Origin of the sequence: Sphingomonas sp. Leaf20 (assembly GCF_001421535.1) — a bacterium.
Classification (GTDB): Bacteria; Pseudomonadota; Alphaproteobacteria; order Sphingomonadales; family Sphingomonadaceae; genus Sphingomonas.
The window spans coordinates 1,137,559-1,249,854 of the sequence record NZ_LMKN01000001.1 but is presented as its reverse complement, the minus strand read 5'-3'; the positions used below and the strand labels follow the sequence as shown (position 1 = coordinate 1,249,854).

Annotated in this window: 105 protein-coding genes (2 of these 105 cut by a window edge); 61 read left to right on the top strand and 44 right to left on the bottom strand. The window is 68.3% G+C overall.

All coding sequences use genetic code 11. From position 1 onward, the window contains the following. On the top strand, positions 1–65 hold the end of the coding sequence (locus tag ASE72_RS05645) for a class I SAM-dependent methyltransferase (RefSeq protein ID WP_056017727.1). It extends 664 nt beyond the left edge of the window; only the last 65 of its 729 coding nucleotides appear in the window; its start codon lies beyond the left edge, outside the window; its stop codon occupies positions 63–65. Positions 66–126: 61 nt separating this feature from the next. Here ASE72_RS05645 and ASE72_RS20135 read toward each other — a convergent pair whose 3' ends face one another. The 4 genes from ASE72_RS20135 to ASE72_RS05630 all read right to left on the bottom strand — a co-directional run bounded on the left by ASE72_RS20135 (position 127) and on the right by ASE72_RS05630 (position 6,314). Further along, positions 127–417 carry a hypothetical protein gene (locus ASE72_RS20135; protein ID WP_156350141.1) on the bottom strand — a complete coding sequence of 97 codons (291 nt, stop codon included), beginning with the start codon at positions 415–417 and terminating at the stop codon, positions 127–129. A gap of 357 nt (positions 418–774) precedes the next feature. Beyond that, positions 775–1,767 (bottom strand): glycosyltransferase family 2 protein, encoded by a 993-nt coding sequence (locus ASE72_RS05640; protein WP_056017724.1) that lies wholly within the window; start codon positions 1,765–1,767, stop codon positions 775–777. Between the two features lie 70 nt (positions 1,768–1,837). Further along, positions 1,838–3,649: a DUF885 domain-containing protein gene (locus tag ASE72_RS05635; RefSeq protein ID WP_056017720.1), complete on the bottom strand. Its 1,812-nt coding sequence runs from the start codon at positions 3,647–3,649 to the stop codon at positions 1,838–1,840. Between the two features lie 544 nt (positions 3,650–4,193). Then, positions 4,194–6,314, bottom strand: coding sequence for a RelA/SpoT family protein (locus ASE72_RS05630; protein WP_056017717.1), 2,121 nt, complete (start codon positions 6,312–6,314; stop codon positions 4,194–4,196). Positions 6,315–6,531: 217 nt separating this feature from the next. On the opposite strand from ASE72_RS05630, the gene ASE72_RS05625 reads away from it, so the two are divergent. Beyond that, complete coding sequence (locus tag ASE72_RS05625; protein ID WP_056019058.1) at positions 6,532–6,996, top strand: winged helix-turn-helix transcriptional regulator; 465 nt, start codon at positions 6,532–6,534, stop codon at positions 6,994–6,996. A gap of 6 nt (positions 6,997–7,002) precedes the next feature. Here ASE72_RS05625 and ASE72_RS05620 read toward each other — a convergent pair whose 3' ends face one another. Together ASE72_RS05620 and ASE72_RS05615 are read right to left on the bottom strand one after the other, a co-directional pair. Next, positions 7,003–7,431 (bottom strand): acyl-CoA thioesterase, encoded by a 429-nt coding sequence (locus tag ASE72_RS05620; RefSeq protein WP_056017714.1) that lies wholly within the window; start codon positions 7,429–7,431, stop codon positions 7,003–7,005. Between the two features lie 541 nt (positions 7,432–7,972). Then, complete coding sequence (locus ASE72_RS05615) at positions 7,973–9,181, bottom strand: LL-diaminopimelate aminotransferase (RefSeq protein ID WP_056017712.1); 1,209 nt, start codon at positions 9,179–9,181, stop codon at positions 7,973–7,975. A gap of 366 nt (positions 9,182–9,547) precedes the next feature. On the opposite strand from ASE72_RS05615, the gene ASE72_RS05610 reads away from it, so the two are divergent. Beyond that, a complete protein-coding gene (locus ASE72_RS05610) occupies positions 9,548–11,326 on the top strand; it encodes a PHA/PHB synthase family protein (RefSeq protein ID WP_056017710.1) in 1,779 nt (592 codons plus the stop codon). On the opposite strand, the gene ASE72_RS20790 is transcribed toward ASE72_RS05610, so the two are convergent. Further along, positions 11,327–11,938, bottom strand: coding sequence for a hypothetical protein (locus tag ASE72_RS20790; RefSeq protein WP_235532245.1), 612 nt, complete (start codon positions 11,936–11,938; stop codon positions 11,327–11,329). Here ASE72_RS20790 and ASE72_RS20785 point away from each other — a divergent pair. Together ASE72_RS20785 and clpS are read left to right on the top strand one after the other, a co-directional pair. After that, positions 11,925–12,374 (top strand): phasin family protein, encoded by a 450-nt coding sequence (locus ASE72_RS20785; protein WP_056017708.1) that lies wholly within the window; start codon positions 11,925–11,927, stop codon positions 12,372–12,374. The genes ASE72_RS20790 and ASE72_RS20785 overlap by 14 nt on opposite strands. A gap of 267 nt (positions 12,375–12,641) precedes the next feature. Further along, positions 12,642–13,010 carry an ATP-dependent Clp protease adapter ClpS gene (gene clpS, locus ASE72_RS05600; RefSeq protein ID WP_056017705.1) on the top strand — a complete coding sequence of 123 codons (369 nt, stop codon included), beginning with the start codon at positions 12,642–12,644 and terminating at the stop codon, positions 13,008–13,010. A 54-nt stretch (positions 13,011–13,064) separates the two neighbouring features. Here clpS and ASE72_RS05595 read toward each other — a convergent pair whose 3' ends face one another. Beyond that, positions 13,065–13,799, bottom strand: a complete 735-nt coding sequence (locus ASE72_RS05595) for a Crp/Fnr family transcriptional regulator (protein WP_056017703.1) — start codon at positions 13,797–13,799, stop codon at positions 13,065–13,067. A 326-nt stretch (positions 13,800–14,125) separates the two neighbouring features. Between ASE72_RS05595 and murA the strand changes: the two genes are divergently transcribed. Next, positions 14,126–15,409, top strand: a complete 1,284-nt coding sequence (gene murA / locus ASE72_RS05590) for a UDP-N-acetylglucosamine 1-carboxyvinyltransferase (protein ID WP_056017700.1) — start codon at positions 14,126–14,128, stop codon at positions 15,407–15,409. Positions 15,410–15,902: 493 nt separating this feature from the next. On the opposite strand, the gene ASE72_RS05585 is transcribed toward murA, so the two are convergent. The 6 genes from ASE72_RS05585 to lgt form a co-directional block, all read right to left on the bottom strand. Beyond that, on the bottom strand, positions 15,903–16,421 hold the full coding sequence (locus ASE72_RS05585; RefSeq protein ID WP_056017697.1) for a phosphoribosyltransferase: 519 nt from the start codon (positions 16,419–16,421) through the stop codon (positions 15,903–15,905). 163 nt (positions 16,422–16,584) lie between these two features. Continuing rightward, the gene (locus ASE72_RS05580) at positions 16,585–17,934 is read right to left on the bottom strand and encodes a cystathionine gamma-synthase family protein (protein ID WP_056017694.1); all 1,350 of its coding nucleotides are present in this window, start codon (positions 17,932–17,934) and stop codon (positions 16,585–16,587) included. A gap of 76 nt (positions 17,935–18,010) precedes the next feature. Then, a complete protein-coding gene (gene pgeF / locus ASE72_RS05575) occupies positions 18,011–18,769 on the bottom strand; it encodes a peptidoglycan editing factor PgeF (RefSeq protein ID WP_056017689.1) in 759 nt (252 codons plus the stop codon). Positions 18,770–19,060: 291 nt separating this feature from the next. After that, positions 19,061–19,570 (bottom strand): GNAT family N-acetyltransferase, encoded by a 510-nt coding sequence (locus ASE72_RS05570; protein ID WP_056017687.1) that lies wholly within the window; start codon positions 19,568–19,570, stop codon positions 19,061–19,063. Then, entirely contained in the window at positions 19,567–20,652 is a 1,086-nt protein-coding gene (locus ASE72_RS05565) for a class I SAM-dependent methyltransferase (RefSeq protein WP_056017685.1), read from the bottom strand. Before ASE72_RS05565 ends, ASE72_RS05570 begins: the two co-directional genes overlap by 4 nt. Before the next feature lie 166 nt (positions 20,653–20,818). Further along, entirely contained in the window at positions 20,819–21,703 is an 885-nt protein-coding gene (gene lgt, locus ASE72_RS05560) for a prolipoprotein diacylglyceryl transferase (protein WP_082445875.1), read from the bottom strand. 67 nt (positions 21,704–21,770) lie between these two features. Here lgt and ASE72_RS05555 point away from each other — a divergent pair, with 67 nt between their 5' ends. The 4 genes from ASE72_RS05555 to phbB all read left to right on the top strand — a co-directional run bounded on the left by ASE72_RS05555 (position 21,771) and on the right by phbB (position 27,918). Further along, on the top strand, positions 21,771–23,459 hold the full coding sequence (locus ASE72_RS05555) for a class I adenylate-forming enzyme family protein (RefSeq protein ID WP_056017681.1): 1,689 nt from the start codon (positions 21,771–21,773) through the stop codon (positions 23,457–23,459). A gap of 489 nt (positions 23,460–23,948) precedes the next feature. Further along, positions 23,949–26,156: a xanthine dehydrogenase family protein molybdopterin-binding subunit gene (locus tag ASE72_RS05550; RefSeq protein WP_056017679.1), complete on the top strand. Its 2,208-nt coding sequence runs from the start codon at positions 23,949–23,951 to the stop codon at positions 26,154–26,156. After that, positions 26,153–27,160: a ferrochelatase gene (gene hemH, locus ASE72_RS05545; protein WP_056017676.1), complete on the top strand. Its 1,008-nt coding sequence runs from the start codon at positions 26,153–26,155 to the stop codon at positions 27,158–27,160. Before ASE72_RS05550 ends, hemH begins: the two co-directional genes overlap by 4 nt. Positions 27,161–27,195: 35 nt before the next feature. Then, the gene (phbB, locus tag ASE72_RS05540) at positions 27,196–27,918 is read left to right on the top strand and encodes an acetoacetyl-CoA reductase (RefSeq protein ID WP_056017673.1); all 723 of its coding nucleotides are present in this window, start codon (positions 27,196–27,198) and stop codon (positions 27,916–27,918) included. Between the two features lie 74 nt (positions 27,919–27,992). Here the strand turns inward: phbB and ASE72_RS05535 are convergent, their stop codons facing one another. Together ASE72_RS05535 and ASE72_RS05530 are read right to left on the bottom strand one after the other, a co-directional pair. After that, positions 27,993–28,307, bottom strand: coding sequence for a hypothetical protein (locus tag ASE72_RS05535; RefSeq protein WP_056017670.1), 315 nt, complete (start codon positions 28,305–28,307; stop codon positions 27,993–27,995). A 447-nt stretch (positions 28,308–28,754) separates the two neighbouring features. After that, positions 28,755–29,141 carry a glycine zipper 2TM domain-containing protein gene (locus tag ASE72_RS05530; protein ID WP_056017667.1) on the bottom strand — a complete coding sequence of 129 codons (387 nt, stop codon included), beginning with the start codon at positions 29,139–29,141 and terminating at the stop codon, positions 28,755–28,757. A gap of 157 nt (positions 29,142–29,298) precedes the next feature. Between ASE72_RS05530 and ASE72_RS05525 the strand changes: the two genes are divergently transcribed. Further along, on the top strand, positions 29,299–30,327 hold the full coding sequence (locus ASE72_RS05525; protein ID WP_235532243.1) for an esterase-like activity of phytase family protein: 1,029 nt from the start codon (positions 29,299–29,301) through the stop codon (positions 30,325–30,327). A gap of 93 nt (positions 30,328–30,420) precedes the next feature. On the opposite strand, the gene rpmB is transcribed toward ASE72_RS05525, so the two are convergent. Then, positions 30,421–30,711 carry a 50S ribosomal protein L28 gene (gene rpmB, locus ASE72_RS05520; RefSeq protein WP_056017665.1) on the bottom strand — a complete coding sequence of 97 codons (291 nt, stop codon included), beginning with the start codon at positions 30,709–30,711 and terminating at the stop codon, positions 30,421–30,423. Between the two features lie 238 nt (positions 30,712–30,949). Here rpmB and ASE72_RS05515 point away from each other — a divergent pair, with 238 nt between their 5' ends. Both ASE72_RS05515 and ASE72_RS05510 read left to right on the top strand, forming a co-directional pair. Further along, positions 30,950–31,171 carry a hypothetical protein gene (locus tag ASE72_RS05515; protein WP_056017662.1) on the top strand — a complete coding sequence of 74 codons (222 nt, stop codon included), beginning with the start codon at positions 30,950–30,952 and terminating at the stop codon, positions 31,169–31,171. A gap of 72 nt (positions 31,172–31,243) precedes the next feature. Further along, positions 31,244–31,675 carry a nucleoside deaminase gene (locus tag ASE72_RS05510; protein ID WP_056019049.1) on the top strand — a complete coding sequence of 144 codons (432 nt, stop codon included), beginning with the start codon at positions 31,244–31,246 and terminating at the stop codon, positions 31,673–31,675. 579 nt (positions 31,676–32,254) lie between these two features. Here ASE72_RS05510 and ASE72_RS05505 read toward each other — a convergent pair. After that, complete coding sequence (locus ASE72_RS05505) at positions 32,255–32,929, bottom strand: OmpA family protein (protein WP_056017659.1); 675 nt, start codon at positions 32,927–32,929, stop codon at positions 32,255–32,257. A gap of 140 nt (positions 32,930–33,069) precedes the next feature. On the opposite strand from ASE72_RS05505, the gene ASE72_RS05500 reads away from it, so the two are divergent. The 5 genes from ASE72_RS05500 to ASE72_RS05485 all read left to right on the top strand — a co-directional run bounded on the left by ASE72_RS05500 (position 33,070) and on the right by ASE72_RS05485 (position 36,859). Continuing rightward, positions 33,070–34,371, top strand: a complete 1,302-nt coding sequence (locus ASE72_RS05500) for a hemolysin family protein (RefSeq protein ID WP_056019046.1) — start codon at positions 33,070–33,072, stop codon at positions 34,369–34,371. A 413-nt stretch (positions 34,372–34,784) separates the two neighbouring features. Then, a complete protein-coding gene (locus ASE72_RS20130) occupies positions 34,785–35,105 on the top strand; it encodes a hypothetical protein (RefSeq protein ID WP_156350139.1) in 321 nt (106 codons plus the stop codon). 147 nt (positions 35,106–35,252) lie between these two features. Beyond that, positions 35,253–35,702, top strand: coding sequence for a hypothetical protein (locus ASE72_RS20125; protein WP_156350137.1), 450 nt, complete (start codon positions 35,253–35,255; stop codon positions 35,700–35,702). A 109-nt stretch (positions 35,703–35,811) separates the two neighbouring features. Beyond that, complete coding sequence (locus tag ASE72_RS05490; RefSeq protein ID WP_056017653.1) at positions 35,812–36,459, top strand: hypothetical protein; 648 nt, start codon at positions 35,812–35,814, stop codon at positions 36,457–36,459. Between the two features lie 46 nt (positions 36,460–36,505). Next, positions 36,506–36,859 (top strand): hypothetical protein, encoded by a 354-nt coding sequence (locus ASE72_RS05485; protein ID WP_156350135.1) that lies wholly within the window; start codon positions 36,506–36,508, stop codon positions 36,857–36,859. A gap of 15 nt (positions 36,860–36,874) precedes the next feature. Here ASE72_RS05485 and ASE72_RS21020 read toward each other — a convergent pair whose 3' ends face one another. Beyond that, positions 36,875–37,699, bottom strand: a complete 825-nt coding sequence (locus tag ASE72_RS21020; RefSeq protein ID WP_056017647.1) for a hypothetical protein — start codon at positions 37,697–37,699, stop codon at positions 36,875–36,877. A 129-nt stretch (positions 37,700–37,828) separates the two neighbouring features. Further along, positions 37,829–39,100 carry a phosphoribosylamine--glycine ligase gene (gene purD / locus ASE72_RS05475; RefSeq protein WP_056017644.1) on the bottom strand — a complete coding sequence of 424 codons (1,272 nt, stop codon included), beginning with the start codon at positions 39,098–39,100 and terminating at the stop codon, positions 37,829–37,831. Here purD and xseA point away from each other — a divergent pair. From xseA to ASE72_RS05450, 5 genes are all read left to right on the top strand, one after another. After that, positions 39,099–40,562, top strand: a complete 1,464-nt coding sequence (gene xseA, locus ASE72_RS05470; RefSeq protein ID WP_082445797.1) for an exodeoxyribonuclease VII large subunit — start codon at positions 39,099–39,101, stop codon at positions 40,560–40,562. The genes purD and xseA overlap by 2 nt on opposite strands. A 17-nt stretch (positions 40,563–40,579) precedes the next feature. Next, the gene (locus ASE72_RS05465) at positions 40,580–40,780 is read left to right on the top strand and encodes a DUF2093 domain-containing protein (protein WP_056017641.1); all 201 of its coding nucleotides are present in this window, start codon (positions 40,580–40,582) and stop codon (positions 40,778–40,780) included. Beyond that, positions 40,777–41,694 carry a M23 family metallopeptidase gene (locus ASE72_RS05460; RefSeq protein WP_082445796.1) on the top strand — a complete coding sequence of 306 codons (918 nt, stop codon included), beginning with the start codon at positions 40,777–40,779 and terminating at the stop codon, positions 41,692–41,694. Before ASE72_RS05465 ends, ASE72_RS05460 begins: the two co-directional genes overlap by 4 nt. 16 nt (positions 41,695–41,710) lie before the next feature. Continuing rightward, complete coding sequence (locus ASE72_RS05455; protein ID WP_156350133.1) at positions 41,711–45,127, top strand: TonB-dependent receptor; 3,417 nt, start codon at positions 41,711–41,713, stop codon at positions 45,125–45,127. A gap of 80 nt (positions 45,128–45,207) precedes the next feature. Next, positions 45,208–46,677 (top strand): tetratricopeptide repeat-containing sulfotransferase family protein, encoded by a 1,470-nt coding sequence (locus tag ASE72_RS05450; RefSeq protein WP_056017635.1) that lies wholly within the window; start codon positions 45,208–45,210, stop codon positions 46,675–46,677. Between the two features lie 29 nt (positions 46,678–46,706). On the opposite strand, the gene ASE72_RS05445 is transcribed toward ASE72_RS05450, so the two are convergent. Further along, complete coding sequence (locus ASE72_RS05445) at positions 46,707–47,228, bottom strand: hypothetical protein (protein ID WP_056017632.1); 522 nt, start codon at positions 47,226–47,228, stop codon at positions 46,707–46,709. 275 nt (positions 47,229–47,503) lie between these two features. Here ASE72_RS05445 and ASE72_RS05440 point away from each other — a divergent pair, with 275 nt between their 5' ends. Further along, entirely contained in the window at positions 47,504–50,629 is a 3,126-nt protein-coding gene (locus tag ASE72_RS05440; RefSeq protein WP_056017630.1) for a TonB-dependent receptor plug domain-containing protein, read from the top strand. Between the two features lie 93 nt (positions 50,630–50,722). Here the strand turns inward: ASE72_RS05440 and clpB are convergent, their stop codons facing one another. Continuing rightward, entirely contained in the window at positions 50,723–53,302 is a 2,580-nt protein-coding gene (gene clpB, locus ASE72_RS05435) for an ATP-dependent chaperone ClpB (RefSeq protein ID WP_056019037.1), read from the bottom strand. A gap of 181 nt (positions 53,303–53,483) precedes the next feature. Here clpB and ASE72_RS05430 point away from each other — a divergent pair, with 181 nt between their 5' ends. Continuing rightward, complete coding sequence (locus ASE72_RS05430) at positions 53,484–53,885, top strand: acyl-CoA thioesterase (protein WP_056019034.1); 402 nt, start codon at positions 53,484–53,486, stop codon at positions 53,883–53,885. A 272-nt stretch (positions 53,886–54,157) separates the two neighbouring features. On the opposite strand, the gene ASE72_RS05425 is transcribed toward ASE72_RS05430, so the two are convergent. Continuing rightward, on the bottom strand, positions 54,158–55,552 hold the full coding sequence (locus ASE72_RS05425) for a helix-turn-helix domain-containing protein (RefSeq protein WP_056017627.1): 1,395 nt from the start codon (positions 55,550–55,552) through the stop codon (positions 54,158–54,160). A 101-nt stretch (positions 55,553–55,653) separates the two neighbouring features. Here ASE72_RS05425 and ASE72_RS05420 point away from each other — a divergent pair, with 101 nt between their 5' ends. From ASE72_RS05420 to ASE72_RS20625, 12 genes are all read left to right on the top strand, one after another. Continuing rightward, a complete protein-coding gene (locus tag ASE72_RS05420) occupies positions 55,654–57,180 on the top strand; it encodes an acyl-CoA carboxylase subunit beta (protein ID WP_056017624.1) in 1,527 nt (508 codons plus the stop codon). Positions 57,181–57,239: 59 nt separating this feature from the next. Next, positions 57,240–57,527, top strand: coding sequence for a hypothetical protein (locus ASE72_RS05415; protein WP_056017621.1), 288 nt, complete (start codon positions 57,240–57,242; stop codon positions 57,525–57,527). Further along, a complete protein-coding gene (locus ASE72_RS05410) occupies positions 57,524–57,742 on the top strand; it encodes a hypothetical protein (RefSeq protein WP_056017617.1) in 219 nt (72 codons plus the stop codon). Before ASE72_RS05415 ends, ASE72_RS05410 begins: the two co-directional genes overlap by 4 nt. Beyond that, positions 57,739–58,257: a hypothetical protein gene (locus ASE72_RS05405; RefSeq protein ID WP_056017614.1), complete on the top strand. Its 519-nt coding sequence runs from the start codon at positions 57,739–57,741 to the stop codon at positions 58,255–58,257. Before ASE72_RS05410 ends, ASE72_RS05405 begins: the two co-directional genes overlap by 4 nt. Continuing rightward, positions 58,254–58,673 carry a methylmalonyl-CoA epimerase gene (gene mce / locus ASE72_RS05400; RefSeq protein ID WP_056017612.1) on the top strand — a complete coding sequence of 140 codons (420 nt, stop codon included), beginning with the start codon at positions 58,254–58,256 and terminating at the stop codon, positions 58,671–58,673. Before ASE72_RS05405 ends, mce begins: the two co-directional genes overlap by 4 nt. Continuing rightward, complete coding sequence (locus ASE72_RS05395) at positions 58,673–59,452, top strand: enoyl-CoA hydratase-related protein (RefSeq protein ID WP_056017609.1); 780 nt, start codon at positions 58,673–58,675, stop codon at positions 59,450–59,452. The genes mce and ASE72_RS05395 overlap by 1 nt, the downstream gene beginning before the upstream one ends. A gap of 122 nt (positions 59,453–59,574) precedes the next feature. After that, entirely contained in the window at positions 59,575–61,719 is a 2,145-nt protein-coding gene (scpA, locus tag ASE72_RS05390; RefSeq protein WP_056017606.1) for a methylmalonyl-CoA mutase, read from the top strand. Positions 61,720–61,856: 137 nt separating this feature from the next. Next, positions 61,857–62,843: a biotin synthase BioB gene (gene bioB, locus ASE72_RS05385; RefSeq protein WP_056017603.1), complete on the top strand. Its 987-nt coding sequence runs from the start codon at positions 61,857–61,859 to the stop codon at positions 62,841–62,843. After that, on the top strand, positions 62,834–63,193 hold the full coding sequence (locus ASE72_RS05380) for a lysozyme inhibitor LprI family protein (protein ID WP_056017600.1): 360 nt from the start codon (positions 62,834–62,836) through the stop codon (positions 63,191–63,193). The genes bioB and ASE72_RS05380 overlap by 10 nt, the downstream gene beginning before the upstream one ends. A 55-nt stretch (positions 63,194–63,248) precedes the next feature. After that, entirely contained in the window at positions 63,249–65,348 is a 2,100-nt protein-coding gene (locus ASE72_RS05375) for an acetyl-CoA carboxylase biotin carboxylase subunit (protein ID WP_056017596.1), read from the top strand. A gap of 147 nt (positions 65,349–65,495) precedes the next feature. Continuing rightward, positions 65,496–67,874, top strand: a complete 2,379-nt coding sequence (locus tag ASE72_RS05370) for a DUF3772 domain-containing protein (protein WP_056017593.1) — start codon at positions 65,496–65,498, stop codon at positions 67,872–67,874. A gap of 79 nt (positions 67,875–67,953) precedes the next feature. Further along, positions 67,954–70,650 carry a TonB-dependent receptor plug domain-containing protein gene (locus ASE72_RS20625; RefSeq protein ID WP_056017590.1) on the top strand — a complete coding sequence of 899 codons (2,697 nt, stop codon included), beginning with the start codon at positions 67,954–67,956 and terminating at the stop codon, positions 70,648–70,650. A gap of 157 nt (positions 70,651–70,807) precedes the next feature. Here ASE72_RS20625 and ASE72_RS05360 read toward each other — a convergent pair whose 3' ends face one another. Next, positions 70,808–72,349, bottom strand: coding sequence for an ABC transporter permease/substrate-binding protein (locus ASE72_RS05360; RefSeq protein WP_056017587.1), 1,542 nt, complete (start codon positions 72,347–72,349; stop codon positions 70,808–70,810). Next, positions 72,346–73,107, bottom strand: a complete 762-nt coding sequence (locus ASE72_RS05355; protein WP_056017584.1) for an ATP-binding cassette domain-containing protein — start codon at positions 73,105–73,107, stop codon at positions 72,346–72,348. Before ASE72_RS05355 ends, ASE72_RS05360 begins: the two co-directional genes overlap by 4 nt. Before the next feature lie 53 nt (positions 73,108–73,160). Here ASE72_RS05355 and ASE72_RS05350 point away from each other — a divergent pair, with 53 nt between their 5' ends. Beyond that, positions 73,161–73,946 carry an SDR family oxidoreductase gene (locus ASE72_RS05350; protein ID WP_056017580.1) on the top strand — a complete coding sequence of 262 codons (786 nt, stop codon included), beginning with the start codon at positions 73,161–73,163 and terminating at the stop codon, positions 73,944–73,946. A 157-nt stretch (positions 73,947–74,103) separates the two neighbouring features. On the opposite strand, the gene ASE72_RS05345 is transcribed toward ASE72_RS05350, so the two are convergent. Beyond that, a complete protein-coding gene (locus ASE72_RS05345; protein ID WP_056019031.1) occupies positions 74,104–74,400 on the bottom strand; it encodes a 4a-hydroxytetrahydrobiopterin dehydratase in 297 nt (98 codons plus the stop codon). 47 nt (positions 74,401–74,447) lie between these two features. On the opposite strand from ASE72_RS05345, the gene ASE72_RS05340 reads away from it, so the two are divergent. From ASE72_RS05340 to ASE72_RS05330, 3 genes are read left to right on the top strand one after another with little or no spacing between them, the layout of a single operon-like run. Then, a complete protein-coding gene (locus tag ASE72_RS05340) occupies positions 74,448–74,891 on the top strand; it encodes a metallopeptidase family protein (protein WP_056017577.1) in 444 nt (147 codons plus the stop codon). After that, on the top strand, positions 74,888–75,472 hold the full coding sequence (gene ccmA / locus ASE72_RS05335) for a heme ABC exporter ATP-binding protein CcmA (protein WP_056017574.1): 585 nt from the start codon (positions 74,888–74,890) through the stop codon (positions 75,470–75,472). The genes ASE72_RS05340 and ccmA overlap by 4 nt, the downstream gene beginning before the upstream one ends. Then, the gene (locus ASE72_RS05330) at positions 75,472–76,113 is read left to right on the top strand and encodes a heme exporter protein CcmB (RefSeq protein WP_056017571.1); all 642 of its coding nucleotides are present in this window, start codon (positions 75,472–75,474) and stop codon (positions 76,111–76,113) included. The genes ccmA and ASE72_RS05330 overlap by 1 nt, the downstream gene beginning before the upstream one ends. A gap of 71 nt (positions 76,114–76,184) precedes the next feature. Here the strand turns inward: ASE72_RS05330 and ASE72_RS05325 are convergent, their stop codons facing one another. From ASE72_RS05325 to coxB, 11 genes are all read right to left on the bottom strand, one after another. After that, positions 76,185–77,060: a class I SAM-dependent methyltransferase gene (locus tag ASE72_RS05325; RefSeq protein WP_056017567.1), complete on the bottom strand. Its 876-nt coding sequence runs from the start codon at positions 77,058–77,060 to the stop codon at positions 76,185–76,187. Beyond that, entirely contained in the window at positions 77,057–78,457 is a 1,401-nt protein-coding gene (gene thrC, locus ASE72_RS05320) for a threonine synthase (protein ID WP_056017564.1), read from the bottom strand. Before thrC ends, ASE72_RS05325 begins: the two co-directional genes overlap by 4 nt. Before the next feature lie 11 nt (positions 78,458–78,468). After that, positions 78,469–79,038, bottom strand: a complete 570-nt coding sequence (locus ASE72_RS05315) for an SURF1 family cytochrome oxidase biogenesis protein (protein WP_056019029.1) — start codon at positions 79,036–79,038, stop codon at positions 78,469–78,471. Between the two features lie 59 nt (positions 79,039–79,097). Next, on the bottom strand, positions 79,098–79,481 hold the full coding sequence (locus tag ASE72_RS05310; RefSeq protein ID WP_056017561.1) for a DUF983 domain-containing protein: 384 nt from the start codon (positions 79,479–79,481) through the stop codon (positions 79,098–79,100). A gap of 238 nt (positions 79,482–79,719) precedes the next feature. Beyond that, complete coding sequence (locus ASE72_RS05305) at positions 79,720–80,646, bottom strand: cytochrome c oxidase subunit 3 (protein ID WP_056017558.1); 927 nt, start codon at positions 80,644–80,646, stop codon at positions 79,720–79,722. A gap of 30 nt (positions 80,647–80,676) precedes the next feature. Then, on the bottom strand, positions 80,677–81,216 hold the full coding sequence (locus ASE72_RS05300) for a cytochrome c oxidase assembly protein (RefSeq protein WP_056017555.1): 540 nt from the start codon (positions 81,214–81,216) through the stop codon (positions 80,677–80,679). Next, entirely contained in the window at positions 81,216–81,359 is a 144-nt protein-coding gene (locus tag ASE72_RS20620) for a hypothetical protein (RefSeq protein WP_200916166.1), read from the bottom strand. The genes ASE72_RS05300 and ASE72_RS20620 overlap by 1 nt, the downstream gene beginning before the upstream one ends. Beyond that, entirely contained in the window at positions 81,356–82,255 is a 900-nt protein-coding gene (locus ASE72_RS05295; protein ID WP_056017552.1) for a heme o synthase, read from the bottom strand. Before ASE72_RS05295 ends, ASE72_RS20620 begins: the two co-directional genes overlap by 4 nt. 96 nt (positions 82,256–82,351) lie before the next feature. Next, positions 82,352–83,017 carry a L,D-transpeptidase family protein gene (locus tag ASE72_RS05290; RefSeq protein WP_056017549.1) on the bottom strand — a complete coding sequence of 222 codons (666 nt, stop codon included), beginning with the start codon at positions 83,015–83,017 and terminating at the stop codon, positions 82,352–82,354. A gap of 269 nt (positions 83,018–83,286) precedes the next feature. Then, positions 83,287–84,951 (bottom strand): cytochrome c oxidase subunit I, encoded by a 1,665-nt coding sequence (gene ctaD / locus ASE72_RS05285; protein WP_056017547.1) that lies wholly within the window; start codon positions 84,949–84,951, stop codon positions 83,287–83,289. 1 nt (position 84,952) lies between these two features. Then, positions 84,953–86,161 carry a cytochrome c oxidase subunit II gene (gene coxB, locus ASE72_RS05280; RefSeq protein ID WP_235532242.1) on the bottom strand — a complete coding sequence of 403 codons (1,209 nt, stop codon included), beginning with the start codon at positions 86,159–86,161 and terminating at the stop codon, positions 84,953–84,955. Positions 86,162–86,504: 343 nt separating this feature from the next. Here coxB and pyrE point away from each other — a divergent pair, with 343 nt between their 5' ends. The 5 genes from pyrE (at position 86,505) to ASE72_RS05255 (ending at position 90,460) form a co-directional block, all read left to right on the top strand. Beyond that, the gene (gene pyrE / locus ASE72_RS05275) at positions 86,505–87,089 is read left to right on the top strand and encodes an orotate phosphoribosyltransferase (RefSeq protein WP_056017541.1); all 585 of its coding nucleotides are present in this window, start codon (positions 86,505–86,507) and stop codon (positions 87,087–87,089) included. After that, complete coding sequence (locus ASE72_RS05270; RefSeq protein WP_056017535.1) at positions 87,086–87,814, top strand: pyridoxine 5'-phosphate synthase; 729 nt, start codon at positions 87,086–87,088, stop codon at positions 87,812–87,814. Before pyrE ends, ASE72_RS05270 begins: the two co-directional genes overlap by 4 nt. Positions 87,815–87,949: 135 nt before the next feature. Next, entirely contained in the window at positions 87,950–88,372 is a 423-nt protein-coding gene (acpS, locus tag ASE72_RS05265) for a holo-ACP synthase (protein WP_056017532.1), read from the top strand. After that, positions 88,369–89,352 carry a signal peptidase I gene (lepB, locus tag ASE72_RS05260; protein ID WP_082445792.1) on the top strand — a complete coding sequence of 328 codons (984 nt, stop codon included), beginning with the start codon at positions 88,369–88,371 and terminating at the stop codon, positions 89,350–89,352. Before acpS ends, lepB begins: the two co-directional genes overlap by 4 nt. 1 nt (position 89,353) lies before the next feature. Then, positions 89,354–90,460, top strand: a complete 1,107-nt coding sequence (locus ASE72_RS05255; RefSeq protein WP_056017530.1) for an AI-2E family transporter — start codon at positions 89,354–89,356, stop codon at positions 90,458–90,460. Here ASE72_RS05255 and ASE72_RS05250 read toward each other — a convergent pair. Then, positions 90,423–91,511, bottom strand: a complete 1,089-nt coding sequence (locus tag ASE72_RS05250; protein WP_056017527.1) for a glycosyltransferase — start codon at positions 91,509–91,511, stop codon at positions 90,423–90,425. The genes ASE72_RS05255 and ASE72_RS05250 overlap by 38 nt on opposite strands. 298 nt (positions 91,512–91,809) lie before the next feature. Here ASE72_RS05250 and ASE72_RS05245 point away from each other — a divergent pair, with 298 nt between their 5' ends. The 3 genes from ASE72_RS05245 to ASE72_RS05235 are packed head-to-tail and all read left to right on the top strand — an operon-like array spanning position 91,810 to position 94,475. Next, positions 91,810–92,724 (top strand): hypothetical protein, encoded by a 915-nt coding sequence (locus ASE72_RS05245; protein WP_056019022.1) that lies wholly within the window; start codon positions 91,810–91,812, stop codon positions 92,722–92,724. Beyond that, positions 92,721–93,266 carry a DUF2141 domain-containing protein gene (locus ASE72_RS05240; RefSeq protein WP_056017524.1) on the top strand — a complete coding sequence of 182 codons (546 nt, stop codon included), beginning with the start codon at positions 92,721–92,723 and terminating at the stop codon, positions 93,264–93,266. Before ASE72_RS05245 ends, ASE72_RS05240 begins: the two co-directional genes overlap by 4 nt. Positions 93,267–93,284: 18 nt before the next feature. Continuing rightward, positions 93,285–94,475: a glycosyltransferase gene (locus ASE72_RS05235; RefSeq protein ID WP_056017521.1), complete on the top strand. Its 1,191-nt coding sequence runs from the start codon at positions 93,285–93,287 to the stop codon at positions 94,473–94,475. On the opposite strand, the gene ASE72_RS19550 is transcribed toward ASE72_RS05235, so the two are convergent. Both ASE72_RS19550 and ubiG read right to left on the bottom strand, forming a co-directional pair. Continuing rightward, the gene (locus ASE72_RS19550; protein WP_200916164.1) at positions 94,360–95,856 is read right to left on the bottom strand and encodes a DUF2029 domain-containing protein; all 1,497 of its coding nucleotides are present in this window, start codon (positions 95,854–95,856) and stop codon (positions 94,360–94,362) included. The two genes, ASE72_RS05235 and ASE72_RS19550, sit on opposite strands and share 116 nt — an antisense overlap. Positions 95,857–96,058: 202 nt before the next feature. After that, on the bottom strand, positions 96,059–96,799 hold the full coding sequence (gene ubiG, locus ASE72_RS05230) for a bifunctional 2-polyprenyl-6-hydroxyphenol methylase/3-demethylubiquinol 3-O-methyltransferase UbiG (RefSeq protein WP_082445791.1): 741 nt from the start codon (positions 96,797–96,799) through the stop codon (positions 96,059–96,061). A gap of 52 nt (positions 96,800–96,851) precedes the next feature. Between ubiG and ASE72_RS05225 the strand changes: the two genes are divergently transcribed. The 9 genes from ASE72_RS05225 (at position 96,852) to pal (ending at position 105,337) form a co-directional block, all read left to right on the top strand. Continuing rightward, on the top strand, positions 96,852–98,105 hold the full coding sequence (locus ASE72_RS05225) for an aspartate kinase (RefSeq protein WP_031440023.1): 1,254 nt from the start codon (positions 96,852–96,854) through the stop codon (positions 98,103–98,105). Positions 98,106–98,326: 221 nt separating this feature from the next. Beyond that, positions 98,327–99,346, top strand: coding sequence for an NAD(P)H-dependent flavin oxidoreductase (locus tag ASE72_RS05220; RefSeq protein WP_235532241.1), 1,020 nt, complete (start codon positions 98,327–98,329; stop codon positions 99,344–99,346). A 155-nt stretch (positions 99,347–99,501) separates the two neighbouring features. Beyond that, complete coding sequence (locus tag ASE72_RS05215; RefSeq protein ID WP_056017518.1) at positions 99,502–100,320, top strand: hypothetical protein; 819 nt, start codon at positions 99,502–99,504, stop codon at positions 100,318–100,320. 151 nt (positions 100,321–100,471) lie between these two features. Continuing rightward, positions 100,472–100,933, top strand: a complete 462-nt coding sequence (locus tag ASE72_RS05210; RefSeq protein ID WP_056017515.1) for a YbgC/FadM family acyl-CoA thioesterase — start codon at positions 100,472–100,474, stop codon at positions 100,931–100,933. Then, positions 100,930–101,622 carry a protein TolQ gene (gene tolQ, locus ASE72_RS05205; protein WP_056017512.1) on the top strand — a complete coding sequence of 231 codons (693 nt, stop codon included), beginning with the start codon at positions 100,930–100,932 and terminating at the stop codon, positions 101,620–101,622. The genes ASE72_RS05210 and tolQ overlap by 4 nt, the downstream gene beginning before the upstream one ends. A gap of 42 nt (positions 101,623–101,664) precedes the next feature. Then, positions 101,665–102,102 (top strand): protein TolR, encoded by a 438-nt coding sequence (gene tolR / locus ASE72_RS05200; protein ID WP_056017509.1) that lies wholly within the window; start codon positions 101,665–101,667, stop codon positions 102,100–102,102. 22 nt (positions 102,103–102,124) lie between these two features. After that, positions 102,125–103,189, top strand: coding sequence for a hypothetical protein (locus tag ASE72_RS05195; protein ID WP_056017506.1), 1,065 nt, complete (start codon positions 102,125–102,127; stop codon positions 103,187–103,189). A gap of 221 nt (positions 103,190–103,410) precedes the next feature. Next, complete coding sequence (tolB, locus tag ASE72_RS05190; RefSeq protein ID WP_082445872.1) at positions 103,411–104,757, top strand: Tol-Pal system beta propeller repeat protein TolB; 1,347 nt, start codon at positions 103,411–103,413, stop codon at positions 104,755–104,757. A 52-nt stretch (positions 104,758–104,809) separates the two neighbouring features. After that, positions 104,810–105,337: a peptidoglycan-associated lipoprotein Pal gene (pal, locus tag ASE72_RS05185; RefSeq protein WP_056017500.1), complete on the top strand. Its 528-nt coding sequence runs from the start codon at positions 104,810–104,812 to the stop codon at positions 105,335–105,337. Between the two features lie 152 nt (positions 105,338–105,489). Here pal and ASE72_RS05180 read toward each other — a convergent pair whose 3' ends face one another. The 4 genes from ASE72_RS05180 to ASE72_RS05165 form a co-directional block, all read right to left on the bottom strand. Next, positions 105,490–106,356 (bottom strand): S1/P1 nuclease, encoded by an 867-nt coding sequence (locus ASE72_RS05180; protein WP_056017497.1) that lies wholly within the window; start codon positions 106,354–106,356, stop codon positions 105,490–105,492. Next, a complete protein-coding gene (locus tag ASE72_RS05175; protein ID WP_056017494.1) occupies positions 106,353–107,282 on the bottom strand; it encodes an isoaspartyl peptidase/L-asparaginase family protein in 930 nt (309 codons plus the stop codon). The genes ASE72_RS05180 and ASE72_RS05175 overlap by 4 nt, the downstream gene beginning before the upstream one ends. A gap of 8 nt (positions 107,283–107,290) precedes the next feature. Continuing rightward, a complete protein-coding gene (locus tag ASE72_RS05170) occupies positions 107,291–108,472 on the bottom strand; it encodes an acyltransferase family protein (protein ID WP_056017491.1) in 1,182 nt (393 codons plus the stop codon). A gap of 241 nt (positions 108,473–108,713) precedes the next feature. Then, positions 108,714–109,235 (bottom strand): DUF1993 domain-containing protein, encoded by a 522-nt coding sequence (locus ASE72_RS05165; RefSeq protein WP_056017487.1) that lies wholly within the window; start codon positions 109,233–109,235, stop codon positions 108,714–108,716. Positions 109,236–109,350: 115 nt separating this feature from the next. Between ASE72_RS05165 and ispG the strand changes: the two genes are divergently transcribed. The 3 genes from ispG to ASE72_RS05150 form a co-directional block, all read left to right on the top strand. After that, positions 109,351–110,490 carry a flavodoxin-dependent (E)-4-hydroxy-3-methylbut-2-enyl-diphosphate synthase gene (ispG, locus tag ASE72_RS05160; RefSeq protein WP_056017485.1) on the top strand — a complete coding sequence of 380 codons (1,140 nt, stop codon included), beginning with the start codon at positions 109,351–109,353 and terminating at the stop codon, positions 110,488–110,490. Positions 110,491–111,193: 703 nt separating this feature from the next. Continuing rightward, positions 111,194–112,138, top strand: a complete 945-nt coding sequence (locus tag ASE72_RS05155; RefSeq protein WP_235532240.1) for a DMT family transporter — start codon at positions 111,194–111,196, stop codon at positions 112,136–112,138. Next, positions 112,135–112,296: the 5' portion of a GNAT family N-acetyltransferase gene (locus ASE72_RS05150; protein ID WP_056017482.1), read on the top strand. 315 nt of this gene lie beyond the right edge of the window; 162 of the gene's 477 nt are visible here — the first part of the coding sequence; the start codon lies at positions 112,135–112,137; the stop codon falls past the right edge of the window. The genes ASE72_RS05155 and ASE72_RS05150 overlap by 4 nt, the downstream gene beginning before the upstream one ends.

The window sequence follows — 112,296 nt, the reverse complement described above, 5'->3', positions numbered from 1 at the left end:
ATCTGGTCGGGCGCGTGCCGATGACGCCGGGAGTTTCGATCGTGACGCTGGCGGTGCCGGGGTAGGGGTTGGGTTTGGGTGGATGTCTGGGTTTGGTGGAAAGCTGCCGTCCACACCCTCTGCCGCTTAGACGCCACCACCCCAAAACATTAAAACAGGAAAAATCAGGAACGCGACTAAACCCATTGTAAATGGATAGAGATCATAAAACCAGCGTGCCTTACGGGAAAGGACGACTGCTCCCATTAACAAAAGGAGCGCCAGCACCGGCACGCCAGCATATAAGATTATTTGACCGGAAGCTGGATAGCCGGGAACATGCTGCGCTTTAATATCGCACAAACCGCCGATACCCGCGTACAATAGGTAGCCCCATAACGAAATTACTAGGGCAGTAGGGAGGTCGGTCCATCGCATGCACCACTGTCTCGTAACGATTGAATGACTGCAAGTGGGCGAAAGCGACACCTCTTGTCCGTTCGCCCTGAGCGTAGTCGAAGGGTGTGTGCGGGGGCGGTGCTTCGACTTCGCTCAGCACGAACGGGGGGTGGGGCGGTGCTGCGGTTGGGCGGGGTTCGCATGCGACGTCTCTTCAATCCCTCCCCGGCGGAGGCCGGGGTCCAAGTGGGGGACCGTCGTGACGGCGGTTGCGCCTCGTTATTCTGGCTATCCCATTTGGCCCCCGGCTTTCGCCGGGGTGGGGGCTTTCCGAGACGTCGGCTTGCCGGGTTCGCCCCACCCCAACCCCTCCCCTGAAGGGGAGGGGCTTTTTGGTTACGTAACGGGGGTTTCTGTGGGTTCGGCGCGGAAGCCGAGGGTGGCCTTGCCCTGGATGGGGCCGGCGATGTCGGCGACGATGTAGAGCGGGCGGCGTTTGGATTCGACGTAGAGCCGGCCGAGATATTCGCCGATCATGCCGAGCACGAACATCTGCACCGCGCCCAAAAACACCGTCACCAGCATCGTCGAGGTCCAGCCCTGCACCGCGCTGCCCGAGAGCCAGCCGATCGCGATGTAGACGAACAGCAGCAGCGAGACGCCGGTGAGCGCGAGGCCGGCATGGCTGGCGAAGCGCAACGGGGCGGTCGAGAAGCCGGTCATCGCGTCGAAGGCGAGCCGCATCATCTTGGCGAGCGGATAATTGGTCTCGCCCGCATGTCGCTCGGCGCGGTCATAGGCGAAGGGGATCTGGCGGAAACCGATCCACGCGACCATGCCGCGGATGAAGCGCGCCTGTTCGGGGAGCGACAGGAACGCGTCCAATGCCCGCCTGCTCATCAGCCGGAAATCGCCGGTGTCGACCGGGATCGGCGTGTCGGTCATCTTGGTCAGCAGCCGGTAGAAGGCGGCGGCGGTAGCTTTCTTGAACACCGTCTCGCCCGCGCGCTGGCGGCGGACCGCGTAGACGACGTCGGCCTGCTGCTCGGCCATCGCGGCGCGCATCTGCGGGAGGAGCTCGGGGGGATCCTGGAGATCGGCGTCGATGATCAGGATCTGCGCGCCCGCGCACAGATCGAGCCCGGCGGTGAGCGCGAGCTGATGCCCGTGGTTGCGCGACAGGTTGATCGCGACGAGCCGCGGATCGGCGGCGGCGAGACGCTGCATCACCGACCAGCTGTCGTCGCGCGAGCCGTCGTTGATCAGGACGATCTCGTAATCGTCGCCGACCGCGCTCTGCGCCGCGCCGGTGATGCGCGCGTGGAGGAGGTCGAGGCACGCGGCCTCGTTGTAGCAGGGGACGACGATCGAGAGCGCGGGACGGTGCATCCCCGCTCTCTAGCCGCCCCGTTGCGCGGCGTCATCGTCCGAAATCGCCGCCCCGCGTCGGGCCCCTGTTTCAGGCCTTGGCGAGCGCGGTCGCGCGGGCTTCGACGAGGCGTTCGAGGATCGTGAGGGGGACGGCGCCGTCGCGGAGCACCTCGTGGAACTGCTTCAGGTCGAACTTGTCGCCCAAAATCTTCTTCGCGGAGTCGCGCGCGCGGAGCCAGCTGATGTGGCCGAGCTTGTAGCTGCACGCCTGGCCGGGCATCGTGCAGTAACGCTCGATCTCGCGCTGCGAGCGGGGGCGGGCGAAGCCGACGGTGTCGACGAAATAATCGGTCGCCTGTTCGCGCGTCCAGCGCTTGGCGTGGATGCCGGTGTCGGCGACGAGCCGCGCGGCGCGGAAGAGGAAGGACTGGAGATAGCCCGCGCGCTCGATCGGACCCGCATAGCCGCCAAGCTCGTCGGCGAGCTGTTCGGCATAGAGCGCCCAGCCCTCGACATAGGCGCCGAAGAACGAGAATTTGCGCAGCAGCGGCGTGTCGAGCCCGGCGACGAGGCTGAGCTGGAGGTGATGGCCGGGCACGCCCTCGTGATAGGTGAGCGAGGGGAGCGTGTATTTGGGCCAGTCGGCGACGCTCTTGAGGTTGATGAAGTAGATCGCCGGGCGCGACCCATCGAGCGCGGCGAGCCGGTAATAGCCGTTCGATGCGCCGTCCTGGATATCGGTCGGGACCGCGCGGATCTGGAGCGGGGCGGACGGCGGGTTTATGAACGCCTGGGGGAGCTTGGCCTGCATCGCGGCGAGCCCGGTGTTGAGCCCGGCGATCAGCTCGGTGCGGCCGGCTTGCGTGTCGGGGTAGAGCTGTGCGGGGCTGGCGTTGAGCGCCGCGAGCCGTGCGCCGATGCTGCCCTTGGTCAGGCCCTGCGCCTTCAGGATGGTGTCGAGTTCGGCGCTGATCTGCGCGACCTGCTCGAGGCCCAGTTTGTGGACCTCGTCGGGGGTGAAGTTGGTGGTGGTCGCCTGTGCGAGCGCGGCGGCGTAGATCGCGTCGCCGCCGGGGACCGCCCAGAGACCCGCCTCGGGACGCGCCGTGGTGCGGAGCTGTTTCACCAGCGCGATCTGGCGGTCGAGCGCGGGATAGACCTTGTCCGTCACGAGCGCGGTGGCGCGGCGCTCCCAGTCGCCGGTCAGCCCGGCGGCCCTGGTGCGCGTCGCGACCGAGGTGACGAGGCCGCTCTGCGCGGGCGCGGGGGCGCGGAGTGCCGCCATCTGGCCGAGCGCGAGGTCGAGCGAGAAGCCGGGGGCGACGAGGCCGCGTTTCGCGCGCTCGGCCTGCGTCGCGGTGTCGCCGTCGAGCGCGGTCGCGAACGCGTCGAGGCGCGCGCAATAGGCGTCCGCGTCGGCGGCGGTCTTGATGACGTGCGCGCTGTCGAGGAAGTCGGGGACGTCGAAATAGGCGCCGTCCTGCTGGCTGATGACATAGGGATTGGTGGGGGAGCCGACCCCGAACCGCTCGGCGGCGGCGCGCTGCTGGTTCTGCGAATAGAGCACGACCTCGCGGTTGAGGCGCCCGGCGTCGGAGAGCGTGGCGGGGGGGACGGCCTCGATCTGCGCGATCGCGCGCGTGGTGCGCGCGAGGTTCGCCCGGACCGCGCCGGGGGTGTAATCGCCGAGCCGGCTTTTGAGCGCGGCGTTGGCGCCCTTGTCGAGCCCGAGCTGCGTGGCGAATTCGGGGGCGTATTTGAGGTTCGCGTCGAAGATCGAGGTCAGCAGCGCGTCGAGCTTCGCGTCGCCGGGGGTGGCGCCCGCGGCGAGGGCTGCGCGCGGGACGAGGGCGAGCGTGGCGAGCATGCTCGCGGACGAGAGGAAGGCGCGACGGTTCATGTGATGGGTCCCCCGGGGTGTTGCGGGCAATAGTAGCCGGGGATTTGTGCGGGGCAAGCGGGGGGGTGTGTTCGTCATCCCGGGCTTGACCCGGGGCTCAGAGTTGCGGGGCGGGGCGCTGCTTGGCTCTGGATCCTGACTTTCGTCAGGATGACGGGGTGGGGGCGGCCCTCCCTTCTCGTCATCCTGGGCTTGACCCGGGATCCAGGGTTGCAGGGCGGGGCGCTGCTTGGCTCTGGGTCCTGACTTTCGTCAGGATGACGGGGGGGGTGGGGGCGGCCCTCCCTTCTCGTCATCCTGGGCTTGACCCAGGATCCAGGGTTGCGGGGCGGGGCGCTGCTTGGCTCTGGATCCTGACTTTCGTCAGGATGACGGGGGGCGGGAGGCGGCTCTTCCTTCTCGTCATCCTGGGCTTGACCCGGGACCCGGGGTTGCAGGCGGTGGCGCTGCTTGGCTCTGGGTCCTGACTTTCGTCAGGATGACGGCGGAGGGGGGGGACGGGACGGCGGTTGCGGCGGGGACGGGGGAGGAGGACGCCGGCGGGCTAGACGCGTTCGACGGTGTTGACGGCGTCGGCGGCGCGGAGGCCGGCCATGAGGCGCATGAGTTGCTGGACGTCGTGGACCTCGACGTCGATCTCGTTGGTGTGGAAGCTGGTGTCGCGCGTGTCGAGCCGCAGGTTGATGATGTTGGCCATGTGCGTGCCGATGATCGACGCGACCACGCCGAGCGAGCCGGGCTCGTTCTTGACCATCACCGAGATGCGCGCGACCGCGCCCTCGGTCTTCTCGCCCCACGCGACGTCGACCCAGTCGGTCTCGTTCTCGGTCCGCTCGGCGAGCTCGGCGAGCACGCGGCAGTCGATCGCATGGACCTCGATCCCCGCATCGGGACGGCGCAGCCCGACGATGCGGTCGCCCGGCACCGGATGGCAGCAGATGGCGAGGTCGTAGGCGACCCCCGGCGTCAGCCCCTTGATCGAGATCGCGCTCGATTGCGGCGCGACCGCGTGGCCGAGATCGGCGCCGGTCGAGCCGGGCATCAGCGCCTCCATCACCTGTTCGTCGGACACGGTGCGGCGCGCGATCGCGACCATCAGCGCGCCCTCGTCGGCGATCTTGAGGCGTTTGAGCGCATGCTCGGTCGCGTCCGCGGCGATCTGCGCGGGGAGCCGCGTGACGATGTCGTCGAACAGCGTGCGGCCGAGCGATTCCTGCTCGACGCGCTCCTTGTGGCGCAAGTGGCGGCGGATCGCGGCGAGCGCCTTGCCCGTGGTCGCGACGTTGAGCCAGTGCGGTTGCGGCGACTGGCCCTTCGAGCGCAGGATCTGCACCTGGTTGCCGTTCTCGATCACCGTCGACAGCGGCACGACGCGACCGTTGATCTTGGCGCCGACCGCCTGGTCGCCGAGATCGGTGTGGACCGCATAGGCGAAGTCGATCGGCGTCGCGCCCTTGGGGAGCTGGATCAGCTCGCCCTTGGGGGTGAAGGCGAAGATGCGGTCGGCGTACATCGCCATCCGCGTGTGTTCGAGCAGCTCCTCGGGGCTTTCGGCGGTGTCGAGGATCTCGACGAGATCGCGGATCCAGCTGACCTGATGCTCGCCGCCGCCGATCGTCTGGCCGCCGGTCTTCTGCTTGTACGCCCAGTGCGCGGCGAGGCCGAATTCGGCCTGCGCGTGCATCGCCTCGGTGCGGATCTGGATCTCGATGCGCGCATTGTCCGCATGGATCACGCTGGTGTGGAGCGAGCGATAGCCGTTGCGCTTGGGGGTGGAGATGTAATCCTTGAACCGGCCCGGCACCATCGGCCAGCGCTGGTGGATGATGCCGAGCGCGGCGTAGCAGTCCGCCTCGGTGGGGACGATCGCGCGGAACGCCATCACGTCGGACAATTGTTCGAAGCTGATATGGCGTTCGGACATCTTGCGGAAGATCGAATAGGGGTGTTTTTCGCGTCCCGACACGTCGGCCTCGATCCCCGCGCGCGACAGCACCAGCCTGAGCCCCGACGCGATCTTGGCGATGCGGTTGCCGTCGCCGTTCTTGAGCTGCTCGAGCCGGCGGTTGATCGATTCGGAGGCTTCGGGCTCGATCTGTTCGAACGCGAGCGTCTGCATCTCGCGCATGAACTCGTACATGCCGATCCGCTCGGCGAGCGGCGCGTAGATGTCCATCGTCTCCTTGGCGATGCGACGGCGCTTCTCGGGTTTGGCGATATGATGCAGCGTGCGCATGTTGTGCAGCCGGTCGGCGAGCTTGACCAGCAGCACGCGGATGTCGTCGGACATCGCGAGCAGGAATTTCCGGAGGTTCTCCGCGGCGCGTTCGTTCTCGGTCTGCGCCTCGATCTTGCTGAGCTTGGTGACGCCGTCGACGAGCCGCGCGACCGACGGGCCGAACAGCCGCTCGATCTCCTCCGGCGTGGCGACGGTATCCTCGATCGTGTCGTGGAGGATCGCGGTGGCGATCGTCTCATCGTCGAGATGCAGGTCGGTCAGGATCCCCGCCACCTCGATCGGGTGGCTGAAATACGGATCGCCGCTGGCGCGTTTCTGCGACCCGTGCGCCTGCATCGAGAACACATAGGCACGATTCAGCAGGGCCTCGTCGGCATCGGGATCGTAATCGAGGACTCGATCGACGAGTTCATATTGGCGCAACACGATTGCTAGATGGGGCCGCAACGCGCCGCTTTGCAATCAAAAGCGTCAAGTCAGTGTGATCGAGCGGCTAGATTGCGGAGCTTTGTGGCGGCGGGGGGAGCGGGGGGAGGCGGCGGGGGGAGGCGCGCATTCCGTCGCGTCGCGGAATGCGGTACGGTCGGCGGCCGACGCGACCACCGGGGGCGAGATCGGGGGGCAGGATCGGGGGGAGACGATCATGGGGCGATTGCGCGAGCCTTTGAGGGAATGCAGCCTGCCCGCGGCGCTCGAGGCGATGGGCGAGCGCTGGTCGTTCCTGATCCTGCGCGCGGCGTTCAACGGGCTGCACCATTTCGAGGAGCTCCAGTCCGAGCTCGGGATCGCGCGCAACATCCTCGCCAACCGGCTCGCGCGGCTGGTCGATCACGGCATCCTCGCGCGCGAGCGGATGCCCGACGATCGCCGCAAGATCGCCTATGCGCTGACCGAAAAGGGGTTTGCGCTGCTGCCGACGATGGTCGCGCTGCGGCAATGGGGCGAGCGGTGGGAGACGCGCGTTCCGGCGTTCCCGATCCTCGTCGATACGCGCGACCGCCGGCCGATCGCCGCGGTGGCGGTGCTGGCGCATGACGGGCGCGTGCTGGGGCGGGGCGACCTGATCTGGGCGCTGCCGGGCGACGTCGCGGACGATCCCGGCGCCTGACGCGGGTCAGGCGGCGGTCGGCAAGCCCGCGATGTGCGCGCGGATCGCGTCGGGGAGCGGCGCGGGGCGACCGCTCGCGAGGTCGACATGGACGCTGACCATCGTGATGACGGTGTGCAGTGCGCCGGTGTCCGCGTCGACGAGCTCGAAGCGTTTGGTCAGGCTCGACGTGCCGACGCGGTCGATGCGGACGAACGCCTCGATCGTGTCGCCGAGGCGGAAGGGCCTGAGATAGTCGATCTCGGTGCGGCGGACGTTGAATTCGGTGTCCGCCCAGCCGGGGACCGCGGCGGCGATCCCCGTCCAGTCCCAGAAGTCGGTGACCGCGACATCGGCATATTCGAGATAGCGCGAGTTGAAGACGATCCGCTGCCCGTCGATCTCGGCGTAGCGGACACGCAGGCGCGTGGAGAAGACGAAGCCGGGGCGGGTCATGCGCGGGGGATGGCGGGGGCGGGGGGTGGCGTCAAGTTTGGGGGGGTGTCGCTCTCCCCTCGTCATCCCAGGCTTGACCCGGGATCCAGAGTGGCGGGCGGTGGCGCTGCGTGGCTCTGGATCCTGACTTTCGTCAGGATGACGGGGTGTGGGTGTCGTTCTCCACGCCGTCATCCTGGACTTGATCCAGGATCCAGAGTGGCGGGCGGTGGCGCTGCTTGACTCTGGATCCTGACTTTCGTCAGGATGACGGGGTGGGGGGTGTCGCTCTCCACGTCGTCATCCTGGACTTGATCCAGGATCCAGAGTGGCGGGGGGTGGTGCTGCTTGGCTCTGGATCCTGACTTTCGTCAGGATGACGGTGGGGTGGGGGGTGTCGCTCTCCACGCCGTCATCCTGGACTTGATCCAGGATCCAGGGTGGCGGGGGGTGGCGCTGTTTGGCTCTGGGTCCTGACTTTCGTCAGGATGACGGGGTGGGGGGCGCTCTCCACGCCGTCATCCTGGACTTGGATCCAGGATCCAGAGCGGCGAGTGGCGGGTCAGCCGGTGCCCTGGGCGGGGGTGTTGACGCCCATGCTCTGGAGATAGCGTTTCACGTTGCGTGCGGCCTGGCGGAGGCGTTGCTCGTTCTCGACCATCGCGATGCGGACATAGCCCTCGCCATTCTCGCCGTAACCGACGCCCGGCGCGACCGCGACATGCGCGTGCGTGAGGAGCTGCTTGGTGAATTCGAGGCTGCCCAGATGCGCGAGCGCGGGCGGGAGCGGTGCCCAGGCGAACATCGAGGCGCGCGGCGAGGGGATGTCCCAGCCCGCGCGGCCGAAGCTCTCGACGAGCACGTCGCGGCGCTTGTGATAGAGCTCGCGGTTGCGCGCGACGATGTCCTGCGGGCCGTTAAGCGCGGCGCAGGCGGCGGCCTGGATCGGCGTGAACGCGCCGTAGTCGAGATAGCTCTTCACGCGCGTCATCGCCGCGATCAGCGTCTTGTTGCCGACGCCGAACCCCATCCGCCAGCCCGCCATCGAATAGGTCTTGCTGAGCGAGGTGAATTCGATCGCGACGTCCTTGGCGCCGGGCACCTGGAGGATCGAGGGGGTCGGCTTGCCGTCGTAATAGAGCTCGGAATAGGCGAGGTCGGAGATCACCCAGAGCTCGTGCTTTTTCGCGAACGCGACGACGCGTTCGTAGAAGGCGAGGTCGACGACTTCGGCGGTCGGGTTGGAGGGATAGCCCATCACGAGCACGCTCGGGCGCGGCACGGTGAACGCCATCGCGCGCTCGAGGCTTTCGAAATAGGCCTCGTCGGGGGTGGTCGGCACCGCGCGGATCGTCGCGCCGGCGATGATGAAGCCGAAGGTGTGGATCGGATAGGACGGGTTGGGCGCGAGCACGACGTCGCCGGGCGCGGTGATCGCGGTGGCGAGGCTGGCGAGCCCCTCCTTCGAGCCCATCGTGACGACGACCTCGGTCTCGGGATCGACGTCGACGCCGAAGCGGCGGCCATAGTAATTGGCCTGCGCCTTGCGGAGGCCGGGGATGCCCTTCGACTGCGAATAGCCGTGCGCGCTCGGCTTGCGCGCGACCTCGACGAGCTTTTCGATGACGTGCTCGGGGGGCGGCAGGTCGGGATTGCCCATGCCGAGGTCGATGATGTCCTCGCCGCCCGCGCGCGCCGCCGCCCGCATCGCGTTCACTTCGGCGATGACATAGGGTGGCAGGCGTTTGATGCGGTAGAAGTCTTCGGACATGACGGACCCCAGCTGGAGGAAGCGCCGCTGTACCGTATGCGGCGGGGGCCGTCATCCGCCGCGTTCGTGCGATTTTCGGTCGGCGTCGTGACGGTTCTTCGTCGTCATCTTGACGATCCTCCGTCGTCATCCTGACGAAGGTCAGGATCCAGGGTTGCAGGGGGCGGTGCTGCTTGGCTCTGGATCCTGACTTTCGTCAGGATGACGGGGTGGGGTGGTGCTGTTTGGCTCTGGGTCCTGACTTTCGTCAGGATGACGGGAGGAGGGGCGGGCGGACGGGCGGACGGGCGGACCGGCGGACCGGGTGACGGGGTGCTTTCGCTGGGTGGGGGAGTGGGATAGGCTTGGGAAAAGGAGAGCTTGCCCATGTCCGAGACGCCGCCGGGGATCGCCGCACCGACGCTGGCCGAGCTGCAGCACTGGACCTGGGTGATGGGGCGCGCGCAGCAGATGATGCTCGAGCAGGGGCTCGACGCGATCACGACGCCGCTCGAGGGGATCGTCCCCGAGACGATGGTGGTGCCGGGGTTCAACGATCCGGCGACGCTGGGGCGGGTGCGCGATTTCTGGCGCGACGGCTTCGCCTTCTGGCAGCAGGCGCTCGACCCGTCGGCGCAGGGGGCGGCGCGGGGGGCGGCGCAGGGCGCGGGGGACGGCAAGCCCGCGCCGGGCGACAAGCGGTTCAAGGCGCCGCAGTGGCGCGAGCCCGTGTTCGACCTGATCCGGCGCAGCTACGAGACGATCGGCGATCACATGCTGCGCAGCGTCGACGCGGTCGAGGGGCTCGAGCCCAAGCAGAAGGAGCAGCTGCGCTTCGCGACGCGCGGCTTCGTCGATGCGATGAGCCCGACCAACTTCGCGTTCACCAACCCCGAGGTGATCGAGCGGACGATCGAGACGCGCGGCGAGAACCTGCTGCAGGGGCTGCAGAACATGATGGCGGACATCGGCCGCGGGCAGCTCAGCCACACCGCGCAAGGCAGTTTCGAGCTGGGCCGCAATCTTGCGATGACGCCGGGCAAGGTCGTCCACCGTACGCCGCTGTACGAGCTGATCCACTATGCGCCGACCACCGACCAGGTGCAGGCGACGCCGCTGGTGATCTTTCCGCCGTGGATCAACCGGTTCTACATCCTCGACCTCACGCCCGAGAAGAGCTTCATCCGCTGGGCGGTCGAGCAGGGGCTGAGCGTGTTCATGGTGTCGTGGAAATCCGCCGACGCGAGCATGAAGGACGTGGTCTGGGACGATTACGTCGCCGCGCAGATCGACGCGATCGAGACGGTGCGCGGCCTGCTCGACGTGCCCGCGGTGCACACGATCGGCTATTGCGTCGCGGGGACGACGCTCGCCGCGACGCTCGCGGTGCTGAGCGCGCGCGGGCAGGCGGACCGCGTCGCCAGCGCGACGTTCTTCACCGCGCAGGTCGATTTCGCCGATGCGGGCGAGCTGCAGCATTTCGTCGACGACGAGCAGATCGGACTGCTCGCCACGCTGTCGCCCGAGGGGTTTCTCGACGGGCGCTATATGGCGGCGACGTTCAACCTGCTGCGCGGGCGCGACCTGATCTGGAACTATGTCACCAACAATTACTTGCTCGGCAAGGACTATGTCCCGTTCGACCTGCTCCACTGGAACGGCGACACGACCAACCTGCCCGCGAAATGGCACAGCGCGTATCTGACCGACCTGTACCGCGACAATCTGCTCGTGAAGCCCGGCGCGATCAGCGTCGGCGGGACGCCCGTCGACCTGGGGCGCGTGACGACGCCGAGCTATGTCCAGGCGGGGCGCGAGGATCATATCGCGCCCGCCGAGAGCGTGTGGAAGCTGACCGGGCTGTTCGCGGGGCCGGTCAAGTTCGTGCTGGCGGGGTCGGGGCATATCGCGGGCGTCGTCAATCCGCCCGCGGCGGGGAAATATCAGTATTGGACGAACCCGGCGGCGGTCGAATCGCTCGCGGACTTCATCGCGGGCGCGGTCGAGACCAAGGGGAGCTGGTGGCCCGACTGGGTCGCATGGCTCGGCGAACAGGCAGGGACGGAGGGCGCGAAGCGGGTCGCGGCGACGGGCGCGCGGGTCCCCGGCGGCGGCGCGCTGGCGGCGCTGGGCGACGCACCTGGGGACTATGTCCGGATGCGATAATTAACCTGCATCAGATTGTGGATGTTTAACTTTGTACAAATGCTGCACTGCACAAAAAGCTTGCGGCGAGGGGTGATTCGGACTATTCTGCAACGCAGCATAATAGTGCGGAGAGTTTGCAATGGCCGAGCCGAAATCCGTGTCGTCGAACGCGCGTACCGCCGCTGGAAAGCGCGGCGCGCGCAAGGTCCGGTCCGCTGCGAGCGATGTCGCCGCGGCTGTCCCGGCATCTGTCGCCCCCGCCGTCGCAGCGCCCGTCGCCCCACCGGCCATACCGGCGGTGCTTGCGCGCAAGGCCGCGCCTGTCGCGCCGCCCGCAGCGCTCGCAGCGAGTCCGGTGTCCAAGACGTCCAGCAGCGTTCCGGCAGCGCCGCCCGCCGCGACGTCAGTGACTGCGCCGCCGGTGATTGCCCCGCCTGTGATTGCCCCGCCGGTTGCAATGCCGCCGGCCGCTTCACCGGCACCGGTGGATGTCGCGGCTGCGGTCTCGGCCGAACCCGCGGTTGACGCGCAGCGCGCTGCGCCGCCCGAGCCGGCACCCGTTTTACCTTCGCTACCCGCCGCCCCACTGGCGGTTTCACCAGGAAAGGACGTCACGATGAGCTTCGACACGATCTCTGCCGAGAAGAACCCCGCCGACAAGGCGCAGGCGCTGTTCTCCGACCTGAACGACCGCGCCAAGGGTGCGATGGAAAAGGGCGCCGCGATGTTCGAGGACGTCTCCGCGTTCAACAAGGGCAATATCGAAGCCGTCGTCGAATCGTCGAAGCTCGCCGCCAAGAGCGTCGAGACGCTGGGCCATGACGTCGCGGCCTATGCCAAGACCTCGTTCGAGAGCGCGACCGACGCGATGAAGACGCTCGCCACCGCCAAGTCGCCGACCGAGTTCATGAAGCTGCAGAGCGACTATGCGCGCACCGCGTTCGACACGCTGATCGCCGACAGCGCGCGCTCGACCGAAATGATGATGAAGATGATGGGCGAGATCACGCAGCCGATCTCGAACCGCGTCGCGGTCGCGACCAACAAGCTGAAGCTGTCGGCCTGACCGTCCTGCGCGTCGATGTACGACGCGTCTGACGATGGTGACGGGATCCAGCGGGGCAGGGGGGCGAATCGTCTCCCTGTTTCGTTTTGGAGGCGTCTGCGCGACACGGGCATCGCTTGTTGTGCCGCGCGCGCCAGTCGACCGGTGCGCGTTGCGACGGCGGGACACGGGCATGTCGTCCATGTCGTCAGGGGGGGCTTGTCCTTCGCTATCCAACTGCCATATTTTCCGATGATGCTTTCACACCCCAACAGACTGGTTCCGACCATGGCCGAATCCGTGGCTGAAGGGGGCGACGACCGCCCCGACGATACCGATGGCGGGCGTGGTAGCGGCGGAGACGGCGGCATCGGTGTCGCGACCAAGACGCGGTCGCGGACCAAGCAGCCGACGCCGTACCGCGTGCTGATGCTCAACGACGACTATACGCCGATGGAATTCGTCGTGCTGTGCCTCCAGCGGTTCTTCCGGATGGACATGGAGGCAGCGACGCGCGTCATGCTGCACGTCCACCAGAAGGGCGTCGGCGTGTGCGGGACGTTCACCTACGAGGTCGCCGAGACCAAGGTCAGCCAGGTGATGGATTTCGCGCAGCAGAACCAGCACCCGCTGCAGTGCACGCTCGAAAAGGCGTGACCCCGGCTCGGGTGGGGCGTCAGGCCCTGCCGACCCGACAAATGACCGGACGGCCTAGCGCGCGGCGGGTAGCCATCTGAGGTCGAGACCGTCGAACCGGTTGATGTAATTCGCCTCGCGCGCGAGTGCGCCTTCGTCGGTGAAGGTCATCCGGCCCTGACCGCGTGCGATCATGCCGTCCTCCTCGAGCTGGCGCAGCATCCGGTTGACATGCACCGCGGTCAGCCCGGTCGCGTCGCCGATCTCCTCCTGCGTCAGCGGCTGGATGAAGCTGGTAGCGCTCGCCTGCTGCGTATGGCGGACGCGGTTGCGGATCTCGAGCAGCAGCGCGGCGACGCGTGCCTTCGCCGAGGTCCGGCCGAGCGCCGCGAGCCGGTCGGTGAGCGCGACCTTCTCCATCTGGTTGATCACCATGATCACCGCGGCCAGTCGCGGATGCTCGATCAGCAAAGTCGCCATCAGGGTGCGGTCGAACGGGCAGACGGTGACGTCGGTCATCGCGACGATCGTCTCGGGCGAGTCGCGATAGACCAGTGCCGACACCGCGAGCATGTCGCCGGGAAAGAGGAAGCGCAGGATCTGGCGGCTGCCGTCGTCGAGCAGGACATAGCTCATCGCCATGCCGCGCTGGAGGATGAAGAGTTCGGACATCGGGTCGTGCTCGCGGAGCAGGATCGTGTCGCGACGCAGGTCGCGGGGACGCTCCTCGAGGCGCACCAGGGCCGCCGTTTCGCTCGCCGTCAGGTCGATAAGATCGCCGAAACGTTCGGCGGAGCAGCTATGCGGCACTCGGCAAAGTCCCCCGTTCCAGAGGAAGACCAGAGCAAACACTTGGTTTTCGTGCATTAAAGTCGATCAAGCCGTCTGCCTGGCCGTGCCACGTTAGCGGTAGCAGCCGCAGGAACGCGCATGTATTCCTTACAAGGCGGGTGGGGCCTCGGGTCTGCGGCGGATGCGGTCGCGTGCGAGCACGGTACCGGGCCGCTCGCGGCGGCTCGTGCGGCGGCCCGCCCGGCGGCGGGCGCGGCGACTTTGCCCCGCGCGTGCCCCGCCACGTCGTATCGGCGGACGACGGGTGGCTTGCGCGGATCGTGCGGGTCGATAGACAGCCGGACATGGACCGTATTCTCATCCGCGGCGGCAATCGCCTGACCGGGCGCCTGCCCATCTCCGGCGCGAAGAACGCCGCGCTCACGCTGATGCCGTGCGCGCTGCTGACCGACGAGCCGCTGACGCTGCGCAACCTGCCGCGGCTCGCCGATGTCGACGGGTTCGGGCATCTGCTCAACCAGCTCGGCGCGTCGACCGCGATCGAGGGAACGCGCCCCGACGAGTTCGGCCGCGTGATGACGATCCGCGCCGGGAAACTGACCTCGACCGAGGCGCCGTACGACATCGTGCGCAAGATGCGCGCGTCGATCCTCGTGCTCGGGCCGCTGCTCGGGCGCAGCGGCGAGGCGACGGTGTCGCTGCCCGGCGGCTGCGCGATCGGCAACCGGCCGATCGACCTGCATCTGCGCGCGCTCGAGGCGATCGGCGCCGAGCTCGAGATGGCGGCGGGCTATGTGAAGGCGACCGCGCCCGGCGGACGGCTGACGGGCGGGCGGTATCGCTTCCCGATCGTGTCGGTCGGCGCGACCGAGAATGTCGTGATGGCGGCGGTGCTCGCAAAGGGATCGTCGCGAATCGAGAATGCGGCGCGCGAGCCCGAGATCGTCGACCTGTGCAACTGCCTCGTCGCGATGGGCGCGCGGATCAGCGGGATCGGGACCGAGACGCTCGAGATCGAGGGCGTCGACCGGCTCCACGGCGCGACCTACAAGGTGATGCCCGACCGGATCGAGGCGGGCAGCTATGCCTGTGCGGCGGCGATCACCGGCGGCGACCTCGAGCTGGTCGGGGTGAGCCAGGCGGACATGGGCGCGACGCTCGACGCGCTGGTCGAGGCGGGGGTGAGCGTGACGCCGACGCGCGACGGCGTCCGCATCGCCGCGACCGGACCGCTCCAGCCGCTGACGCTGTCGACCGCGCCCTATCCGGGGTTCGCGACCGACATGCAGGCGCAGTTCATGGCGATGCTGTGCAAGGCCGACGGCGCGAGTGTGCTGACCGAGACGATCTTCGAGAACCGCTACATGCACGTGCCCGAGCTGGCGCGGATGGGCGCGGACATCCAGGTGCGCGGGCGCACCGCGGTGGTGCGCGGCGTCGACAAGCTGGTGGGCGCGCCGGTGATGGCGACCGACCTGCGCGCGTCGATGAGCCTGATTCTCGCGGGACTCGCGGCGGATGGCGAGACGTCGGTCGGGCGGGTGTATCATCTCGACCGCGGGTATGAGCGGCTCGAGGAGAAATTGAGCGCGGTTGGCGCGGATATCGAGCGGGCGAGTGATGGGTGAGGGTCTTTCTTCCATCGTCCTGAGGGACGTCGGGACCCAGAGCCGTGGAGTGCGGCGCTCGTAACCCTGGATCCTGACTTTCGTCAGGATGACGGGGTGGGGGTGCGGCGCGCGTCCGTATTCTCGCGATGTGGGCGTTTGCTTGCGGCTTTGTCGGGCTGCCGATGCGGATGTTTCACGCGCCCGCCTGGCCAATTATCCTCCGTCATCCTGACGAAAGTCAGGATCCAGAGCCGTGAAGCGCGGCGCTTGTGACCCTGGGTCCTGACTTTCGTCAGGATGACGGGGTGGTGGGGGGCGTGGCGGCTTGCCGCTTGAGGGCCGTGGGTGGCGGGCGACGTTGCTTTTGGCGTCTGCCTAGCCAATTCTCTTCCGTCATCCTGACGAAGGTCAGGATCCAGAGCCATGGAGTGCGGCGCCTGTGACCCTGGGTCCTGACTTTCGTCAGGATGACGGGAAGGGGTGGCGGGTGCCGGGCGTCAGGCGACGGGCGTCAGGCGATGCGGTCGGGGAGTTCGGCGGCGTCGTGTTCGATCGTGGCGGCGGGGGCGACGGCTTCCCAGGGGAAGACGAACCAGTCCTTGGTCTCGCGGCGGTCGATCGTGCGCGCGGTGTAGTCGATGCGTTCGGCGGAGCTGAGATTGTCGATCAAGGTCGCGAAGCGGATTGCGCCGGGGGTCGCGCCCGCGGCGGCGAGCGCGGTGCGCAGATGGGTGATCGTGCGGCCGGAATCGTTGATGTCGTCGAGGAAGAGCAGACGCTCGCCCGACTGGGTGCGCGCGGCGAGCTTGACGAGCGGCTGGTCGGCGAAATCCTCGACCTGGCTCGAATAGTCGACCGAGAGCGTCGGGAGGCCGATCGCGTGGCTGAGGAAGACCGCGGGGACGAGGCCGCCGCGGCCGATGCCGATGATGAAATCGGGGGTCCAGTCGGCGTCCGCGCGCAGCTGGGCGGCGAGGACGTGGATCGCGGCGACGAAGTCGTCCTGCGGGATGGGGGTGAAGATCGGCATCCGTTGCGCTTTAACGGGTGGGGGGCGCTGGGGCCAGATGGTGTTCGGGTTCGGGTTCGGGTTCGGGTTCGGCGGGGGCGGCGCTGCTGGGCTCTGGGTCCTGACTTTCGTCAGGATGACGGGGAGGGGGGGCGCCCGCCTTTTCTCAGCGGGCGCCCTGGGGTCAGATCGCTTCGAGCGCTTGCGTGAAGTCGGCGATCAGGTCGTCGGCGTCCTCGACGCCGATCGAGATGCGCACGAGGTTATCGGTGATGCCCAAAGCCTGCTTGCGCGCGTCGGGGACCGAGAGGTGCGTCATGCCGGCGGGGTGGCTGGCGAGCGTTTCGGTGCCGCCGAGCGAGACCGCGAGTTTCGCGATCTTGAGCGCGTCGAGGAAGGCGAAGCTCTCGCGCTCGCCGCCCTTCAGATAGAGCGAGAAGGTCGAGCCGCCGCCGGTGCAGTGGCGGCGATAGATGTCGGCCTGACGCTCGGCGCCGGGTTCGTCGGCGAGGAAGCCGAGATAGCCGACGCGCTCGACCTTGGGGTGATGGCGAAGATAGGCGCAGACCTTGGCGGCGTTCTCGCCCGCGCGGCTCATGCGGAGCTCGAGCGTTTCGAGGCTGCGCAGCAGCATCCACGCGGTGTTGGGATCGGTGATCGTGCCGATCGTGTTGCGCATCGTCCGGATCGTGTTGATGTGCGCCTTGGTGCCGAGCACGCCGCCCGCGACGAGATCCGAATGGCCGCCGACATATTTGGTCAGCGAATAGACGACGATGTCCGCGCCGTGCTTGAGCGGCTGGAACCAGAGCGGGCCCAGGAAGGTGTTGTCGATCGCGATCGGCGGCTTCTCGTCACCAAATATCGCGTCGCGGCTGGCGGCGACCGCCTCGACATCGACCAGCGCGTTGGTCGGGTTGGCGGGGCTTTCGAGATAGATGAGCGCGACATTGCCGGTCGCGGCCTCGGTCATCACCGCGTCGATCTCTTCGCGCGTCGCGCCCGCGGGGAAGTCGAGCCACTTGACCCCGAACTTGCCGAGCACGCGGCCGATCAGCGTCTCGGTCGCGGCATAAAGCGGCCCCGAATGGACGATCGTGTCGCCGGGCTTGACCATCGCGAGGAACAAGGTGGCGATCGCGGACATGCCCGACGAGAAGGCGAGCGCGTCCTCCGCCTCTTCCCAGACGCCGAGGCGATCCTCGAGGATCTCCTGATTGGGGCCGTTGAAGCGCGAATAGACAAGGCCCTCGGCACCGCCCGGACGCTTGCCGGTGACGCCCTCGAAATGGCGCTTGCCCGCGGCGGCGTTGGGGAAGACGAAGGTCGAGGTGAGGAAGATCGGGGGCTTGAGCGACCCTTCCGACAGCGACGGGTCATAGCCATGGCCCATCATCAGCGTCGAGGGCTTCAGCTTGCGGCCGCCGATTTCCTCGACATGCGGCTTGGGGGCGACGCGCGCGGCGACGCCGGTCAGGTCGGCTTCGGTGCCGGCGGCAGTCGCGGCGGGGATTTCACTGGGCGTATCGGACATTCTTAGCTCCTGCGTGGCCCGTCTGGTGCGGGCCGATGCGGCGAGCCTAGCGATGCGCGCGCGGTTTGGGGAGGCGTCAGAGGCCGATGATGCTGATCTGGCGACCGTAAGTGGGTTCGCCGCGATGGGTCGCGCGGCGATAGCTGAAGAAGGCGTCGTCTTCGGTGTAGGTGTCGCGGCCGAGCGCCTCGATGCGGCCGACCCCCGCGGCGGCGAGGCGGTTGACGACATAGGCCTCGAGATCGAACTGGTAATGGTCGGTGCGGGCATCCGCGAAGAAGCGTTCGTTCTCGGGATCGGCCTCGCAGAAGCGGCGGAGGAAGCCGGTGTCGACCTCGTAGCTGGCGCGCGCGATGCATGGGCCGACCGCGGCGACGATCCGGTCGCGGCGCGCGCCGATTGCCTCCATCGCGAGCAGGGTGGCGTCGGTGACGCCGCCGAGCGCGCCCTGCCAGCCGGCATGCGCGGCGCCGACGATCCCCGCCTCGCTGTCGGCGAAGAGGACGGGCGCGCAGTCCGCGGTGAGGATGCCGAGCGCGAGCCCGGGGCGGTCGGTGACGAGCGCGTCGGCGCGCGGGCGGACGGCGTCGTCGACGGGGGCGGTGATCGTCACCGCTTCGGCGGAGTGGATCTGGTAGAGGCCGACGAGCTGCGCGCCGGGGAGGACGGCGTCGGTCGCGCGGCGGCGATTCTCGGCGATCGCGGCGGGGGAGTCGTCGGAGCCGGTGCCGGTGTTGAGGCTGGCATAGGCGCCGGTGGAGACTCCGCCGGTGCGGCCGAGGAAGCCGTGGGGGATCGTGCCGAGCGATTTTGCGCGGATGGGGGTGGGGGTCATGCGCGTGGGTCCTGTCTGTCGTCGAGCACCACCCCGGCGGAGGCCGGGGCCCAATTGGGGGACGGGTGTAACGGGGGGCGGTGCGTCATTACCGGGGACGTGCCACTTGGGCCCCGGCCTTCGCCGGGGTGGAGGTTGGGTGGGGCACTGGCGTGCTGCACCACCCCGGCGGAGGCCGGGGGCCAGGTGGGGGGCGGGTGTAACGGGGGGCGGTGCTGCATTACCGGGGACGTGCCAGCTGGGCCCCGGCCTTCGCCGGGGTGGGGGTTGGGTGGGGTTTGGCGCGCCGCGTCACAGCGCCAGGCGCATGATGCGGTCGTCGTCCGCCTTCTCGCCGACCATGAAGACGTAGCGGCCGATCTCGGTGAAGCCGTAGCGCTGGTAGAAGCGGTGCGCGCGGTGGTTGTCGACATAGACGCTGAGGATCATCTCGGTCCGCGCCTCCGCGCGCGCGGTGGCGAGCGCCCAGTCCATCAGCGCGGGGCCGACGCCCGCGCCGTGCCGGTCGGCGCGGACGTAGAGCTGGTAGAGCTCGACCGCGGTGGCGGGCCAGTCGCCGGGGAAGGCGACGGGGCCGGTCTTGGCGAACCCGACGATCGCATCCCCGTCGAGCGCGACATGGATGCGGAAGGCGGGGTCGCCGATCTGCGACGGCAGGCCCTGCGGCCCGAACGCCTGGTCGAGGAACGTCGCGAGATCCTGCGGGCGGTAGAGCGTGCCGAACGTTTCGGTGAACGACGCGCGCGCCATCGCGGCGAGCGCGGGGCCGTCGGCGGGGACCGCGTCGCGGTAGGTGATCATGCGAAGGCGGCCGGGTTGGGCCAGCCGGGCGACGTGATCGCGAGCGCTTTGAACAGCGTCCCCATGTCGTCCATCAGCCGGCGGCGGTCGGCGGCGAGCGCCTCGGCGCGGTCGGGGGTGGCCCTGGCGAGCGCGGAGGTGCGCGTGTCGATGCCGAGACCGCCGAGCAGGTCGCGCTGTGCGACGGGGCCCCAGGCGACCGCGCCATCGGCCTGCGCGGCGGCGGCGAGCGTGGTGAAATCGACATGCGCGGTCAGGTCGTGCTCGCCCGGTGCCTCGAACGGATTGGCAAAGGCGTGCGCGCGGACCGCCTGGAGCGTGTCGCCGAGCGCGGGGCCTTCATAGCCGTAATCGATCGCGAGCAGCGCGCCGCCCTGCGCGACGAGGCGTTTCGCGAGCGCGCGGACGATGCCGACCGCGGCGGGGGCGGTCTCGAGGATCGATCCGGCGGGCGCGTCGCGGAACGGTTCGGGGATGACGGCGTCGGGAAGCGGCTTGCCCGCGATCGGGAGGAACAGCAGGTCCTGCGCGGCGACGAGGCGTTCGTGCCAGGCGTCCTCGCGTTTGAGCAACTGGCGGATCGGCAGCGCGTCGAAGAACTCGTTGGCGACGACGATCAGCGGACGATCGGTCGGGAGCGTGTCGATCGCGTCGTGCCAGGTCGCGGCGGGGACGCGGTCTGCCTGCGCGGTGCGGAGCGCGGGGCTGGTCTCGACGAAATGGACGGGGGGTGTCAGGCCGGCCTTCGCCATCGCGCGCAAGGCATCGGCGGCGAGCGTGCCGCGGCCGGGGCCGAGCTCGACCCAGGCGATGTCGGGGCGGCCGGCGCGGTCCCAGAGGTCTGCGCACCACAGGCCGAGGAGCTCGCCGAACATCTGGCTGATCTCGGGCGCGGTGGTGAAGTCGCCTGCGGTGCCGAGCGGGTCGCGGGTCGCGTAATAATGCGCGTTGGCGGCGGCCATGTACTGCGCGACGGGGACGGGGCCCGCGAGCGTGATCGCGCGGGCGAGGCGTTCGGGGAGCGCAGTGTCGGGGGTGGAAGTGTCGGTCACGGGCTGCGTTTGCCCGTGCGGCGCGGTCATCGCAACGGCAATCCTCCCCCGCAAGGGGGAGGTGGCGCCGAAGGCGTCGGAGGGGGAGGATTCGCAACCGTCCTTACCCGTTCCTCCCCCTCCGTCAGGCTGACGCCTGCCACCTCCCCCTGGCGGGGGAGGATTGCGGTGGGGGTGGGGGTGAGGGTGCAGTTCGTTACGCGACGCTCTGCGTGCCGGCGATGGATTCGACGCGGACGCGGCGTTTGGCGGCGGTGAGGATCAGGAACAGGCCGCCGAGGATCATCGGGACGCAGAGCCACTGGCCCATGTGGAGCCCGGTCTTCTCGGCAAAGGCGCGCAGCTGCGAATCGGGTTCGCGGAAGAATTCGACGGTGAAGCGTGCGAGGCCGTAGCCGAGCACGAACAGCCCGACGAGCTTGCCCGGGTCATAGCGTGCCTTGGTCTTCCAGAAGGCGAACCAGAGGAGGGCGAACAGCGCGAGCCCCTCGAGCCCCGCCTCGTAGAGCTGGCTCGGGTGGCGGGCGGGTTCGACCATCCCGAAGGGGACGGTGCGCGCGAAGACGATGCCCCAGGCGACGTCGGTCGGCTTGCCCCAGAGCTCGCCGTTGACGAAATTGGCGAGCCGGCCGAAGAACAGCCCGAACGGCACGCAGCAGGCGATATAGTCGTGGACGCGCAGCCAGTTGAGCTGGTGCTTGCGCGCGAACAGGATCAGCCCGAGCGACACGCCGATCACGCCGCCGTGGAACGACATCCCGCCGTCCCAGAGCCGCAGGATGCGCAGCGGCTGGAGGATCATCTCGGGCGCGTAGAAGATCACATAGCCGAGCCGGCCGCCGAGGATGATGCCGAGCGTCGCGTAGAAGACGAGGTCGTCGGCGTGACGCCGGGCCATCGGTGCGCCGGGCTGCGCGAGGAGTTTCAGCAGATACCACCAGCCGAGCAGGATCCCGCCGATATAGGCGAGGCTGTACCAGCGCAGCGTGAAGAAGCCGATCGAGAAGACGTCGGGGTGGAGCCCCAGGTCCTCGAAGCGGATATGGCTGCCGGCGGCAGCCGTAATGGTTGGCAAGATCAAAGGCTTTTCCCCGTGCGTTCGCGCCTGCATAAAGGTGGTCAACGATAAGACCAAGTAGGAGAGCGATATGCGGACCGAGCTGGATGCGGCGATGGATTCGACGATGGCCGCGCTGACCGCCGAGGGCGCGCCGCTCGCGCTCGGGTCGGTCGAGCGGTTCGGGGTCACGCTGCCGACGATCGCCGCGGCACCGCCTGCGCTCAGCTATTATTTCGCGCATTATGCCAATGAGCACCGCGACTTGACGTTCCTGGTCGCGGGCGATGAGCGGCTGACGTTCGGCGAGGTGCATGCCGCGGCGACGCGCGTCGCGCGCGCGCTGGTGGCGGCGCACGGCGTCGCGAAGGGCGACCGGATCGGCATCGCGATGCGCAATTCGCCGTCGTGGATCGTGCTGTACATGGGCATCGTGATGGCGGGCGGGATCGCGACCTTGCTCAATGGCTGGTGGCAGTCGGAGGAGCTCGAGGCGGCGATCCGCGACGTCGATTGCGGCCTCGTGTTCGCCGATCCGCCGCGCGTCAGGCGGCTCGCGCAGATCGCCGGGCTGAGCGCGCCGGTGGTCGAGATCGACGATTCGCAGCCGCTGGCGACCGCGCTTGCCGCGGTGTTCGCCAACGATGACGACGCGGCCGCGCTGCCGATGCTGGCGCCCGACGATCATGCGACGATCCTGTTCACGAGCGGGTCGACGGGGCAGTCGAAGGGGGCGGTGTGCGAGCACCGCGCGATCGTGCAGGCGGTGTTCAACTATCTCGGCCAGGCGATGATGATGGTCGGGATCGCGACCGCGCAGGGCAACCCGCCGGTCGGCCAGCCGGTCACGCTGCTGACGATCCCGCTGTTCCACATCACGGGCGAGGTGCCGGTGTTCCTGCAGAGCTTCGCGATGGGGCGCAAATTGGTGCTGATGCCCAAATGGGATGCGCGCGAGGCGATGCGGCTGATCGCGGCGGAGGGCGTGACCTATTTCGTCGGCGTGCCGCTGATGAGCTTCGAGATCCTGAACCATCCCGATCGGGCGAACTACGACCTGTCGACGGTGACCGACTTTGCCGCGGGCGGTGCGCCGCGGCCGGTCGAGCATGTCCGGCGGCTGGGCGAGGAGATGGGGGGAAGCGCGCCGCTGATCGGGTACGGGCTGACCGAGACGAACGCGGTGGGGACGGGCAACTGGCGGAGCAACTATCTCGCCAAACCCAATTCGGCGGGGCGGGCGAGCGCGCCGCTGGTCGATCTGGCGATCCTCGACGATGACGGGCGCGCGCAGCCCGCGGGGGTGCGCGGCGAGGTGTGCATCCGCAGCGTGTGCAATTTCACCCGCTACTGGAACCGGCCCGAGGCGACCGCGGCGGCGTTCACCGCGGACGGCTATTTCCGGACGGGCGACATCGGGTTTCTCGACGAGGACGGCTATCTGTTCATCGTCGACCGCAAGAAGGACATCATCATCCGCGGCGGCGAGAACATCTCGTGCCAGGAGGTCGAGGCGGCGTTGTACGAGAACCCCGCGGTGGCGGAGGCGGCGGTGTTCGGGCTGGCGGACGAGCGGTTCGGCGAGGTGCCGGGCGCGGTGGTCGTGCTGCGCGACGGCGAGACGCTGACGCCCGACGATTTGTGCGCGTTCCTCCACCAGCATATCGCCGCGTTCAAGGTGCCGCAGCGGGTGTGGATCGCCGACGCGCCGCTGCCGCGGCTGGGGACGGAGAAGATCGACAAGGTGACGATCCGGGAACGGTACCGCGCTTTGGCCTGAGGTGGTGGGCGCGGGCGGGGTTTGGGGGTGCGGCGGTGTGGCGTCTTGGGGCTCTGGATCCTGACTTTCGTCAGGATGACGGGGAGGGGGGCTTTTCCGTCAGTCGTTCTGATGCTGGCCGGGAGGCGGGGTGCGGCGACGTTGCGTCCTGGTACTCTGGGTCCTGACTTTCGTCAGGATGACGGGAGGTGTGGGGGTGTTTGGGTGCCCCTTTTCGTCCGTCATCCTGACGCACGTCAGGACCCAGGGCCCAGCAGCGTTGCGTCCTGTTACCCTGGGTCCCGACGTTCGTCGGGATGACGGGCGGGGGGATGAGGGGCGAACGGCGGACCCATGTCTTCCGTCATCCTGACGAAAGTCAGGATCCAGGGTCCGGCAGAATTGCCGCCTGTTAGTCTGCGTCGCGACAGAAGAGCAGAGCCGCGCGGTATCGCGGCGGGGGCGTTGTGGCGGCTTCACCCCGGGGGGGAGACGGGGTAGGGGCGCGGGATGATCAGTCGGCGGGGGATCGTGGCGGGGGGCGGTGCGGGGATCGGGCTGGTTGTCGCCTGGGGGCTGTGGCCGCGCGATTATGCGCCGACGCTCGTCGCCAATCCCGGCGAGACCGCGTTCGGGGCGTGGCTGAAGATCGGCAGCGACGGGCATGTCACGGTCGCGGTACCGCAGGCCGAGCATGGCCAGGGCGCCTATACCGCCCTCGCGCAGATCGTCGCCGACGAGCTTGGCGCGGACTGGCGGACGGTCGGTGTCGAGCCCGCGCCGCTGAACCCGCTCTATGCCAATCCGGTCGGGCTGAACGCGCTGTTCGAGGGGATGCTGGGCGCGATCCCCGATGCGGTCGCGGGCCCGGCGCCGATGCTGACCGGCGGGTCGAGCACGATCCGGATGTTCGAGGAGGCGTGCCGGACCGCGGGCGCGGCGGCGCGCGTGCTGTTGTGCAAGGCGGCCGCGCGGCGCTGGGACGCGGACTGGGCGCAATGCCGGACCGAGGCGGGCTTCGTCGTCGCGGGCGCGAAAAGGCTCCGGTTCGCCGCACTGGCCGAGGAGGCCGCGCGCGAGACGCTGCCCGAGCCGCTCGCCTTCGGGGTGCAGGGCGCGGGCAGGCTGGTCGGGACGTCGGTGCCGCGGATCGATACGCCCGCCAAGGTCGACGGGTCGGCCAATTTCGCGGGCGACGTGCGGCTGGCGGACATGGTGCATGCCGCGATCCGGCAGGGCCCCGTCGGCGACAGCCGGCTGGTCGGCGTCGACCGCGCCGCCGCCGAGCGGATCCGCGGCGTCGTGCAGGTGGTCGAGACGCCGCGCTGGGTCGCGGCAATCGCGACCACGGGCTGGGCGGCGCAGCGTGCGCTCGACGCAATGCACCCGCGTTTCGCGACTGGGCTCGAGCCGGGGCGCGGCGGGGTGGTCGACAGCGCGTCGATCGACCGCGCGCTGACCGCGGCGCTCGATGCGCCCGGGATCGGCATGGCGAAGGCGGGCGACGTCGCGGGGCCGTTGCGCGGCGCGGGCGTGGTGACCGCGGCGTACCGCGTCGCGCTGGGCGTGCATGCCGCGATCGAGACGCGCAGTGCGACCGCGTCGTACCGCGACGGACGGCTCGAACTGTGGGTGCACACGCAGGCGCCGGGGCTGGCGCGCGCGGCGGCGGCGCGTGCGGCGGGGATCGCCGAGGCGCAGGTCGTGGTGCACCCGATGCCGGTCGGCGGGTCGTTCGGCGCCGCGCTCGAGCATGACGCGGCGGAACAGGCGGCGGTGCTCGCGGTCACGCTCAAGCGCCCGGTCAGCCTTGTCTGGTCGCGCGGCGAGGACCTGTTGCACGACCGCTATCGTCCCGCGGCGGCGGCGCGGATGGCGGCGCGGCTCGCGCCCAACGGTCGGATCCTGGCATGGCGTGCGCAGATCGCGGCGCCGGCGACGGGCGCCGAGCTGGCGCGGCGGATCATGCCGGGCGCGACGACGCGCGCGGCGACGGCGATGGCGCGCGGCGATGCCTATGCGGTCGGCGGCGCGCTGCCGGCCTATGCGATCCCCGCCTATGCGATCGACCATCACGTCGCCGATCTCGGCGTGCCGACGGGGCACCTGCGCGGCGGGGCGCATGGCTATACCGCGTTCTTCACCGAATCGTTCGTCGACGAGCTCGCGCGCGTCGCGGGAACCGAGCCGATGTCGTACCGGATCGGCATGCTGGGCGGCGGCGCGCGGCTGGCACGGTGCCTGTCGACCGCGGCGTCGCTGGGCGGCTGGGACGGCGGGGTCGCGGGCAGCGGGCAGGGGATCGCCTGCCATGCCTTTCGCGGGAGCTTCATCGCGGTGATGGCGGAGGCGCATCCGGGCGCGGACGGGCGGCCGGTGGTCGAGCGACTCGTCGCGGCGGTCGATTGCGGCGCGCACATCAACCCCGACCTGATCCGCCAGCAGATCGAAGGCGGGCTGATCTTCGGGATGGCGACCGCGCTGGGCGCGGCGACTGGGTTCACGCGCAACCTCGCGGACGCGCGCGGGTTCGCCGACCTCGCGCTGCCGCGGCTGGCGGACACGCCCGACATCACCGTCGAGCTGATCCGCAGCGACGAGGCACCGGGCGGGGTCGGCGAGCTGGCGGTGCCGCCGGTCGCCCCCGCGATCGCGAACGCGCTATTCTCGGCAACGGGCTTCCGCATCCGCAATTTGCCTTTAAGACCATCGGCATGATTATGCCCCCCGATCATCCCGCCATCCCCAAGCCCCGGATCGGCGTCCTGCTGATGAATCTCGGCACGCCCGACGGTCCGGACGCGCGGTCGGTCAAACGCTATCTGGGCGAGTTTCTGTCGGATCGCCGCGTGGTCGAGATCCCCGCGATCGCATGGCAGCCGATCCTGCGCGGGATCATCCTCAACACGCGGCCCAAGAAATCGGCGCACGCCTATGGCCAGGTGTGGCGCGAGGACGGATCGCCGCTCGCCGCGATCACGCGGTTGCAGGCGACCGCGCTGAAGGACGCATTCGGGCCCGAGGTGCTGGTCGACTGGGCGATGCGCTATGGCAATCCGGCGATCGCCGACCGGCTGGCGGCGATGAAGGCGGCGGGATGCGAGCGCATCCTGCTCGCGCCGCTATACCCGCAATATTGCGCGGCGACGACCGCGACCGCGAACGACAAGGCGTTTGCGTATCTGGCGGGGCTGCGCTGGCAGCCCGCGATCCGGACGCTGCCGCCTTATTATGACGATTCGCTGTACATCGATGCGCTCGCGGAGGATCTCGAGACGTCGCTCGCCGCGCTCGACTTCACCCCCGACGCGATCGTCGCGAGCTTTCACGGGATGCCCAAGCGGACGCTGCAGCTCGGCGATCCCTATCACTGCCATTGCCAGAAGACCGCGCGGCTGCTGTCGGAGAAGACCGGACGCGACCTGACGATCGCGTTCCAGTCGCGGTTCGGGCCGCAGAAATGGCTGGGGCCGGCGACCGACGAGACGCTCGTCGCGCTCGCGCAGGCGGGCAAGACCAAGGTCGCGATCTTCGCACCGGGCTTTTCGGCGGACTGCCTCGAGACGCTCGAGGAGCTGTCGATCCGCGGGCGCGAGAGCTTCGAGGAGGCCGGGGGGACGCACTTCGCGTATCTGCCGTGCCTCAACGACGGGCCGGCCGGACTCGCGATGCTGCGTGCGCTGCTTGCACGCGAGCTTGAAGGTTGGGTCGCACGCGGTTAGCCTCGGCACGACTGTAAAAAAGACAGGAGAGAAGCATGGCACGCGTGGCAATCGTAACCGGAGGCACGCGCGGCATAGGCGAGGCGATCAGCCTCGCGTTGCAGGACATGGGCATCGAGGTCGCCGCGAACTATGCGGGCAATGACGAGCGCGCGCAGGCGTTTTCCGAGCGCACCGGGATCGCGGTGTATAAATGGGATGTCGGCGACTACGACGCCTGCCAGGCGGGCTGCGCGAAGGTGGCGGCGGATCTGGGCGAGGTCGACATCGTCGTCAACAACGCGGGGATCACGCGCGACGGCACGATCCTGAAGCTGAGCCACGACGACTGGAAGGCGGTCATCGACACCAATCTGGGCGGCTGTTTCAACATGGCCAAGGCGGTGTTCCCGGGCATGCGGACGCGCAAATGGGGGCGGATCGTCAATATCGGCTCGATCAACGGGCAGGCCGGGCAATATGGCCAGGTCAATTATGCCGCGGCGAAGTCGGGGATCCACGGCTTCACCAAGGCGCTGGCGCAGGAGGGTGCGCGCGCGGGCGTGACCGTCAACGCGATCGCGCCGGGCTATATCGACACCGACATGGTGGCGGCGGTGCCCGCGGACGTGCTGGAAAAGATCGTCGCCAAGATCCCGGTCGGCCGCCTCGGCCAGGCGAGCGAGATCGCGCGCGGCGTCGCGTTCCTGTGTTCGGAAGAGGGCGGGTTCGTGACGGGCTCGACGCTGAGCATCAATGGCGGGCAGCATATGTACTGACGGGCGAGCGGCGGGTGCGGGGCACCCGTCGGTCAAACGGCCGGGGGCGGTGGCCCGGGCTCTCCTGACGTTCGTCAGGATGACGGGGGTTGAGCGGTGTCGGGGCGAAAGCCGAAATAGGCGTGGCGGTAGGCGTCGAGCGCGGCGCCGATGCACCGGACCGCGGGGGACGATTCGGCATCGCCGTCGTCGCCGGCGCGCAGCGTGAAATCGGCGCTTGGCAGGCCGGTCCGGCCGGGGTGGAATTTGCTGCGGACCGCGCCGCACTGCGCGGCGATACGCGCGACCGCACGCGCGGTGAGGACGGGCCTTTCGCGCTGTCGGCCGGCCGCGCAGCCGGCGAGTATCGGGAGCATCGACAGGCTGGCGAGGAGGAGCGTGCGGGTCACGGGCGTCTCCGGGTGCGGGGCGGTTGCAGCGTAGGACGGCCGGCGTGGTTGCGGAAGCGTCGATGCGCGGTTGGGGGGACGGTGGGTGGTATCCTGGATCCTGACTTTCGTCAGGATGACGGGGGTGGGGGGGCGTCACGTTCATCACATCACGCCGTCATCCTGATGAAGGTCAGGATCCAGAGCCGCAGGCGTTGCGGGTGGTAGCCTGGGTCCCGACTTTCGTCGGGATGACGGGAGGGGATGACGGGAGGGTTGGGCTTAGGCAGGCCTGGCGTCGGCCGGGTTCGTGCGGGCGTCATCCGCCGGGCCGTTGAGGGGCGCGTTCGCCGCTCGCGCGCCCCCTGGACGAACAAGAGGCCGGCTTCCTTGCGGAAACCGGCCTCTGCCCTCGATACGCTACGCGAGGGAACTGGGGAACTGGGGAACTGGGCGCCAGCGCCGCGGTTAGCGGCGGCAGTAGCGGGGGTTGTCCGACTTATCGATCGCGTTGCCGGCGAGACCGCCACCCGCGGCGCCGAGCAGCGCGCCGATCGTGCCGTTGCCGCGACCGGCGACCGTGTGGCCGAGCAGGCCGCCCGCGAGCGCGCCGACGATCGTGCCGCCGGTGTTGTCGCAGCCGCGACGGTTGTTGCGGTCGTTGCGGTAGTTGTAGCGACGGTCGTTGCCGCGATATTCGCGACGGTCGTAGCCGCGGCGGTCGTAGCCGCGATCATAGCCCCGGCCGTCATAGCCGCGATCATAGCCGTAGCGCTGCGCCTCGGCAGCAACCGGCACCAGGGTCGAGGCGCCCATTGCGAGCGCGCTGAGGGCGAGAGTGAAAGTCTTGAACATCGTGCGTCTCCCATTTGGGACCTCGGGATGCGCGCTGGAAGCGGGCCCTTCGATCCTGATGACAGCCTTATGGTCGAGTCGCATTGAGCCGAGCCTGAATGCGCTCGTTATCAACGGTTCAGGGTTCCGCACCGCGGCACAGCGGGTATGAGGCGGCGTGCACCGCGCCCCGATCATCCTGTTCGTGCTCGTCAGCGTGCAAGCGGTCGTCCCCGCATGGAGCGGCGAATCGCGGTTGCCGCTGCTGCGCGACAAAGCGGAGATGACGGTGACGCGCGTCCCGCTCGACCCGGTCGATCCGACGCGGCGTCGGCTCGGCGGGCTGACCTATCTCGGCGGCGCGGTGCTGCGCAGCCGCGATCCGGCGTTCGGCGGCTATTCGTCGTTGGTGGTCGATCGCGGGCAGGTCACGCTGCTGAGCGACGGCGGCAACATCGTCCGCTTTCGCCTCGACGCCGACTGGCGCCCGCACGCGATCGCGTTCTCAGCGCTGCCCGGCGGGCCGGGACGCGGCTGGTCGAAGCGCGACCGCGACAGCGAATCGCTGACGATCGATCCCGCGACGCAGACCGGCTGGGTCGGGTTCGAGCACTGGAACGCGATCGGACGCTATCGCGCGAGCAGCGACGGGACGCCGCTGGTGCGGTTCGACGGGCTGGTGCGGCCGAAGGCGATGGCGGACTGGCCCGACAATGGCGGACCCGAAAGCATGGTCCGGCTGCGCGACGGGCGATTCGTCGTGATCGCCGAGACCGCGCGGCCCCGGCGTGCGGACGGTACGCGCGGCCCCGGGCGGCGCGCGATCCTGTTCCCGGGCGATCCGCTCGCGACCCAGCCGGTCGGTTTCACCTATATGCCGCCGACCGGGTTCAGCCCGGCCGATGTCGCGGCGTTGCCCGACGGGCGGCTGATCGTGCTCAACCGCGCGTTCGCGCCGCCCTTCGCCTTCTCGAACAGCATCAGCGTGATCGAGCGCGGGGCGATTCGCGCGGGCGCGGTCGTGCGCGGGCGCGAGATCGCGCGGCTCGCGGCGCCGCTGGTCCACGACAATTTCGAGGGGATCGCGGTCAGCCTCGAACCGCGTGAAGGTAGCAGCGCGCGCGACACGGTGGTGTGGATCGTGTCGGACGACAACGAGACCGTGCTCGAGCGCACGCTGCTGCTGAAGTTCCGGCTCGAGCGGTAGCAGGCGTCCCGGACGTACATGAGCCGTACAAACGCCGACGGCCCGCCCTCCGCTGGGGAGGACGGGCCGCTGGAGACTCGGACGTCGTCGCGATCAGGCGGCGGCGGCGATCTTCTTGACGACGTCACGCTTCAGGCGACGCGCCTTGAGCGAGAGCTTGTCGTCGGCGGTCTTGACCAGCCAGTTGTCGAGGCCGCCATTATGCTCGACCGAGCGCAGGCCGTGCGTCGAGACGCGCAGGCGCACGCTCTGCTCGAGTGCGTCGGAGATCAGCGTGACGTTCTGCAGGTTGGGCAGGAACGTACGCTTGGTCTTGTTGTTGGCGTGGGACACGTTGTTCCCGACCATCCGGCCTTTGCCGGTCAGTTCGCAAATGCGCGACATCTGTCTACCTATCAAGTGTCGGGAGGAACCCCGGAAAGGCGCGCGGATAGCTGGCACGAGCGCCCGCGTCAACCGATTCACCCGTTTTTGGCGACGGGCCGCCGTGGATGCCGCGTCGGATCGGCAGTCTGACGGCGGGCGAACGGCGCTTGCAACCGGCGGGGCTCGAGCGACGTTGTTACGCCATCGAACCGGTCGCCTGCTATCAGGGATGCGGCCTTATATAAGGGGAAGTCCAATGCGTACGCTCTTGTCTCTCGTCGCGATCGCCGCGCTCGTCGTCGTCGCGCTGATGTATTTCGGGATCATCAACATCGACCAGACGCGGTCGGGCGCGATCCAGACGCCCAAGTTCGAGGCGGACGTCGCCAAGGTGCGGCTGGGGACCGAGACCAAGACCGTCGCGGTGCCGACGATCTCGGTCGAGAAGCCCGCCAACAGCCAAGCGCCGGCGAACTGAGTGCGCGCCCCGCCGCTTTACCTTGACGGGGCGGCGGGGCAGGGCGGGACGATGTTCCCGCTCCCCGATCCGATGCGCCGCGCGCTCGACGCGGCCCGCGCCGCCGCCGCGGCGGGCGAGGTGCCCGTCGGCGCGGTCGTGATGCTGCGCGGATCGGTGATCGCGACCGCGGCCAATGCGCCGCGGACGCTGTGCGATCCGACCGCGCATGCCGAGATGCTCGCGATTCGCGCAGCGGCAAAGGCACTGGGGCGCGACCGGCTCGAGGACTGCGACCTGTGGGTGACGCTCGAGCCGTGCGCGATGTGCGCGGGGGCGATCGCGCACGCCCGGATCGCGCGGCTCTATTACGGGGCGGCGGATGCGAAGGGCGGCGCGGTCGAGCACGGGGCGCGGTTCTTCGGGCAGCCGACGTGCCATCACCGGCCCGAGGTCTATGCGGGGATCGGCGAGGGCGAGGCCGCGGCGTTGCTGACGGGGTTTTTCCGGGGGCGGCGTCCGTAGAAGAAGAACGGGTTCGCGCGGAGGCGCGGAGCCGCGGAGATGATGCATCCAGCCCTGCGGTCGGGAGACCCTGACCTTTCGTGCTGCCGGAGGTGATCGGGCGGTCGTTTCGCGACACGCCTATTCTCTCCGCGGCTCCGCGGCTCCGCGTGAACCGAACTTCTTCTGTCTTGTGGCTTGCGCGTGTTCATCCGGCTGACGCCGGGACGCAGAGCCATGTGTGTTTGCGCTTGCGACCCTGGGTCCCGGCTTTCGCCGGGATGACGGGTGTGGGTGGGGGCTTTTAGTCGTTAAGAAGAATTGGCTCACGCGGAGACGCGGAGCCGCGGAGGGGGTGTATCAAGCGCTTCGGTCGGGAGACCCTGACCTTCTGCACTGTCGGAACTGATCGGACGGTCGCTTCGCGACACACCCATTCTCTCCGCGGCTCCGCGCCTCCGCGTGAACCGGACTTCTTCTGTCTTTCCGCCCTTGCCCGTCATCCTGAAGCCAGGAGCGTGTCCGGTTGTGACCCTGGGTCCCGGCTTTCGCCGGGATGACGGGCGGGAGGGTGACGGGTGGGGCCGGCCAGTGTGGTGGTTAGCGCAGGTCGCTTTGCGTGATCGGGACGATCTTCACTTCGACGCGGCGGTTGGCGGCGCGGCCGGCGTCGGTGTCGTTCGAGGCAATCGGTTGCGTCTTGCCGTAGCCGCGCGTGCCGATCCGCGCGGACTGGACGCCGTGGCTCGACAGATAGTCCGCGACCGAGCGTGCGCGGCGTTCGGACAGCGTCTGGTTGTACGCGTCGCTGCCCGTCGAATCGGTGTGGCCGTACACGTCGATATAGGTCTGGTTATACTGGCCGAGCGTCGAGGCGACCTGGTCGAGCGTGCGCTGGAACTGCGGCTGCACGGTCGCGCTGTCATAGGCGAAGGTGATGCCCGACGGGATGTTGAGGACGAGGTCGTCGCCCTGGCGGATCACCTGGACGTCGGTGCCCGCAGTGCGTGCGCGCAGGTCGCGCTCCTGCTTGTCCATGTACGCGCCGACGCCCGCGCCCGCGAGCCCGCCGATCCCGGCGCCGAGCAGCTTCTCGGTGCGGTCGTTACGCCCGCCGACGATGTCGCCGAGCAGATAGCCGCCGAGCGCGCCGCCGATGCCGCCGAGCGCGGTCTTCGAGATCGTCCGCTGGCCCGTCTCCGGATCGGTCGTGCAGGCCGACGTCGTGACGAGTGCGGCGAGCGCTGCGCCGATGAATAAACCCTTGGCCTTCATGTCTCTGTCCCTTTTGATCATGCCGCAGATAACCCGGCATATTCGGCGATTGTTCCACCTGCGCACTGAACCCCTGATTACGATAAGTGTCGAGACCGGTTGTGAAGCGCGCGAATGTGCGCCAAGAGACGATCGAGCCAATGGCACCGCTTCCCCCCTTCCCCTGGATCGACGTCGCGATCATCCTCGCGCTCGTCGCGTTGAACGGCGTATTCGCGATGAGCGAGCTCGCGATCGTGTCGTCGCGGCGCGCGCGGCTCGATGCGCTGGCGCGGACCGGGCGCAAGGGCGCGAGCGCCGCGCTGCTGCTCGCCGCCGACCCCGGCAAGTTCCTGTCGACCGTACAGATCGGCATCACGCTGATCGGGATCCTCGCGGGTGCCTATTCAGGTGCGAGTCTGGGCACGCCGACCGCGGCGCGGCTGCAGGCGCTGGGGCTGAGCGCGAGCACCGCCGAGACCACGGGCTTCGCGATCGTGATCGGGCTGACCACCTATGCGTCGCTGATCATCGGCGAACTGGTGCCCAAACAGTTCGCGCTGCGATCGCCCGAAGTCATCGCCTCGTTCATGGCGTTGCCGATGCGCTGGCTCGCGATCATCACCGCGCCGATCGTGTGGGTGCTCGATTCGACGAGCGCGCTGATCTTCAAGGCGCTGCGCCTCAACCGCGAATCGGAGGAGCATGTCACCGCCGAGGAACTGCACCTGATCGTCGCCGAGGCGTCCAAGTCGGGCGTGATCGAGGAGCATGAGCGTTCGATCATCTCGGGCGTGGTGCGGCTCGCCGACCGGCCGGTGCGCGAGGTGATGACGCCGCGGACCGATATCGACTGGCTCGACTGCAACTGGGATGCCGACGAGATCCGCGACACGCTGCTCGCGTCGCAGCACACCAGGTTGCCGGTCGGCGACGGGTCGATCGACCGCGTGCGCGGCGTTGTGCAGGCGCGCGACATCGCCGCCGCGCTGTTCCGCGGCGAGCCGCTCGACCTCAACGTGCTGATGCGCAAGGCGCCGGTGGTGATCGACCAGATCGACGCGATGGACGCACTGATCGCGCTGCGCCAGGCGGAGGTGCCGATGGCGCTGATCCATGACGAATACGGGCATTTCGAGGGGATCGTGACCCCCGCCGACCTGCTCGCGGCGATCGCGGGCGAGTTCAAGTCGGACGCGGACCCCGATGATTCGCCGTCGGTGGTGGTGCGCGACGACGGCTCGCTGCTGGTCGCGGGCACGATGGCGGCGGATGCGCTGGCCGACCGGCTGGGCATCGACCTGCCCGAGGACCGCGACTACGCGACCGTCGCCGGGCTCGCGCTCGCGGTGTTCCGCCATCTGCCGGGCGAGGGCGAGAGCTTCGTCGAACAGGGGTGGAAGTTCGAGATCGTCGATCTCGACGGGCGACGGATCGACAAGCTGCTCGTCAGCGAGGTCTGAGGCTGGGGGTGCGGGGCTTGGAGGTTTTGCATCACGCAAAGACGCAACGCGGCTGGTCGGCTGACGCCCATTTGCAGACATCGGCGGTGAAGCTTTAAGCACGTGCGATGACCCTACCCACAATCCACGCTTTCCTCAGCCAGCTTGACGCGAGCCGAACACACTACTCGCTAACCTCCGTTCGCGAGGGCGGGGTAATGGTGCACGTGGCGCTTCCCGGCGAACGATGGGAGGTGGAGTTTTTTGCCGACCGTGGGCCGGAGGTCGAAGTCTTCCGCAGCGACGGGACGATAGGTGGGCACGAAAAGGTCGCGGAGCTATTGCGCAACGCTGCGGACTGAACGTCCGCTATCCACCATTGTCCGACGTTCGCAGCGAATAGCCTAACTACCTCTTGCGGTCATACGTTCAGCATGCTCGAAAGCGATATGGAACATCCTGTGACAGACCCCTTTGAGTTTGGATTTGCCACTGCCTTCGGCGCGACGATCCTGGGGGCGTTCGTGCTTCGATTTTTGGGCAAGAGAGTTCGACAATCAAACGTTGCTCAGAAGTACGCGCTGCTGGTCATGACGGGATTTTCCTATGGACGCCTTACAGGCATCGAAGCCGTCTCTGACCCGGCGATAGCGGGTACTACGATTGGTGCGGTGACAGCCTTAGCGATCCTTTGGTATTCTTGGTATTTTCGTACACGTCAGATAGTAAATTCGATCCAATCAAACGGCGGGTAAGGACGTTCAGGTTTAGAAAGCAGCCTGTTTGCTTTCCAAGACGCCAGATATTCGTAACAAAAAATCGTCGGTGTCGCATCGATCCCTGCGGGGTTTATCGGGCTCTATGCAGTCACCGGGGCAACTCCGATTACCCAAGGACAAACAATGCGGATCTGGCACATTGCTCTCATCATTGGGCTGGCTGGGCAATCCGTTATTGGTAGGGCACAAGCGAGACAGGCTGCGCCGGCTCGAAATACGCGGCAATTAATGGGGCTCAGCTCACAAGAAGCGGGCAGTCTTATTGCCAAGGTGAAGAATGCTCAACGTCGTTTAGAAGCCGGTAAGTTTGAGCCTTTTGAATTACTCGCGGGGTCGATTGCCTCTTATGATGAGGCAAGGATTTCGCCGCGAGAAATCTTTTTGAAGGTGCCGTTCGAGAGCGTGTGGAGTATCGAAAGAGTACGCAATGATAACGAGCTATGGCAGCCATATCGGCTCSCCTACGCACCTGACGGGCTCGGAAAAAGCTACTGGGAAATCGAGGTAGTTCTAGGGATCGATGGTGATATTCAACGCGTATCGATGACGTATAAGCCGCCCGCTCCATTTTAGTCGTAGCGCTAGCGGCGGTCATATCGCTTAACGCCCAATTGCAGACATTCAGTTGACGTGGTGGTGATGACGCGATGAGGCTGTGGCCGATTATGAAGCGAGAACGGCTATGCTCATAGAAACGGTATTTTTGATGATCGCGGCCCTGCCGCAGACGACCGCGACGCCCTCTAACACCTTGTTTTGCAACCAGACTTGGTCAAGCGGCCAAGATGGCCTTGGCGGATTTGCCCAGATAGAAACGGACAAGGCTAATCGTCAAGTCGCCTCGCGTCTGACGGTGTGGACGCAGGACCTTACTATCGTTTGGAGCAACGACCCAAAGAAAGTTAGCGGCTCGCCTGCAAGTCTAACATTTAATTCTTTGCCGCTCCCGAAGCACATCGAATTTCCAGTTAGGGTCGAGGTGTTGGCTGACGGAACGAGCGCTGGACGGTTTTCCTTCACCGAGGCTGGCGAGCAGATCGTGGATCTCGACAAATATCGCGAAGCTCAACGACTGGGCCAAGACGCCCTGTTAGTTGCGACGCGCCCCGGCGTGCAGATACCAGCAATTGAGCTGGACACACTTTGGGGCACAGCCGTGCTGACCGTCGTCGCGACTGATCGTCATGGCGGTCGAGCGAACGTGACAGCCCTTGTGCTTCCCAAATGGGAGCACGTAGCGAACTTTGCCGAGACCGCCTTCCCCGCACTTGAGGGTAAACGTGTCGCAGGAGAGTGTCGTCCCGTCTACCGGGTCGTCGCTATTAACTGAACGACCGCTTTCCACCAAAAGCGGACATTGCTCGACGCGCCGAGCAGTGCCAATCTTCGGCATGGCCGAGCACAATTTACAGATCGTCGCTACCAGCGTGCGTTACTACAGCCAGTTGGATGAACGCGCCTTTTTCGAGTGGCTCGACAGGATGCCTTTCGTTAGCGGCTACAATGGCGTCGCGAGAGATTTGTTCATCGCGCTAACCCGCATACCGACCTACGAGGACTTGTGGGAGATCATCGGCTTTTGCAGGCGCTACGGTGTCGATATGAAGCAGCTTGAAAAGTTTGTAACCGACGAGAACCGGCGATGGCTTCCAGCCGAGATTGCTCGGAGCCTGCCAACGACGAACGGCAGCCAACCACCAAATCCAGCCAATCGCAATGCAAAACCCTGACGCGCGGCCCGTGCGTCAGAGTTTGCCGAAGACCGCTTCGAAGCCGGGCTTGTCGCCGGCGGCGAGGAGGCGGGATTGTTCGATCCACCGGTCGCGGCCCATGCGGCCGGTGAAGGCGCCGAGCTGCGCGTCGATGTTCTGCGCTTCGGTTTCGGACAGCGCGGCCATGTCGCCGACGGTGGTGACGCCCAGCTCGGCGAGGCGGGTCGCGACCTTGGGGCCGAGGCCTTTCAGCAGCGTGACGGGGGCGGCGGCGTGGTCGACTGCTGGCGTCGGCGCAGGTGCCGGGGCTGGCGCTGGCGCTGGCGTCTCGGTCGGGGTGACGGCTTCGGCGGCGGGGTTGGCGTCGAAGCTGGCGGCGGCGATCGGCTCGTCGGACAGCGGCGCGGGTGCGAGACCCGGCGCGGGGGCGTCGGCGATCGGCGGCGGTGCGGGCGCAACCGGGATCGGGGCCGGGATCGGGGCCGGAGGGGCGACCGGTGCCGCGACCGGGGTGGGCGCGGTCTGGACCTGCGACTGGCTGGGTGCCGGGGTCGGTTTCGGGGCTGGCGTCGGCGCGGGGGGCGTCTCGCGGGCGGCGGCGGCGGGGGGCGGCGTCGCGGGGCTGTCGGCGGTTGGCTCGGGCGCGGGTTCGGGCTCGACGCCGGCTTCGCGTGCGTTGGCGATGACGTCGCGCGAGGCCTTTACGCGGCTGCGCTTGGCCTTGATGCCCCAGAGCAGCCCCGCGATCACGAAGAGCGCGAGCACCGCGATGATCGCGAAATGGATCGTCGTCAGCGTGGTGATGCCGTCGGGGAGCAGGCTTTCGCCCGAGGCGGACGTCGCGGAAGTTTCGTTCATTTGCCTGTAGTAGCGGGGTGGATCGGGGTGGGCGAGACTTATTGCGCGGTTCTCGGCGCTATCGCTGGTGGTGCGGTTGGGGATGCGCCCCACCCCCAACCCCTCCCCTGAAGGGGAGGGGCTTTTCTGTTACCGCGTGAGTTCGCGCCAGCCTATGTCGCGGCGGTAGAAGCCTTCTGCGAAATCGATCGCCTCGACCGCGCGGTAGGCGTTGGTCTGGGCGGAGGCGAGGTCGTCGCCGGTGGCGGTGACCGCGAGGACGCGGCCGCCCGCGGCGACGAGGCCGCCATCCTCGAGCCGGGTGCCGGCGTGGAAGACGGTGCCGCCTGCCGCGCGCGCCGAATCGAGGCCGATGATCGCGCCGCCCGCCTTGGGCGTGCCGGGATAGCCCTCGGCCGCCATCACGACGGTCAGCGCGGTGGCGTCGCTGAAGCGCGCAGGCGGCAGATCGGCGAGCCGGCCTTCTGCCACCGCGAGCATCGTCGCGATCAGGTCGCCCTCGAACCGCATCATCAGCACCTGCGTCTCGGGATCACCGAAGCGGGCGTTATATTCGATCAGCTTGGGGCCCTGCGCGGTGAGCATGAGGCCGGCATAGAGGACGCCGCTGAACGGGATCCCGTCCGCCGCCATCGCCGCGACGGTGGGCGCGACGATCTCGTCGAGCGCGCGCTGTTCGAGGTCGGCGGTGAGCACGGGGGCGGGGCTGTACGCGCCCATGCCGCCGGTGTTGGGGCCGGTATCGCCCTCGCCGACGCGCTTGTGATCCTGCGCCGAGCCGAACGGCATCAGCGTGGTGCCGTCGGTGAGGACGAAGAGGCTCGCCTCCTCGCCCTCGAGGAATTCCTCGATCACCGCCTCGGCCTCACCGTCCGCGAACAGCGCGTCGAGCGCGGCATCGGCCTCGGCGCGGGTGAAGGCGATGACGACGCCCTTGCCCGCGGCGAGCCCGTCGGCCTTGATCACCACGGGCAGCGAGAAGGTGCGCGTGAGCGCGACGTCGGCGTCGGCGCGGGTCGACACGCGGACATAGCCCGCGGTCGGAATGCCGGCGCGCGCGCACAGATCCTTGGTGAAGCCCTTCGACCCTTCGAGCTGGGCGGCGGCCTTTGACGGCCCGAAGACGGGGATGGCGGCGGCGCGAAGGCTGTCGGCGAGGCCGTCGACGAGCGGTGCCTCGGGGCCGATCACGACGAGGCCGATCGCTTTGTCGCGGACGAACGCGACGACGGACGCGTGATCCGTCGCATCGAGACGCACGAGCGTCGCAAGGCTGGCGATGCCGGGGTTGCCCGGCGCGGCATAGAGCGTATCGAGGCCTGGAGAAAAGCTGGCCGATTGCACCAGCTTCCACGCGAGCGCATGTTCGCGGCCCCCCGAGCCCAACAGCAGGACGTTCATGCCCGATCCCTTTTCCGATGACGTCGTGTCCAGCGACATGCTGGCGAGCGATATGGGGCGGCTGGTAGCCGAGCCGGTCGCCGGCGACAACGCACTCGCCATGTCGGTCGGCGAACTCGCGTTCAAGCTGAAGCGGATGGTCGAGGGCGAATTCGGCCATGTCCGGCTGCGCGGCGAGATTTCGGGATGGAAGCGCGTCGCGTCGGGGCATTGCTACATGGCGCTGAAGGACGACCAGGCGGTGATCGACGGCGTGATCTGGAAGGGGAGCGCGGCGCGGCTCGCGTTCGTGCCGCAGGACGGCGTCGAGGTGATCGCGACGGGCAAGCTGACGACCTATCCCGGGCGGTCGAAATACCAGATCGTGATCGACCGGATGGAGCTGGCGGGCGCGGGCGCGCTGATGGCGCTGCTCGAGAAATTGAAGGCGAAGCTGGCGGGCGAGGGGCTGTTCGACGCCGCCGCCAAGAAGCCGCTGCCGTTCATGCCGCAGGTGATCGGCGTGGTCACGTCGGGAACGGGCGCGGTGATCCGCGACATCCTCCACCGGCTCGAGGATCGCTGCCCGACGCATGTCGTCGTCTGGCCGGTCAAGGTCCAGGGCGAGGGATCGGCCGCCGAGATCGCCGCGGCGGTGCGCGGGTTCGATGCGATCGCGCCCGGCGGGCCGGTGCCGCGCCCCGACCTGGTGATCGTCGCGCGCGGCGGCGGGTCGGTCGAGGATCTCTGGTCGTTCAACGAGGAGGTCGTCGTCCGCGCGGTCGCCGCCTGCTCGATCCCGATCATCTCCGCGGTCGGGCACGAGACCGACACGACCTTGTGCGACTATGCCGCCGACCTGCGCGCGCCGACGCCGACCGCGGCGGCCGAGATCGCGGTGCCGGTGCTCGCCGACCTCAGGCTGACGGTTGACAGCCATCGCAACCGGACCGAGCGGTGCGCGCGGCGCTATGTCGAGCGCGGGCGCGAACAGCTCGCGGCGCTGGCGCGACATCTGCCCAAGCGCGACCAATTGCTCGGGCCGCAGCGGCAGCGCGCGGACGATTTCGGGCAAAGGCTCGACCGCGGGCTCGAACGCCGGCTGACGATCGCGCGCGGGAGCCTCGACCGGTCGGGGGCGGCGCTGCGCCCGGCGACGCTCGAGCGCAAGCTCGAGGGTGCGCGCGCGCGGCTCGACGCGACGTGGCGGCTGGTCCAGTCGCTCAACCCCGATGCGATCCTCGACCGCGGCTATGCGCGGGTGACCGCGCGCGACGGCGGTGCGACGCTGTCGTCGGCGGGGGCCACGCGCGTGGCGGGGGCGCTCGCGCTGCACTTCCGCGACGGCGTGGTCGAGGCGCTGGTCGATGACGGCAGCGCGTCGCCGCGCGTGCCCGCGCCGGCCAGACCCGCCGATGCGCCGCGCGGGCGACCCGCGGCGGTGCGCCCGCCTGCACAGCCGACGCTGTTTCACGACCTGTAAGAGAAGGAAGTCCGATCATGCTGATGTCCAACACCGACCGCGTCGCGCGGCTGCATTATATGGCCAACGGGTTCCGCGTGCTGAACCCGGGCGACCATGTCGTGTGCGCGGTCACCGGCCACCGGATCGCGCTCGAGGACCTGCGCTACTGGAGCGTCACGGGGCAGGAGGCCTATGCCACCGCCGCCGCCGCGACCGAGGCGATGGCGCCGCGATGAGCGCGGGGCGCGCGGGGACGGCGGCGATGCTGGCGATGCTGCTGGCGACGGCGCCCGTCTCCGCGCAGCAGCCGCCATCCAGACTGCCGTCGGAGGCCGGCACCGCGGGGGTGCCCGCCGATACGCAGGGTAGGGCGCAGGATGCGGCGTTCCGCTGGACGGGGACGCTGAGCCAGGGCGGGATGATCGTCGGGACCGCGCCGCGCGGGACGCGCACGCTGACGCTCGATTCGCGCCCCGTCGCGGTCGCGCGCGACGGCCGGTTCGTGGTCGGGTTCGACCGCGATGCGCCGCCCGAGGCCGTGCTGGTCGCGACGCTGGCGGATGCGCGCGGCGACGGGAAAACCGTCCGCCAGCCGCTCGCGATCGCGCCGCGCGCGTGGAATATCTCGCGGCTGTCGAGCCTGCCCAAATATCCCGTCCCCGAGGCGCTGTTCACGCGGCTGCGTCCGCCCGAGCTCGCGCAGATCGTCGCGGCACGCGCGCGCGATTCGGTGTCCGACGGATGGCGGCAGGCGTTCGCATGGCCGGTCACCGGGCGGATCTCGACGCTGTTCGGGTCGCAGCGCCTCTATGCCAATGGCGAGGCGGGGTCCTATCATTCGGGCGTCGACGTCGCGCGCGAGACGGGCGCGGTGGTCGTCGCACCCGCGGACGGCGTCGTGATCCTCGCGGCCGACCACCCGTTCACGCTCGAGGGCAACCTGCTGATGATCGACCACGGCATGGGGCTCAACAGCGCGTTCCTCCACCTGTCGCGGATCGACGTGCGCGTCGGCGACACGGTGCGACGCGGCCAGCCCGTCGGCGCAGTTGGGAGGACCGGCCGCGCGACCGGGCCGCATCTCCACTGGAGCCTGCGCTGGCGTGACGCGAAACTCGATCCGCTGCTCGTCGCTGGTGCGATGCGTTAGGGCGAAAGCCTAATTATTGTGCGTCGCGGCAGGGATTTGCCTCAAAAACAGGCGTGCGTCGGGTGCACTGCACCATTCTTGTGTCATTTTCGCTACAGCAATGCGGGAAAGCTGTATCGGAGATGAATGCTCGCTTTACAGCGTTCGAGCACCGCTTCATCCCATGTCACATGTCTCTTGGGCGCCGCACGACGTGTGCGGTGGAGGGGGCGAAAAGACACCGGCTGCGGACCGTCACAACGGCTGCAAGGGTCAAACGAGGGATGGACCAATCGTGATCAGGACTTCGAATTTCGTACGCAAGGCACTGCGCGGCGGAAGCGCGCTGCAGGCGCTTGCGCTGATGGGCGCCGGCGTGGCCGCGCTGTCCGTCGTGGCACCGGCATCGGCGCAGGATTATACCAACCTGAATGCCACCGGCCGCATCCAGAGCACGAGCGGCGAGCCGATCGAGGGCGCAAGCGTCACGGTCACGTCGAACGACCAGGGCTTCAGCCGGACGGTGACGACCGGACGCGACGGTTCGTTCCGCGTCGCCGCGATCCCGCAGGGCAGCTACACGTTCACGATCACCGCGCCGGGCTTCGACAGCTTCACCGACGCGGCGGTCAACCTGACGCAGGCGGCCGCAGCGAACCAATTCACGCTGTCACCGGAAGGCTCGGCAGCCGGCGGCGACATCGTCATCACCGCAGGCCGCGTCCAGGTTGCCGATTTCGATCGCAACACGGTCGGCGCCACGATCGCCATCGGTGAACTGGCCACGCGTGTCCCGGTCGCGCGCGACCTGACGTCGGTCATCCTGCTTGCTCCGGGAACGGCCGCAGGCGACACTGCATTCGGTAACCTTCCTGCGGTCGCCGGTTCGTCGGTTTCCGAAAATGCTTATTATATCAACGGCCTGAACATCACGGAATTCCGCCAGGGCCTTTCGCCCGTGACGGTGCCGTTCGAGTTCTACAATACGGTCGAGGTCAAGAACGGCTCGATCCCCGCAGAATTCGGCCGCTTCACCGGCGCCTTCGTGAATGCGACCACGAAGTCGGGCGGCAACGAGTTTCATGGCGGTATGCTGTTTAACTGGGAGCCCGACGATCTCCGGGAGGACAACCCCGACACGATCGGCAATTATAACCGTACGGACGTTCGCGACAGGAAGCAGGCGAACTTCTATCTTTCGGGTCCGATCATCAAGGATCACCTGTTCTTTTACGGGTTGTATCAGTCCAATGACAGCCTGAACGCCGATACCCTGCTGACATCCAATCCCAATGGTGTTCAGGTTATCCGCGACGCCAATGGTGTCATCACCTCGCGTCAGCAGATTATGCCTTACAGCACGGGTCTGCGTCGCAACGTCATCACGAACACCTCGCCGTTCTACGGCGGTAAGGTCGACGCCGTGATCGTCGATGGTCAGCGTCTCGAATTCACCTATTTCAACACGTCGTCGACGCAGATAACCAAGAGCTTCAACGTCGTCGACGGGTTCGGCGGGGCCTATGACAGTCGCGTCGATGCGGTTGCCCGCAGCGGGACGTATCAGGGCGGCGGCGTCTCCCTGTTTGGCGGCGAGAACTATGTCGGCCGCTACACCGGTCAGTTCACCGACTGGCTGACCCTGTCGGCTGCCTATGGCGTCAACAAGAACCGCGCGATCCAGGGCTCGACCAACAACGCCCTGCCGGCGGTGACGGACACGTCCGGGCAGTTCAACCCTGCTCTGATCGGCAACCCGATCGCCGACACGATCAACAACTCGGACCGTCGTACGTTCTACCGTGGCGACGTCGATGTGTTCGTCAAGCTGCTCGGACAGCACCATCTTCGCGGTGGTTACGACCGTGAGGAATTGCGGAGCATCTCCGAGCAAAGCCGTAACGGCGATTACAGCTACGCCTATGCCTTTGCGAACTCCGCCGACACGTATGCACCTGCCAATACCCTCTATGTCGGCCGGACCACGTACATCAACGGCGGCACGTTCACGTCGCTGAACGAGGCTGCGTATCTGCAGGACTCATGGTCGGCGTTTGATAACCGCATCAATATCCAGGGCGGCGTCCGTTGGGATCGCTTCAAGGCCGACAATGTCGCCGGCGAGCGTTACTATGACTCCGGCGACCAGTTTGCCCCGCGTATCGGCTTCTCCATCGATCCGATCGGCGATCAGCGCACCAAGATCTATGGCTTCTTCGGCCGCTATTATCTGCCGGTGCCAACCAACACGAATATCCGTCTGGGCGGCGCCGAACTCTTCTTCACGGAATATTTCCGTGTCGCCGGGGTTGGTGCGAACAATGTTCCGGTCCTTGGCGCGCCGCTTCTGTACGACGGTGCGGGCGCGTGTCCCACCACGGGGGTCCGCAACTGCGACGTGAACGACGACGGCGTTGCGTCGCCAACGGATGCAACCGTATCGACGACGCTGAAGCCACAGTCGCTCGACGAGTATATCCTCGGCTACGAGCAGCGCATCGGGCAGCGCTGGAAAATCGGCGCATTCGGCACGTATCGCAAACTCAATCAGTCGCTTGAGGATATCGCGATCGACGCCGCGGTGAACAGCTACTGCGCGCGGAACAACATCACCGGTTGCGCCGATATCTGGTCCGGCTTCCATCAGTACGTCTTGACCAACCCCGGCGCACCGCTGACGGTCAATCTGAGCGACCCGATCGGTGGCGAAGCGACGACGCGCCAGGTGACCTTCACCGGCGCCGAGCTCGGCTATCCCAAGGCCGAGCGCGAGTATAAGTCGATCACGCTGACGCTCGACCGCGAGTTCGATGGCATCTGGAGCTTCTCCGGTTCGTACACCTACGCCAAGAACGTCGGTAACATCGAGGGCGGCATCCGGTCTGATAACGGTCAGAGCGACTCCGGCCTGACGACGGCGTTCGATCAGCCGGGCCTGACGGTGGGTTCGTTCGGCTATCTGCCGACCGATATTCGCCATAACATCAAGGGATACGGCTCCTATCAGGTGTTCCCATGGATGACGGTCGGCCTGCAGACGCAGATTCAGTCCCCCCGGCGGTTCGCCTGCATCGGCACCGTTCCTACGAGAGTGGACGAATTTGCCAATCAATACGGCGCCGCCGGGTATTTCTGCAACGTGATCGACGGCGCGATCGTCACCAATCCGGCCACCGCAGTGAACCAGGGGACCTTGCAGGAAGTGCGCCGTGGCACGGCCTTCAAGTCGGACTGGCAGTCGTACACCAACCTGAGCGTTTCCTTTAAGCTGCCGACCGAACTGTTCTCCGGAACGCTGCGGTTCGACGTGTTCAACCTCTTCGCCGAGAAGGCTAAAACCGACTTCGAGGAGCGTGGCACGCAGGCTGGTGGCAATCCGCGCGGTGATTACCGGTACGTCAGTTCGTACCAGGCTCCCCGTGCGATCCGCCTTCAGTTCGGTTTCGACTTCTAAATCGAACACAGTGTAACTCGGGAGGGGATCGGCGGTGCCGGTCCCCTTTTTTTGTCTGCTTAAACGGGTATCCCGCATTCATGAGCATCACCGCCCCCGCCACGCCTGCCGCATTCGTATCGGCTCTCAAGGCGGGTGATCCTGCGCGGGCCGCGTCGATCGCGGCAGCGATGCTGAAGGCGCGCACGCCGCTTGGCGCGCAGTGGCAGGGCGTCGCGCGCTTTGCCGCATCCGAAGCCGAATGGTCGATCGCGGTCGAGGCGATGCGGCGCTATGTTCTCGACGACCCCGCGGCGGTCGATCGCCGTCTCGCGCTGGTCGATATTCTCAGCCAGGCCGGGCGGATCGACGAGGTCGTCGAGATCCTCGAACCGATCGCGGCGCGGCTTCCTGCCGATGCCCGGATCCGCCACGCGCTCGGCATCGGGCTCATCGAACGCGGCGATCGCGAACCCGGTCTCGAGCATCTCCGGGCCGCGCTGGCCGTAGCCCCCGGATCGGGTGCGACATGGCTTGCGCTGGCCAACGCGCGCCGCTTCTCGCACGGGGACGCCGAGTTTTCGCGGCTTGCCGATGCGCAGCCGCTCTTCTCCCGGATGCCGGGTCCCGACCGCGCGCAGGGGCTATATGCGTTCGGCAAGGCGCTTGACGATCTGGGCGAGCACGAGCGCGCATTTGCCGCGTTTGCCGAAGGAGCGAGGCTGGTCGCGGCGACGCGGCCCTATGATGCTGCGGGGGACCGCGCGGCGGCGTTGGCGGCGATCCGTGCGCCAGCCGTGACCGACGTCCCGCCGGTCGATACGCGGGCTGACGGTCGTGCCATCTTCGTGACGGGCAAGCCGCGATCGGGAACGACGCTGGTCGAACAGATTCTGGCGAGCCACAGCCGCGTCGCCGGTGGCGGCGAGATCAACGTGCTGGGATCCGCGGTGCGCGGCGCTCTTGGTCCAGACGGCGCGCGCGCGGTCCAGTCGGGTGTGCCCGACAGCGAGGCGCAGGAGGCGGTGCGCCGTCGATATGGACATTTGCTGACGACGCGGTTCGGCGCCGATGGGCAGGTCGTCGACAAAAGCCTCAACACCAGTCGGTTCGCGCGGATGATCCGCGATGCGATGCCCGACGCACCGATCCTGTGGCTGCGCCGCGATCCGCTGGATACGGCCTGGTCGTCCTTCCGGACGTATTTCGCGCAAGGCGCCGGGTGGAGTTTCGATCTTGCCGCGATGGGGCGCTACCATGCGATCGAGGATGCGCTGCACGCCTATTGGCAGGCGCATTACGGCGCGAAGCTGCTGACGGTGCAGTATGCGGATCTCGTCGCCGATCCCGATGCGACGATCGCGACGCTCCTGACGCATACCGGCCTTCCCGACGAACCGGGCGTGCGTCAGTTCCATGCGGGCCGACGCGTCGTGCAGACCGCGAGCGTCGACCAGGTGCGGCAACCGATCAACCGCGCGGGGCTCGATTCCGCCGCGCCATACCGCGACAAGCTTGCGCCATACGAGCGGGCCTATGGCGAGGCCCGGGCGGCGCTGGGGCTGAGCTAGCGCCTGGCGCGTCCGGGAGGCTCGCCGCCTCAGTTGAGGCGTTTGGCCTTGACTGAGGGCAGGCCGGCGACGCTCAGCCTGAAGCTGCCGAGCGCGGCGCGTTTGATCAGGATCTTGTCGTTGGCGCGGGGGCGTCGGGCGATCACGGTGTCGTCGGTCTGGATCCAGCGCGCGCCGTCCGCGAGCACGAAGCTCCAGCGGCCGAAATCGTCGACCGACGCGCTCGCGAGCGTTGCCTCGATCTGCGGCAGATCCTCGCCGTTGCCGAACAGCCCGGTATCGGGGAGCGCGATCCCGAACAGCGTCCGCCGCGTTTCGCGGACCTGCTGCTGGTCGACGACGACGATCGTGCGGCGCGTCTCGGCGGTGTCGAGCGCGGCGACGGACTCGTCGAAACAGGCGAGCCGCGCGGCGGGCTCGGTAATCGCGCGGCACCGCGTCACCGCGACCAGAAGTGGCGCGCGAGCGGCACCCGCCTTGCGCGCCGCATGCGCCGGCGACACCAGCGAGGCGATCACGCTGCAGAGCGCCAGGACCGTCAATTTCCGCATCGTCGAACCCGCCCTTTTACCGGTGGCAGGCGATAGGGCGGGGTGTCGCGCACGACAAGCGGTTCGCGCGATCGCAGGCCAAAAAGAGACCATTCCGGCATGTTGTAATTTTGTGACAATGAATCGGTAATGCGACGACCCGTTACTTCTGTGCAATTTTCTTTTGGACAATGCTGCTGCCACTTGCGAGATCGCCGCCGGTCGCGCGCTGAAGTGCGCATAAGTAACTCGCGTCAGTCATCCAGGGATCGACGGCGCGGAAGGGGATTAAATACATGCGAAACCTCATGTTTCGAGATTGCCTGCTTGCATCGACGATGATCGCGGGCGTTGTGATGGCGCTTCCGGCCGCTGCCCAGACCGCACCGGCGCCCGTGCCGGCGCCCGCGCCGCAGGGCACGACGAGCGACGATGGCGCCGCGGCGACGACGCCCGCAGTGTCGAACACGCCGAGCGAGGATCCTGCCGCAGCGGGTACCGCCGAGAGCAGCGACATCGTCGTCACGGGCTCGCGTATCTCGAACCCCAATTTGACGTCGGCGAGCCCGATCACGGTCGTGAACGCCGCCGACATCAAGCTGCGCGGCGCGACGCGGATCGAGGACGTGCTCAACAGCCTGCCGGCGTCGTTCGCGACGCAGACCTCGTCGGTGTCGAACGGTTCGACCGGGACCGCGACGATCAACCTGCGCAACCTGGGTGAATCGCGCACGCTGGTGCTGGTCAACGGCCGTCGCCTGATGCCGGGCAACCCCTCGTCGAGCAGCACCGCGAGCGCGGCCGCCGACGTCAACATGATCCCGACCTCGCTGCTCAAGCGCGTCGACGTGCTGACCGGCGGCGCCGGCTCGGTCTATGGCTCGGACGCGATCGGCGGCGTCGTCAACTTCGTGCTCGACACCGACTACGAAGGCTTCAGCGTCGACGTGTCGGGCGGCATCAACAACCACAACAACCGCAGCGAGCGCTTCCAGGCGCTGTCGGCGGCGAGCGGCTATCCTGCGCCGAGCGGCCAGGCATTCGACGGCACGCAGTTCGACATCAACTTCAAGGTCGGTGCGAGCACCAGCGACGGCCGCGGGCATGTCGTGGGCTATGGCGGCTATCGCAAGATCGGTGCGATCCTCCAGGGGTCGCGCGACTACAGCTCGTGCGGTCTGAACGCGCCGGCGGGCAATGTCGGCAACGATTATGTCTGCGGCGGATCGGCCACCGCGTTCCCGGCGAACTTCTCGCTCGGCGATGCGGTCGAGGGTGGGCCGCCGACCGGCTACACGCTGAACGCTGCAGGCGAACTCGTCCCCGGTACGACGCTGTATAACGCCAACCCGCTGAACTATTATCAGCGTCCGGACACGCGCTACACCGCGGGTTTCCTCGCGAAGTACGAAGTCAGCGACGCGTTCAAGCCCTATGCCGACTTCATGTTCATGGACGATCGTTCGGTCGCGCAGATCGCGCCGTCGGGTGATTTCAACAACACGTCGGTGCTGAACTGCAACAACCCGCTGCTGTCGGCGGCGCAGGTCTCGACCTTCTGCCGCGCGTCCAACCTGGTGACCGACGCCAATGGCGCGGTGATCAACCTGACCAACCCTGACGGTACGCAGTATCAGCAGGCGAACGTCCGGATCGGTCGTCGCAACGTCGAGGGCGGCGGGCGTCAGGCGGATCTCCGCCACACCCAGTATCGCTTCGTCGCAGGCGCGACCGGCGACATCGACAAGGGCATTTCGTACGAGGCCTATGGCCAGTTCGGCAGCACCGTGTTCAACCAGGTGTATCGCAACGAATTCTCGATCGCCCGCACGACGCGCGCGCTCGACGCGATCACCGACACGCGTCCCGGCTCGGCGACGCTCGGCCAGGCGGTCTGCCGCTCGGTCGTCGACGGCACCGATCCCAACTGCGTCCCGCTCAACATCTTCGGCGCGGCGGCGATCACGCCGGAAGCGCTGAACTATGTCCAGACCCCGGGCTTCCAGTCGGGCGAGAACAAGGAAACGGTCGTCAACGCGTCGTTCACCTTCAAGGGCGCCGAATATGGCGTGCAGTCGCCGTTCGCGAGCGAGGGCATCGCGCTGAACGTCGGTGGTGAGTACCGCAAGGAATCGCTGAGCCTCGAAGTCGACAACGCGTTCCTGAGCGGCGATCTCGCCGGCCAGGGCGGTGCGACGCTGCCGATCCGCGGCAGCTACAACGTCAAGGAAGTGTTCGGCGAAATCCAGCTTCCGCTGGTCAGCGACCGTCCGTTCTTCAACGAGCTGACGGTGAATGGCGGCTATCGCTATTCGAGCTACAGCACCGCGGGTTCGGCGCATTCGTACAAGGGTGAGCTGGTCTGGGCACCGGTCTCCGACGTCCGCTTCCGTGGCGGCTACAACCGCGCGGTCCGCGCACCGAACACGCAGGAACTGTTCGCCCAGCAGTCGGTCCAGCTCGACGGTGCGACCGATCCCTGCGCCGGTGCCGCCGTCAACGGGCTGGTCAACGGCAACACCGCGGCACAGTGCGCGCTCACCGGCGTTCCCGCGAACCGCTTCGGCCTGATCGCCGCCAACCCGTCGGAGCAGTATAACGGCCTGCTTGGCGGCAACCCGAACCTGCGTCCCGAAAAGGCCGACACGTTCACCGCGGGCGTGATCCTGCGTCCGTCGTTCCTGCCGGGCTTCAACCTGTCGGTCGACGGCTTCCGCATCAAGCTGAAGGACCGGATCGGCGTCATCGGCGCCGACACGATCATCGCGCAGTGCCTCCAGACCGCCGAGCAGCAGTTCTGCGATGCGATCAACCGCGATGCCAACGGCACGCTGTGGCAGGGTAACGCCGGCTTCATCGTCGATACCAACGTCAATGCGGGTACGCTGACGACGCAGGGTATCGAGACGTCGGCGGGCTATACCTACCGGTCGGACAGCATCGGCACGATCGGGCTGTCGTTCAACGGCACCTATGTCGACAAGTTCACGTCGGACAAGGTCGGCGCGAAGTTCGATTGCGCGGGTCTCTATGGCGCGCAGTGCGGTTATCCGATGTCGAAGTGGCGTCACCAGGCGCGTCTGTCGCTCACCACGCTCAGCGGCATCGGCCTGTCGGGCAACTGGCGTCACCTGTCGGCGACCAAGTTCGAGCGCACCAGCAGCGATTCGGATCTGGCCGGGCCGTTCTTCGTCAACGACGCACGCGTGAAGGCGCAGGACTATTTCGACCTCGCCGCCACGATCCGCGTTGCGGACAAGGTGACCTATCGTCTCGGCGTCAACAACGTGCTCGACAAGACGCCGCCGATCCTGAGCGCGACGGCATCGCCGATCGGCTCGTTCGGCAACGGCAACACCTATCCGGGCATCTATGACGCGATCGGTCGCTACCTGTTCGTCGGCCTGACGATCGACATGTAAGCGATCCTTCGGGAGCAAGAAAAAAGGGGCGGCGGATCATCGATCCGTCGCCCCTTTTTTTGTCGACCCGGGACCGCAGGGTCAGGCGCGGGGTCAGGCGACGTGCAGCACGAGCTTGCCGTCGCCTTCGTCGACCTTGACCGTGGTGCCGTCCTTGACCTCGCCGCGCAGGATCATGTCGGCGAGCGGGTCCTGCAGATAGCGCTGGACCGCGCGCTTGAGCGGACGCGCGCCGTAGACGGGATCGTAGCCGACGCGGCCGAGCCACGCGCGCGCGGCATCGGTCAGGTCGAGCACGATCTTGCGATCGGCGAGCAGCTTGTCGACGCGGGATACCTGGATGTCGACGATCGGCGCCATGTGCGCCTGCCCCAGACGGTGGAACAGGATCACCTCGTCGAGCCGGTTGAGGAACTCAGGCCGGAAGTGCGCCCGGACGATCTCCATCACCTGCGGTTCGACCGACGACACGTCGTCGCCCTCGGCCATGTTCGCGAGATACTGGCTGCCGAGATTGCTCGTCAGGATGATCAGCGTGTTGCTAAAATCCACCGTGCGGCCCTGGCCATCGGTCAGGCGGCCGTCGTCGAGCACCTGGAGCAGCACGTTGAACACGTCGCCATGGGCCTTCTCGACCTCGTCGAACAGGATCACCTGATAGGGCCGCCGGCGGACCGCCTCGGTCAGCACGCCGCCCTCCTCATAGCCGACATAGCCGGGAGGCGCGCCGATCAGCCGGGCGACCGCGTGCTTTTCCATGAACTCGCTCATGTCGATGCGGACCATCGCCGAGGGATCGTCGAACAGGAATTCGGCGAGCGCCTTGGTCAGCTCGGTCTTGCCGACGCCCGTCGGCCCCAAGAACAGGAAGCTGCCCAAGGGACGGTTGGGATCCTGCAGCCCCGCGCGGGCGCGGCGGACCGCGGTCGAGACCGCCTTGACCGCATGCGCCTGGCCGATGACACGCTTGCCGATCGTCGCCTCCATCGCGAGCAATTTGTCGCGCTCGCCCTGAAGCATCCGCTCGACCGGGATGCCCGTCCAGCGGCTGACGACGCCGGCGATGTCGTCGGCGGTGACTTCCTCGCGCAGCATCGCGCCCTTGCTCGCCCCCGCCGCCTCGTCGAGCTGGCGCTGCAGCCCGGGGATCGTGCCGTAGGAGAGCTCGCCTGCCTTTGCGAGATCGCCCGAGCGTTGCGCCTGCTCGAGTTCGAGGCGCGCGGCGTCGAGCTGTTCCTTGAGCCGTGCCTCGGCGTTGATCTTGTCCTTCTCGCCCTTCCAGCGCGTCGTCAGCTCGGCGGACTGTTCCTCGAGATTGACGAGGTCGCCCTCGAGCGTGTCGAGCCGGTCGACCGACGCGTCGTCGGTCTCGCGCTTCAACGCTTCGCGCTCGATCTTCAATTGGATGATGCGGCGGTCGAGATTTTCGATCGCCTCGGGCTTGGATTCGACCTCCATGCGGATCCGGCTCGCGGCCTCGTCCATCAGGTCGATCGCCTTGTCGGGGAGGAAGCGGTCGGTGATGTAGCGGTTCGACAGCGTCGACGCGGCGACGATCGCGCCGTCGGTGATCCGCACGCCGTGGTGGAGTTCGTATTTCTCCTTCAACCCGCGCAGGATCGAGATCGTGTCCTCGACGGTGGGTTCGCCGACCATGACGGGCTGGAACCGGCGCTGCAATGCGGGGTCCTTCTCGACATATTTGCGATATTCATCGAGCGTGGTCGCGCCGACGCAGTGGAGCTCGCCGCGTGCGAGTGCGGGTTTCAGGAGGTTGCCCGCGTCCATCGCGCCTTCGGATTTGCCCGCGCCGATCAGCTGGTGCATCTCGTCGATGAACAGGATGATGTCGCCCTCGGCGGCCTTCACCTCGTCGAGCACGCCCTTCAGCCGCTCCTCGAACTCGCCGCGATATTTCGCGCCGGCGATGAGCGAGCCCATGTCGAGCGACATGAGCCGGCGGTCCTTGAGCGTGTCGGGGACGTCGCCGTTGGCGATGCGAAGGGCAAGGCCTTCGGCGATCGCGGTCTTGCCGACGCCGGGTTCGCCGATCAGCGCGGGGTTGTTCTTGGTGCGGCGCGCGAGGATCTGGATCGTGCGGCGGATCTCCTCGTCGCGGCCGATCACGGGGTCGAGCTTGCCGTCGCGCGCCGCCTGCGTCAGGTCGCGCGCGAATTTCTTGAGCGCGTCATAGCGGTCCTCGGCGCCCGCGGTATCCGCGGTGCGGCCCTGGCGGACGGTGTTGATCGCGGTGTTGAGCCCCTCGGGGGTGACGCCCGCGGTCTTGAGCGCCTTGCCCGCGGCGGTGTTGAGCGAGAGCGCGAGCGCGACGAGCAGCCGCTCGACGGTGACGAAGCTGTCGCCCGCCTTGGTCGCGATCTGCTCGGCCTGGTCGAGCACGCGGACCGCGTCATTGTCGATGCCGGGCGTGGTCTGCGCGCCCGAGCCCGAGACGGCGGGGATCTTGGCGAGCGCGAGATCGGTCTCGGACGTCGCGCGCTTCGCGTCGCCGCCCGCCGCCGCGATCAGCCCCGCGGCCATGCCCTGTTCGTCCTCGAGCAGCGCCTTCAACAGATGCTCGGGCGCGATCCGCTGATGGTTCATGCGGATCGCGACGGTCTGCGCGGACTGCAGAAAGCCTTTCGCGCGGTCGGTGAATTTGTCGATGTTCATGACGCATTCCTGTGGGATGGGTTCGGTGTTGGCCAAGACATGGTGTTGCATTTGGGCAACACAAGAGGCGGGCGCTGTCGCAATGCTAGGCGCGGCGCGCGGTGGCTGGAATAGCGTTTATTGTCGGTATCGAAGCCGGCGCGTCATCGCTATGTTCAGGTTCGCGTGCTATATGTCCTGCGTGTCAACAGCCATTCCCCACACCTACGCCATCGGCATCGAGCCGGCCGACATCGACTTCATGGGTCACGTCAACAACGCGAACTATCTGAAGTGGGTACAGGCGGCGGTGATCGACCACTGGCAGCGGCTCGCGCCCGCGGATGCGGTGGCGGGGCATCTGTGGGTCGCGCTCAAACACGAGATCACGTACCGCAAGCCCGCGTTCCTCGACGACGACGTCATCGCGACGGTGCTGCTCGAAAAGGTGCAGGGCGCGCGCGCGTTCTACGAGACGATCATCAAGCGCGGCGAGGATGTGCTCGCCGAGGTGAAGTCGAGCTGGTGCTGTCTGGATGCGGAGACGCTGCGGCCTTCGCGACTGGCGAGCAACGTGGTGGAGCGGTTCTTTCCTAAGGACTGAGGCTTTTCGCCAAGCCTCGTCATTCCCGCGGAGGCGGGAATCCACACTGGCTGGCCTTCGTGAGTAACACCGTGGTTCGCCGGTCTGGATCCCCGCCTTCGCGGGGATGACGGGTTTTGGGCGAGCGTTCTGACAGAAAGCTACCTCCCCGGCGGAGGCCGGGGCCCAATTGGGGAGGGCGTGGTAACGGCGCGCTGCCCCTCGTTATTTCCGTCCCCCAATTGGGCCCCGGCCTTCGCCGGGGGGGTGTTTGGGGCAGGCGAGGGGGCCGCTTACACCACCTCGTACGGGACTGCGCCGCGACGGTTGGGGTCGACGCGGATTTCGCTCGCCGCCGGCGGAAACGCGCGCTGGTCGCAGTCGGGGCGCAGGCAGATGCGGCAGGACGCGCCGATCGGGGTCGCGATGCCGCCGGTGCCGAGCGCGTCGGCATAGATGAACTCCGACGCGTTCGCCTCCTCGCAGCCCAGCGCCACCGCATAGCGGCGGGCGGGGCGCGTGTACGTCTCGGACGGCTTCACCAGCCCCTTCGCCATCGAGACATAGCGGATGCCGTCGGTCGTCTCGATCAGCTGCGTGAGGATGCGGTCGGGGATCGCCACCGCCTCGTGGACGATCCACAACGGACAGGCGCCGCCGAAGCGCGCGAACTGGAGGCGGGTGGCGGAGTGACGCTTGGTGATGTTGCCCGCCATGTCGACGCGGCAGAAGAAGAACGGGATGCCGAGCGCGCCGGGGCGCTGCAAGGTCGAGAGCCGGTGGCAGGTCTGTTCGAAGCTGGTGCCGAAGATCCGCCGCAGCCGGTCGATGTCGTGGCGGACGCTGCGCGCCTCGGCGCGGAAGCGGGTATAGGGCATGACGATCGCGCCCGCGGCGTAATTGGTGAGCCCCGCGGTCAGCAGCGCGCGCGCGGTCTCCGACGCCATGTCGGAGGCGGCAACGATGTCGGCGATCAGGTCGGCGAACTCGCCGCGCGCGACCTGATGCGCGAGCGAGAAGAGCGTGGTCTCGCCGGGCTGCGACCCGTCGAGCCGCAGCGTCGCGCCGTCATAGTCGCGTAAGGGGGCAGCGAGCGCGCCCGAGATTGCCACCGAGACGCCGCGCGCCGCGAGCCGCGCCTCGAGTGCGGCGATCCGGTCGCTGCCGAGCGTCTCGCCGATCTCCTCCGCGCGGCGGTCGAGCGTGTCGACGTAATTGCCCGCGGCGTGAAACCAGTCGCGGACATCCTCCCAGGGGAGCAGCCCGGGCGCGCCTGACCCCGCCACCAGCCGGTCGTCGAGCGCGCGCAACTGCTCCTGCGCACGGCGATAGGCGTCGTGCATCGCGACGAGGCGCTGGGCGAGCAAAGGCTGGTGCTTCAACGCACGGCGGATCGCGCTTTCGTCGAGCGTGGGGGCGGCAACGCTAGTGTCGGTGACGGCTTCCAATGTCGCGACGAGCAGCGCGGTGTCGTCGGCGGCGTCGATGCTGCCCCAGTCGGCGGGAAACTCGCGCGCCAGTGTGACGAGCACGGCTTCGCTGACCGGGCGATCGCCATTCTCGATCTGTGACAGATAGCTGACCGAGATGCCGATCCGGACCGCCATCGCCGCCTGGCTGATCCCGAGCGTCCCGCGAAGGTCGCGCAGCCGGTGTCCGACGAAGAGGCGGCGGGGGGGTGTGGTCATACCCCGAACCTAGTTTGCAAACATGGTGTCTACAAGTTTGCAACATTGCATTTGCGCGAAGCGTCCCGCTCTGTGAAAGCCAGCAACAGGACGGAGAGACGATGTCATCGACGATCGAAGAGCTTGAACGACGCCGCGAAGCCGCAAGAGTGGGCGGGGGTATCAAGCGGATCGGAGCGCAGCACGCCAAGGGGAAGCTTACCGCAAGGGAGCGCCTTGACGTGCTGCTGGACGAGGGATCGTTCGAGGAGCTCGACATGTATGTCGAGCATAACTGCGTCGATTTCGGCATGCAGGACCAGGTGATCCCCGGCGACGGCGTGGTCACGGGATCGGGCACGATCAACGGCCGCCTCGTCTTCGTCTTCAGCCAGGATTTCACGGTATTCGGCGGGTCGCTCAGCGAGCGTCATGCGCAGAAGATCTGCAAGGTGATGGACAGCGCGATGAAGGTCGGCGCGCCGATCATCGGGCTGAACGACAGCGGTGGCGCGCGCATCCAGGAGGGGGTCGCCTCGCTCGGCGGCTATGCCGAGGTGTTCCAGCGCAATGCGCTCGCGAGCGGCGTCGTGCCGCAGCTGTCGCTGATCATGGGGCCGTGCGCGGGCGGCGCGGTCTACAGCCCCGCGATGACCGACTTCATCTTCATGGTGAAGGATTCGAGCTACATGTTCGTGACCGGCCCCGACGTGGTCAAGACGGTGACGAACGAGGTGGTGACGCAGGAGGCGCTCGGCGGCGCGGTGACGCACACGACTAAGACGTCGGTCGCGGACAATGCGTTCGAGAACGACATCGAGGCACTGCTCGCGGCGCGCGACTTCTTCGACTTCCTCCCCGAATCGAACCGTGCGGGCGTGCCCGAGCGGCCGACCGCGGATGACTGGGACCGGATCGAGAACAGCCTCGACACGCTGGTACCGGCGTCGGCGAACCAGCCCTACGACATGCACGAACTGATCCGGAAGGTCGTCGACGAGGGCGATTTCTTCGAGACCCAGCCGGCGCATGCGGCCAACATCATCACCGGTTTCGGCCGGATCGAGGGGCGCACGGTCGGCTTCGTTGCGAACCAGCCGATGGTGCTCGCGGGCGTGCTCGACATCAACAGCTCGAAGAAGGCGGCGCGGTTCGTGCGCTTCTGCGACGCGTTCGAGATCCCGATCGTGACGTTCGTCGACGTCCCCGGCTTCCTGCCCGGCACCGCGCAGGAGCATAACGGCATCATCAAGCACGGCGCGAAGCTGCTGTTCGCCTATGCCGAGGCGACCGTGCCCAAGATCACCGTCATCACGCGCAAGGCGTACGGCGGCGCGTACGACGTGATGGCGTCGAAGCATCTGCGCGGCGACCTCAACTATGCGTGGCCGACCGCGGAGATCGCGGTGATGGGCGCGAAGGGCGCGGTCGAGATCATCTTCCGCGGCAAGACGCCCGAGGAGATCGCGGCGCGCACCGCGGAGTATGAGGCGCGCTTTGCCAATCCGTTCGTCGCGGCGTCCAAGGGGTTCATCGACGAGGTGATCCAGCCGCACTCGACGCGGCGGCGGATCGCGCTGGGCCTGCGCAAGCTGCGCGGCAAGGCGCTGGAGAATCCGTGGAAGAAGCATGACAACATCCCGCTCTGATCGGGCGGCTTGTTGGGTCATGCCAAGCACATTATCATGTCATGCGAAGGAGTCGTGACATGCAGACCGAACGCGTGACGTTTCTGACCACGCCCGATCACAAGGCGGCGCTCGACGCGTTTGCGAGCAGCAATGGCCAGTCGGTCGGGCATGTCCTGCGTGAGGCGTCGAGCCGGTATATCGGACAGCCCACGCCCGAGGAGGAGGCCGAACTGGCGGTGCTCGTGCAGCAGGCCAATGCGGCGATCCCGAAGATGCAGGCTTCGCTCGACAACATGGTCGAGACGCTGGATCGTACGCATCGCAAGGTCGATGCTTTCCTGCGCGACGCAGGTGTCCGTCGGTGAGCGTCTTTGGCGATGCGGTCGGCGCGATCCGGCAGGTCCTCTTGATGCAAACACGGATGGACCAGCTCGACGGACGTATCACCGCGATGGGTGCGGACGTGGAGGGGCTCACCGAAGTGCTGGCCGACGTGCGGGACCGGGTTTCGCGCCTCGAAGGCATTATAGAAGGCGTAGCAATGGCCGCCGGGCGACAGCAGCGGAGGATCGAGGAATGATCGCGCTGATCCTTCTTCAGGCGGCGGCTGCGACGGGGGTGGCAACGCCCGCGTGGAAGCTCGCCGACCGGACCAATCCGGCGGGGGTGCGCAGCATCTCCGCGTCGGTCACGGGCAATGACGGGCTGTCGCGGTTCGTCGTGAAGTGCGACGTCGGCACCGAGCCGATCGTGTCGATCCAGTTCATCCAGCCGCAGTCGCTCGGGCAAGGCGCGGACAAGCCCGTCGCGGTGCGGTTCGATGGCGGGCCGGCGTTCACCTATAACTGGCAGTTTCCGGGGACGGGGACGTATATCATCGATCCCGAGGCGATCACGCGGCTGACGACGTTCCTCGTGAAATCGAAGACGTTGCGCGTCGAGACGACCAACGGCGCGGGCTTTGCGGTGCAGGCCAATTTCGCCGCGCCGGCGAGCGACGCGATGGTCCGCCAGGTGCTCGGCGTGTGCGGCTATACGCTCGGCGTCGTGCCGCCCCCGCCGCCCCCGCCGCCCGCACCAAAGGATACGCAATGATGCTTGGCCGCCTCAACCATGTCGGCGTCGCGACGCCGTCGATCGCGAAGTCGGTCGAGACGTATCGGGTGTTGCTCGGCGCGACCGCGATCGGGGAGCCGTTCGATCTGCCCGCGCAGGGCGTGAAGGTGTGCTTCATCGATGCGCCCAACACGCAGATCGAGCTGATCGAACCCTATGACGACAGCTCGCCGATCGCGGGGTTCCTGCGCAAGAACCCGGCGGGGGGGCAGCATCATGTGTGTTTCGAGGTGCCCGACATTGCGGCGGCGGTTGCGGATCTGAAGGCGAAGGGCGCGACCGTGCTCGGCGAACCGCGGATCGGTGCGCACGGCACGCCGATCGTGTTCGTCCACCCGAAGGACTTTGGCGGGATGCTCGTCGAACTGATGGAAACACCGAAAGGGGGGCACTGATGGCCGAGCATATCCTGAGCGAGCGGCGTGGTGACGTGCTGGTGCTGACGCTCAACCGGCCCGACCGGCTGAATGCGGCGCCGCCGGCGATGTTCGAGGAGATCGCCGCGGCGGTCGCCTCTCTCGACGGTGCGCGGGCGGTGTTGATCGCGGGCGCGGGGCGGGCGTTCTGTTCGGGGGCGGATGTCGGTAGCGGCGCGCTGGGGTCGGACGATCCGGGTGCGGCAACCTATCAGGCGCTGACGGGCAGCTATAATCCGGCGATGACGGCGATCGCGGAGCTTGGCGTGCCGGTGGTGAGCGCAGTGCGCGGGCCGGCGGCGGGGATCGGGTGCAGCCTCGCGCTTGCCGCGGATTTCTGCGTTGCCAGCGAGAGCGCGTATTTCCTCCAGGCGTTCGTCAATATCGGGCTGGTCCCCGATGGCGGCGCGTCGTGGATGCTCCCGAGGCTGATTGGCAAGGCGCGGGCGACCGAGATGATGATGCTCGGCGAGCGCGTGCCTGCCGCCAAGGCGCTCGACTGGGGGATGGTGCACAAGGTCGTCGCGGACGACGCGCTCGACGCGGAGGCGTTCGCGCTGGCGGAGCGGCTCGCGGCGATGCCGACGGTGGCATTGGGGCTGATGCGGCGGGCGATCACCGCGGCCTATGCGAGCGATTATGCGGGCGCGATGGAGGCCGAGGCGGTCAACCAGCGTGCGGCGCGCGGGTCTGCGGATTCGATGGAGGGCGGGATCGCGTTCCTGACGAAGCGCAAGCCGGTGTTCACGGGGAAGTGACGACACGCGCTTCTCGTTCCCCGGCGGAGGCCGGGGCCCAGGCTCGATGCGCAGCATCGAACGCGCTGCCGCGCGCGATTTATTTTAGGGCTGGGCCCCGGCCTTCGCCGGGGAACTAGAGTATGACTGACAAACTGAATCCGACGCTTGCCGAGTGGGAGGCTGCCGCCGCGAAAGAGGTCAAGGGCGCGGACCTGACCTGGGCGACGCCCGAGGGGATCGACGTCAAGCCGCTCTATACCGCGGACGACGTGACCGCGGATCCGGGGTTGCCCGGGTTCGCGCCGTTCACGCGCGGGGTGCGGGCGTCGATGTATGCGGGGCGGCCGTGGACGATCCGGCAATATGCGGGGTTCTCGACCGCGGAGGCGTCGAACGCGTTCTACAGGCGCAATCTTGCCGCGGGGCAGAAGGGGCTCTCGGTCGCGTTCGATCTGGCGACGCATCGTGGCTATGACAGCGACCATCCGCGCGTGACGGGCGATGTCGGCAAGGCCGGCGTCGCGATCGACAGCGTCGAGGACATGAAGATCCTGTTCGACGGCATCCCGCTCGACAAGATGTCGGTCAGCATGACGATGAACGGCGCGGTGATCCCGATCCTCGCCTTCTTCATCGTCGCGGGCGAGGAGCAGGGCGTGCCGCGGCACCTGCTCGACGGGACCATCCAGAACGACATCCTCAAGGAGTTCATGGTCCGCAACACCTATATCTACCCGCCTGAACCCTCGATGCGGATCATCTCGGACATCTTCGGCTACACCAGCCGCGAGATGCCCAAGTTCAACAGCATCTCGATCAGCGGCTATCACATGCAGGAGGCCGGGGCGACGCAGCTCCACGAGCTCGCCTTCACGATCGCCGACGGCATGGAATATGTGAAATACGGCGTCGCGTCCGGGCTCGACATCGACAAGTTCGCCGGGCGCCTCTCGTTCTTCTTCGCGATCGGCATGAACTTCTTCATGGAGATCGCCAAGCTGCGTGCGGCGCGCGTGCTGTGGCACCGCGCGATGACGCAGCTGGGCGCGCAGGACGAGCGGTCGAAGATGCTGCGCACGCATTGCCAGACGAGCGGCGTGTCGCTGACCGAGCAGGACCCGTACAACAACGTCATGCGCACGACGATCGAGGCGATGGCGGCGATGCTGGGGGGCACGCAGTCGCTCCACACCAACGCGCTCGACGAGGCGATCGCGCTACCGACCGACTTTTCCGCGCGGATCGCGCGCAACACGCAGATCGTGCTGCAGGAAGAGACGGGGATGACCAAGGTCGTCGATCCGCTCGGCGGCAGTTACTATGTCGAGAGCCTGACGCAGAGCCTGGTCGACGGCGCGTGGACGCTGATCGAGCGGATCCAGGCCGAAGGCGGGATGGCGAAGGCGGTCGCGGCGGGCTGGCCCAAGGCGATGATCGAGGAAGCCGCCGCGGGACGCCAGGCGCGCGTCGATCGCGGCGAGGACGTGATCGTCGGGGTGAACAAGTACAAGCTGGCCGAACAGGACGCGATCGAGATCCTCGACGTCGACAATGTCGCGGTGCGCGCCGGGCAGGTCGAGCGGATCGCGCGGGTGAAGGCGACTCGCGACGAGGATTCGTGCCGGGCGGCGCTCGATGCGCTGCGCGAGGGGGCGAAGGGGTCGGAGAACCTGCTCGCGCTTGCGGTCGAGTGCGCGCGGGCGCGGGCGACCTTGGGCGAGATCTCGTCGGCGATGGAGGATGTGTTCGGGCGCTACGGGACGCAGCCGACGCCGGTGTCGGGCGTCTATGGCGGCGCCTATGAGGACGATGCGCGCTGGACGCGGCTGACCGACGGGGTCGAAGCGACCGAGCGGCGGCTGGGACGCAAGCCCCGCATGCTGGTCGCCAAGATGGGGCAGGACGGGCATGACCGCGGCGCGAACCTCGTCTCGTCGATGTTCGGCGATCTGGGGTTCGAGATCGTGCCGGGCGCGCTGTTCCAGACCCCGGCGGAGGTCGCCGCGCTGGCGCTGGCCAAGGACGTCGACGTGGTCGGCGCGTCGAGCCTGGCGGCGGGGCACAAGACGCTGATCCCCGAGCTGATCGGCCACCTGCGCGAGGCGGGACGCGCGGATATCAAGGTGATCGCGGGTGGCGTTATTCCCGCACAGGACTATCAGGCGCTGCGTGATGCCGGGGTCCAGGCGATCTTCGGACCCGGCACCAACCTGATCCAGGCCGCCGAGGACGTGTTGAAGCTCCTCGGCCATAATATGGGCCCGCAAGAGGAAGCCGCAGAATGACCGATACGATGGCAAATCTTCTCCCCTCCCGCACGCGGGAGGGGCCGGGGGTGGGCTCGCGCCATCAGCCGGACGCGACGCCGGTAGCGCGTGCCCACCCCCCGACCCCCTCCCGCGAGCGGGCGGGGGAGGTGCGTATGGACTGGACGCGGGCGGAGATCGCGGCGTTGTTCGACCTGCCGTTCGACGAACTCATGTACCAGGCACAGACCGTTCACCGCGCGCATCATGCGGTGAGCGAAGTGCAGCTGTGCACGCTCCTGTCGATCAAGACCGGCGGGTGCCCCGAGGATTGCGGCTATTGTTCGCAGTCGGCGAGCGCGGATACGCAGCTGAAGGCGGAAAAGCTGATGGACGTCGATGCGGTGCTCGCCGACGCGGCGCATGCCAAGGCGGCGGGATCGCAGCGTTTCTGCATGGGCGCGGCGTGGCGCAACCCCAAAGCCCGCGACATGCCGAAGGTCGTGGCCATGGTCGAGGGCGTCCGCGCGATGGGGCTGGAGACGTGCATGACGCTCGGCATGCTCGACGCGGAGCAGGCGCGGCAGCTCGCCGATGCGGGGCTCGATTACTACAACCATAATATCGACACTTCCCCTGAGAATTACGGCAACGTCATTACCACGCGGACCTTCGAGGACCGGCTGGAGACGCTGGCCAACGTGCGCGATGCGGGCATATCGGTGTGCTGCGGCGGGATCGTCGGGATGGGCGAGACGCGCGGTGACCGCGTCGGCTTCGTCCATGCGCTCGCCACGCTGCCGCGACATCCCGAGAGCGTGCCGGTCAATGCGCTGGTGCCGGTCAAGGGGACGGTGCTCGGCAACATGCTCGCCGACACGCCGCTCGCCAAGATCGACGATATCGAGTTCGTGCGGACCGTCGCGGTCGCGCGGATCACGATGCCGCTGAGCATGGTGCGGCTGTCGGCGGGGCGCGAGAGCATGTCCGAGGCGACGCAGGCGCTGTGCTTCATGGCGGGGGCGAATTCGATCTTCACCGGCGACACGCTGCTGACGACGGGCAATGCGGGCGACAGCGCGGATGCGGCGTTGCTGGCCAAGCTGGGGATGACGCCGATGACGGGTGCCGAACCGATGCGCGAGGCCAAGACATGCTGCTGATCGCACTTCTGATCGCCGCCGCGCCGATGCAGACACAGGCGCAGATGACCCGGTCCGCGGGCAGCAGCTATGCGCAGGCGGATGCGGCGATGACCGCGCAGTGGAAGCGGACCTATGCCTATATGAAGCAACGCGACGGGCAGGACGGGTCGCGCGGCGGCGGGTTCGGCTATGCCGCGGCGCTGCTCGAGAGCCAGCGTGCGTGGCTCAAGTTCCGCGACACGCAATGCGTGATCGAGGGCGGGCAATATGCCGGCGGATCGGCGCAGGGGATGACGGTCGCCGGCTGTCGCACCGACCTGACCAAGGCACGGACCGTGCAGCTCAAATCGATGATCTGGTACCAGTAATTACACGTCCGCACCCGGCGCCAAGCCGGGGAGACGGCACAGTTTAGGGCGAGAGATGTTCAAGAAAATCCTGGTCGCCAATCGCGGCGAGATCGCATGCCGCGTGATGCGCACCGCCAAGGCGATGGGGATCAAGACCGTCGCGGTCTATTCCGACGCCGATGTGCGCAGCCCGCACGTGCTGATGGCGGACGAGAGCGTGCGGCTGGGGCCAGCGCCCGCGGCGGAGAGCTATCTCAAGGCCGAGCTGATCCTGCTGGCGGCCAAGGAGACGGGCGCGGACTGTATCCATCCGGGATACGGTTTCCTGTCCGAGCGCGAGAGCTTCGCGCGCGCGTGTGCCGAGGCGGGGATCGCGTTCGTCGGCCCGCCGCCGGCTGCGATCGCGGCGATGGGCGACAAGATCGAATCGAAGAAGCTCGCCAAGGCGGCGGGCGTCAACGTCGTGCCGGGCTATCTGGGCGAGATCGCGGACACCGACGAGGCGGTGCGGATCGCGGGCGACATCGGCTATCCGGTGATGATGAAGGCGTCGGCGGGCGGCGGCGGCAAGGGCATGCGGCTGGCCTATAGCGAGCAGGACGTCCGCGAGGGCTTCGAGGCGACCAAGCGCGAGGGGCTGGCATCGTTCGGCGACGACCGCGTGTTCATCGAGAAGTTCATCGAAAGCCCGCGGCATATCGAGATCCAGCTGATCGGCGACCAGCATGGCAACATCGTCTATCTGAACGAGCGCGAATGCTCGATCCAGCGGCGGCACCAGAAGGTCGTCGAGGAGGCGCCGTCGCCGTTCGTGACGCCCAAGATGCGCAAGGCGATGGGCGAGCAGGCGGTCGCGCTGGCGCGGGCGGTGGGCTATTATTCGGCGGGGACGGTCGAGCTGATCGTGTCGGGCGCGGATACGAGCGGCGAGGGATTCTACTTCCTCGAGATGAACACGCGGCTCCAGGTCGAGCATCCGGTGACCGAGGAGATTACCGGGCTCGATCTGGTCGAGCTGATGATCCGGGTCGCGGCGGGCGAGCCGCTGGGGTTCGCGCAGGACGCGGTGAAGCTGAACGGCTGGTCGATCGAGAACCGCGTCTATGCGGAGGATCCGTATCGCGGGTTCCTGCCGAGCATCGGGCGGCTGGTGCGGTATAATCCGCCCGAGACGTCCCCCGTGACTTCGACGTCACCCCAGCGAACGCTGGGGTCTTCCGGTGGGGACGCGCGCGGCTCGAACGGGGAGACCCCAGCGTTCGCTGGGGTGACGGACCGTCTGGATGCCTCCGCCGAACCCCGCGTGCGCGTCGACGACGGCGTGCGCGAGGGGGGTGAGGTCAGCATGTTCTATGACCCGATGATCGCCAAGCTGATCACCTGGGCGCCGACGCGCGAGGGGGCGGTCGCGGCGCAGATCGCGGCGCTCGACGCGTTCGAGCTCGAGGGGCCGGGGAACAACATCGATTTCCTGTCGGCGATCATGCAGCATCCGCGCTTCCAGTCGGGGGCGCTGACGACCGGGTTCATCGCCGAGGAATATCCCGACGGGTTCCACGGCGCGCCCGCGGATGCCGACTTGCTGAGGACGCTTGCCGCCGTCGCCGCGTTCGCCGCCACCGCGGAGGCCGATCGCGCGCGGCGGGTCGACGGGCAACTCGGCAAGCGGCTTCGCCCGCCCGCCGACTGGGTGGTGACGATCGACACGGTCGACCATGCGGTGTCGGTGTCGACCGACGGGATCGCGGTCGATGGCGCGGCGCTCGATATGTCGCTCGAATACACCCCGGGCGACCGGATGGTGGTGGTCGAGGGCGACGAGCATCTGACGATCCGCATCGCCAGGGCGCGCGCGGGGTTCAAGCTGACGACGCGCGGCGCGAGCCATGTCGCGCGCGTGCTGCCCGCGCGGGTCGCGCCCTATGCCGCGCACATGATCGAGAAGGTCGCGCCCGACCTCTCGAAATTCCTGATCTGCCCGATGCCGGGTCTGCTCGTGCGGCTCGACGTCGCGGCGGGGGACAGGGTCGAGGCGGGGCAGGCGCTCGCGGTGGTCGAGGCGATGAAGATGGAGAACATCCTGCGCGCGGAAAAGACGGGCGTGGTGAAGGCGGTGGCGGCCAAGACGGGCGACAGCCTCGCGGTGGATCAGGTGATCCTCGAGCTGGAATAGGGGGAGACGCCGCTTGTGTCCCCGCGAAGGCGGGGACCCAGACTGGGCTCCCGCCTTCGCGGGAGAACAGGGGGGCGGTGGGTAAGGGCGGGGAGCCATCGCGGCTGCCCCTCCCGTTTTTGACCGCGAGGCTGTAGAGCCGGGCGGATGAGCGTTTTTCGTTATCTTGCCGCGGTGCTGCTTCTCGTGTCCGCGCTGCCCGCGACGGCGCAGGACGAGCCCAAGGTCGCGACCGTCGCGGCGGGGCTGACGCGCGCGTCGGCGGAACTCCAGGCGATCGACGATGCGGCGGTGGATGCGCGCGACGATGCGGCGCGGCAGGCGCTGCGCGTGCGCGCGCAGGCGGTGCAGGCGACCGCAGCCGACGCGGTCCGTGTGCTGACGCCCGAGATGGCGCTGGTCCAGGCGCGCGTAACCGAGCTCGGCGCGACGACGCCCGGGGTGGTCGAGGCGCCCGAGATCCGCCAGCAGCGCCGACTGCTCGCGCAGAGCCAGTCGGCGCTCGATTCGGCGATCAAGCGCGCGCGGCTGATCGGGGTCGAGGCCAAGCAGCAGATCGACGATATCGGGGCGGCGGAGGCGGAGGAACTCGGCCAGCAGCTCTCCGAGAAATCGCCGTCGCCGCTGTCGCCGACGCTGTGGACCGCGATCGTCGATCACCTGCCGCGCGACACCGCCAGGCTCAACCGGTTCGCGGCGGGGGGGGCGAGGCAGTTCGTCCAGCGGTTCGACAGCCGCGCCGCGACGATCGCGCTCGCCGGGCTGCTCGCCGCGCTGGTGCTGCTCTGGCCCGTACGCGGCGCGCTGCACCGGATGGGGCGCGGCTATGCGACCAACCATGCGCCGGGCGGGCGGATAAGGCGGTCGGCCTATGCGCTGTGGCTGGTCGTGATCGGGACGCTGTTGCCGGGGTTCGCGGCGCTCGCGCTGGTGACGTCGCTGCGCTGGTCGGCGCTGTTGTCGACGCCGTGGAACACGCTGGCGTCGAGTTTCGTCGGGTTGTCGTTCTTCACCGCATTCCTGTCGTCGCTCGGCGGTGCGCTGTTGCTGCGCGCGCAGCCGACGTGGCGGCTGCTGCCGATCGGCGATACCGCCGCGCAGCGCCTCAGGCCCTATACCTGGGCGGCGGCGGCGCTGATCTTTGCCGGGCAGTTGTTGATCGCGGGGAACGTGCTGATCGGCGCGAGCGCGGCGGCGTCGACCGCGGCGAACGCGCTGATCGCGGTGCTGCATCTCGGGCTGATCGCGAGCGTGCTGATGGCGCTCGGCCGGCTGCGCGCGGCGGCGTTGCCCGACCCCGAAAAGCCCGCGCGCAACAGCGTGCTCGCGATCGTCGCGCTGCTGGTGTGGATCGCGGTCGTCGTCGCGCTGGTCGCGACGCTGATCGGCTATGTCAATTTCGGGCTGAAGATCGGCCAGTGGATGCTGTGGGGCGCGATCGTCGGCGCGACGCTGTATTTGTTGATGACGTTCACCGACGACGCGTCGCGCGCCGCGCTGTCGAGCACCAACCGGATCGGCCGGACCGCGAACAGCGGCTTCGGCGTCGGCAACCGGACGGTCGACCAGATCGGCGTGCTGGTGTCGGCGGCGCTGCGGCTGGTGCTGATCATGCTCGCGATCGGCGCGGTGATGGCGCCGTTCGGCGCGGGCGTGACCTCGGTGTTCGAGCTGTTCGGGACGGTCGCGGGCGGCGTCACGATCGGCGAGGTGACGATTTCGCCGGGGGCGGTGCTGCGGTCGTTCGCGGTGCTGTTCGTCGCGCTCGCGATCATGCGCGGGCTGCAGCACTGGCTGGTCAACAGCTATCTGCCGACGACCGCGATGGATGCGGGCGCACAGAATTCGGTGACGATGGTCGCGCGCTATGCCGGGATCATCGCCGCGGTGCTGTGGGCGCTCGCTGCGCTGGGCATCGGGATGGAGAAGCTCGCGGTCGTGCTCGGCGCGCTGTCGGTCGGGATCGGGTTCGGGTTGCAGGCGATCACGCAGAACTTCGTCTCGGGGCTGATCCTGCTCGCCGAGCGGCCGGTCAAGATCGGCGACTGGGTGCGGATCGGCAACCAGGAGGGCGACGTGAAGCGGATCAACGTGCGCTCGACCGAGATCCAGGTCGCGGACCGGTCGACGCTGATCGTCCCCAATTCGGAGCTGATCACCAAGACGATCCAGAACATGACGCTGGCAGCCCCCATTGGCCGGATCCAGCTGCAATTCTCCGTCCCGCTCGAAAGCGACATCGATGCGGTGCGGACGATGCTGTTCGCGGCGTTCGCGGAAAAGCCCGAGGTGCTCGACGATCCCGAGGTCAAGGTGTTCATCGATTCGATCGACGCGGGCCGCGTCAAGCTCAACTGCTTTGCCTATGTCGCAAGCCCGCGCGACACCTATCCGGTGCGCAGCGACCTGCTGTTCACGCTGTTGCGCCAGTTCCGCGAGGCGGGGATCGACCTCGGCACGACGACGACCAAGATGGAGCTGATTGCGGCGCCGCCGGTGTCCGTCGTGCCGTCGGTGACGCCGTGAGGGATCGTGCCGCGCGTCGGGCATAATCCTGCGACAATTGGCCGCTAGCCGGGGCACTCGACGAACGGGGTGCCAGTATATGCGTAAATTCGGTCTGATGCTGGTGGCGAGCCTGCCCTCGATCGCGGCGGCGCAACAGGCGCCGGTGCCCGCACCGACTGCGACTGGGGCTGCGACTGGGGCTGCGGCGCAGACGGGTGTCGAGGCGGGGGAGGCCGAAGAGGCGGGCGAGGCGGACGAGATCGTCATCACCGGATCGCGCAAGCTGCCGGGGTCGGTGGTCGGCGACATTCCGCCCGACCAGACGCTGGGGCAGGCGGAGATCCGGTCGTACGGCGTCAGCTCGATCTCCGACCTGCTGACCGAGCTCAGCCCGCAGACGACGAGCGGGCGCGGCAGCGGCGGGGCGCCGGTGGTGCTGCTCAACGGACGGCGCATCTCGAGCTTTTCCGAGATCCGCGACATTCCGACCGAAGCGATCCAGCGCGTCGAGATCCTGCCCGAGGAGGTCGCGCTAAAATATGGCTATCGCGCGGACCAGAAGGTGGTGAACTTCGTGCTGCGCCGCCGCTTCCGTGCGGTGACCGCGGAGGCGATCGGCCGGATGCCGACCGAGGGGGGCAGCAGCACGCCGGAGGCCAAGCTCGACCTGCTGACGATCGCGCGCGACCGGCGCGTGAACCTGCACGCCGAATACAGCTCGACCTCGGCGCTGACCGAGGCGGAGCGCGATATCGTCCCCGTCACGGGGACCAGCGGGGGCACGAGCGGGGCGGTCGGCGCGGGTGCGGCGGTCGGCGCGGGCGGGGCGGTCGTCGACCCGACGCCGTTCCGGACGCTGCTGGGGTCGAGCAACACCTTTACCGCGAACAGCGTCTATGCGCGCAACATCTTCGGCAATGTCGGCGCGACGATCAACGGACGCGTCGAATCGACCGACACGCGCAGCCTGAACGGCCTGCCGATCGCCGCGCTGACGCTGGCGGACGGGAGCAGCGTCAACCGCGCGCTCGACGATGACGGGTTCCTGCCGCTCGCGCAGCGCGTGTCGTCGATCGCGGCGCATCTGGGGACGACGCTGAACGGGGACGTCGGCACGTGGCGCTGGACGCTGACGGGGAATTACGATCGCAGCGACACGCAGACCTTCACCGACACCGGCGTCGATGCGACCGCGTTCAACGCGCGGCTCGCGGCGGGCGATCCGGGTGCGCAGCCGTTCGGACCGCTGACGCCGGGCGACATCGGCGCGGCGGCGGGCAACCGCGCCTATGCCGCGCAGAACAGCGGCGGGGTCGACGCGGTGGTCAATGGCAGCCTGTTCGCGCTGCCCGCAGGTGCGGTCTCGACGACGATCAAGCTGGGCGCGGAGACCGCCGGGTTCGAGAGCCGCTCGTATCGCGCAGGCCTGACGCAGCGCGGCGAGGTGTCGCGCGATACGGTCAACGGGCAGGTCAATCTCGATCTGCCGATCGCGAGCCGGTCGAAGGACGTGCTGCCGTTCCTCGGGACGCTGTCGGCCAATCTCAACCTCGCGAAGGATCACCTGTCGGACTTCGGGACGCTGACGACGCTCGGCTATGGCGCGAACTGGTCGCCGATCCCGGCGCTGCGCGTGATCGCATCGGTGACCGACACCGACCAGGCGCCGAGCGCGCAACAGCTCGGCAACCCGTCGATCACGACGCCCAATGTGCGCGTGTTCGACTATGTACAGGGGACGACCGCGACGGTCACGACGATCAGCGGCGGCAATCCGGGGCTGATCGCGGACAATAACCGCGTGAAGAAGCTCGGGTTGACGCTGAAGCCGTGGAGCGAGCGCGACGTGACGCTGACCGCGAACTATGTCGACAGCCGCACCGACGATCCGATCGCGGCGTTTCCGACCGCGACCGCGGCGATCGAGGCGGCGTTCCCCGACCGGTTCACGCGCGATGGATCGGGCGCGTTGCTCCGGATCGACCGGCGGCCGATCAACTTCGCGCGCAGCGAGCGGTCCGAACTGCGCTGGGGGATCAATTTTTCCGCGCCGCTGAAGTCGAAGGTCCAGCGCGAGCTCGAGGCGTTTCGCGCGGGGACCGGCCCCAACCCGTTCGAGGGGATGCAGCCGCCGGGGGGGCGGCGTCGCGGCGAGGGCGGCGACGCCCCCGGCGCGCGCGGTGCGAACGCGTCGCGTGAGGGCGGCGGTCCTGGCGGCGGCGGTCCCGGTGGTGGTCCCGGCGGTGGCGGCGGCCGCGGGGGCGGGGGCTTCGGTCGCGGCGGCGGGGGTCGCGGCGGACAGGCGGGCGGGCGCGTCCAGTTCGCGCTCTACCATACCTGGCACTTCACCGACCGCGTGCTGGTGCAGGAGGGCGGGCCGCGGCTGGACCTGCTCAACGGCGATGCGATCGGCAATACTGGCGGGCAGGCGCGGCACGAGTTCGAGGCGCAGGCGGGGTATAGCAACAACGGCATCGGCGTGCGGCTGTCGGGACGCTATGCGACGGGAACGACAGTCGATGGCGGGACCGCGGCGGCGCCCGAGACGCTCAATTTCGGCGGGCTCGCGACCGCGGATGCGCGGCTGTTCGTCGATCTGGGGCAGCGGCTCGAATGGGTGAAGGCGCGGCCGTGGCTGCGCGGGATGCGCGTCAGCCTGTCGGTCGCGAACCTGTTCAACACGCGTCAGGAGGTGACCGACGCGACGGGGGTGGTGCCGAACACCTATCAGCCGGGGTATCTCGACCCCCTCGGGCGGACGGTGCGGTTGAGCGTGCGCAAGCTGTTCTTCTGAGGCCGTCGTCCGTCCCGTCGTCTGACGAAAGTCGGGGTCCAGGATGACGGAGCGCTGTCCTGCCTGGCTCTGGATCCTGACTTTCGTCAGGATGACGGGGGGGGGGCAGGATGACGGGAGGGGGCAGGATGACGCGGGGGGCAGGTCTCCTTTCTGGTTACAGACCGATTTTCGCCGCGAGCCAGCGGGCGGCGGCCTCGGGCGTCTGTTTGTCGGTGTCGCGGTCGACCTGATAATTGGCGGTGCGCATCGCCTCGACGGGGACGCGGCCGACCAGCGGCCTGAGCGCGGCGAGGAAGGCGGCGTCGCGGGCACGCGCCGGGGCGACCATCAGGATCGCGTCATAACCGGGGATCGCACGGCGCGGATCGGTGAGGACGGTCAGCCGGTCGGCGGCGATCCGGCCGTCGGACGAGAAGGCCGAGATCACGTCGACGTTCCCGCTCTGCAGCGCGCGGTACATGAAGGTCGGGCTGTACGGCGTCGTCCGGGCGAAACGCAGCGGATAGGCGCGCTTGACCGCCGCCCATTCGGGGCGTTCGAGAAATTCGAGATCGCTGCCCAGCGCGAGCCGCGGCGCGGCGCGGACGAGTTCGTCGAGGCTGACGATACGCTGGTCGCGCGCGGCGTCGCGTTTCATCGCGAACGCATAGGCGTTCTCGAAGCCGAGCGCGCCGACGAGGCCGACGCCGTGCGTGCGGCGTGCCCAGTCGCCGATCGCGCTGACCATCGCGCCGCGATCGGGCACGTCGCGGCGTTTCATCTCGTTCGACCAGATCGTGCCCGCATAATCGACATAGACGTCGATATCGTCCCCCGCGAGCGCACCGAAGACGACCGCCGAGCCGAGCCCGTCGCGGTATTGCACGGTGTAGCCCGCGCGTTCGAGCCGGTCGCCGATCAGGCGCGCGAGGATATATTGCTCGGCGAAATTCTTCGCGCCGACGACGACGGTCCGGTCACCGCCGCCGCCGCGCGGCCAGAGCGGCGCGGTGGCGGCCGCGGCCCCCGCGACGAGCAGGATGGCGCTCGCGATCCAGAGCCAGCGGCGGCGCGTGCGGATCCCGAATTCGATCCCGCCGATCAGCGCGTCGACGCTCAAGGCGAGCGCGGCGGCGGACAGGCAGCCCGCGAGAACGAGCGCCCAGTTCTGCGTCTGGAGCCCGGCGAAGATCATGTCGCCCAGACTCGGCTGGCCGACCGTTGTCGACAGCGTCGCCGCGCCGATCGTCCAGACCGCGGCGGTACGGATGCCTGCGATCACCACGGGCGCGGCGAGCGGCGCCTCGACGAGGCGGAGCTTCTGCGCGCGCGTCATGCCGACCGCATCGGCCGCCTGCACGATCGCGGGGTCGATCCCCTGCAGCCCCGCAACCGCGTTGCGCAGGATCGGCAGCAGCGCATAGAGCGTCAGCGCGATCAGCGAGGGCAGGAAGCCGAGCGCAGGGATGCCGCCGCCGACCAGCGCGGACAGGCTGAGCAGCAGCGGGTAGAAGAGCGCGAGCAGCGCGAGGCTCGGGATCGTCTGGACGAGGCTGGCAAAGCCCAGCGCGACGCGCGCGACCGCGGCGTTGCGCGCCGCCCACACGCCGAGCGGCAGGCTGATCGCGATCCCCAGCAGCAGCGCGGCCGCGGACAGCAGCACGTGACTGGCGAGCAGCGGCGGTACGCGGGTGAGCGCGTCGAGGAACGCGCTCATGCGACGAGCGCCTGGAGGCGTTCGGCCTGCGCGCGCGGGACCTGGACGAGCGCCTGCGCGTCGTCGCCGCCCTTGCCCGCGACGAGATCGGCGGGCGTCGCGTCGGCGACGATCCGGCCCGCCTTCATGACGAGGACGCGGTCGGCGAGCAGCAGCGCCTCCGCCATGTCGTGCGTGACGAGGATCGTGGTGAGGCCCAGCCGGTCGTGGAGGTCGCGGATCCGCGTGCCGAGCGCGTCGCGCGTCACCGGGTCGAGCGCGCCGAACGCCTCGTCGAGCAGCAGCAGTTTTGCCCCCGGCGCGAGCGCGCGCGCGATCCCGACGCGCTGTCGCTGACCGCCCGAGAGCGCGTCGGGGAGCCGCCCGGCAATGGCGCGCGGCAGGTCGACGAGGTCGAGCAGGTCGTCGATGCGCGCGTCCTGCGCGCGACCCGCGATGCGCAGCCCGATCGCGATGTTCTCGGCGATCGTCATGTGCGGGAACAGCCCGATATTCTGGAAGACATAGCCGATCCGGCGGCGGAGGTCGGACGCGGGCCCCGTCGCGACGTCGGTGCCGTCGATCGCGACGCGGCCGTCGCTCGGCTCGATCAGGCGGTTGATCGTCTTCAGCAGCGTCGACTTGCCCGATCCCGACGTGCCGACGAGCGCGACGAAGCTGCCGCCCGCGATGTCCAGCGAGACCGCATCGACGGCGGTGGTCGCGCCGAACCGCTTGGTGACGCATTCGAAAGCGAGCGCTGGAGAATGATCTGGCATCTGGGCGCAGGATGCGGGAAACATACCGCAAAATCAAACGGAGAGGATCGGCCATGAGCCAGCAGAGCATATTCATTACCGGTGGCGGGTCGGGGATCGGCCGCGCGACCGCATTGCTGTTCGCGCGCAAGGGCTGGAGGGTCGGGCTCGCCGACGTCAACGTCGCGGGGCTGGCCGAGACCGCGGCGGCGTTGCCCGAGGGCGCGTCGACCTATGTCATGGACGTGCGCGACCGCGACGCGTGGCGCGACGCGCTGGAGGCGTTCACCGCGACGACGGGCGGGCGGCTCGACGTGCTGTTCAACAATGCCGGGATCGGCACCGGCGGGCCGCTGGTGCTGACTGATTTCGCCGAGATCGACCGGGTGATCGGGGTCAATCTGGTCGGCGTGCTCAACGGTGCGAAGATCGGTCATGCGTATCTGAAGCGCACGCCGGGATCGTGCCTGCTCAACACCGCGTCGGCATCGGCGATCTATGGCTCGTCGGGGCTCGCGCCCTATTCGGCGACCAAGTTCGGCGTGCGCGCGATCACCGAGGCGCTCGACGGCGAATGGGCGGCGGACGGGATCAAGGTGCGCGACCTCGTGCCGAGTTTCATCGACACGCCACTGCTCAACGCGGGCACGGCGGGGACCAACCGGTCGATCCGCGAGACGGTGACGGGGGCGGGGCTCGAACTGACCGGGGTCGACACGGTCGCCGAAGCCGCGTGGGCGGCGGTGCACGGCGACACGGTCCACACCTATGTCGGCAAGACCGCGCGGCGGATGGCGTTCGCCGCGCGCTGGATGCCCGGCGCGCTGCGCAAGCAGATGCGACGGGGGCGTGCGCGATAAGGGGGGGCGTTGCGTCATCCTGACTTTCGTCAGGATGACGGGAGTGGGGGTGTTGTGCCTTGGCCGTCATCCCGGGCTTGACCCGGGACCCAGGGTTACGGGCGTTGCCGTTTGGGGCTCTGGGTCCTGACTTTCGTCAGGATGACGGTGAGGGCCGTCAGGCGTCGCCGACGATGGCGTCGATCGCTTCGGCCATTTCGATGTCGCGCGGGGACAGGCCGCCTGCGTCGTGCGTCGTCAGCAGGATTTCGACGCGGTTCCAGACGTTCTTCCATTCGGGGTGATGGTTGGCGCGCTCGGCGATCAGCGCGACCTGGGTCATGAAGCCGAACGCCTCGACGAAATCGGCGAACACGATCGTCCGCGTGATCGCGTCGCGCGCATCGTCATAATCCCACTCGTCGAGCCCATCGAGCGCCTCGGCCCGCTCGGTCTCGTTCAGTGCCTCGATCATTCGCGTACCCTTGCAGCTATGGATCGCCAACGCGTATGGCTGGAGCCATGAGCGAGCAAGCGACAATCCACGGCGATACGCAGGGGCTCGCGCCCAGGACGCAGGGGCTCGCGCCCGATGCGGCTGCGATCGAGGCGATCGGGCGCGCGACGATCGCGCGGCTGCCTGCCGAATTCCGCGTGCATCTGGGCGACATCGTCTTTGCGATCGAGGAGTTCGCCGACGAGGAGACGCTGGCCGCACTCGGCATCGAGCACCCGCTCGACCTGACGGGGCTGTATCACGGGCGTCCGCTCGGCGAGAAATCGTCGATGGATACAGGCGCGATGCCCGACCGTATCGTGCTGTATCGGCGTGCGATCCTCGAGGAATGGATCGAGACGGGGGTGCGGCTGGACGATCTGGTCGCGCATGTCACGATCCACGAGATCGGGCATCATTTCGGGCTGAGCGACGACGACATGCATGCGCTGGAAGACGCCGCGGCGTGAGCCTCGCGTTTCGCGGTGTCGCCTGCGATCGCGGCGCGCGGCGACTGTTCGAGGGGGTGTCGTTCGCGCTGGCGGCGGGCGAGGCGGCGGTCGTCGCGGGGCTGAACGGCGTCGGCAAATCGAGTCTCATCCGGATCGCCGCGGGGCTGTTGTCGCCCGCCGAGGGGGAAGTCGCGGTGACCGGGCGCATCGCGCTGCTCGCCGAGGCGGCCGCGCTCGATGCGGAGCGCACGGTATGCGAGGCATTGCGATTCTGGGCAAAGCTCGACGGCGCGGATGCGGCGGCGGTGACGCGCGCGCTCGACGATGTCGGGCTGGCGGCGCTCGCGGGCGTGCCGGTGCGGATGCTGTCGACCGGGCAGCGGCGGCGCGTGGCGATGGCGCGCGTGGTCGCGTCGGGCGCGCCGATCTGGCTGCTCGACGAGCCGGGCAACGGGCTCGATGCGGCGTCGCTCGGGCAGCTCGAGGCGCTGATCGCGCGGCATCGTGGCGCGGGCGGGATCGTGCTCGCGGCGACGCATCTGCCGCTCGCCATGCCCGATGCGCGGATCATCAGCCTGTTGGGGGAGGGCACGGCGTGATGCTCGCGCTGACCTTGCGCGATGTGCGGCGGGGCTATGCGGGGGGCGGCGCGACATTGGTCGTCGCGTTCTTCCTGCTCGTGACGATCCTGTTCCCATTTGCGATCGGGCCCGATGCGGTTGTGCTCGCGCGCGTCGGGGGCGGGGTGATCTGGGCGGCGGCGTTGCTCGCGGCGCTGTTGCCGGTCGAGCGGCTGGTTGCGCCCGACCTGGAGAGCGGGGTGCTCGACCAGCTGCGCGTGCGCGGGGTGTCGCTGGCGCTGGTCGCGGCGGCGAAGATCGTCGCGCACTGGATCGCGTTCGCGCCGCCGTTGATGCTCGCGACGGTGATCGCGGCGGGGTTGCTCGACCTGTCGGGGGCGACGCTGGCGCGGGTCGAGATCGGGCTCGCGATCGGGACGCCGGGGCTCGCCGCGCTCGCGGTGACGACCGGCGCGCTGGTCGCGGGGTTGCGGAGCGGGAGCGCGGTGGCGGGGCTGGTGATGCTGCCGCTCGCGGTGCCGTTGCTGATCTTTGGCGCGGGCGCGCTCGATCCGGTCGGCGGGGCGGGGGCGTTCAAGCTGCTTGGTGCGGTCAGCCTGGTGCTCGTTGCGGGGGCGCCGTTCGTGGCGGGGGCGGCGATGCGGGCGGGGATGGACTAGGCGCGCGCTGGGGCGGGTGCTTCGACTTCGCTCAGCACGAACGGATCTAGGAGGACCGCGCGGGTCCCGCGTCAGTCGCGGGACCAGCGGGCCCAGATGGCGGTGGGGAGCGTGAGGCCGCGGGTTTCCTCGCGGACGCCGAGTTCGCCGGCCTCGACCTTGCCGGGCAGATCGGCAAAGACCTGGTTAAGCAGTTCGCCGATCGCGAGCGCGGACATGCGGACCGCGTAGACGGTGAGGAACAGGAAGCGCGAATTCTCGTCGAGCAGCTTGCGGCAGTCGGCGATGAGGCGGGGCAAGTCCTCCTCGAGCCGCCAGACCTCACCCTCGGGACCGCGGCCATATTTGGGCGGGTCGAGCAGGATGCCGTCATAGCGACGGCCGCGGCGAACCTCGCGCGCGACGAACTTGGCGGCGTCGTCGGTCATCCAGCGGATCGGCGCGTCGGCCATGCCCGACAGGCGCGCATTGGCCTTCGCCGCCTCGACCGATTTCTTCGATGCATCGACATGGACCATGCGGACGCCCTTGGTCGCCATCGCGAGCGTGCCGACGCCGGTATAGCCGAACAGGTTCATGCATTCGGGGCTGTCGAGCCCCGCGACGCGCTCGCGCATCCAGCTCCACACCGGCGCCATGTCGGGGAAGAAGCCGAGATGGCGAAAGGGCGTGGTCTGCGCGGTGTAGGACACCTCGTTCCACTTGAGCGTCCAGCCCTCGCGGGGGACGGGCTCCGAGAACTCCCAGCGGCCGCCGCCATCCTCGTCCGAGCCGGGAACGAACTCGCCTTGCGCCTTCCAGTCGGTCGAGGCGGGCGCCCACATCGCCTGGGGTTCGGGGCGGATGAAGCGGAAGCGGCCATAGCGTTCGAGCTTCTTGCCGTGGCCGGAATCGATCAGGCCGTAATCGGCCCAGGGTTCGCCAATGAGCGTGTCGAGCGTCTTCATGCCGACGGCTTTGCACGGTCGGCGATGTAGGCGGTGATCGCGTCGAAGGTCGCAGGCAAGGTGACGTAGCGTTCCTCGCGCTGGAACAGGTCGCCGACGCGTGCCGGCAGCGAGGGGCGGACGCCGGTGGCGCGCTCGACCGCGTCGCCGAACTTGGCGGCATGCGCGGTCGCGAGCGTGACGATCGGGGTGCCTGGCGGCACCTCGGTGCGCAGCGCGGCGGCGAGGCCGATCGCGGTGTGCGGGTCGATCACCTGCCCGGCATGCTCGTGCGCCCAGCGCATCGCGAGCGTCATGTCGTCGAGATCGACGCGGTCGCTCTGGAACAGCGCGGCGGCACCCTGCGACTGCGCGTTGGTGAGGCGCATCGAACCCGAGGATTCGAAGCCGGCCATCTGTGTGGCGAGAACGGCGCCGTCGCGGCCGCCGAGGTCGAACAACAGGCGTTCGAAGTTCGAGCTGACCTGGATGTCCATCGACGGGGTCGGGGTCTGTTCGACGCCGCTCTTCGAATAGTCGCCGCTGCTGAGCGCGCGGTGGAGGATGTCGTTGACGTTGGTCGCGACCACCAGCCGCGCGACGGGGAGGCCCATCCGCGCGGCGACATAGCCCGCGAAGACGTCGCCGAAATTGCCGGTCGGGACGGAGAAGGCGACCTCGCGGTCGGGCGCGCCGAGGCGGATCGCGGCGTAGAAGAAATACACGACCTGCGCCATCAGCCGCGCCCAGTTGATCGAGTTGACCGCCGACAGCGCGAACCGGTCGGAGAAGGCGGGATCGTTGAACATCGCCTTCACGAGCGCCTGCGCGTCGTCGAAGCTGCCTTCGATCGCGATGTTGTAGACGTTGGGGCTGAGCACCGTCGTCATCTGGCGGCGCTGCACCTCCGAGATGCGGCCTGCGGGGTGGAGCATGAAGATGTCGATGCCCTCGCGCCCCGCGACCGCGTCGATCGCGGCCGAGCCGGTGTCGCCGCTGGTCGCGCCGACGATCGTCAGGCGCTTGGTGGTCCCTGCAAGGAAGCGCTCGAAGAAGAGGCCGAGCAGCTGGAGCGCGACGTCCTTGAACGCGAGCGTCGGGCCGTGGAAGAGTTCGAGCAGCCACTGGTCGTGGTCGAGCTGGACCAGCGGGACGACCGCGGCGTGCGAGAAACGGCCATAGGCCTGGTCGCAGAGCGCCTTCAGCTCGTCGCGGCTCATCGCGTCGCCGACGAACGGCGCCATGACGGCGACCGCGGTGTCGACATAGGAGAGGCCCGCGAGCGCGGCGATCTCGTCGCGGGTCATCGTCGGCCATGTCTCGGGGAGGTAGAGCCCGCCATCGGATGCGAGACCGGCGAGCGTCGCCGCTTCGAAATCGAGGACGGGGGCCGAGCCGCGGGTGCTGATGTAACGCATGGCCAAGCCGGTTAGCGGGACGCAGCTTTCGACACAAGTTTGCCGCGCCTGCCCAGTGCCAGGACATAAATGATCGCGGCGATGGCGGCGAAGAAGAACCACTGGCCGGCATAGGCGAGGTGGTTGTTCGGGACCGCTTCGAGGTCGGGCTTGCCGTTGGGGGCGAGGCCGGCGGGTGGCGTGTCGGCGACGAGCATCAGCCGCGCCGGGGTGCGGTCGAACAGCGAACCGATCAGCGAGCGGCCGTCGGGAGCGTGGGTGATATAGCCCGAGACCGGGCCGCCCGGCCATTGCGGCTTGAGCTTGGGATCACGCGTGGTGCCGAGCTGGACGATCATGCCGGGGCCCTCGGCGCCGGTGCGGCAGTCGGCGATGACGCGGAACCCCGCCTTGCCCGCGCCGGCGAGGCGAATCGCGGTCGGCTCGAGGCAGACGCCCGTCGCGCGGCGGAACAGCAGCGTCTCGTCGGGGAAACTCGGGAACGCCATCGGCGGACGCGCGGGGTTGGCGGCGAGCTGGGCTAGGAACGCCTCCTTCTTCGGGAGGCGGTCGAGCAGCTGCCACAGGCCGAGCGCGATCATCGCCGCGACCGAAAGCGTGACGAGCAGAGTCGGGAGGACGGGGAAACGCCGGGTCGTCGTCACGGCTGGCTGCGGCCCTCGCGCGCGGCGTTGCGATATTCGGCGGACATGAGCGCACCCTTGGCGGCGCGGAGCGACAGGATGACGCCCCCGGCGGTGAACGGGATCCAGACCAGCATGTGCAGCCAGAGCGGCGGGTGCAGCGTCAGCTCGAGCGTGATCGCGAGCGCGACGACGATCGCACCGAGGATCAGCGTCAGGAACGCGGCAGGGCCGTCACCGACGTTGAACTTGCTGAAGTCGAGGCCGCAATTCGGACAGCGCTCGGCGAATTCGGCCCATCTGGCGAAGAGCGTGGGCTTGCCGCAGCGCGGGCACAGGCCCTTGAGCGCGACCTGCGCGACGGGCGGGGCCGCGGCGAGGGGGTAGGGGTCTTCGGTCATGCGTGGTCGCTTTGCCCGGTGTGTCTCCCCGCGAAGGCGGGGAGCCAGGCTGGGCTCCCGCCTTCGCGGGAGAACAGATTGGGGAGGGCGGGCGTGTCGCTGCTCGTTACCACCCCGGCGGAGGCCGGGGCCCAATTGGGGGACGGGGGTAACGGACGGCAGCGCTTCGTTACCGCGGCCTTCCCAGTTGGGCCCCGGCCTTCGCCGGGGGGGAGGGCAGGAATGGAGCGGGCGGTGCTCAACCGCCGTGGACGGGGGCGCCCCAGCCGCCCCAGACATAGACGGTGACGAACAGGAACAGCCAGACGACGTCGACGAAATGCCAGTACCAGGCGGCGGCTTCGAAGCCGAAATGCTGGCGCGGGGTGAAGTCGCCCTTATAGGCGCGCACGAGGCAGACGATCAGGAAGATCGTGCCGATGAGCACGTGGAAGCCGTGGAACCCGGTCGCCATGAAGAACGCCGCGCCGAAGTTGATCCCCTTGAACGGGAACGGTGCGTGGACATACTCATAGGCCTGGATCGCGCTGAACAGCGCGCCGAGGATGACGGTCAGCCAGAGCCCCTTGAGCACGCCGTCGCGGTTGCCGACGCCGATCATGCCCCACAGCCCGGTCTTCTCGCCGCCGCGCTGGTTGTGGATCAGCGCATGGTGCGCCCAGGTGACGGTGGTGCCCGAGGTCAGCAGGATCAGCGTGTTGAGCAGCGGAAGCTCGAACGGGTTGATGACAGTGAGGCCCTTTGGCGGCCACTGTGCGGCGACCGCGGCCGCACCCTCGACCGCGCGTTCGACCTGACCATCGACGATCGTCATCGCGGTCGGGAACAGCGAGAAGTCGAAGAACGCCCAGAACCAGCCGACGAAGAACATGACCTCGGAGGCGATGAACAGGATCATCCCGTAGCGGAAATGGAGCTGGACGACGGGGGTGTGGTCGCCCGCGCGTGCCTCGGCGATGACCTGCGCCCACCAGCTGTAGAAGGTGAAGAGCAGGCCTGCGAGGCCGATGAAGAAGATCCAGCCACCGCCATTGGGCTTGTCGACATGGCCGCCATGCATCCACATGATGCCGCCGACCGCCATCACGAGCGCGGACATCGAACCGACCAGGGGCCAGACGCTGGGGGGAAGAATGTGATAATCGTGGTTCTTGGCGCCGGCCATGTAACTCCCCTATTCTCTTTAACGGCTGTCCTAGCTTGCGTCTTTCGCGGAATCCACCGGGTAAAACGTGTAGCTGAGCGTGATCGTCTGGATATCTGCCGCGTCGGGATCCTTCAGGATCTTCGGATCGACGAAGAAGATCACCGGCATCCGCGCGGTCTCGCCGGGTTTCAGCGTCTGCTCGGTAAAGCAGAAACACTGGATCTTGGTGAAATATTTGCCGGCCTGCGCGGGCGTGACGTTGAACGTCGCGGTGCCGGTGACCGGGCGGTTCGACGTGTTGGTCGCGGTGAAGAACGCCATGTCGCGCGCCCCGACCGCGATCGTGTCCGACGGGTTCTCGGGCGCGAACTTCCACGGCAGCTTGGGACTGACATTGGCATCGAAATCGACGCGGATCTGGCGATCGGTCGCGCCGGGCGCGGCGAGACCGCGCTGCGTCGTGCCGTTGAGCCCCGTCACCTGGCAGAACAGGCGGTAGAGCGGCACGCTGGCAAAGGCGAGACCCGTCATGAAGCAGATGCCGAGCACCGCGAGCAGCGCGGTCCGCGTCGTGCGTTCGATGCGCATCAGTGCGGCATCCCCGCCTGGATCTTGGCGATCGAGATGGCGAAGACGAGGATGACGAACGCGCCGAGCAGCAGCGCCATGACCCTGGCGCGGCCATTCTGGCGGCGGCGGATCAGGTCTTCGCGGGTCTTGTCGTCGTTCATGCCAGCCACCTATCGACGACGAGCGCGCCGAACATCGCAAAGAGATACAGGATCGAATATTTGAACAGCCGCCGCTCGGGCTTCATCGCGTCGTCGGCGCCGGTCGTGCGCGTCGCGACGACGACCACCAGCCAGGCGAAGATGCCCGTCAGGACGGTCGCGACCACGCCGTAGAAATTGCCGACAAGGCCAAGCGGCCAGGGGAGCACCGCGGCGGCGGCCATCGGGATGGTGTAGAGGCCGATCTGCGTCCGCGTGACGCGCTCGCCCGCGACGACGGGGAGCATCGGCACGCCCGCATTGGCGTAATCGGTCTTCACGAACAGCGCGAGCGCCCAGAAATGCGGCGGCGTCCACAGGAAGACGAGACCGAACAGCAGCAGCGGGAGCAGCGCGACGTCGCCCGTCGCCGCGGCCCAGCCGATCAGCGGCGGGAACGCGCCCGCCGCACCACCGATGACGATGTTCTGCGGCGTGCGGCGCTTGAGCCAGACGGTGTAGACGAGCACGTAGAACAGGATCGAGACGGTCAGGATCGCGGCCGCGGCGATGTTGACCGCGAGCCCCATCAGCAGGACCGAGAAGCTCGCGAGCCCGACGCCGAAATGCAGCGCGGCCTGACGGTCCATCCGGCCCGCGGGGAGCGGGCGCTTCTGCGTCCGGCGCATCACCGCGTCGATATCGGATTCATACCATTGGTTGAGTGCACCCGCCGCGCCCGCGCCGAGCGCGATGCACAGGATCGCGGTGAAACCGATCACGGGATGGATGCCGACGGGGGCGGCGAGCATGCCGCACAGCCCGGTGAACACGACGAGCGTCATCACCCGCGGCTTGGTCAGCGCCAGGAAGTCGCGCCATTCGGCGGGGGGAAGCAGGGGCGTCGCGGTGGTCATGATTGCGGACGGCTATACGCGACCGGGGCCTCGGGGGAAAGCCATGGTTCGGCGCGATAAATCGAAGACCGGGTATGGTGCCCGGCCGGCCGGCGATCAGGCGGCGGTGATCGGCTGGCCCAGATCGAGCCGTTCGCCGTTCGTGACGATCACCCGGTCGCCGAGCTTCACCGCGTCGAAGATCCGTTTCGCGAACGCCCTGGGCACGCCGATGCAGCCATGCGTGACATAGCCGTCGCCGACCTCGCTGCCATGGATCGAGATGCCGTCATTGGTCAGCCGCAGCATGTACGGCATCGGCGCATTGTAGAGGTTGGACACGTGATCCGCGTCCTTCTGCGTGATCGGGAAGACGCCCAGCGGGGTCGGCTTGTCGTCGGCGCCGTAGATGATGACCGCGGTGCCGATCTCGTAGCCGGCGCGGAAGACCGAGACGGTCTGCGCGGCAAGGTCGACGGTGACGACGACGGGGCCCAGGGGCGCGCCGGTCTCGTCCCAGTAATGATCGCCCTGCCGCATCGGGCCGGGGATCTGGAGGATGCGCTTGACGGTGTAGGCGGCGGGGTCGGGGGCGGGATTTGGGGCAGGGCTCTGGGCGGGCGCGGTGGCCGCGGCCGGCGCGGGGCGGGCTTTCGGCGCGATCCGCGGCGAGGCGGGATCGGGCGCGGCGGTGACGGGGCGCGCGCCGGTCAGCGCGATCGCGGTGCCGCCGGCGAGCGTGAGGCCGAGAATCGTGGCGGCGAGATGCTGACGGGTGGGCATCCGCCCTGTGTGGGGACGCCGGGGTGGTTTGGCTAGCGGGGGATTTCCGGGCGTGCCGGGGTGGGACGGATTTTCCGGGAGGCCGGGGCGTGCGTGGCTCTGGGTCCTGACTTTCGTCAGGATGACGGGGGGGGCTGGAAATGAAAAACGCCCCGGGTTTCCCCGAGGCGTTCTTTGTCCTGACTGGCCCCGACACGGGAGCTAGTCCCGTGTCGTCGGACGCGGCTTTGCCGCGCCGGCCGGGCGGGGGCTTTATGCCCTGATCCGCCTTAGTCGATCTTCGGGAGCGTCTCGAACTGGTGATAGGGCGGGGGCGACGAGATCGTCCATTCGAGCGTCGTGGCGCCTTCGCCCCACGGATTGTCCGCCGCCTTCTTGCCCGCGATCAGCGACCAGATCAGGTTGACGAAGAAGATCGCCATGCCTGCGGCCATGATCATGTAGCCCACCGTCGCGACATAGTTCCAGTGCGCGTAGGCGTCGGGATAGTCCGGATAGCGGCGCGGCATGCCCTGGAGCCCGAGGAAGTGCATCGGGAAGAACATGACGTTCACGCCGATGAAGAACACCCAGAAGTGGAGCTGGCCGAGGAACTCGTTGTACATCTTGCCCGACATCTTCGGGAACCAGTAGTAGAAGCCCGCGAACAGCGAGAACACCGCGCCGAGGCTCAGCACGTAGTGGAAATGCGCCACCACGTAATAGGTGTCCTGCATGTAATCGTCGATGCCGCCATTGGCGAGCACGACGCCGGTCACGCCGCCGACGGTGAACATGAAGATGAAGCCGATCGACCACACCATCGGCGTCTTGAAGGTCATCGACCCGCCCCACATCGTCGCGATCCACGAGAAGATCTTGATGCCGGTGGGGACCGCGATGACCATCGTCGCGGCGGTGAAGTACATCTTGGTGTTCACCGACAGGCCGGTGGTGAACATGTGGTGCGCCCAGACGACGAAGCCGACCACGCCGATCGCGACCATGGCATAGGCCATGCCGAGATAGCCGAAGACGGGCTTGCGGCTGAACGTCGAGATGATCTGGCTGACAATGCCGAAGCCCGGCAGGATCATGATGTAGACTTCGGGATGGCCGAAGAACCAGAACAGATGCTGGTAGAGGACGGGATCGCCGCCGCCGGCGGGATCGAAGAAGGTCGTGCCGAAGTTGCGATCGGTCAGCAGCATCGTGATCGCGGCCGCGAGGACCGGGAGCGCGAGCAGCAGCAGGAACGCGGTGACGAGCATCGACCACACGAACAGCGGCATCTTGTGCAACGTCATGCCCGGCGCGCGCATGTTGAAGATCGTCGTGATGAAGTTGATCGCGCCGAGGATCGACGACGCACCGGCGAGATGGAGCGCGAGGATCGCCATGTCGGTCGACGGCCCGGGCTCGCCATAGGTCGAGAGCGGGGCGTAGAGCGTCCAGCCATTGCCGGCGCCACCGAAGAACGGCGAGGCGAGCAGCAGCGTGAAGGCGGGAATCAGCAGCCAGAACGACACGTTGTTCATGCGCGGGAACGCCATGTCGGGCGCGCCGATCATGATCGGCACGAACCAGTTGCCGAACCCGCCGACCATCGCCGGCATGACCATGAAGAACACCATGATCAGGCCGTGCGCGGTGATGAGCACGTTCCAGAGGTGGAGCGATTCGTCGAGGCTGGCGCTGCCGCCATGGAGCATGCCGGCCCAGCCCTGCAGATACTGGATGCCGGGCTCGGCGAGCTCGGCGCGCATGAGGCCCGAGACCGAGCCGCCGATGATCCCCGCGACGATCGCGAAGATCAGATAGAGCGTGCCGATGTCCTTGTGGTTGGTCGACATGAACCAACGCGCGAAGAAACCGGGCTTGTGATCGGCATCGTGGTGATGCTCGTGCGCATCATGGGCAACGAATGCCGACGGGTTGAGAGCGGTGTCGGTCATCTTACTGTCCCGCGTTACCGGCGCCGGCCGGATTGGAGGTGGCGCCCTGCGTCGTGGCAGGGGCGGTTGCGTTGGCGGGGGTCGTCACGTTCTCGACGGGGCCGGTGGCGTTGGCGGTATCCTCCGCCTCCTCGACCTTCGCCGCGGAGCCGTCGGCGCCGGGCTGCGGGATGACCTTGTCGGATGCCTTGCCCGGGGCGGGCATCGTGCCGCCCTTGGCGCGGACCCACGCCGCGAACTGTGCGGGCGAGACGGCCTCGACCGCGATCGGCATGAAGGCGTGGCGTGCGCCGCACAGCTCGGAGCACTGGCCGAAATACAGGCCCGGCTTGTCGATCGTGAAGCTGGTCTCGTTCAGGCGACCCGGGATCGCGTCGAGCTTGATCCAGAAGGCGGGGACCGCCCAGCTGTGGATGACGTCGTTCGCGGTCGTGATCAGGCGGATCGGCACGCCGACCGGCAGGACGATGCGGTTGTCGGTCGCGAGCAGGCGGGGGCCGTCTGCATCGGTGCGCGCGCGTTCACCCGCGCCGACGTCCTTGGCTTCCTTGAGCATGTTCGCGGTGACTTCGAAGCCGCCGTTATCCGGATACTGGTAGGTCCAGTACCACTGGTTGCCGATCGCCTTGATCGTCACCGCACCCGCGGGCGCGGGCTTGAACTGTGCGGAGAGCAGCCCGATCGACGGCACCGCGATCAGCACGAGGATGATGACCGGCGCGAGCGTCCAGATGATCTCGATCACGGTGTTGTGGCTGGTCTTCGACGGCACCGGGTTGGCGGCGCGGCGATAGCGGAACACCACCCAGAACAGCAAAGCGAGCACCAGCAGCGAGACTGCGGTGATCGTCGGCATCAGGATCGCATTGTGCATCCAGTGCGCGAACACACCGTTCTTTGTAACCTGCGGCTGGAGCCCGACGACCCCCGGGGTCGGCTGGCCGACGCCAGGCGTCGCGGTCAGCCCATAGGCGCCGTCGACGGCGAGCGCGGGGCTTGCCGGATCGGCGGTCGGTGTCGCGGCAGCGGTGGTCGGGGCGGTGTTCGACACGCCCGCGGGGCCTGCTGCGGCCTGCGGTGCCGGGGCCGCCGCGTCAGGCGTGGCCTGGGCAGCGCCCGCCGGTGCGGCATCGGCGGCAGCCGCCTGCGGCGCCGGTGCGGCGTACCCTGCGACACCACCAAGACTCGCCATTGCGAGCCCTGCTGCCATCGCCAATCCTCTCATCCCCAGTATGCGCATCGTTTTTCTTGACCCCGGTTTACTGCGAACCCGTACCACGGACGCGCGGATGTCTGCTTATCATTTTGACCATTGGCTATAGGCCGCGGAACCAAATGCCTCAAGCCCAGTGCGTCGGCAGGTGCGGGGTTTGTGTGATTTGTCGTTGCAGGCCGGTGCGTTAGGCAGGTCACGAACGTCGTATTCGGGAGGGTTCGCATGGCCCCGGCGCGCCGACTTTCGTCACGATGACGCGTGCGCGGCCGCGCGGGGCCGTTGCGTGGGCCCTGCTCCGCTCGTATCAGCGCAGGATAGTTTGGAGCGACGACCTGCGATGACCGAAGACGATGTGCTCGCCGAATTCCGCGCTGCCGAGGCGTTGCTCGAGGGGCATTTCATCCTGTCCTCGGGGCTGCGGAGTTCGCGCTATCTGCAATGTGCGCGCGTGCTGATGGATCCGCGGCGCGGCGCGCGGCTCGCCGAGGCGCTGGTCGCCCGGATACCCGACGATCTGCGCGCATCGATCAGCGCGGTGGTGTCGCCCGCGATGGGCGGCGTCATCTGCGGACACGAGATGGCGCGCGCGCTGGGGGTGGAGGCGATGTTCCTCGAACGGCCCGACGGCGTGTTCGAGCTTCGCCGCGGGTTCCGGCTTGCGCCCGGACAGCGCGTGCTGATGATGGAGGACGTGGTCACGACCGGGCTGTCGTCGAAGGAGGCGATCGCGGCGATCGGCCGGGCCGGCGGCGTGACCGTCGCCGCAGCGGCGCTGGTTGACCGGTCGAGCGGCGCGGCCGATCTGGGCGTGCCGTTCTTCCCGCTGATCCGGCTCGACGTGCCGACCTATGCCGCCGACGCGCTGCCGCCCGAACTAGCGGCGATCCCCGCGATCAAGCCGGGCAGCAGGGCCGCCGCATGAGCCGCGACCTGCGCCTCGGCGTCAATATCGACCACGTCGCGACCGTCCGGAACGCGCGCGGTGCGGGGTATCCCGATCCGGTGCGCGCGGCGCTGGTCGCGGCGCAGGCGGGCGCGGACGGGATCACCGCGCATCTGCGCGAGGACCGGCGCCATATCACCGACGACGATATCGCCCGGCTGTCGGCCGAACTGTCGATCCCGCTGAACCTGGAAATGGCGGCGACCGACGAGATGCTGAGCATCGCGCTGCGGCACCGGCCGCATGCCGCGTGCATCGTGCCAGAGAAACGCGAGGAACTGACCACCGAGGGCGGGCTCGACGTCGCGGGGCATTATGACCGGATGGCGCGGCTCGTCGACACGCTGGGCGGCGCGGGGATCCGCGTGTCGCTCTTCATCGAGCCCGATGCGCGGCAGATCGAGGCCGCGGTGCGGCTTGGCGTGCCGGTGATCGAGTTGCACACGGGATTATATGCCGAGGTCGCGGGCGAAGCGCGCGCCGCGGAGTTGCGGCGGCTGATGGATGCGGCGGCGCTCGCGGCGAAGAACGGCATCGAGGTGCATGCCGGGCATGGGCTGACCTTTGACAATGTCGCGCCGATCGCGGCGATCCGGCAGGTGCGCGAACTCAACATCGGGCATTTCCTCGTGGGCGAGGCGCTGTTCGTCGGGCTGGGCGAGGCGGTTCGGACGATGCGCGAGGCGATGGATGCGGCGCGGTAGTCTGGAAGGTTTGTTCACGCGAAGGCGCGATGGCGCGACGAGTCTGAAGATCGCCTTGGGCTCGCGTCTCCCGCTTGCTTCGCGCCTTCGCGCCTTCGCGAGAGCACATCTTTTCTTCCGACTCCAGGCGTCGCGATGATCATCGGGCTGGGGTCGGACCTGTGCAATATCGAGCGGATTGCGGCGTCGGTCGCGCGGTTCGGCGAGCGGTTCGAGCGGCGCGTATTTACCGAGGTGGAGCTGGCCAAGGCGGCGCGGCGGCCGTTCACCAAGGCGGGGACGCTCGCCAAGCGGTTTGCCGCGAAGGAGGCGTTCTCCAAGGCGGTCGGCACCGGGTTCCGCGCGGGCGTCTTCATGAAGGACATCGGCGTCGTCAACGCCGCGAGCGGTGCGCCGACGCTTGCGCTGACGGGCGGGGCCAAGGCGAGGCTTGACGCGTTGACCCCCGAAGGCCACGCCGCGCGCGTACACCTGACCATGACGGACGATCATCCCTGGGCGCAGGCTTTCGTGGTGATCGAAGCGATACCCCTGTTATCCGCGGATATGAATCGATGAAGGAAGCGGCGTTGGACGGCAATGAGTCGCTCGAAAAGCAGGTCGGGGTGGCACCCGCCACGCCGTCGAACAGCGACGTTCCGCCGCCCGTCGGCCCCGCGGCGCCACAGCGGCGCGGCACCGACTGGTGGGGCGAGGTCAAGGGGATCTTCTGGCTGATCCTGGTCGTGCTGGGCTTTCACAGCTTCATCGCCAAGCCATTCTATATCCCGAGCGAGTCGATGCTGCCGGGGCTTCGGATCGGCGACCGGCTGGTCGTGACCAAGTTCGCCTATGGCTGGTCGTTCGTGTCGCCGACGATCCCCGACCCGCTCGCCATCTTCAAGAGCGTGGTGCTGCGCCAGCCCGAGGAGAGCTGGAGCGTGCAGATGCCGTTCATCAAGGGGCGGCTGTTCGGATCGCTGCCGACGCGCGGCGACGTCGTGATCGTGACGCCGCCGGGGACGCACAATGATTACATCAAGCGCGTGATCGGCCTGCCGGGCGACCGGCTCGAGGTGCGCGGCGGCGCGGTCATCCTGAACGGCGTGCCGGTGAAGCGCGGGCCGATGCACGACACGCTGATCCCGGTCGACACCAACAGCCCGTGCAGCGAGGACGAGTATCCGGGCGCGCTCGAGAAGCGCGCGAACGGCGCGATGATCTGTCGCCTGCCGACGGTGACCGAGACGCTGCCCAACGGCCGGCGTTACGACACGATCGAGCTGGGGTGGAGCCCGGGCGACGATTATGGCCCGATCACGATCCCCGCGGACCATGTCTTCCTGATGGGCGACAACCGCGATCGGTCGGCGGACAGCCGGTTCGCGCTGACGCAGCTCGGGCTGGGCGGGCCGGTACCGTACGAGAATCTCGGCGGTCGTGCCGAATTCATCACCTTCAGCCTCGATGGCGATGCGACACTCAACCCGTTGACCTGGTGGGGATCGTTGCGATCGGACCGCGCGGGCACGTCGCTGCATCCAGCCGCTGCCAACTGAGATGGCCGAGGATGCCCGCGTGACGACGCGCGTCGACGAGGCCAGCCCGGTCGAGATGCGCGATCCGTTCGTGCGCAGGGAAACCAAGCGCGCGTCGATCTGGCTGGGGCTCGCCTGCCTGATCGCGCTGGCGATCGTGCTCGTCCAGCCGCTGCTGCTGATCTTCGCCGCGATCGTGTTCGCGTCGCTGCTCGACGGCGGCGTCCGGTTGCTCGGGCGCGTGTTGCCGATCGGGCGCGGCTGGCGGCTGCTGATCGTCGTCGTCTGCGTCGCCGCATTCCTGATCGGGACCTTCTATCTGACGGGGGTGCAGGTCACCGAGCAGGCGACGCAGCTGCGCTCGACGCTCGAGCAGCAGGCCACCCGTTTCACGAGCTTTCTCGCGACGCAGGGGCTGATGCCGGGCGCGTCCGACGTCAACGGGATCGTCAAGGAGGCGCTGGGATCGGTCGGACGCGTGACCTCATGGGTCGGCACCGCGATCGGCGCGCTGACCAGCCTGTTCATGATCCTCGTGCTCGGCCTGTTCATCGCGATGGATCCCGGGACCTATTCGCGCGGGCTGCAATGGATGGTGCCGATCGACCTGCGCGACGAGTTCGCGCGGACGATGGTCAAGATGGGCGACACGATGCGGCGGCTGCTCGCCGGGCGGCTGCTCGGCATGGCGGTCGAGGGCATCGCGACGGGTATCGCGCTGGCGATCGGGGGCGTGCCGATGGCGATGCTGCTCGGCATCATCGCGGGGATCCTCGCGTTCATTCCCAATATCGGCGCGATCGTGACGGGCGTGCTGATGGTCTCGGTCGGGTTCAGCGCGGGCGTCGACACCGGCTATTGGGCGATCGGCACTTATCTAGTCGTGCAGACGATCGACGGATACGTGATCGTGCCGATGGTCGCCAAGCGGACCGTCGACCTGCCGCCTGCGCTGACGCTGGGTGCGCAGATTCTCGCCAGCGCGCTGTTCGGGATCCTCGGGCTGGCGCTGGCCGACCCGATGACCGCGATGCTCAAGACCGCGCTGGAGCGTCGGTCGGATCGCGAGGATGAGAAGGCGGCAGCGGACGCTAAAGAGGACGCGGCAGGGGCCGCTGGGGCGACATGACGAGCGAATCGAAGAGCGCGAGATAACGCGCGGCCGCGGTGGCGCCGGGTTGCGGCACGGGAAGCGGACGCGGCGCATCCGGCGCGAGCCACGCATCGAGCGCGGCGACGAGCGCATCGGGATCGTCGCGCGGGACGATCGTGCCGCGCGACGCGGTGTCGACGATCTCGGGGATCGCCCTGCTCGAGTCGGTCGCGACGACGGGCGTGCCCACCGACAGCGCCTCGCGCAGCACACCCGGCACGCCTTCGAACGTGGACGTCAGCGCCACCACGCGTGCGCGGCGCATGACCGACAGCGGGTCGGCGACATGGCCGGGGAGATGGACGCGTCCGTCGAGGCCGAGCGAGCGGACCTGCGCCTCGAGCGCGGGGCGGAGCGTGCCTTCGCCGAGGATGACGAGCGCGGTGTCGCGGTCGGCGATCCGCTCCAGCGCGGCGATCAGGCGGTCCCAGCGCTTCTGTGGTTCGAGCCGTCCGACGCCGAGGATGAAGCGGGGCGGTAACGGCAGATCCGGTGCGGCCGGACCGGACGGGGCCGGACTGGACAGGGCCGGCGGGTTGGGGATGACGCTGACGCGGCCGTGCATGCGCGTCGCGGCGGCGGCCTCCGCGGCGGTCGCGGGGGTCATCGCGACGAGGTGATCGAGAAACCGGGCGTGACGCGCGAGCCAGAACCGGTGCGCGGCACGCAGGACGGGACCGTGATCGCCGCGATCGGGCGCGTTGGACATCTTGGCGACGATCGGCGGGCAGGCGCCGCGCAACGCGATGCGGATCCACGCCGCGATCCCCGTATAGTGATTGCCCGGACAGAAGACGATGTCGGGCGCGAGAGTGCGGATGATCGTCGGAAGCGCACGCGCCGCGCCGGTGATCAGCTCGAGCCCGGGCGGGATCTCGGCCGCGAGCGGGCCGGTCGGATCGCCGATGACGAGCGTGACGCGACGCCCAAGCGCGATCCAGCCGCGCGCGAGCCGCAATTGCGCGCGTTCGACGCCGCCGCCCGACAGCGTCTCGGCATAGGTCAGGATGTGATGCGCGGTCGCCATCGGCGCGTGATGGCGTGATCGGGGGGAAATGGCGAGAGCGTGCGGGCTCGGCGAACGCCTGCCGCGTCCGCGGGCGTGATCAAGGGCTTGCGGGGCTATGCCGCCGTGCGCCCGCGAGCCACTTTCGGCAGGATGACGGCGGGGTGCGGCGGGTGACGCGATCTTCACGTGCAACGGCCTGACGGGGCGGCTATTGGCGCCGCGTGGGCTGCCCGGGTGTGCCGGGTGCGCGGGTCAAGTCGAGGATCGATCGATGCGTACGCGTATGACGGGCTTTCCCTCCGGGGGCGGCGGCCAGATGATCCTCGGCGCGGAGTCCGAGCGGGGGGACATCGCCGGGCTCGAGCCGCTCAAGACGTTCCGCAGCCGCTGGCCCGCGATCATCGGCGCGGTGCTGACGCTCGCGATGATCGGCGGGCTGGCGCGCGAACTGTTTGGGAACGGACTGGCCGGCCTGTCGCGCTCGGTCCCGTCCGATCCGCGATTCTACCTGTGTTTCGCGCTGCTCTACATGTCGCCGCCGACCGGGGACTATGTCATCTTCCGCCGACTCTGGGGGATACCCGTCGCGGGGCTGGTCGCGCTGATCAAGAAGCGGATCGCGAACGAGGTGGTGTTCGGCTATTCGGGTGACGCGTATTTCTATGCCTGGGCGCGGGCGAAGGCGCAGATGGTGGCGTCGCCGTTCGGCGCGGTGAAGGACGTCACGATCCTGTCGGCGATCGCGGGCAACGGCATCACGCTGGCGATGGTGGCGATCGCGCTGCCGCTGAGCCGCGAGCTGTTGCCGCCCGAGATGTTCCGGACGGTGCTGGGGTCCGCAGGGATCACCTTCGCGATCTCGTTGCCATTCCTGATCTTCTCGCGGCGCGTCTTCTCGCTGCCGCGCGCGACCTTGTGGTGGGTGTTCATGATCCACTGCATCCGGCTGATGTGCGGGTCGCTGCTGATCGCGCTCGCGTGGCATTTCGCGATGCCGGACGTGACGATCGCGATGTGGCTGTTCCTCGCCGCGGGGCGGCTGCTCGTGTCGCGGTTGCCGCTGGTGCCGAACAAGGACCTGCTGTTCGCCAATTTCGCGATCCTGCTGATCGGGCAGGACCAGGCGCTGTCCGAGCTGATCGCGTTCACCGCGGCGCTGACGCTGCTGGTGCATGTCGTGCTGATCATCCTATTCAGCGCGCATGCGGTGGCGACGAGGGCGCGCGGATGATGCGGTTCAGGATGGCGGCGGTGACGGTCGTGGGGCTGGCGGGAGGCATGCTGGGGGCGATGATCCCGGTCGCGGCGGAGGCACAGCTGCTCGGCAGCGATGCGGCGGCGTGCCAGCGCGGCGGCGGATCGGCGATCGAGGCGACGATCACCGGGCTGAAGGATCGAAAGGGCAATCTGAAGCTCGAGCTCTATCCGCCGACCGAGGCCGATTTCCTCGATGACGACCGCGACCTGATCGCCGCGGGCAAGACGTTCCGGCGCGTCAGCGTCGCGGCACCCGCGAGCGGCCCGACGGTGCTGTGCATCGCGGTACCGCGGCCCGGGCGCTATGCGCTGCTGTTCACGCACGACCGCGACGGCAAGAACAAGTTCAGCTTCTGGTCGGATGGCGCAGGGTTCGCCAAGGGCGACAGGCTGGGCCGATCGCGGCCGAAGGTCGAGCAGGCGCTGGTCGAGGTCGGGACGGGCGTGACGCATGTCGCGATCCGCGCGCAATATCTGCGCGGGCTTGGCGGGTTCGCGCCGATCCCGGGTGATTGACGATGTGGGGCGGCTGACATGCGGATCGTCGACGTCAACGAATTCTACTCGCCGACGGGTGGCGGGGTTCGCACCTATGTCGATCGCAAGATGGGGATCCTCGCCGATCTGGGGCACGAGCTGATCGTCGTCGCGCCAGGGCGCGAGGACCGGGTCGAAGAGCGGCCGGGCGGCGGGCGCGTGATCTATCTCAAGTCGCCGGGGATGCCGTTCGACCGCAATTACGGGCTGTTCTGGGACCGCGAGGCGATCCACCGCGTGCTCGACGCGCTCGATCCCGACGTCGTCGAATGCTGTTCGCCGTGGCGCCCCGCCTGGTTCGTCGGGGACTGGCAGCCGCCGGCGGGGCGGGACGTGCTGAAGGCGTTCTTCATGCACAACGACAATATCGCCGCCTATGCGCAGCGCTGGTTCGCAGGCCTGGCGAGCCATGAGCGGATCGAGCAGGGCTTTGCCTGGTACAGCCGCTATATGGGGCGGTTTCTCGCGAAGTTCGACACGGTCGTCACCAACGGGCCGGCGCTCGAGAAACGGTTGCGCGCGCGCGGGGTGCGGATCGATGCGGCGATGCCGCTGGGGATCGAGCGCGGGCATTTCTCGCCCGAGCTGCGCGACGAGGATCTGCGGCGGCGGCTGCTCCGGCAATGCGGACTGCCCGACGAGGGGATGCTGTTGCTGGGACTGGGGCGGCACCACGGCGAGAAGCGGTGGCCGCTGGTCGTCGACGCTGTCGCGCGCGCGGGAACCACGCTGCCGATCGGGCTGATCCTGCTCGGCACGGGCAGCCAGAGCGCGACGATCGCGCGGCGGATCGGCGGATCGCCGCACATGCGGATGTTCGCGCCGGTCTATGACCGCGAGCGGCTGGCGCGGATCATGGCGAGCTGCGACGCGCTGATCCACGGGTCGGAGGCCGAGCCGTTCGGGCTGGTCGCGTCGGAGGCGATGGCGTCGGGACTGCCGCTGATCGTGCCCGATACGGGGGGCTGCGCGGAGGTCGCCGACGCTCGCGCGAGTGCGCTGTATGCGGCGCGCGATGCGGTGTCCGCGGCGGAGGCGATCGCGCGGCTCCATGCGTGCGACCGGGCGATGCTCAGGCGTGCGGCGGTGGTTGCGGCGGCGCATGTCCGGTCCGACCGCGAGCATGCGGTGGAACTGGTCGACTATTATGCGGGGCTGCTGGCGGCGAAGCGGCGGCTGGCGGCGTGAGATAGAGGCGGAAGCGCGTGCCGGGGACGGGAATGGCCCGGCCGCCCGCGGCAGCGAGCGCGGCGTCGAGCGCGGGGTCGCCCGCGGTCGCGGCGTTTTCCGCGCCGGTCAGGATGGGGGTGCCGGGGGCGAAGTCCATCCTGTCGCGCGCGACGACGTGGAGGCGGCGCTCGGCAGCTTCGTCGAGCAGCGTGCGGCTGCGGAAATAGAAGGGGCCCGCGGCGAAGCGCGCATCGGGGAGGCGGCCGGTCGCGGGCAGGATTTCGGGCGACAAGGTGGCGATCGGACCGGTGATGCGGTGTGTGTCGAGCGTCGCCCTGAGGATCGCCCCTTCGCGGAGCGCGCTGGCGAGCGAGAGGCGGCCGGGTTCGAGCAACGCTGCGATCGTCGGGCTCAGGCCGAGCAGCGCGAATACCCCCAGTGCGATCCGCCAGCCGCGCGCCGGGGGGCTGGCCTGCCAGAGGATGGCGAGCGCGACGAACAGCGGCGGGAGCATCGGCAGGAGATACTGGCGCCACGTCGGCACGGGCAGCAGCGCGGCGACGAGCCCGGCGAACGCGAGCAGATCGAACGGCGCTGCGCGGCGGCGGTGGATGGCGGCGCGCACGGCGAACAGGGCGGCGGGCAGCGCTGCGCCAAGCGCCATGAACTTGAGCGTGTCGACGAGCTTGGCGGCGAGCGAGAGTTTCCAGGGGCGGTCGGCGTAGAATTCTGCGGGTGCCGCTGCGGGGAAATGAATGGTGCCGAACAGGAAGCCCTCGGGCGAGAGCGTGACGGTCCAGGTGACGAACGCGGCGACCGGGAGCGCGCCGAGCGCGACGAGCCAGGGGCGGTGGGGCGGACGGGCGAGCGCGTAGAGGCCGTAGGCGGCGGCGGGGAAGGCGTAGGAGATCTTCGCGGCGGTCGCTGCGGCGAGCAGCAGGCCGATCGCGAGCGCGGTGCGCCGGTCGTGGCCGGAACGCGCGATCAGCCAGAGCGCGGCGGCGAGGCAGGCGGCGGGGAGCGCGTCGTTGCGCGCGGTGCCGATGCTGAAGAGCAGGATGTCGGTGGTCGCGAACAACGCGGCGCAGGTGCGGGCGATGGCCGGGCTCGCGCCGGCGCGGCGCGCGGCGGCGTGGACGAACGCTACGGCCGCGAGACCGAGCAGCGCGTTGGTCAGGCGGAGGGCGGGCCAGGTCAGCGTGCCGGCGAACAGCGCGATCGGCGCGAAGAGGACGGGCTGGAGCGGGGTCTGGAGATAGGCGAAGTCGCGATAGGGGAGCAGCCCGTGCGCGGTGAGGACGGTCGCGGCGACATACTGGCTCTCGTCATGGTCGACGGGGCGGAGGAGCGCGAGCGTGACGTAGAGGATCGCCAGCGCCGCGAGCCACAGGATGTTCACCCGCGAAGGCGGGTGTCCAGTCTGGGCACCCGCCTTCGCGAGCGAATGGGGGTGGGGAGGGCTATGCTCCATTATTCGGTCCCACCCCGGCGGAGGCCGGGGCCCAATTGGGGGACGGTCATGGCCGGGTTCAGCGCTGCGTTACCCCGGCCTTCCCAATTGGGCCCCGGCCTTCGCCGGGGTGGTGTGGGGGAGAGACGGCTCAGGCTTTTACCGCGGTCAGGAAATAGTCGAGGCTGGTCGAATCGCTGAGCGTGAACCCGGTCGCCGGTGAGAAGCCGAGCCCGCGCGTGTCGATGACGCGCAGGCCGGCGTCGCGCAGCAAGGCGGTCAGTTCGTCGGGGGTGAGGAACTTGTTCCAGTCGTGCGTGCCGCGCGGGATGCGGCCGGTGCCTTCCGCGATCGTGATCATCGCGAGCCGCGACAGCGGCGTGCGGTTGGGGGTCGACAGGATCAGCAGGCCGCCCTCTGCCAGCACGCGCGCGAGGCCGCGGACGAAGCCTGCAGGGTCGCTGACATGCTCGATCACCTCGAGGCTGGTGACGAGATCGAACCGGCCGTCGAGCCCCTCGACGCCGCCAGCGCGATAGTCGATCGCGAGCCCGCTCTGCGCCGCATGGATCTCCGCCGCGGCGATATTTTCGGGCGCGGCGTCGATACCCGTCACGCTGGCGCCGAGCCGCGCGAGCGGTTCGCAGAGCAGCCCCGCGCCGCAGCCGACGTCGAGCGCGGTCCGGCCCGCGAGCGGGGTGAAGCCCGCGCCGTCGCCGTGCCAGTGCGCGTCGACCTGGTCGCGGATGTAGCGCAGGCGGGGCGGATTAAGCTGGTGGAGCGGTGCGGACGAGCCCTTCGGGTTCCACCAGTCGGCCGCCATCGTGCCGAAATGCGCGGCTTCCTTCGGATCGATTGTTGCGCTTACGTTGCGGTCACTTGCCAGTATCATGCGCGCTACCTATCAGGGCCGCCGCTTCGACCCAAAGGGATTTACGCTGCCCATGGCCCGTATCGTGATGAAATTCGGCGGGACGTCGATGGCCGGGATCGAACGTATCCGCAACGTCGCGGCGCGCGTGAAGCGCGAGGTCGATGCGGGCAACGAGGTCGCGGTCGTCGTCTCCGCGATGGCGGGCGAGACCGACCGGCTGGTCGGCTTCTGCCGCGAGGCGTCGTCGCTGTACGATGCGAAGGAATATGACGTTGTCGTCTCGGCGGGCGAGCAGATCACGAGCGGGCTGCTCGCGATCGCGTTGCAGGCGGCTGGCTGCAAGGCGCGCAGCTGGCTCGGGTGGCAGCTGCCGATCAACACGTCGGACGCGCATGGCTCGGCCCGGATCGGCGAGATCGACACGGTCGCGCTTGATGCGAGTCTGGCGGACGGTGTCGTCGCGGTGATCCCGGGATTCCAGGGCGTCGCGGAAGGCCAGCGCGTCACGACGCTGGGGCGCGGCGGGTCGGATACGTCGGCGGTCGCGATGGCGGCGGCGATGAAGGCCGATCGCTGCGACATCTATACCGATGTCGACGGCGTCTACACCACCGATCCCAGGATCGTGCCGCGGGCCCGGAAACTCGGCAAGGTGACGTATGAGGAGATGCTGGAACTCGCCAGCGTCGGCGCCAAGGTGCTGCAGACGCGGTCTGTCGGCCTGGCAATGAAAGAGAATGTGCGCGTGCGCGTGCTGTCCTCGTTCGAGGATGGCGATACCAGTGACGGACACCGCGGCACGCTGATCGTGGGCGAAGAGGAAATCGACGATATGGAACGCCAGCTCATCACCGGCATCGCGCATGACAAGAACGAGGCGAAGATCACGCTGACGCAGGTCAGCGATCGCCCGGGATCGGTCGCGGCGATCTTCGCGCCGCTCGCCGATGCGGGGATCAACGTCGACATGATCGTCCAGAACGTCGCGCATTCGACGGGGTCGACCGACGTGACGTTCACCGTGCCCTCGGCGGATCTGGCGCGCACGCTCGACGTGCTCGACAAGGCGAAAGACGCGATCGGTTTCGCGAGCCTCGTCCACGACACGCGCGTCGCCAAGGTGTCGGTGGTCGGCGTCGGGATGCGCAGCCATGCGGGTGTCGCCTCGACGATGTTCACGACGCTCGGCGAACGCGGGATCAACATCCAGGCGATCGCGACGTCGGAGATCAAGGTCAGCGTGCTGATCGAAGAGGATTATACCGAGCTGGCGGTGCGCGTGCTGCACACGGCTTACGGGCTCGACGCCGAGGATGCGGCTTGAGTCTGGGCGCCGTCGGTGACGTCGTGGCTACCAACGCCGTTACGACCGCGCCGTCACCCCAGCGAAAGCTGGGGTCTCGTGGGGCGAGGACGGGCGCTATCACGGGGAGATCCCAGCTTTCGCTGGGATGACGGGTGTGGTGGCAGCGAGCGCGCATGCTATCACGGGGAGATCCCGGCGGTTGCTGGGATGACGACTGTAATCGCGACGGGAATGTATGCATGACGATCGGTACTGAGCGGCTGCAACGCCGGATGGCGCGTGGCGCCGCATTCCTCGGGTCGGAGGTCGCGATCCTTGGCGGGGCGATGTCGTGGGTGAGCGAGCGCAATCTCGTCTCCGCGATCTCGAATGCGGGCGGGTTCGGGGTGATCGCGTGCGGGGCGATGACGCCCGCGTTGCTCGATGCCGAGATCGCCGCGACGCAGGCGATGACGGACAAGCCGTTCGGCGTGAACCTGATCACGATGCATCCCGACCTGGTCGAGCTGATCGCGGTGTGCACGCGGCACAAGGTCGGCCATGTCGTGCTGGCGGGCGGATTGCCGCCCAAGGGCAGCCTCGAGGCGATCAAGGCGGGCGGCGCAAAGGTCATCTGTTTCGCACCGACGCTGGCGCTGGCCAAGAAGCTGATCCGTAGCGGCGTCGACGCGCTGGTGATCGAGGGGATGGAGGCCGGCGGGCATATCGGCCCGGTGTCGACGAGCGTGCTGGCGCAGGAGATGCTGCCCGAGATCGCCGAGCTGGTGCCGGTGTTCGTCGCGGGCGGGATCGGTCGCGGCGAGGCGATTGCGGGCTATCTCGACATGGGTGCGGCGGGCGTACAGCTCGGCACGCGGTTCGTCTGCGGGACCGAATCAATCGCGCATGCCAATTTCAAGAAGGCGTTCATTCGTGCCTCGGCGCGCGATGCGATCGCCAGCGTCCAGCTCGACGCGCGGCTGCCGGTGATCCCGGTGCGCGCGCTGAAGAATGCGGCGGGCGAGCTGTTCTCGGCCAAGCAGCGCGAGGTTGCGGGGCATCTCGACGAGGGGCGCGTGGCGATGGGCGAGGCGCAGTTGCAGATCGAACATTACTGGGCAGGCGCGCTGCGCCGCGCGGTGGTCGACGGCGATGTCGAGCATGGATCGGTGATGGCGGGCCAGTCGGTCGGCATGGTCACCAAGGAAGAGCCGGTCGCGGACATCATCGCCGAGCTGATGGCACAGGCGGCGTCGGCGCTGGAGGCGCGCGCGGCCTGACGGCGGGTACGCGGTCCGGGGGGTATTTGTTGCAATAACCCGCTGCGATCATGCCATTCGTCGCATTCGGGTTGCGGGCGTGCGCGGGGTTTATACCGTGTTAACCTTATCGGGGCAGTTCTGAATCTGTCGGGGGACAGCGAGGACTTGAGTCGATGAAGCGTCAGTTTGCGATGGTAGCCGTGACCGCAGCCCTGCTCGCCGGGTGCGCGTCGAAACCCGTCGAGGTCGCAGCGCCCGCGCCGACGCCGGTCGCGCCGGTGCCGGTCGCAGCGCCGCTCCCCAAGGGTGCGTTTCCGGGCATGAAGATCCCCGCGGTGCTCGCCGACGGCACCTATCCGACGCCGAACCGCAACCTGACCGAATCGGCGAAGATCTGGCATCTGCGCGCCGCGCTCAACGTCGCCGCGCTGGCGTGTCGGGGGGCGGACGAGGCGGTGATCGTCGCGGGGTATAACGCGATGCTCGCCGCGCAGAAGCCCGTGCTGGCGAAGGCCGAGGCGACCTATTCGGCGGAATATCGCGCGGGCGGCGGCGACTGGCAGGATCGCTACGACGATTCGATGACGCGGCTGTACAATTTCTTCTCCCAGTCGCCGTCGCGCGATGCGTTCTGCCAGGCGGCGGGGCGCGTGCTCGCGGAGGGCGCGAGCGTGCCGGGGCCGATGCTCGCGAGCTTTGCGGCGACGCGGCTGCCGATGCTCGAGCAGCCCTTCACCGATTTCTATCGCGCGTTCGACGCGTGGCGCGGCACCGCGACGCAGCCGCTGACGACGCAGCGCGTGGTGTTCGCGAGCAACGGCGCGGTTCCCGTCGCGCCGGCCGGCATGACGCCGGCCCCGCGCGCGACGCCGGTGTCCTATCCCGCGAGCGGGTTGCAGGCGCAGTTGAAGCCGGTCTCGCAGCCGCCATTGCCCGTCGCGTCGCCTGCGCCGCGTCCGCAGCTGCAGCTCGATCCCAGCGTCTTTCAATAACTGGGTGATTCCCCGATCGGGGCGCGACCACGCTCGACCCCGATCGCCGCTGCGGCGTGGCTGCGATTCCCCGGACCGACCGACGGCCAAATGACGGGCGTGTCGCGCGAGCGCTTTCTTCGCGGCGATGGTTGGGTTAACAGCCGCGGGAATGGCGGACGCAGACCAGGATCAACCGGCGGGAGGGCGCTTTGCGGGGCGCGAGCACCGGTTCGCGCTGCGCGTGTATTTCGAGGACACCGACCTGTCGGGCGTCGTCTATCACGCCAACTATCTGCGCTACATGGAACGCGCGCGGTCGGACATGCTGCGCGTCGGCGGGATCGACCAGCGCGCCGCGTTCGACGCGGCCGAGGGGTCCTATGCGATCGCCAGTCTCAACATCCGCTATGCCGCGCCCGCGCGGCTCGACGACGCGCTGGTGATCGTCTCGCGGATCACGCAGGTCCGCGCGGCCAGCGTGGCCATTCATCAACGAGTCATGTGCGGCGGGGTTGTCTTGGCAGAGGCGGACGTGGTGGCGGCCTTGATCGCCCCCAACGGCCGGCCGCGTCGCCAGCCACGCGCATGGACTGACATCTACGAACGCCTTGTCTGGCAGGGGGAAGCATGAATCCGGTTCTGACTATGGATAGCGCGACGCTGTCGCCGATCCACCTGTTCCTCCAGGCCGACTGGGTGGTGAAGGGCGTGATGATCGGGCTGTTGCTCGCCAGCATCTGGACATGGGCGCTGATCGTCGCGTTCTGGCGGCGGATCGGCAAGACGCGCAAGGGACTGGTGCGGTTCGAGCGCGACTTCTGGAAGGCCGAGGACATCGACGTGTTCTACAAGGCCGAGAGCGAGACCGACCTTCCGTCCGCGCGCGTCTTTGCGGCGGGCGTGACCGAGTGGCGGCGATCGACCGCGGGCGGCACGATCGACAAGAGCGGCACGCGCGAGCGGCTGGCGACGACGATGGGTGCGGCGACCGCGCACGAGATCGACCGGCTGTCGGACCGGCTGAACGTGCTCGCGACGGTCGGATCGGTGGCGCCGTTCGTCGGGCTGTTCGGCACCGTCTGGGGGATCATGCGCAGCTTCACGAGCATCGCGGCGGCGCAGAACACGTCGCTGGCGGTGGTCGCGCCGGGGATCGCGGAGGCGCTGTTCGCGACCGCGATCGGGCTGTTCGCGGCCATTCCGGCGGTGATCGCGTACAACCGCTTCAGCCACGGGATCAACCGGATCGAGGCGAGCCTGAACCGCTTCGCCGACGGCTTCCACGCGACGCTGTCGCGCCAGCTGGACGGCTCGCGATGAGCCGCGTCGGGGCGTGTCCGCTGCCCGTGCGAGGCGCGTGAGGTGGCGATGAACCTTCCCTCGTCGCGCGGCCGCGGTCGTCGTGCTCCGATGGCGGACATCAACGTCACGCCGCTGGTCGACGTGATGCTCGTGCTGCTGATCATCTTCATGGTGACCGCGCCGCTGATGACCGCGGGCGTGCCGGTGAACCTGCCCGACGCGCGCGCCAAGGCGCTGGAGCAGGAGCAGAAACCGGTCGAGATCTCGATGGACGGGACGGGTGCGGTGTTCATCGATACCGACCAGGTGAGCGAGGACGCGCTGCCCGTGCGGCTGGCGGCGATCGCGGCGAGCCGCGCGGTCGGCAACGAGCCGCAGGTGCTGCTGCGCGCGGATCGCCAGCTCGATTACGGGCGCGTGATGCGCGTGATGGGCGAACTGAACCGCGCCGGGCTGAACCGCGTCGCGCTGGTGACGGTCGAGGGCAACCAGAACTGATGCCGATGACGGGCCTGTCGTGATGGATCGTTCCGAAAAGATCGGGCTGGGCGTCGCGCTCGCCGGGCACGTCCTGCTGTTCGGCCTGTTGTCGGTCGGATTTCTCGATGCGCCCGAGCTGCCGAAGGTCGAGCAGCAGCCGATCGACATCAGCCTCGTCCCCGACGTGGCGCTCGAGGCGACCGCGCCGCAATCGGCCGAGACGCCCGCCGAGTCGGTCGCACCCGATGAGGGCGCGCCCGAGGATGCCGCGCCGCCCGCGCCTGACGAGGCCGAGCCCGCGCCGCAGCCCGATCCCGCGCCGCCGCCACCGCAGCCGGCGCCGCCTAAACCCGCACCGCCCAAGCCGCAGCCTGTCCCCAAGCCTGAGCCGAAACCGGTGGCCAAGCCCAAGCCGGCGCCGCCGAAGCCCGTCGCGAAGCCTGCGCCGGTGCCAAAGCCCGTGGCCAAGCCGCAACCCGCGCCTGCAAAGCCAGCGCCAGCCAAGCCCGCTCCGGCGAAACCTGCGCCGGCGAAGCCTGCCGCCAAGCCCGCGCCTGCGAAGAGCGCGGCGCCGTCGAAGGCGTCGGCGTCCAAATCCACGTCCAAGTCCTCGTCCTCGGCTGCGGCGAAACCGTCGACGAGCAAGGGCAGCGGGTCGACTGCGGACGCCAAGGCGGCGCGGCCGCGCGGGTCGCGGCTTGGCGACAACTTCCTCAAAGGGCTGTCGGCGGATCCGTCGCCAAGCAAGTCGGAGACGCCCAAGGCGGCCAAGCTCGGCGCGCAGGCGGCGGCCAATATCGGCTCGGCGATCCTGCGGCAGGTGCAGCCCTGCGCGAACCGGCAGGTGACGCCGGGGCCGGGCGCGGAGCGGATCCGCGTGACGATCAACCTGCGGCTCAATCGCGACGGATCGCTTGCCGCGCGGCCGACGATCAGCGACCATGCGGGCGTCGACGACGAGAATCGCCGCTATGTCGCGCGCGTCGACGATCTGGCGATCGCGACGTTTACCGGCTGTTCGCCGCTGCGCGGTTTGCCCGACGACCTGTATGACGTGCAGAATGGCTGGAGCAAATTCAGCCTGCGCTACAAGCTTCCCGGATGAGGATGTCCGTTATGTTCCGATCGATCAGCGGTTTGCGCGTCTCAGGCTCGCCGCATACGCGTCGCCACCCCGGCGAAGGCCGGGGCCCAATAGGAGAGGCTTCAATAACGATGCGCGGACCCTTGTCAGCAATGTCCCCCAATCGGGCCCCGGCCTTCGCCGGGGTGGAGCGTCGCGTGCGGGTGCGCTCGGTTCTCGCCTCGGCTGGGGTCATGGCCTGCATGTTCGGGGCCTCCGTCAACGCACAGACTGCGCCGGCACCTCAGGCAGCGCCCGCGGGCGCGCCGGCGGCAGACGATCAGGCCGGCGGGCTGGTGGTCGACGTGACGGGCGGGATCTCCGCGCCGATGCCGATCGCGGTGCCGGTGATGCCGACCTCCGCGGTGGTGTCGACGCCGGCGGGGTCGACCGACGTGCTCGGGCGGCAGCTCGCCGATATCGTCACCAACGACCTGCGCAATTCGGGGCTGTTCACGCCGCTCGCGCCCGGGCAGCTGCGGCCGATCGGCTTTCCCGAGGTCACCGCGCCGGGGTTCGACTACTGGGGCAGCACGGGTGCGCAGGCGCTGGTGCAGGGCTTCATCCGCGCAAATGGCGACGGGAACCTGACGGTCGGCTGCTATCTGTACGACGTGTCGTCGCGTGCCGAGCTGACCCGGCAGGGGTTCGTCGTGCCGCCGTCCGACTGGCGGCGTGCGGGGCATAAATGCGCGGACATGGTCTATACGCGACTGACCGGCGAGGGCGCCTATTTCGACAGCCGCGTCGTCTATGTCTCGGAAACCGGACCCAAAAACCGCCGCATCAAGCGGCTGGCGATCATGGACCAGGATGGTGCGAACCACCGGTTCCTGACCAACGGCCAGTCGATCGTGCTGACGCCGCGCTTCGCGCCGAACCAGCAGTCGATCGTGTATATGAGCTATGTGAACAACCGGCCGGCGATCTATGTCTATGACATCGGCACCGGGCGGCAGCGGCTCGTCGTGCAGAATGCGAGCCTGACCTTTGCGCCGCGCTTCTCGCCCGATGGCCGCAACATCCTGTTCTCGATGGCGCAGGGCGGGAATACCGATGTGTACCGCGTGTCGTCGCAGGGCGGTGCGCCGCAGCGGCTGACCAATTCGCCGGGGATCGACACGGGCGGGAGCTATTCGCCCGACGGATCGAAAATCGTGTTCGAGAGCGACCGGTCGGGCGGGCAGCAGATCTATGTCATGAACGCCGACGGATCGAACCAGCAGCGGATCAGCTTCGGCGGCGGGCGCTATGCGACGCCGGTATGGAGCCCGCGCGGCGACCTGATCGCGTTCACCAAGCTGGGCGGGGGGTTCCGGATCGGGATCATGAGCCCGAGCGGCGGGGGCGAGAAGCTGCTGACCAACGACTGGCAGGACGAGGGGCCGAGCTGGTCGCCGAACGGCCGCGTGATCAACTTCTTCCGCTCCGGACGCGGCGGCGGCGGCAAGGCGGATCTGTGGTCGGTCGACCTGACGGGTGTCAACGAGCGCAAGATTCCGACGCCGCTCGACGGGTCCGATCCGGCCTGGGGTCCGCTGCGACCCTAGACCGACTCTGCAATCTATGTTCGAATATGTTCCGATCACGGGAGAAGATTACATGGCCAAGTTCACGACAACGCTGCTGTGCGCGACCGCGCTGATCGCCGTCGCCGGTTGCGCCAAGAAGCGGCCCGCGACCTTGCCGCCGGCACCGGTCGATTCGTCGGCGGGGGTCGATCCGACCGGCGGCCTGCCCAATGGCGGTGCAAACGGCGCGATCGTGCCCGGGTCGGATGCCGATTTCCGCCGCTCGGTGCAGAGCAACACGGTCAACTTCGCGCTCGACATGTACGATATCGATCCGACCGCGCGCGCGATCCTCGACAGCCAGGCCGAGTGGCTGGCGCGCAACCCCAATGTCCGGATCACGATCGAGGGGCATTGCGACGAGCGCGGCACGCGTGAGTATAATCTCGCGCTCGGCGACCGGCGCGCCAATTCGGCGAAGAATTACCTCGCTGCACGCGGCGTGTCGGCGTCGCGGATGACGACGATCAGCTATGGGTCGGAGCGGCCGGTGGCGCAGGGGTCGGACGATGCGGCCTGGGCGGAGAATCGTCGGGCGGTTACGATCGTGCTGAACTGACGCTCTTTTCCCTCTCCCCCTGGGGGAGAGGGAAGGAGGAGCGCTTGCGACGGGAGGGTGAGGGGGCGTTGGGATCCATGTCTCGAGCCTCGTGCCCTCACCCTCCCACGCTTTGCGTGGGCCCCTCCCTCTCCCCCGAGGGGAGAGGGGTTTTAGCTGAGCGCCTTGTCTAGGAGCTTTGCCAGGCGGAGGCCGCCTTTGCGGACTTCTTCGCGCGAGACGGGGGCGATGCGGGCGATCGTGGCTTCGTCGAGTTTCACGCGCGGCGGGACGGGGCTGCACGCGTCGCCGCCGAGAGCCGAGGCATAGGTGACGTCGTGCGCGACCTGCCAGCTTTCGCGGCTCCAGTCGGCGACGGTGCCCGCGGCGATGCGCGCGCGTTCGGCGGCGGGGTAGCGGCGGACGAGCGAGGGTGGCGCGGAGATCGCGCGTTCGGCGAGCGTGCCGTCCCAGACCGAGTGGAGATTGAGCCGGGCGGGGGCGTAGATGCCGTAATCGGTCTTCACGTCGTTGCCGCCCTTGTCGTGGCGATCGCCCGCGTGGAGCGGCTGGTGGAGATCGCCGACGAAGTGGATGAGGAAGGCGAGCGCCTGGACGCGGTCGTGCGGCGACGTCTTGCGGTCGCGGAGCAAAGTCACGTCGCGGTCGATCTGCGCGGAGACGCAGTCGCCGTCCTTGCAGGCAGGCGTCAGGTCGAACGGCGCGCAGACATCGACATTCTGGTAATGCCAGCTGTAGGCGAAGCCGAAGCGCGACTTGCCGTCGGCGGTCTTGAGCGGCTTTATGCAATCCGCCCAGACACTTGCCTGCTCGATCGTGCCGGCGGGGCATTCGGGGGTGTCGAGCAGCGCCTGCTGCGCGAGGATGCGGCGGATCGCGACCTTTGTGCGCGGCGCGACATTGGCATAGGCGATCTGCGCGACCGTCTCATGCCCATATTCCCAATAGGCGGTGGCGGGGGCGGCGGTCAGCGCGGTCGCGGCGAGGATGCCGAGCGCGGTCAGGGACTTGCGAATCATGACTGCTCACTAGCGTAGATGGCGACGCTGCGCGCGCCCTTTGCGGACGCGGTGCCGCGGTACATGCCCGGCGTGGTGAACGACCAGGCCATGGTGCCATCGGGGGCGACGACGATCGCGCCGCCGGTGCCGCCGAGCGCGCGGACCTCGGCGAGGACCGCCTCGGTCGCGGCCTGAAGCGATTCGCCGGTCAGGCGGACGCGCGCGGCGATCTCGTGCCCGACGCCGACGCGCAGGAAGAACTCGCCCGAGCCGGTGCACGACACCGCACAGGCGCGATCGTCGGCGAAGGTGCCGGCACCGATGACGGGCGAATCGCCGATCCGGCCCCAGCGCTTGCCGGTGACGCCGCCGGTCGAGGTGGCGGCGGCGACATGGCCGTGCGTGTCGCAGGCGACCGCGCCGACGGTGCCGTATTTCATGTCGACGTCGAACATGTCGCCGCTCGCCTGAAGCTCGGCGAACTGGCGGCGGCGCTCGTCAGTGGCGAACCAGTCCGGGCCCGCCTGTTCGAGGCCGTGCTCGCGCGAAAACGCGTCCGCGCCGGTACTTGCGAGGAAGACGTGGCGGCCGTCGTCGAGGATCGCGCGCGCGAGGCCGACCGGGCTGCGTGTCGCGGTGGCGGCGGCGACCGCGCCCGCGGCGCGCGTACGGCCGTCCATGATCGCGGCGTCGAGCTCGATCCCGCCGTCATGCGTGAAGACCGCGCCGCGGCCCGAATTGAAGTGTGGATCGTCCTCGAGCACGCGGACCGCGGCCTCGACCGCGTCGAGCGCGGTGCCGCCGCCCGAAAGCACCGCGGAGCCGGCGTCGAGTGCGCGCGACAGGCCGGCGCGCGCGCCCGAATCCTGCTCGGCGGAGAGCATCTCGCGGTCGAGCTTGCCCGCGCCGCCGTGGATGACGAGGGTCCAGTTGGGTTGGGGCATGGGGGCTTTCACAAGGTTGGCGGGGTGGGACGAAGGTGGAGACGCAGCCCGATCAGCGGGCGCAAGGGGGCGATCCTGCGGCCGATCCGGTAGAAGGCGAAGCAGCCCGCGACGGTCGCGAGCAGCAGCAGTACGAACTCCGCCCAGCCGGGCAGGCCGGCGGGGAGCAGCGCGTACATGACGAGGACGATGATCGTCTGGTGGATCAGGTAGAAGGGGAACACCGCCTCGGTCAGCATCGGCCGCCAGCGATGGTCGCGGTTGAAATGGCGTTCGGCGAGCCCGATCAGCGCGACGATCCCGCCCCATTGCTCGAGCGCATGCGCGATACCGTAGGGCGTATAGACCCAGCGCGGCGTGGCGACGCCCGCGGGCCAGCCGAGCTCGATCCCGAGGATCGTCGCATAGCCGAGCAGCGCGAGCCCGCCGCCGATCTTCCACAGCCGCGCGATCGCGGCGATCGCGGGTTCGGAGCGCGCGAGGCCGAAGCCGAACAGGAAGGCGGGGAAATAGGTGACGTGTGCGAGCCAGTCGCCGAACAGCGCCTGGCTCTCGCCCGCCATGCGCAGCCACCAGCCATGGACGAAGATCAGCCAGGCGAGCGGCAGCAGCAGCACGAGCCAGCCGCCGAAGACGCGGTCGAACAACCGCTGTGCGCCGCGGCTGCGGACATTCTGGTGGCTGCGCAGGCTTCGCGGGCCCCGGACCAGCGCGACGCCGAGCGTCAGGACCGCAGTATAGACAAAGAGATAGACGACGAACCAGAGGTGGTTCCACGCAGGCAGCCAGAGCCCGTCGAGCGGGGCGAAGCGGAACGCGTCGTGCGTCCAGAACGTCCAGTAGCTGCCCGTATAGCCGTGCCGCGTGACGAGCTCGACCCAGGGTTGCGGGGGGACGATGACGACGAGGCCGAAGCCGAGCGGCACGAGCAGCCGGTAGCAGCGCGTCGCGAAGAAGCGGACCGGGCCGCTCGACCGGCGGAGCAGCGCGCGGCTGGCATAGCCCGAGACGACGAACAGCAACGTCAGCCGCCACGCGTTGGCGGCGAGCATCGGCAGCCGCACCCAGTCCTCGACATGCGACGACTTCACATGGAAGTTCCACGGCACGAAGACCATCGCGATATGGTAAAGGATCAGCAGGGCGAAGGCGCCGATCCGCAGCCAGTCCATGCCGTAATGCCGGGTCATCGCAGCGCCCTAGGCGGCGGGTGACGGGGCTGCAAGCTTGGGGCGGTCGGGGGGGGCTCAAGGTTCTGCATCCTCCCCCGCCAGGGGGAGGTGGCGCCGGAGGCGTCGGAGGGGGAGGAGGCGCGACAGGGGTTCGTGCTTGCCGCCCCCTCCGTCAGGCTGGCGCCTGCCACCTCCCCCTTGCGGGGGAGGATTTTGAGGTGGTTCGCCGGGGCGGGTACGGAGCGAGCGTTTTTCTCGCTCAGGCGGCCATGCGGGGGACGCCGAGGAAGTCACGTTTGCCGAGCGGGACGCCCTGCGCGCGCAGGATCGCGTAGGCGATGCTGGCGTGGAAGTAGAAATTGGGCTGCGAGAAGGACAACAGGAAGTTCGCGCCGGTGAAGGGCATGACATAGCTGCCGAATTCGAATTTCGTCGCGGCGGTGGCGAGCGTGTCGAACTCGGCCGGGTCATAGGCCTCGAGCGTCGCGATCGCGCCCTGGACCGCGGCGTGGAGCCCGGCGAAATCGGTCGGCCAGGCGCTGCGGTCGGGCGAGAAGACGCCGGCGCGGACGCCCTCGACGCCGCCGACCGAATGCGCGACGCACGACTTCACCTGATAGCCGAAGGGGAGCATGTCGTCGGCGAGCTTCGCGTCGATCAGCGTGGCGGGGTCGATCCCGCGTTCGGTGGCGAAGGCTTCCGCCTTGTCGAGCAGCGCGTCGAGCGCGCGCAGGACCTGGAGGTTGGAGGGGATCGTCGCATCGTAGAGGGACAGGGTCATCGATCGGGCTCCGCTGAGATGCGGCAGCCTATGGCCGTGCGACGGCATGTGCCAGCGTTGTTTCGCTCGCCGCGTCCAGCCGCTATATACGACGGTGAACCCACGAGGAATCTTCATGTCCCTTCGTCCCTGGCGCGATATCACCCGCCGTACGAGCCGCCAGATCATGGTCGGCAACGTCCCCGTCGGCGGCGATGCGCCCGTCACCGTGCAGACGATGACCAACACGCCGACCGACGACATCAAGGCGACGGTCGACCAGATCCGCCGCTGCGAAGAGGCGGGCGTCGACATCATCCGCGTCAGCTGCCCCGACGTCGAATCGACCAGCGCGCTCAAGCAGATCGTCCGCGCGAGCCGCGTGCCGATCGTCGCGGATATCCATTTCCACTATAAGCGCGCGCTCGAGGCGGCGGATGCGGGCGCGGCGTGCCTGCGGATCAACCCGGGCAATATCGGGTCTGCGAGCCGCGTGAAGGAGGTCGTCGACGCGGCGAAATCCAATGGCTGCGCGATCCGGATCGGCGTGAACGGCGGGAGCCTCGAGCGGCATCTGCTCGAGAAATATGGCGAGCCGTGCCCCGATGCGCTGGTCGAATCGGCGCTCGACCACATCAAGTTGCTGCAGGACCATGATTTCCACGAGTTCAAGGTCGCGGTGAAGGCGTCCGACCTGTTCCTCGCGGTCGCGGCCTATCAGCAGCTCGCCGAACAGGTCGACTGCCCGCTGCACCTCGGCATCACCGAGGCGGGCGGGTTCGTCGGCGGTACGGTCAAGTCGGCGATAGGGATGGGCAGCCTGCTCTGGTACGGCATCGGCGACACGATCCGCGTCTCGCTGTCGGCCGAGCCCGAGGAGGAAGTGCGCGTCGGGTTCGAGATCCTGAAGGCGCTCGGCATCCGCAACCGCGGCGTGCGCGTCGTGTCGTGCCCGAGCTGTGCGCGGCAGGGGTTCGACGTGATCCGCACCGTCCAGGCGCTCGAGGAGCGGTTGCAGCATATCCGCACGCCGATGTCGCTGAGCGTGCTCGGCTGCGTCGTGAACGGGCCGGGCGAGGCGCGCGAGACCGATATCGGGATCACCGGCGGCGGCAACGGCAAGCACATGGTGTATCTGTCGGGGGTGACCGACCATCATGTCCAGGACGCGGACATGGTGAACCACATCGTTCGGCTCGTCGAGGCCAAGGCGGCGGAGATCGAGGCGGCGGATGCCGCGGTCGCAGCGCTGGTGCCGGAGATGGCGGCGGAATAAGCGGGGTTTTACCAGGCGGATGGCGGTCCTGCGTGCCGTCCTCGCCTTCCGTCATCCTGACGCAGGTCCGGATCCAGGGTGGCGGGGGGGGGTGTTGCTTGGCTCGGGGTCCTGACTTTCGTCAGGGTGACGGGGTGGGGGCCACGAACGTTGCGGCTTTGGCGGTGGTTCGACTTCGCTCCAGCACGAGCGGGGAGGGGCGCGCGGGTGATCGCGCCTGGCGTGAGCGGCACGGGAATGAAGGGCGGACCTTCCTCTTTTCCGTCATCCTGACGCAGGTCAGGATCCAGGGTGGCGGGGGTGGTGCTGTTTGGCTCTGGATCCTGACTTTCGTCAGGATGACGGGGTGGGGGCGACGAACGTTGCGGCTTTGGCGGTGCTTCGACTGCGCGCAGCATGAGCGGGGAGGGGGGCGCGGGTGATCATGCCTCGCGTGCGGGGCACGGAGATGGAGGGCGGGTCTTCCTCTTTTTCGTCATCCTGACGACGGTCGGGATCCAGGGTGGCGGGGGGTGGTGCTGTTTGGCTCTGGATCCTGACTTTCGTCAGGATGACGGGGGTTTTTGGGGGCGTTCCGTTCTTACGCGTAGGCGGGGGGCGAGAATTATTGGTGGTGCGGGTGGGGCTTCTGGGCCCCTGCTTTCGCGGGGGAACTGTGGCCGCCGACGATGATGGCGCCTCGGGATGTTGCCGGTTAAGCGGGGTGGATGGGTATTGGCATTTTCTCGGCGGCGGGGCGGACGGTGTGACGGGGCGTAGCGTTTCGCCTGCGCTGGCGTTCGGCGTCGCGGCGCTCGGGATCGGGTTGTTTTCGGTCATGGACGCGGTGATGAAGTCGCTGGTGCTAGGGATCGGGGTGTATAACGCGCTGCTGTGGCGGCAGATGACGAGCGTCGGGCTGGGAGCGGTCGCCTGGAAGCTCGGACGGAGCGGGCGGCCGAGCGGGCGGGCGCTGAAACTCCATCTTGCCAGGGGGTTGGTGACCGCGGCGATGGCGCTGCTGTTCTTCTGGGGGCTGGCGCGCGTGCCGATGGCGCAGGCGATTTCGCTCACCTACATCTCGCCGATCCTCGCGTTGCTGCTCGCCGCCGTCACGCTCGGCGAGCGCGTCGGGCGCAAGGTCGTGATCGCGTCGGTCGTCGCGCTGGGCGGGGTCGCGATCGTGATGATCGGGCATGGCCGCGAGGGCGCGGCGGGGGCGGCGAACCTCGCGGGGGTCGCCGCGGTGCTCGGATCGGCGGTGCTGTACGCGGTCAATCTGGTGATCGCGCGGGTGCAGGCGCAGGCGGCGCGGCCGGGCGAGATCGCGTTCTTCCAGGCGATGGTGATCACCGCGACGCTTGCGCTCGCCGCGCCGTGGCTCGCGGTGGTGCCCGACGCGGCGACATGGCCGCGGCTGCTGCTGGCGGCGGGGCTGGCGACCGCGTCGCTGTGGCTGCTCGGCTGGGCCTATGCGCACGGCGACACGGGATTTCTGGCGACGACCGAATATAGCTCGTTCGTCTATGCCGCGGGGCTCGGCTATCTGGTGTTCGGCGAGCGGGTGTCGGCATTTACCGCGTGCGGCGCGGGTGTCATCGTCGTCGCGTGCCTGTATGCGGCGCGGCGGCGCGATATCGCGCAGACGTCGATGGAGGCCGCCGCATGACCCAGATCCGTTCCGCCACCCGCGCCGATACCGGCACGATCCTGCGCTTCGTGCGCGAACTCGCGGCGTTCGAGCGCGAACCCGACGCGGTCGAGGCGACCGAGGTGACGCTGGGCGAGGCGCTGTTCGGGGATGCCCCCGCGGCGGAGGCGGTGATT

Excerpts from the sequence above, each read along its gene's own strand:
- ASE72_RS20135 (WP_156350141.1), bottom strand. The coding sequence starts at position 417 with ATGCGATGGACCGACCTCCCTACTGCCCTAGTAATTTCGTTATGGGGC.
- mce (WP_056017612.1), top strand. The coding sequence starts at position 58,254 with ATGATGCTTGGCCGCCTCAACCATGTCGGCGTCGCGACGCCGTCGATC.
- ASE72_RS05580 (WP_056017694.1), bottom strand. The coding sequence starts at position 17,934 with ATGTCCGATACGCCCAGTGAAATCCCCGCCGCGACTGCCGCCGGCACC.
- ASE72_RS05345 (WP_056019031.1), bottom strand. The coding sequence starts at position 74,400 with ATGATCGAGGCACTGAACGAGACCGAGCGGGCCGAGGCGCTCGATGGG.
- ASE72_RS05290 (WP_056017549.1), bottom strand. The coding sequence starts at position 83,017 with ATGCCCACCCGTCAGCATCTCGCCGCCACGATTCTCGGCCTCACGCTC.
- ASE72_RS05270 (WP_056017535.1), top strand. The coding sequence starts at position 87,086 with ATGAGCCGCGACCTGCGCCTCGGCGTCAATATCGACCACGTCGCGACC.
- ASE72_RS05355 (WP_056017584.1), bottom strand. The coding sequence starts at position 73,107 with ATGCCAGATCATTCTCCAGCGCTCGCTTTCGAATGCGTCACCAAGCGG.
- ASE72_RS05360 (WP_056017587.1), bottom strand. The coding sequence starts at position 72,349 with ATGAGCGCGTTCCTCGACGCGCTCACCCGCGTACCGCCGCTGCTCGCC.
- ASE72_RS20625 (WP_056017590.1), top strand. The coding sequence starts at position 67,954 with ATGCGTAAATTCGGTCTGATGCTGGTGGCGAGCCTGCCCTCGATCGCG.
- ASE72_RS05440 (WP_056017630.1), top strand. The coding sequence starts at position 47,504 with ATGCGAAACCTCATGTTTCGAGATTGCCTGCTTGCATCGACGATGATC.
- scpA (WP_056017606.1), top strand. The coding sequence starts at position 59,575 with ATGACTGACAAACTGAATCCGACGCTTGCCGAGTGGGAGGCTGCCGCC.
- ASE72_RS05635 (WP_056017720.1), bottom strand. The coding sequence starts at position 3,649 with ATGAACCGTCGCGCCTTCCTCTCGTCCGCGAGCATGCTCGCCACGCTC.
- ASE72_RS05245 (WP_056019022.1), top strand. The coding sequence starts at position 91,810 with ATGATCCTCGGCGCGGAGTCCGAGCGGGGGGACATCGCCGGGCTCGAG.
- ispG (WP_056017485.1), top strand. The coding sequence starts at position 109,351 with ATGTCCCTTCGTCCCTGGCGCGATATCACCCGCCGTACGAGCCGCCAG.
- ASE72_RS05505 (WP_056017659.1), bottom strand. The coding sequence starts at position 32,929 with ATGAAGGCCAAGGGTTTATTCATCGGCGCAGCGCTCGCCGCACTCGTC.
- ASE72_RS05565 (WP_056017685.1), bottom strand. The coding sequence starts at position 20,652 with ATGACCGCGCCGCACGGGCAAACGCAGCCCGTGACCGACACTTCCACC.
- ASE72_RS05310 (WP_056017561.1), bottom strand. The coding sequence starts at position 79,481 with ATGACCGAAGACCCCTACCCCCTCGCCGCGGCCCCGCCCGTCGCGCAG.
- ASE72_RS05620 (WP_056017714.1), bottom strand. The coding sequence starts at position 7,431 with ATGACCCGCCCCGGCTTCGTCTTCTCCACGCGCCTGCGTGTCCGCTAC.
- ASE72_RS05510 (WP_056019049.1), top strand. The coding sequence starts at position 31,244 with ATGCGCCGCGCGCTCGACGCGGCCCGCGCCGCCGCCGCGGCGGGCGAG.
- ASE72_RS05175 (WP_056017494.1), bottom strand. The coding sequence starts at position 107,282 with ATGCCCCAACCCAACTGGACCCTCGTCATCCACGGCGGCGCGGGCAAG.
- acpS (WP_056017532.1), top strand. The coding sequence starts at position 87,950 with ATGATCATCGGGCTGGGGTCGGACCTGTGCAATATCGAGCGGATTGCG.
- ASE72_RS05330 (WP_056017571.1), top strand. The coding sequence starts at position 75,472 with ATGCTCGCGCTGACCTTGCGCGATGTGCGGCGGGGCTATGCGGGGGGC.
- ASE72_RS05610 (WP_056017710.1), top strand. The coding sequence starts at position 9,548 with ATGTCCGAGACGCCGCCGGGGATCGCCGCACCGACGCTGGCCGAGCTG.
- coxB (WP_235532242.1), bottom strand. The coding sequence starts at position 86,161 with ATGGCAGCAGGGCTCGCAATGGCGAGTCTTGGTGGTGTCGCAGGGTAC.
- ASE72_RS05225 (WP_031440023.1), top strand. The coding sequence starts at position 96,852 with ATGGCCCGTATCGTGATGAAATTCGGCGGGACGTCGATGGCCGGGATC.
- pyrE (WP_056017541.1), top strand. The coding sequence starts at position 86,505 with ATGACCGAAGACGATGTGCTCGCCGAATTCCGCGCTGCCGAGGCGTTG.
- ASE72_RS05445 (WP_056017632.1), bottom strand. The coding sequence starts at position 47,228 with ATGCGGAAATTGACGGTCCTGGCGCTCTGCAGCGTGATCGCCTCGCTG.
- ASE72_RS05170 (WP_056017491.1), bottom strand. The coding sequence starts at position 108,472 with ATGACCCGGCATTACGGCATGGACTGGCTGCGGATCGGCGCCTTCGCC.
- ASE72_RS05555 (WP_056017681.1), top strand. The coding sequence starts at position 21,771 with ATGCGGACCGAGCTGGATGCGGCGATGGATTCGACGATGGCCGCGCTG.
- ASE72_RS05210 (WP_056017515.1), top strand. The coding sequence starts at position 100,472 with ATGGCGGACGCAGACCAGGATCAACCGGCGGGAGGGCGCTTTGCGGGG.
- ASE72_RS05195 (WP_056017506.1), top strand. The coding sequence starts at position 102,125 with ATGGATCGTTCCGAAAAGATCGGGCTGGGCGTCGCGCTCGCCGGGCAC.
- ASE72_RS05295 (WP_056017552.1), bottom strand. The coding sequence starts at position 82,255 with ATGACCACCGCGACGCCCCTGCTTCCCCCCGCCGAATGGCGCGACTTC.
- ASE72_RS05465 (WP_056017641.1), top strand. The coding sequence starts at position 40,580 with ATGCTGATGTCCAACACCGACCGCGTCGCGCGGCTGCATTATATGGCC.
- ASE72_RS05490 (WP_056017653.1), top strand. The coding sequence starts at position 35,812 with ATGCTCATAGAAACGGTATTTTTGATGATCGCGGCCCTGCCGCAGACG.
- ASE72_RS05585 (WP_056017697.1), bottom strand. The coding sequence starts at position 16,421 with ATGCCGATCTTCACCCCCATCCCGCAGGACGACTTCGTCGCCGCGATC.
- ASE72_RS05515 (WP_056017662.1), top strand. The coding sequence starts at position 30,950 with ATGCGTACGCTCTTGTCTCTCGTCGCGATCGCCGCGCTCGTCGTCGTC.
- ASE72_RS05250 (WP_056017527.1), bottom strand. The coding sequence starts at position 91,511 with ATGGCGACCGCGCATCACATCCTGACCTATGCCGAGACGCTGTCGGGC.
- ASE72_RS05340 (WP_056017577.1), top strand. The coding sequence starts at position 74,448 with ATGAGCGAGCAAGCGACAATCCACGGCGATACGCAGGGGCTCGCGCCC.
- ASE72_RS05640 (WP_056017724.1), bottom strand. The coding sequence starts at position 1,767 with ATGCACCGTCCCGCGCTCTCGATCGTCGTCCCCTGCTACAACGAGGCC.
- ASE72_RS05615 (WP_056017712.1), bottom strand. The coding sequence starts at position 9,181 with ATGTCCGAAGACTTCTACCGCATCAAACGCCTGCCACCCTATGTCATC.
- lepB (WP_082445792.1), top strand. The coding sequence starts at position 88,369 with ATGAAGGAAGCGGCGTTGGACGGCAATGAGTCGCTCGAAAAGCAGGTC.
- hemH (WP_056017676.1), top strand. The coding sequence starts at position 26,153 with ATGATTATGCCCCCCGATCATCCCGCCATCCCCAAGCCCCGGATCGGC.
- clpS (WP_056017705.1), top strand. The coding sequence starts at position 12,642 with ATGGCCGAATCCGTGGCTGAAGGGGGCGACGACCGCCCCGACGATACC.
- thrC (WP_056017564.1), bottom strand. The coding sequence starts at position 78,457 with ATGCGTTACATCAGCACCCGCGGCTCGGCCCCCGTCCTCGATTTCGAA.
- ASE72_RS05395 (WP_056017609.1), top strand. The coding sequence starts at position 58,673 with ATGGCCGAGCATATCCTGAGCGAGCGGCGTGGTGACGTGCTGGTGCTG.
- ASE72_RS05350 (WP_056017580.1), top strand. The coding sequence starts at position 73,161 with ATGAGCCAGCAGAGCATATTCATTACCGGTGGCGGGTCGGGGATCGGC.
- ASE72_RS05220 (WP_235532241.1), top strand. The coding sequence starts at position 98,327 with ATGACGATCGGTACTGAGCGGCTGCAACGCCGGATGGCGCGTGGCGCC.
- ASE72_RS20785 (WP_056017708.1), top strand. The coding sequence starts at position 11,925 with ATGAGCTTCGACACGATCTCTGCCGAGAAGAACCCCGCCGACAAGGCG.
- ASE72_RS20620 (WP_200916166.1), bottom strand. The coding sequence starts at position 81,359 with ATGAACGACGACAAGACCCGCGAAGACCTGATCCGCCGCCGCCAGAAT.
- xseA (WP_082445797.1), top strand. The coding sequence starts at position 39,099 with ATGCCCGATCCCTTTTCCGATGACGTCGTGTCCAGCGACATGCTGGCG.
- ctaD (WP_056017547.1), bottom strand. The coding sequence starts at position 84,951 with ATGACCGACACCGCTCTCAACCCGTCGGCATTCGTTGCCCATGATGCG.
- pal (WP_056017500.1), top strand. The coding sequence starts at position 104,810 with ATGGCCAAGTTCACGACAACGCTGCTGTGCGCGACCGCGCTGATCGCC.
- ASE72_RS05370 (WP_056017593.1), top strand. The coding sequence starts at position 65,496 with ATGAGCGTTTTTCGTTATCTTGCCGCGGTGCTGCTTCTCGTGTCCGCG.
- ASE72_RS05530 (WP_056017667.1), bottom strand. The coding sequence starts at position 29,141 with ATGTTCAAGACTTTCACTCTCGCCCTCAGCGCGCTCGCAATGGGCGCC.
- ASE72_RS05240 (WP_056017524.1), top strand. The coding sequence starts at position 92,721 with ATGATGCGGTTCAGGATGGCGGCGGTGACGGTCGTGGGGCTGGCGGGA.
- ASE72_RS05180 (WP_056017497.1), bottom strand. The coding sequence starts at position 106,356 with ATGATTCGCAAGTCCCTGACCGCGCTCGGCATCCTCGCCGCGACCGCG.
- ASE72_RS05215 (WP_056017518.1), top strand. The coding sequence starts at position 99,502 with ATGAAGCGTCAGTTTGCGATGGTAGCCGTGACCGCAGCCCTGCTCGCC.
- ASE72_RS05325 (WP_056017567.1), bottom strand. The coding sequence starts at position 77,060 with ATGAAGACGCTCGACACGCTCATTGGCGAACCCTGGGCCGATTACGGC.
- ASE72_RS05255 (WP_056017530.1), top strand. The coding sequence starts at position 89,354 with ATGGCCGAGGATGCCCGCGTGACGACGCGCGTCGACGAGGCCAGCCCG.
- ASE72_RS05570 (WP_056017687.1), bottom strand. The coding sequence starts at position 19,570 with ATGATCACCTACCGCGACGCGGTCCCCGCCGACGGCCCCGCGCTCGCC.
- ASE72_RS05415 (WP_056017621.1), top strand. The coding sequence starts at position 57,240 with ATGCAGACCGAACGCGTGACGTTTCTGACCACGCCCGATCACAAGGCG.
- ASE72_RS05380 (WP_056017600.1), top strand. The coding sequence starts at position 62,834 with ATGCTGCTGATCGCACTTCTGATCGCCGCCGCGCCGATGCAGACACAG.
- ASE72_RS21020 (WP_056017647.1), bottom strand. The coding sequence starts at position 37,699 with ATGAACGAAACTTCCGCGACGTCCGCCTCGGGCGAAAGCCTGCTCCCC.
- ASE72_RS05315 (WP_056019029.1), bottom strand. The coding sequence starts at position 79,038 with ATGATCGCGCTCGGCCTGTGGCAGCTGCTCGACCGCCTCCCGAAGAAG.
- ASE72_RS05165 (WP_056017487.1), bottom strand. The coding sequence starts at position 109,235 with ATGACCCTGTCCCTCTACGATGCGACGATCCCCTCCAACCTCCAGGTC.
- ubiG (WP_082445791.1), bottom strand. The coding sequence starts at position 96,799 with ATGATACTGGCAAGTGACCGCAACGTAAGCGCAACAATCGATCCGAAG.
- tolQ (WP_056017512.1), top strand. The coding sequence starts at position 100,930 with ATGAATCCGGTTCTGACTATGGATAGCGCGACGCTGTCGCCGATCCAC.
- purD (WP_056017644.1), bottom strand. The coding sequence starts at position 39,100 with ATGAACGTCCTGCTGTTGGGCTCGGGGGGCCGCGAACATGCGCTCGCG.
- ASE72_RS05460 (WP_082445796.1), top strand. The coding sequence starts at position 40,777 with ATGAGCGCGGGGCGCGCGGGGACGGCGGCGATGCTGGCGATGCTGCTG.
- ASE72_RS20130 (WP_156350139.1), top strand. The coding sequence starts at position 34,785 with ATGCTCGAAAGCGATATGGAACATCCTGTGACAGACCCCTTTGAGTTT.
- rpmB (WP_056017665.1), bottom strand. The coding sequence starts at position 30,711 with ATGTCGCGCATTTGCGAACTGACCGGCAAAGGCCGGATGGTCGGGAAC.
- ASE72_RS05550 (WP_056017679.1), top strand. The coding sequence starts at position 23,949 with ATGATCAGTCGGCGGGGGATCGTGGCGGGGGGCGGTGCGGGGATCGGG.
- ASE72_RS05420 (WP_056017624.1), top strand. The coding sequence starts at position 55,654 with ATGTCATCGACGATCGAAGAGCTTGAACGACGCCGCGAAGCCGCAAGA.
- bioB (WP_056017603.1), top strand. The coding sequence starts at position 61,857 with ATGGACTGGACGCGGGCGGAGATCGCGGCGTTGTTCGACCTGCCGTTC.
- ASE72_RS05405 (WP_056017614.1), top strand. The coding sequence starts at position 57,739 with ATGATCGCGCTGATCCTTCTTCAGGCGGCGGCTGCGACGGGGGTGGCA.
- murA (WP_056017700.1), top strand. The coding sequence starts at position 14,126 with ATGGACCGTATTCTCATCCGCGGCGGCAATCGCCTGACCGGGCGCCTG.
- ASE72_RS05450 (WP_056017635.1), top strand. The coding sequence starts at position 45,208 with ATGAGCATCACCGCCCCCGCCACGCCTGCCGCATTCGTATCGGCTCTC.
- ASE72_RS05235 (WP_056017521.1), top strand. The coding sequence starts at position 93,285 with ATGCGGATCGTCGACGTCAACGAATTCTACTCGCCGACGGGTGGCGGG.
- pgeF (WP_056017689.1), bottom strand. The coding sequence starts at position 18,769 with ATGACCCCCACCCCCATCCGCGCAAAATCGCTCGGCACGATCCCCCAC.
- ASE72_RS05425 (WP_056017627.1), bottom strand. The coding sequence starts at position 55,552 with ATGACCACACCCCCCCGCCGCCTCTTCGTCGGACACCGGCTGCGCGAC.
- clpB (WP_056019037.1), bottom strand. The coding sequence starts at position 53,302 with ATGAACATCGACAAATTCACCGACCGCGCGAAAGGCTTTCTGCAGTCC.
- tolB (WP_082445872.1), top strand. The coding sequence starts at position 103,411 with ATGTTCGGGGCCTCCGTCAACGCACAGACTGCGCCGGCACCTCAGGCA.
- ASE72_RS05500 (WP_056019046.1), top strand. The coding sequence starts at position 33,070 with ATGGCACCGCTTCCCCCCTTCCCCTGGATCGACGTCGCGATCATCCTC.
- ASE72_RS05375 (WP_056017596.1), top strand. The coding sequence starts at position 63,249 with ATGTTCAAGAAAATCCTGGTCGCCAATCGCGGCGAGATCGCATGCCGC.
- ASE72_RS05305 (WP_056017558.1), bottom strand. The coding sequence starts at position 80,646 with ATGGCCGGCGCCAAGAACCACGATTATCACATTCTTCCCCCCAGCGTC.
- phbB (WP_056017673.1), top strand. The coding sequence starts at position 27,196 with ATGGCACGCGTGGCAATCGTAACCGGAGGCACGCGCGGCATAGGCGAG.
- ASE72_RS05625 (WP_056019058.1), top strand. The coding sequence starts at position 6,532 with ATGGGGCGATTGCGCGAGCCTTTGAGGGAATGCAGCCTGCCCGCGGCG.
- ASE72_RS05300 (WP_056017555.1), bottom strand. The coding sequence starts at position 81,216 with ATGCGCATCGAACGCACGACGCGGACCGCGCTGCTCGCGGTGCTCGGC.